The 115,343-nt window shown below is 61.0% G+C and carries 99 protein-coding genes, 1 tRNA gene and 4 pseudogenes (2 of these 104 cut by a window edge); 61 read left to right on the plus strand and 43 right to left on the minus strand.

Annotation, left to right across the window (positions count from 1 at the left end):
* From dapA to QMK47_RS08150, 5 genes are all read left to right on the plus strand, one after another.
* Positions 1-70: the 3' portion of a 4-hydroxy-tetrahydrodipicolinate synthase gene (gene dapA, locus QMK47_RS08130; RefSeq protein WP_253472239.1), read on the plus strand. 809 nt of this gene lie to the left of the window's left edge; the window shows 70 of its 879 coding nt (coding positions 810-879); its start codon lies beyond the left edge, outside the window; its stop codon occupies positions 68-70.
* Between the two features lie 17 nt (positions 71-87).
* Complete coding sequence (gene bamC / locus QMK47_RS08135; RefSeq protein ID WP_253472240.1) at positions 88-1,203, plus strand: outer membrane protein assembly factor BamC; 1,116 nt, start codon at positions 88-90, stop codon at positions 1,201-1,203.
* A gap of 4 nt (positions 1,204-1,207) precedes the next feature.
* Positions 1,208-1,966, plus strand: coding sequence for an MBL fold metallo-hydrolase (locus QMK47_RS08140; protein WP_214512083.1), 759 nt, complete (start codon positions 1,208-1,210; stop codon positions 1,964-1,966).
* 27 nt (positions 1,967-1,993) lie between these two features.
* Entirely contained in the window at positions 1,994-2,707 is a 714-nt protein-coding gene (purC, locus tag QMK47_RS08145) for a phosphoribosylaminoimidazolesuccinocarboxamide synthase (protein WP_024616118.1), read from the plus strand.
* An 83-nt stretch (positions 2,708-2,790) separates the two neighbouring features.
* Positions 2,791-2,880: transfer RNA gene (locus tag QMK47_RS08150), tRNA-Ser, on the plus strand.
* A gap of 207 nt (positions 2,881-3,087) precedes the next feature.
* Here the strand turns inward: QMK47_RS08150 and QMK47_RS08155 are convergent.
* Positions 3,088-3,354 carry a short-chain dehydrogenase gene (locus QMK47_RS08155; RefSeq protein WP_253478440.1) on the minus strand — a complete coding sequence of 89 codons (267 nt, stop codon included), beginning with the start codon at positions 3,352-3,354 and terminating at the stop codon, positions 3,088-3,090.
* 343 nt (positions 3,355-3,697) lie between these two features.
* Here QMK47_RS08155 and QMK47_RS28685 point away from each other — a divergent pair.
* From QMK47_RS28685 to QMK47_RS08165, 3 genes and pseudogenes are all read left to right on the plus strand, one after another.
* Positions 3,698-4,474: pseudogene (locus QMK47_RS28685) on the plus strand (MCP four helix bundle domain-containing protein); the annotation flags it as partial.
* Positions 4,475-4,552: 78 nt separating this feature from the next.
* Positions 4,553-5,332, plus strand: a complete 780-nt coding sequence (locus QMK47_RS28690) for a methyl-accepting chemotaxis protein (protein ID WP_413817779.1) — start codon at positions 4,553-4,555, stop codon at positions 5,330-5,332.
* Between the two features lie 13 nt (positions 5,333-5,345).
* A complete protein-coding gene (locus tag QMK47_RS08165) occupies positions 5,346-6,092 on the plus strand; it encodes a phytanoyl-CoA dioxygenase family protein (RefSeq protein WP_320390032.1) in 747 nt (248 codons plus the stop codon).
* A gap of 11 nt (positions 6,093-6,103) precedes the next feature.
* Here QMK47_RS08165 and QMK47_RS08170 read toward each other — a convergent pair whose 3' ends face one another.
* The 3 genes from QMK47_RS08170 to QMK47_RS08180 all read right to left on the minus strand — a co-directional run bounded on the left by QMK47_RS08170 (position 6,104) and on the right by QMK47_RS08180 (position 7,782).
* Positions 6,104-6,472 (minus strand): cupin domain-containing protein, encoded by a 369-nt coding sequence (locus tag QMK47_RS08170; protein ID WP_258690544.1) that lies wholly within the window; start codon positions 6,470-6,472, stop codon positions 6,104-6,106.
* 102 nt (positions 6,473-6,574) lie between these two features.
* Positions 6,575-7,381 carry an AraC family transcriptional regulator gene (locus QMK47_RS08175; protein ID WP_014337048.1) on the minus strand — a complete coding sequence of 269 codons (807 nt, stop codon included), beginning with the start codon at positions 7,379-7,381 and terminating at the stop codon, positions 6,575-6,577.
* A 209-nt stretch (positions 7,382-7,590) separates the two neighbouring features.
* Positions 7,591-7,782, minus strand: a complete 192-nt coding sequence (locus tag QMK47_RS08180) for a YegP family protein (RefSeq protein WP_014337049.1) — start codon at positions 7,780-7,782, stop codon at positions 7,591-7,593.
* A 302-nt stretch (positions 7,783-8,084) separates the two neighbouring features.
* On the opposite strand from QMK47_RS08180, the gene QMK47_RS08185 reads away from it, so the two are divergent.
* From QMK47_RS08185 to QMK47_RS08210, 6 genes are all read left to right on the plus strand, one after another.
* Positions 8,085-9,053, plus strand: coding sequence for a glycosyltransferase family 2 protein (locus QMK47_RS08185; protein WP_214512077.1), 969 nt, complete (start codon positions 8,085-8,087; stop codon positions 9,051-9,053).
* A 2-nt stretch (positions 9,054-9,055) separates the two neighbouring features.
* Positions 9,056-9,766, plus strand: a complete 711-nt coding sequence (locus QMK47_RS08190; RefSeq protein WP_320390033.1) for a class I SAM-dependent methyltransferase — start codon at positions 9,056-9,058, stop codon at positions 9,764-9,766.
* Positions 9,767-9,810: 44 nt separating this feature from the next.
* The gene (locus tag QMK47_RS08195; RefSeq protein WP_212800680.1) at positions 9,811-10,146 is read left to right on the plus strand and encodes a GtrA family protein; all 336 of its coding nucleotides are present in this window, start codon (positions 9,811-9,813) and stop codon (positions 10,144-10,146) included.
* The gene (locus QMK47_RS08200) at positions 10,143-12,230 is read left to right on the plus strand and encodes a DUF6311 domain-containing protein (protein WP_320390034.1); all 2,088 of its coding nucleotides are present in this window, start codon (positions 10,143-10,145) and stop codon (positions 12,228-12,230) included. Before QMK47_RS08195 ends, QMK47_RS08200 begins: the two co-directional genes overlap by 4 nt.
* 241 nt (positions 12,231-12,471) lie before the next feature.
* Positions 12,472-13,395, plus strand: coding sequence for a LysR family transcriptional regulator (locus QMK47_RS08205; RefSeq protein ID WP_253472254.1), 924 nt, complete (start codon positions 12,472-12,474; stop codon positions 13,393-13,395).
* 103 nt (positions 13,396-13,498) lie between these two features.
* Positions 13,499-13,864: a 5-carboxymethyl-2-hydroxymuconate Delta-isomerase gene (locus tag QMK47_RS08210; RefSeq protein ID WP_214512073.1), complete on the plus strand. Its 366-nt coding sequence runs from the start codon at positions 13,499-13,501 to the stop codon at positions 13,862-13,864.
* Between the two features lie 3 nt (positions 13,865-13,867).
* Here the strand turns inward: QMK47_RS08210 and QMK47_RS08215 are convergent, their stop codons facing one another.
* A complete protein-coding gene (locus tag QMK47_RS08215; protein WP_320390035.1) occupies positions 13,868-14,800 on the minus strand; it encodes a LysR family transcriptional regulator in 933 nt (310 codons plus the stop codon).
* A gap of 536 nt (positions 14,801-15,336) precedes the next feature.
* Here QMK47_RS08215 and QMK47_RS08220 point away from each other — a divergent pair.
* From QMK47_RS08220 to QMK47_RS08245, 6 genes are all read left to right on the plus strand, one after another.
* The gene (locus QMK47_RS08220; RefSeq protein WP_258691211.1) at positions 15,337-16,704 is read left to right on the plus strand and encodes a glutamine synthetase family protein; all 1,368 of its coding nucleotides are present in this window, start codon (positions 15,337-15,339) and stop codon (positions 16,702-16,704) included.
* A gap of 166 nt (positions 16,705-16,870) precedes the next feature.
* Positions 16,871-18,520, plus strand: coding sequence for a phosphoethanolamine transferase (locus tag QMK47_RS08225; RefSeq protein WP_253472259.1), 1,650 nt, complete (start codon positions 16,871-16,873; stop codon positions 18,518-18,520).
* Positions 18,521-18,588: 68 nt separating this feature from the next.
* On the plus strand, positions 18,589-19,230 hold the full coding sequence (locus QMK47_RS08230; RefSeq protein ID WP_253472261.1) for a class I SAM-dependent methyltransferase: 642 nt from the start codon (positions 18,589-18,591) through the stop codon (positions 19,228-19,230).
* Positions 19,231-19,351: 121 nt separating this feature from the next.
* Positions 19,352-20,485 (plus strand): ribonuclease D, encoded by a 1,134-nt coding sequence (gene rnd, locus QMK47_RS08235; protein WP_003198851.1) that lies wholly within the window; start codon positions 19,352-19,354, stop codon positions 20,483-20,485.
* The gene (locus QMK47_RS08240; protein ID WP_003198853.1) at positions 20,482-20,775 is read left to right on the plus strand and encodes a YcgL domain-containing protein; all 294 of its coding nucleotides are present in this window, start codon (positions 20,482-20,484) and stop codon (positions 20,773-20,775) included. Before rnd ends, QMK47_RS08240 begins: the two co-directional genes overlap by 4 nt.
* A 125-nt stretch (positions 20,776-20,900) precedes the next feature.
* Entirely contained in the window at positions 20,901-21,833 is a 933-nt protein-coding gene (locus QMK47_RS08245) for a D-2-hydroxyacid dehydrogenase (RefSeq protein ID WP_253472263.1), read from the plus strand.
* Positions 21,834-22,238: 405 nt separating this feature from the next.
* Here QMK47_RS08245 and QMK47_RS08250 read toward each other — a convergent pair whose 3' ends face one another.
* Positions 22,239-22,832: a nitroreductase family protein gene (locus QMK47_RS08250; protein WP_253472265.1), complete on the minus strand. Its 594-nt coding sequence runs from the start codon at positions 22,830-22,832 to the stop codon at positions 22,239-22,241.
* A gap of 160 nt (positions 22,833-22,992) precedes the next feature.
* On the opposite strand from QMK47_RS08250, the gene QMK47_RS08255 reads away from it, so the two are divergent.
* Positions 22,993-23,442, plus strand: a complete 450-nt coding sequence (locus tag QMK47_RS08255; RefSeq protein WP_018607524.1) for a YcgN family cysteine cluster protein — start codon at positions 22,993-22,995, stop codon at positions 23,440-23,442.
* A 31-nt stretch (positions 23,443-23,473) separates the two neighbouring features.
* The gene (locus QMK47_RS08260; protein WP_258690547.1) at positions 23,474-24,703 is read left to right on the plus strand and encodes a hypothetical protein; all 1,230 of its coding nucleotides are present in this window, start codon (positions 23,474-23,476) and stop codon (positions 24,701-24,703) included.
* A 98-nt stretch (positions 24,704-24,801) separates the two neighbouring features.
* Here QMK47_RS08260 and QMK47_RS08265 read toward each other — a convergent pair whose 3' ends face one another.
* The 4 genes from QMK47_RS08265 to QMK47_RS08280 all read right to left on the minus strand — a co-directional run bounded on the left by QMK47_RS08265 (position 24,802) and on the right by QMK47_RS08280 (position 27,040).
* Positions 24,802-25,179 (minus strand): DUF2892 domain-containing protein, encoded by a 378-nt coding sequence (locus tag QMK47_RS08265; RefSeq protein ID WP_258690548.1) that lies wholly within the window; start codon positions 25,177-25,179, stop codon positions 24,802-24,804.
* Positions 25,180-25,256: 77 nt separating this feature from the next.
* Positions 25,257-25,727: an RNA methyltransferase gene (locus tag QMK47_RS08270; protein ID WP_003198862.1), complete on the minus strand. Its 471-nt coding sequence runs from the start codon at positions 25,725-25,727 to the stop codon at positions 25,257-25,259.
* Between the two features lie 202 nt (positions 25,728-25,929).
* The gene (locus QMK47_RS08275; protein WP_003184246.1) at positions 25,930-26,304 is read right to left on the minus strand and encodes a YajD family HNH nuclease; all 375 of its coding nucleotides are present in this window, start codon (positions 26,302-26,304) and stop codon (positions 25,930-25,932) included.
* A gap of 49 nt (positions 26,305-26,353) precedes the next feature.
* Entirely contained in the window at positions 26,354-27,040 is a 687-nt protein-coding gene (locus QMK47_RS08280) for a spermidine synthase (protein ID WP_003184244.1), read from the minus strand.
* Positions 27,041-27,112: 72 nt separating this feature from the next.
* On the opposite strand from QMK47_RS08280, the gene QMK47_RS08285 reads away from it, so the two are divergent.
* Positions 27,113-27,400 carry a hypothetical protein gene (locus QMK47_RS08285; RefSeq protein WP_253472271.1) on the plus strand — a complete coding sequence of 96 codons (288 nt, stop codon included), beginning with the start codon at positions 27,113-27,115 and terminating at the stop codon, positions 27,398-27,400.
* 134 nt (positions 27,401-27,534) lie between these two features.
* On the opposite strand, the gene QMK47_RS08290 is transcribed toward QMK47_RS08285, so the two are convergent.
* A complete protein-coding gene (locus tag QMK47_RS08290; protein WP_003184242.1) occupies positions 27,535-28,008 on the minus strand; it encodes a cyclic nucleotide-binding domain-containing protein in 474 nt (157 codons plus the stop codon).
* Between the two features lie 246 nt (positions 28,009-28,254).
* Positions 28,255-30,309, minus strand: coding sequence for a S9 family peptidase (locus tag QMK47_RS08295; protein ID WP_253472273.1), 2,055 nt, complete (start codon positions 30,307-30,309; stop codon positions 28,255-28,257).
* A 135-nt stretch (positions 30,310-30,444) separates the two neighbouring features.
* On the opposite strand from QMK47_RS08295, the gene QMK47_RS08300 reads away from it, so the two are divergent.
* The 7 genes from QMK47_RS08300 (at position 30,445) to QMK47_RS08330 (ending at position 36,333) form a co-directional block, all read left to right on the plus strand.
* On the plus strand, positions 30,445-30,942 hold the full coding sequence (locus QMK47_RS08300) for an MFS transporter (RefSeq protein ID WP_214512060.1): 498 nt from the start codon (positions 30,445-30,447) through the stop codon (positions 30,940-30,942).
* A 32-nt stretch (positions 30,943-30,974) separates the two neighbouring features.
* Positions 30,975-31,751, plus strand: coding sequence for a class II glutamine amidotransferase (locus tag QMK47_RS08305; RefSeq protein WP_014337068.1), 777 nt, complete (start codon positions 30,975-30,977; stop codon positions 31,749-31,751).
* A gap of 12 nt (positions 31,752-31,763) precedes the next feature.
* Entirely contained in the window at positions 31,764-32,306 is a 543-nt protein-coding gene (locus QMK47_RS08310) for a DUF2937 family protein (protein ID WP_018607553.1), read from the plus strand.
* A gap of 306 nt (positions 32,307-32,612) precedes the next feature.
* A complete protein-coding gene (locus tag QMK47_RS08315) occupies positions 32,613-33,899 on the plus strand; it encodes an MFS transporter (protein ID WP_253472275.1) in 1,287 nt (428 codons plus the stop codon).
* Positions 33,900-33,962: 63 nt separating this feature from the next.
* Entirely contained in the window at positions 33,963-34,715 is a 753-nt protein-coding gene (locus QMK47_RS08320) for a 5-oxoprolinase subunit PxpA (RefSeq protein ID WP_258690549.1), read from the plus strand.
* Entirely contained in the window at positions 34,712-35,416 is a 705-nt protein-coding gene (gene pxpB, locus QMK47_RS08325; RefSeq protein WP_258690550.1) for a 5-oxoprolinase subunit PxpB, read from the plus strand. Before QMK47_RS08320 ends, pxpB begins: the two co-directional genes overlap by 4 nt.
* Positions 35,413-36,333: a biotin-dependent carboxyltransferase family protein gene (locus tag QMK47_RS08330; protein ID WP_253472281.1), complete on the plus strand. Its 921-nt coding sequence runs from the start codon at positions 35,413-35,415 to the stop codon at positions 36,331-36,333. The genes pxpB and QMK47_RS08330 overlap by 4 nt, the downstream gene beginning before the upstream one ends.
* Positions 36,334-36,436: 103 nt before the next feature.
* On the opposite strand, the gene QMK47_RS08335 is transcribed toward QMK47_RS08330, so the two are convergent.
* The 3 genes from QMK47_RS08335 to QMK47_RS08345 all read right to left on the minus strand — a co-directional run bounded on the left by QMK47_RS08335 (position 36,437) and on the right by QMK47_RS08345 (position 39,856).
* Positions 36,437-37,615: a vWA domain-containing protein gene (locus QMK47_RS08335; protein WP_003198888.1), complete on the minus strand. Its 1,179-nt coding sequence runs from the start codon at positions 37,613-37,615 to the stop codon at positions 36,437-36,439.
* Between the two features lie 34 nt (positions 37,616-37,649).
* A complete protein-coding gene (locus tag QMK47_RS08340) occupies positions 37,650-38,495 on the minus strand; it encodes an AAA family ATPase (protein WP_024618564.1) in 846 nt (281 codons plus the stop codon).
* Between the two features lie 284 nt (positions 38,496-38,779).
* On the minus strand, positions 38,780-39,856 hold the full coding sequence (locus QMK47_RS08345; protein ID WP_258690552.1) for a DUF748 domain-containing protein: 1,077 nt from the start codon (positions 39,854-39,856) through the stop codon (positions 38,780-38,782).
* Between the two features lie 147 nt (positions 39,857-40,003).
* Here QMK47_RS08345 and cysK point away from each other — a divergent pair, with 147 nt between their 5' ends.
* The 3 genes from cysK to QMK47_RS08360 all read left to right on the plus strand — a co-directional run bounded on the left by cysK (position 40,004) and on the right by QMK47_RS08360 (position 43,489).
* Positions 40,004-40,978, plus strand: coding sequence for a cysteine synthase A (gene cysK / locus QMK47_RS08350; RefSeq protein ID WP_092150801.1), 975 nt, complete (start codon positions 40,004-40,006; stop codon positions 40,976-40,978).
* A gap of 368 nt (positions 40,979-41,346) precedes the next feature.
* Complete coding sequence (locus QMK47_RS08355; protein WP_258690553.1) at positions 41,347-42,285, plus strand: aspartyl/asparaginyl beta-hydroxylase domain-containing protein; 939 nt, start codon at positions 41,347-41,349, stop codon at positions 42,283-42,285.
* Positions 42,286-42,625: 340 nt separating this feature from the next.
* The gene (locus QMK47_RS08360; protein ID WP_258690554.1) at positions 42,626-43,489 is read left to right on the plus strand and encodes a DMT family transporter; all 864 of its coding nucleotides are present in this window, start codon (positions 42,626-42,628) and stop codon (positions 43,487-43,489) included.
* 103 nt (positions 43,490-43,592) lie between these two features.
* Here QMK47_RS08360 and QMK47_RS08365 read toward each other — a convergent pair whose 3' ends face one another.
* Positions 43,593-44,501: a DMT family transporter gene (locus tag QMK47_RS08365; RefSeq protein ID WP_258690555.1), complete on the minus strand. Its 909-nt coding sequence runs from the start codon at positions 44,499-44,501 to the stop codon at positions 43,593-43,595.
* A 130-nt stretch (positions 44,502-44,631) separates the two neighbouring features.
* On the opposite strand from QMK47_RS08365, the gene aceK reads away from it, so the two are divergent.
* The 7 genes from aceK (at position 44,632) to QMK47_RS08400 (ending at position 55,955) form a co-directional block, all read left to right on the plus strand.
* On the plus strand, positions 44,632-46,353 hold the full coding sequence (aceK, locus tag QMK47_RS08370) for a bifunctional isocitrate dehydrogenase kinase/phosphatase (protein WP_258690556.1): 1,722 nt from the start codon (positions 44,632-44,634) through the stop codon (positions 46,351-46,353).
* 343 nt (positions 46,354-46,696) lie between these two features.
* Positions 46,697-50,608, plus strand: coding sequence for an ATP-dependent RNA helicase HrpA (gene hrpA, locus QMK47_RS08375; RefSeq protein ID WP_320390036.1), 3,912 nt, complete (start codon positions 46,697-46,699; stop codon positions 50,606-50,608).
* Between the two features lie 326 nt (positions 50,609-50,934).
* Positions 50,935-52,056, plus strand: coding sequence for a beta-ketoacyl-ACP synthase III (locus QMK47_RS08380; RefSeq protein WP_320390037.1), 1,122 nt, complete (start codon positions 50,935-50,937; stop codon positions 52,054-52,056).
* Positions 52,057-52,256: 200 nt separating this feature from the next.
* Complete coding sequence (locus tag QMK47_RS08385) at positions 52,257-52,868, plus strand: RNA polymerase sigma factor (RefSeq protein ID WP_253472299.1); 612 nt, start codon at positions 52,257-52,259, stop codon at positions 52,866-52,868.
* Entirely contained in the window at positions 52,862-53,098 is a 237-nt protein-coding gene (locus QMK47_RS08390) for an anti-sigma factor family protein (protein WP_320390038.1), read from the plus strand. Before QMK47_RS08385 ends, QMK47_RS08390 begins: the two co-directional genes overlap by 7 nt.
* Positions 53,099-53,378: 280 nt before the next feature.
* Entirely contained in the window at positions 53,379-54,689 is a 1,311-nt protein-coding gene (locus QMK47_RS08395; RefSeq protein WP_214512047.1) for an OprO/OprP family phosphate-selective porin, read from the plus strand.
* A 141-nt stretch (positions 54,690-54,830) separates the two neighbouring features.
* Positions 54,831-55,955, plus strand: coding sequence for a GNAT family N-acetyltransferase (locus QMK47_RS08400; protein ID WP_320390039.1), 1,125 nt, complete (start codon positions 54,831-54,833; stop codon positions 55,953-55,955).
* A gap of 16 nt (positions 55,956-55,971) precedes the next feature.
* On the opposite strand, the gene aqpZ is transcribed toward QMK47_RS08400, so the two are convergent.
* From aqpZ to QMK47_RS08425, 5 genes are all read right to left on the minus strand, one after another.
* Entirely contained in the window at positions 55,972-56,661 is a 690-nt protein-coding gene (aqpZ, locus tag QMK47_RS08405) for an aquaporin Z (protein WP_320390040.1), read from the minus strand.
* Positions 56,662-57,096: 435 nt separating this feature from the next.
* Complete coding sequence (locus tag QMK47_RS08410) at positions 57,097-58,929, minus strand: ABC transporter ATP-binding protein (protein WP_258690561.1); 1,833 nt, start codon at positions 58,927-58,929, stop codon at positions 57,097-57,099.
* Between the two features lie 84 nt (positions 58,930-59,013).
* A complete protein-coding gene (locus QMK47_RS08415) occupies positions 59,014-59,577 on the minus strand; it encodes a peptidylprolyl isomerase (protein WP_214512043.1) in 564 nt (187 codons plus the stop codon).
* Between the two features lie 4 nt (positions 59,578-59,581).
* Complete coding sequence (locus QMK47_RS08420; RefSeq protein WP_253472308.1) at positions 59,582-60,385, minus strand: alpha/beta fold hydrolase; 804 nt, start codon at positions 60,383-60,385, stop codon at positions 59,582-59,584.
* 14 nt (positions 60,386-60,399) lie between these two features.
* Positions 60,400-61,323: a LysR family transcriptional regulator gene (locus QMK47_RS08425; RefSeq protein ID WP_003198924.1), complete on the minus strand. Its 924-nt coding sequence runs from the start codon at positions 61,321-61,323 to the stop codon at positions 60,400-60,402.
* 50 nt (positions 61,324-61,373) lie between these two features.
* On the opposite strand from QMK47_RS08425, the gene QMK47_RS08430 reads away from it, so the two are divergent.
* The 4 genes from QMK47_RS08430 to QMK47_RS08445 all read left to right on the plus strand — a co-directional run bounded on the left by QMK47_RS08430 (position 61,374) and on the right by QMK47_RS08445 (position 65,617).
* Positions 61,374-61,688: a hypothetical protein gene (locus QMK47_RS08430; RefSeq protein WP_018607591.1), complete on the plus strand. Its 315-nt coding sequence runs from the start codon at positions 61,374-61,376 to the stop codon at positions 61,686-61,688.
* A 150-nt stretch (positions 61,689-61,838) separates the two neighbouring features.
* Positions 61,839-62,438, plus strand: coding sequence for an FMN-dependent NADH-azoreductase (locus tag QMK47_RS08435; RefSeq protein WP_018607593.1), 600 nt, complete (start codon positions 61,839-61,841; stop codon positions 62,436-62,438).
* A gap of 302 nt (positions 62,439-62,740) precedes the next feature.
* Positions 62,741-64,609, plus strand: a complete 1,869-nt coding sequence (locus QMK47_RS08440; protein ID WP_320390041.1) for an ATP-binding protein — start codon at positions 62,741-62,743, stop codon at positions 64,607-64,609.
* A 141-nt stretch (positions 64,610-64,750) separates the two neighbouring features.
* Entirely contained in the window at positions 64,751-65,617 is an 867-nt protein-coding gene (locus tag QMK47_RS08445; protein WP_253472312.1) for a carboxylate/amino acid/amine transporter, read from the plus strand.
* Between the two features lie 137 nt (positions 65,618-65,754).
* On the opposite strand, the gene QMK47_RS08450 is transcribed toward QMK47_RS08445, so the two are convergent.
* On the minus strand, positions 65,755-67,053 hold the full coding sequence (locus QMK47_RS08450; protein WP_253472314.1) for a mechanosensitive ion channel family protein: 1,299 nt from the start codon (positions 67,051-67,053) through the stop codon (positions 65,755-65,757).
* Positions 67,054-67,246: 193 nt separating this feature from the next.
* On the opposite strand from QMK47_RS08450, the gene QMK47_RS08455 reads away from it, so the two are divergent.
* Entirely contained in the window at positions 67,247-68,593 is a 1,347-nt protein-coding gene (locus QMK47_RS08455; protein WP_253472316.1) for a DEAD/DEAH box helicase, read from the plus strand.
* Positions 68,594-68,816: 223 nt separating this feature from the next.
* Here QMK47_RS08455 and QMK47_RS08460 read toward each other — a convergent pair whose 3' ends face one another.
* Positions 68,817-69,092: a hypothetical protein gene (locus tag QMK47_RS08460; protein ID WP_253472318.1), complete on the minus strand. Its 276-nt coding sequence runs from the start codon at positions 69,090-69,092 to the stop codon at positions 68,817-68,819.
* Positions 69,093-69,339: 247 nt separating this feature from the next.
* Here QMK47_RS08460 and QMK47_RS08465 point away from each other — a divergent pair, with 247 nt between their 5' ends.
* The 4 genes and pseudogenes from QMK47_RS08465 to QMK47_RS08475 all read left to right on the plus strand — a co-directional run bounded on the left by QMK47_RS08465 (position 69,340) and on the right by QMK47_RS08475 (position 73,279).
* The gene (locus QMK47_RS08465; RefSeq protein WP_320390042.1) at positions 69,340-71,889 is read left to right on the plus strand and encodes an exo-alpha-sialidase; all 2,550 of its coding nucleotides are present in this window, start codon (positions 69,340-69,342) and stop codon (positions 71,887-71,889) included.
* Positions 71,890-72,153: 264 nt separating this feature from the next.
* Positions 72,154-72,368 (plus strand): annotated as a pseudogene (locus QMK47_RS28695) (hypothetical protein); the annotation flags it as partial.
* A 6-nt stretch (positions 72,369-72,374) separates the two neighbouring features.
* Positions 72,375-72,635: a MafI family immunity protein gene (locus tag QMK47_RS08470; protein ID WP_320390043.1), complete on the plus strand. Its 261-nt coding sequence runs from the start codon at positions 72,375-72,377 to the stop codon at positions 72,633-72,635.
* 236 nt (positions 72,636-72,871) lie between these two features.
* Positions 72,872-73,279: a hypothetical protein gene (locus QMK47_RS08475; RefSeq protein ID WP_320390044.1), complete on the plus strand. Its 408-nt coding sequence runs from the start codon at positions 72,872-72,874 to the stop codon at positions 73,277-73,279.
* A gap of 30 nt (positions 73,280-73,309) precedes the next feature.
* Here the strand turns inward: QMK47_RS08475 and QMK47_RS08480 are convergent.
* The 3 genes and pseudogenes from QMK47_RS08480 to QMK47_RS08490 all read right to left on the minus strand — a co-directional run.
* Positions 73,310-73,498, minus strand: a pseudogene (locus tag QMK47_RS08480) (addiction module antidote protein); the annotation flags it as partial.
* A gap of 52 nt (positions 73,499-73,550) precedes the next feature.
* Complete coding sequence (locus QMK47_RS08485; protein WP_258690563.1) at positions 73,551-73,823, minus strand: hypothetical protein; 273 nt, start codon at positions 73,821-73,823, stop codon at positions 73,551-73,553.
* A gap of 251 nt (positions 73,824-74,074) precedes the next feature.
* Positions 74,075-74,806, minus strand: coding sequence for a DUF899 domain-containing protein (locus QMK47_RS08490; RefSeq protein WP_253472324.1), 732 nt, complete (start codon positions 74,804-74,806; stop codon positions 74,075-74,077).
* A gap of 185 nt (positions 74,807-74,991) precedes the next feature.
* On the opposite strand from QMK47_RS08490, the gene QMK47_RS08495 reads away from it, so the two are divergent.
* Positions 74,992-75,384, plus strand: coding sequence for a transcriptional regulator (locus tag QMK47_RS08495; RefSeq protein WP_214512029.1), 393 nt, complete (start codon positions 74,992-74,994; stop codon positions 75,382-75,384).
* Between the two features lie 125 nt (positions 75,385-75,509).
* Here QMK47_RS08495 and QMK47_RS08500 read toward each other — a convergent pair whose 3' ends face one another.
* From QMK47_RS08500 to QMK47_RS08510, 3 genes are all read right to left on the minus strand, one after another.
* The gene (locus tag QMK47_RS08500; RefSeq protein ID WP_320390045.1) at positions 75,510-76,376 is read right to left on the minus strand and encodes a DUF6279 family lipoprotein; all 867 of its coding nucleotides are present in this window, start codon (positions 76,374-76,376) and stop codon (positions 75,510-75,512) included.
* Positions 76,377-76,457: 81 nt separating this feature from the next.
* Positions 76,458-77,174 carry a TorF family putative porin gene (locus QMK47_RS08505; RefSeq protein ID WP_320390046.1) on the minus strand — a complete coding sequence of 239 codons (717 nt, stop codon included), beginning with the start codon at positions 77,172-77,174 and terminating at the stop codon, positions 76,458-76,460.
* A gap of 194 nt (positions 77,175-77,368) precedes the next feature.
* Positions 77,369-77,557: a hypothetical protein gene (locus QMK47_RS08510; RefSeq protein ID WP_018607615.1), complete on the minus strand. Its 189-nt coding sequence runs from the start codon at positions 77,555-77,557 to the stop codon at positions 77,369-77,371.
* A 339-nt stretch (positions 77,558-77,896) separates the two neighbouring features.
* On the opposite strand from QMK47_RS08510, the gene QMK47_RS08515 reads away from it, so the two are divergent.
* Both QMK47_RS08515 and QMK47_RS08520 read left to right on the plus strand, forming a co-directional pair.
* Entirely contained in the window at positions 77,897-78,733 is an 837-nt protein-coding gene (locus QMK47_RS08515; protein ID WP_253472329.1) for a S1 RNA-binding domain-containing protein, read from the plus strand.
* 395 nt (positions 78,734-79,128) lie between these two features.
* Positions 79,129-80,583, plus strand: a complete 1,455-nt coding sequence (locus QMK47_RS08520) for an NCS1 family nucleobase:cation symporter-1 (protein ID WP_253472330.1) — start codon at positions 79,129-79,131, stop codon at positions 80,581-80,583.
* On the opposite strand, the gene QMK47_RS08525 is transcribed toward QMK47_RS08520, so the two are convergent.
* Positions 80,584-81,756 carry an MFS transporter gene (locus tag QMK47_RS08525; protein ID WP_258690565.1) on the minus strand — a complete coding sequence of 391 codons (1,173 nt, stop codon included), beginning with the start codon at positions 81,754-81,756 and terminating at the stop codon, positions 80,584-80,586. It abuts the gene before it with no gap.
* Positions 81,757-81,859: 103 nt separating this feature from the next.
* On the opposite strand from QMK47_RS08525, the gene ptrR reads away from it, so the two are divergent.
* Entirely contained in the window at positions 81,860-82,753 is an 894-nt protein-coding gene (ptrR, locus tag QMK47_RS08530; RefSeq protein ID WP_253472334.1) for a putrescine utilization regulator PtrR, read from the plus strand.
* Between the two features lie 139 nt (positions 82,754-82,892).
* Positions 82,893-83,021, plus strand: coding sequence for a PA1414 family protein (locus tag QMK47_RS08535; RefSeq protein ID WP_003198971.1), 129 nt, complete (start codon positions 82,893-82,895; stop codon positions 83,019-83,021).
* 206 nt (positions 83,022-83,227) lie between these two features.
* Here QMK47_RS08535 and QMK47_RS08540 read toward each other — a convergent pair whose 3' ends face one another.
* The 4 genes from QMK47_RS08540 to speB form a co-directional block, all read right to left on the minus strand.
* Positions 83,228-84,616, minus strand: coding sequence for a sodium:solute symporter (locus QMK47_RS08540; RefSeq protein WP_320390047.1), 1,389 nt, complete (start codon positions 84,614-84,616; stop codon positions 83,228-83,230).
* A gap of 259 nt (positions 84,617-84,875) precedes the next feature.
* Positions 84,876-86,390: a cytosine permease gene (locus QMK47_RS08545; RefSeq protein ID WP_320390514.1), complete on the minus strand. Its 1,515-nt coding sequence runs from the start codon at positions 86,388-86,390 to the stop codon at positions 84,876-84,878.
* A 49-nt stretch (positions 86,391-86,439) separates the two neighbouring features.
* Positions 86,440-86,847 carry a YybH family protein gene (locus QMK47_RS08550; protein ID WP_253472338.1) on the minus strand — a complete coding sequence of 136 codons (408 nt, stop codon included), beginning with the start codon at positions 86,845-86,847 and terminating at the stop codon, positions 86,440-86,442.
* 9 nt (positions 86,848-86,856) lie between these two features.
* Positions 86,857-87,807 (minus strand): agmatinase, encoded by a 951-nt coding sequence (gene speB, locus QMK47_RS08555; RefSeq protein WP_003198979.1) that lies wholly within the window; start codon positions 87,805-87,807, stop codon positions 86,857-86,859.
* Between the two features lie 383 nt (positions 87,808-88,190).
* Here speB and QMK47_RS08560 point away from each other — a divergent pair, with 383 nt between their 5' ends.
* A complete protein-coding gene (locus QMK47_RS08560) occupies positions 88,191-89,084 on the plus strand; it encodes a LysR family transcriptional regulator (RefSeq protein WP_003184133.1) in 894 nt (297 codons plus the stop codon).
* A 2-nt stretch (positions 89,085-89,086) separates the two neighbouring features.
* Positions 89,087-89,683 (plus strand): tRNA-uridine aminocarboxypropyltransferase, encoded by a 597-nt coding sequence (locus QMK47_RS08565; RefSeq protein WP_258690567.1) that lies wholly within the window; start codon positions 89,087-89,089, stop codon positions 89,681-89,683.
* A 212-nt stretch (positions 89,684-89,895) separates the two neighbouring features.
* Here the strand turns inward: QMK47_RS08565 and QMK47_RS08570 are convergent, their stop codons facing one another.
* From QMK47_RS08570 to QMK47_RS08580, 3 genes are all read right to left on the minus strand, one after another.
* Positions 89,896-91,260, minus strand: a complete 1,365-nt coding sequence (locus QMK47_RS08570) for an HlyD family type I secretion periplasmic adaptor subunit (protein ID WP_253472342.1) — start codon at positions 91,258-91,260, stop codon at positions 89,896-89,898.
* Positions 91,261-91,509: 249 nt separating this feature from the next.
* Entirely contained in the window at positions 91,510-93,669 is a 2,160-nt protein-coding gene (locus tag QMK47_RS08575) for a type I secretion system permease/ATPase (RefSeq protein WP_253472344.1), read from the minus strand.
* Positions 93,670-93,699: 30 nt separating this feature from the next.
* Positions 93,700-95,058, minus strand: a complete 1,359-nt coding sequence (locus tag QMK47_RS08580; protein ID WP_214512017.1) for a TolC family outer membrane protein — start codon at positions 95,056-95,058, stop codon at positions 93,700-93,702.
* Between the two features lie 455 nt (positions 95,059-95,513).
* Here QMK47_RS08580 and QMK47_RS08585 point away from each other — a divergent pair, with 455 nt between their 5' ends.
* Positions 95,514-104,096 carry a retention module-containing protein gene (locus QMK47_RS08585; RefSeq protein WP_320390048.1) on the plus strand — a complete coding sequence of 2,861 codons (8,583 nt, stop codon included), beginning with the start codon at positions 95,514-95,516 and terminating at the stop codon, positions 104,094-104,096.
* 306 nt (positions 104,097-104,402) lie between these two features.
* Here QMK47_RS08585 and QMK47_RS08590 read toward each other — a convergent pair.
* From QMK47_RS08590 to QMK47_RS08605, 4 genes and pseudogenes are all read right to left on the minus strand, one after another.
* Positions 104,403-104,495 (minus strand): annotated as a pseudogene (locus QMK47_RS08590) (DUF454 domain-containing protein); the annotation flags it as partial.
* Between the two features lie 95 nt (positions 104,496-104,590).
* A complete protein-coding gene (locus QMK47_RS08595; protein WP_253472348.1) occupies positions 104,591-105,418 on the minus strand; it encodes a hypothetical protein in 828 nt (275 codons plus the stop codon).
* Between the two features lie 304 nt (positions 105,419-105,722).
* Complete coding sequence (locus QMK47_RS08600) at positions 105,723-106,118, minus strand: YbaN family protein (RefSeq protein ID WP_253472350.1); 396 nt, start codon at positions 106,116-106,118, stop codon at positions 105,723-105,725.
* An 8-nt stretch (positions 106,119-106,126) separates the two neighbouring features.
* Positions 106,127-106,714, minus strand: a complete 588-nt coding sequence (locus QMK47_RS08605; protein ID WP_003198997.1) for a YecA family protein — start codon at positions 106,712-106,714, stop codon at positions 106,127-106,129.
* A 438-nt stretch (positions 106,715-107,152) separates the two neighbouring features.
* Between QMK47_RS08605 and recQ the strand changes: the two genes are divergently transcribed.
* From recQ to QMK47_RS08620, 3 genes are all read left to right on the plus strand, one after another.
* Positions 107,153-109,279: a DNA helicase RecQ gene (gene recQ, locus QMK47_RS08610; protein WP_253472352.1), complete on the plus strand. Its 2,127-nt coding sequence runs from the start codon at positions 107,153-107,155 to the stop codon at positions 109,277-109,279.
* A 118-nt stretch (positions 109,280-109,397) separates the two neighbouring features.
* Entirely contained in the window at positions 109,398-109,832 is a 435-nt protein-coding gene (locus QMK47_RS08615; RefSeq protein ID WP_030141131.1) for a MarR family transcriptional regulator, read from the plus strand.
* 112 nt (positions 109,833-109,944) lie between these two features.
* Positions 109,945-111,903, plus strand: coding sequence for a FimV/HubP family polar landmark protein (locus QMK47_RS08620; RefSeq protein WP_320390049.1), 1,959 nt, complete (start codon positions 109,945-109,947; stop codon positions 111,901-111,903).
* 170 nt (positions 111,904-112,073) lie between these two features.
* Here QMK47_RS08620 and QMK47_RS08625 read toward each other — a convergent pair whose 3' ends face one another.
* Positions 112,074-114,275 (minus strand): patatin-like phospholipase family protein, encoded by a 2,202-nt coding sequence (locus QMK47_RS08625; RefSeq protein ID WP_253472356.1) that lies wholly within the window; start codon positions 114,273-114,275, stop codon positions 112,074-112,076.
* Between the two features lie 70 nt (positions 114,276-114,345).
* Here QMK47_RS08625 and QMK47_RS08630 point away from each other — a divergent pair, with 70 nt between their 5' ends.
* Positions 114,346-114,633, plus strand: a complete 288-nt coding sequence (locus QMK47_RS08630; protein ID WP_253472366.1) for a SelT/SelW/SelH family protein — start codon at positions 114,346-114,348, stop codon at positions 114,631-114,633.
* Here the strand turns inward: QMK47_RS08630 and QMK47_RS08635 are convergent.
* Positions 114,627-115,343, minus strand: the 3' portion of a protein-coding gene (locus QMK47_RS08635; protein WP_320390050.1) for a DMT family transporter. Its footprint extends 174 nt past the window's final position; 717 of the gene's 891 nt are visible here — the last part of the coding sequence; the start codon falls outside the window, past its right edge; it ends in the stop codon at positions 114,627-114,629. The two genes, QMK47_RS08630 and QMK47_RS08635, sit on opposite strands and share 7 nt — an antisense overlap.

A 115,343-nucleotide genomic window follows, 5' to 3' on the forward strand; every position in this document is an offset into this window, starting at 1 on the left:
GACCTGGCTGAGCACCCCCTGTCACGAACCGCTGCGGCAGGCCATGCGCCAGTCCGGCGTCCTGGTTTAATTGAGGAAGTACAACGCATGAAGCGAATGGCCGGACTTTCCGCACTTGCCTTGATTATCTCCAGCACCAGCGGCTGCGGATGGATCTGGGGGCCGGAAGGTTACTTCCGCGACCGTGGTAGCGATTACCTGCAGGCGCAACAGACTGCACCGATGCAACTGCCGCAAGATGTCAGCGTTGCCAAGCGCCTCGATCCGCTGCTGCCGATCCCGCGCAACGTAGCCGACGACAGCGTCAAGGGCGAATACATCGTCCCACGTCCACAGCCGCTGTCGGCCGTGGCCGATGCCAGCGACTACACCCTGCAGAAGAGCGGCGACTCCAGCTGGGTCATGGGCCAGCATCCACCGGCCGAAGTCTGGCCGGTGGCGATCCAGTTCTTCCAGGACAACGGTTTCCGCCTGGACGAACAGCGCCCACAAACTGGCGAATTCACCACCACCTGGCAGCGCTCCGATGAACTGTCCGCCGCCATGGCCAAGCGCATGAGCGCCGCCGGCGTTGCTGCCGACAGCGAAACCCGCGTGCGGGTGCGTATCGAGCCGGGCGTGCAGCGCAACACCAGTGAAGTCTATGTGGTCAGCGCCGAGCGACCTGCTGGCAGCACCGCCGACGTGGCCTTCAGCAACCGTTCGGTCAATACCGGCCTCGACGCTGCGCTGGTGGACGACATGCTCGCCAGCATGAGCCGTAACGCGGAGCAGGGCGGTTCGGTCTCGATGCTGGCCTCCAAGGAGTTCGATGCGCCGAGCCGCGTCAGCCTGAGCGAAGACGGCAGCGGCAACCCGGTGCTCAACGTCGGCTCCGACCTGGACCGTGCCTGGTCGAGCGTTGGCCGTGCGCTGGAGCAGGGCGAATGGCGCGTTGAAGACATCAACCGCAGCCTGGGCCTGTACTACATCAACCTCGCTGAAAAGGCCGAGAAGAAAGACGATAAGCCTGGCTTCTTCAGTGGCCTGTTCGGCAGCAAGCCGGACAAGGAAGAAATCGAAGCCCGCGCCGAGCGTTATCAGGTTCGCCTGAGCAAGGTCGGCGACAACGTCCAGGTCACCGTCGAGAAGAACATCAACACCGTGGCGCCGGCCGATGTGGCCCGCAAGGTGTTGGGCGTGATTCAGGACAACCTGGGCTGATCCGATGCGTTTTGCCGTTCTCGGCAGCGGTAGCCAAGGGAACGGCACGCTGGTAGCCAGCGCCGGCACGTATGTGTTGGTCGATTGTGGTTTCTCCCTGCGGGAAACCGAGAAGCGCCTGTTGCGCCTGGGTGTGCACCCGGCGCAACTGAGCGCGATACTCGTGACCCACGAACATGCCGACCACGTGCATGGCGTGGGTTTGCTGTCTCGGCGCTACAATCTGCCGGTGTACCTGAGCCGTGGGACACTGGAAGGCCTGCGCAAACCCATCGAGCCGGCCGGGTTCGTGGCCGGTGGCGAGCAACTGCGCATCGGTTGCCTGGATATCAGCGTGGTCAGCGTGGCGCACGATGCCCGGGAACCGACGCAATATGTGTTCAGCGACGGCGAGCGGCGCTTTGGGCTGCTGACCGACCTGGGGTCGTATTGCGACAGGGTGATGGACAGTTACCGGGACCTCGATGCGTTGATGATCGAGTCCAACCACTGCCGCGACATGTTGGCGCGTGGTTACTACCCGTACTTCCTCAAGCAGCGGGTAGGCGGGGAATACGGGCATTTGAACAACCACCAGGCAGCGTTCCTGGTGGCCGAGTTGGGCTGGCAAGGCCTGCAACACCTGGTCCTGGCCCATCTGAGCAGCAAGAACAACCTGCCGCAGCTGGCCCGGCAATGTTTTGTCGACACCCTCGGGTGCGACCCGGACTGGCTGCAACTGGCCGATCAAGATTCAGGGCTCGACTGGCGACATATCGCCTAGCCCACTACTTAGCAAGCGGAGCCCATCATGGAAAAACGTGAAGAACTCTACCGCGGCAAAGCCAAGTCGGTTTACAAGACCGACGACGCTGACCGCTTGATCCTGCTGTTTCGCAACGACACTTCGGCGTTCGACGGCAAGCGTATCGAACAGCTGGACCGCAAGGGCATGGTGAACAATAAGTTCAACGCCTTCATTATGCAGAAGCTCGAAGCCGCCGGCGTGCCGACCCAGTTCGACAAGCTGCTGGGCGACAACGAATGCCTGGTCAAGAAGCTGGACATGATCCCGGTCGAATGCGTCGTGCGTAACTACGCCGCCGGCAGCCTGGTCAAGCGCCTGGGTGTGGAAGAGGGCTTGAAGCTCAACCCTTACACCTTCGAGCTGTTCCTGAAGGACGACGCCAAGGGCGACCCGTTCATCAACGAATCCCACGTCGTGGCATTCGGTTGGGGCACCGCCGAGCAACTGGTCCGCATGAAGGAGTTGTCCCTCAAGGTCAACGAAGTACTGACCAAGCTGTTCGACGACGCCGGCCTGCTGCTGGTGGACTTCAAGCTTGAATTCGGTGTGTTCAGTGACGGCTCCATCGTCCTGGGCGACGAATTCAGCCCGGACGGCTGCCGCCTCTGGGACAAGGACACCAAGAAGAAGATGGACAAGGACCGCTTCCGCCAGGGCCTCGGTGACGTCATCGAAGCCTACGAAGAAGTCGCCCAGCGCCTGGGTGTGCCGCTGTAATCGACGCAAGCATCTGATAGCACGGAAAAAATTTCGCTCGGGGGTTCGCTTCCGGCGAATGTGCTGGTATGATGCGCGCCACTGGAGAGATGCCGGAGTGGCCGAACGGGACGGATTCGAAATCCGTTGTACTGGCGACAGTACCTAGGGTTCAAATCCCTATCTCTCCGCCATTATTGTGTATGACTAAGCCCCTGAAATGGTTGAACATTTCAGGGGCTTTTTCGTTTTCGTCATCTGTCAGTCTGGCGTAAATCCTGTGGGAGCAAAGCTTGCTCGCGATTGAGGTAAGCCAGCCGACAACGATATTGGCGACTCTACCGCTATCGCGAGCAAGCTTTGCTCCCACAGACATTACGTCTGACTGACAAGTATTATCCCTAGACAGGTTCTGCATCCAATCGTCGGGCTATGACGTCGAGCACGTCGCAGCCATCCCTCAAGGAGATGCAGCACAGCTGTGCAAAGTCCTGGAGGACCACTGAATCACTCGGAATGTCCCCTCGCATGGCGAGGTTCTCTAAAAGCTGGGTGACCGCGCGAATTCTATAGCCCGCCGTGTCGAGCAGGATGTGCAAAGGCGCAGAGGTATCGACGAAGAGGGGTTGATCGTCGGCATTGCTGGTAAGAGCCATGTATCTATTCATTTCAAACTCCGCTTGATTGAGGGCTTTCTTACCATTTGTCATTGAGTCGCCAAACCCAAGCCGCTTTTACGAGCGACATTTGGACTATAGGGCCGCGCTGGAGAAATCATCAATCAGATGATGAGTCAGAAAATTCCCTGAATTATGTGGGCGGGAAATGTCAGAAAAGTCCCCGCTGCAATTGCGTTCCCCCAGCTTTTTATCCCGCCCAAACCCCCTCCATAACCCGCATAACCACGGCATTTCCAACACCCAAAGCTTTGTAACAATTGGACTAATGGTCTATAGCTCAAGGCATGGCTGCCGATAGGCCAGTTAATCCCCATGAAAGGAGTGACACCCCATGCCGCGGTTTTTTGCCGATCTGGGCTTTCGCTGGAAAATCACCCTGCCCATTGCGTTCCTGGCGTTGCTGTTGGTGCTGATGGGGTGGTCGGGCATGCGTGGCATTAGCCAGGTGACTGAGTCGAGCACGCAATTGACCAAGCGCTACCTGCCGGCCATCAGCCTGTTGCTCAACGCCGATCGTGATCTCTACCAGGCCTTTGTTGCCGAGCGCAGTCTGCTTGGGGGCAATGCGGGCAGTCATTCCGAGGCACTGCGTGCCAGTCATCGGGATAATCTGAAGCAAGCTTATGATCGTGTGCAGAAATATGCCGCGATGCAGCCGAGTGCCGAGGCGTTGGCGCTGGTCAGTCAGTTCAATGACCGTTTTGCACAGTGGTCGCAGGTTTCGCGGCAGGTGGTCGAGCAGGCCGCGAGCAATCCGCAGGCGGCCAGTGCGCTGAGTTTTGGTGACGGTGAAAGTAAGTTCGACACCATGCGCGATGCCATCGACAAGCTCGGTGAACTGGAAGACGAAGCATCGCTGCGCGAGGGGCAAGCGGCGATTGACCATGGCCAGGCTGTTGGGGTGCAGCAGGGCGGTATCTTGTTGGTGGGTCTGCTGGGTTGCATCCTGCTGATTGTGGCCTTGCCCATGGTCGTGCTGCGCCCAATGCGTCGACTGCTGCACCGTGTTGAACAGATCGCCGAGGGCGGTGGCGATCTGAAGGGCCGTCTTGAGGTGCGTTCGGCTGACGAGTTGGGCCAGCTTGGCAGCGCGTTCAACCGCTTCCTCGATAAGCTGCAGCCGTTGATTGCCGAAGTGGGCCGCGTGACCGGGGAGGTGGATGCCGCCGCTCGGGCCATGGCGAATATGGCCGCGACCAATGACAAGTTGATCAGCAGCGAACACGCGGCGCTCGACCAGGTCAGTACTGCGGCGACCCAGATGAGCGCCGCGGTGCATGAGGTGGCACACAATGCCATGAACGCGTCGGACGCCGCCCAGCAAGCCAGCAGCCAGTCTCGTGACGGCACCGCGGTCGTCAGCAGCACCATCGAATCGATCCGTCAGTTGGCCCAGGAAGTGGAGAGCGCTTCGGGCACCATTGAGGCACTGGCCCAGGAAACCTCCAGCATCGGTGCCGTGCTCGAGGTGATCCGGGGCATTGCCGAACAGACCAACCTGCTCGCGCTGAACGCGGCCATCGAGGCGGCACGGGCGGGCGAGCAAGGCCGCGGTTTCGCTGTCGTGGCCGATGAAGTCAGGGCCCTGGCGGCGCGTACCCAGGATTCGACCAAGGACATTCAGGTGCGTATCGAACGGCTGCAAAGCGGTGTCGCCAGGGCCGTGCAAGCCATGCAGGTCGGCAGCAGCAAGGCCCGTGACAGCGTCGAACGTGCGGCGGGTGTCGATCAGGTGCTCAGCGGCACCAGTGGCTCGATTCAGCGGATCAACGACATGGCCGCGCAGATCGCCAACGCCTGTGAGGAGCAGAGCAGTGTCACCGAAGAAATCGCCCGCAACATCTCCGACATCCGCGACTTGTCCAACGAAGCGGCAGCAAATTCTGCCCAGAGCATGCATGCCAGCCAGCAGCTTTCCGGCCTGTCGAGAAACCTGGCAGAACTGACCGGCCGCTTCCGCACTTGAGACGGATGCGGTCGTGTCCATCGACGATCGCCTGAGAGCCCTGCACCAGGACGGTTTCGTCCTGATGCAGGGCGTGTTGGATGCCCGGCAGATCGCCGACCTGCGCCATGCCATCGACCAGTTGAAGCCCCAGCATTGGGACTACAGCGGCGTCATCGATCATTACAAATGTGTGTTCAATCGCGATCCGTTCTGGCTGCCGTTCCTGGATGTGGCCGGGGTGATCGAGCTGGCCGAGGCGGCCCTGGGCGATGATTGCCATGTCATCGGTCAAACGGCCTGGCGCTGCCGTCCCGGTTTTACCGGGGCGCCGTTGCACCTGGATTATCTGGTGATGCAATTGCCGCCAGGGTTGTTGGCCGACCCTGGCTTTGAACTGCCGATGCAGGTTTTTACCGCGCAGTTTTACCTGGATGACATCGACGCCGACTTGAGCCCGACCCAGGTCATTGCGGGCAGCCACAAAGCCGGTCGGGCGCCAGTGAAGGGCGAAACGCAATGGCAGGGGCGCCCCGCGCAGCCCGTGCTATGCCGGGCGGGCGATGTGCTGGTACTGCGCAGTGAGTTATGGCACGCCGGCAGCGACAACCGGACCGCCGACCGCACGCGTTACATGCTCCAAGTGCACTATGGCCGGCGGATGGTCGCGCAGAAGTTCTCACCTTACTTGCATTGGCAGTTCAACCCTGTGGTCTTGGCCGCCGCGACACCTCGTCAGCGACGGTTGTTGGGCGATCACCAGGAAGCTGAATACGATTGAGCCTGGCTCAGTCAGATCCACACATCATTGACTGCCGTTCGCTCATTGGTTTGCTCGCCGGTATTGAGGACGCCGCGAGGCTCGATCAACAGCAGTTTCACTTCGTGTGCGGCGCTGGGTTTGTGCTCGACACCTTTTTTGACCACGTACATTTCGCCCGGCCCTATGGTCACCGCACCGTCGAGAAAGTCGATACGCAACTCGCCCTCCAGCACGATGAAGGTTTCATCGGTGTCGGCGTGGGCGTGCCAGATGAATTCGCCTTCGAGCCGGACGATCTTGAATTGGTAGTCATTCATTTCGGCCACGACTTTCGGTGCCCATTGTTCGTGGAACAGTGCGTATTTCTGAGCGAAGTTGATGGGGGCGTAGTGGGTCATCGAGGCATGCTCTTCAGGTGGGTGGTGAGCTGTACCTTACTGTCGGAGCCTGGGTGCGTATTGGATGATCGTGCAGCTTTTTGCCGTGCGCAGCCTCTGCCTTCAGCGCAGCATTTTCAGCCAGCGTGCCGGTGAAATACCGAAGGCCTGGGTGTGCAGTCGGGTCATGTGGCTCTGATCGAAAAAACCACAGGCCAGGGCTGCTTCGCTCAACGGCATGCCATGCAATACCAGGCGCCGGGCTTCGTTCAAGCGGCGCTGAGTGATGTAGCGATAGGGGCTGGTGCCGTAAAGTGCCCGGAAATCCCGGGACAGGCTCCATCGATCCCGGCCGCTGGCCTGCACCAGGTCATCCAGTGTGATCGCCTGGTGGAGGGCATCGTGGATGAACAGGCGGGCACGCTCCGCCGCCGGGTAGTCGATCAGCCGCCGCCCACGTCGGCTGCCGGCCGCGATGTCGAGTGCCTGGGCCATATCGTAGATGGCGTCCTCTTCCTCCAGCGGGTCGAGGGGATGATCCAGGCCGTTCAATAGTCGACGGGTCGCGATGTTGAGGCGAGGGTCGTTGGACAATCCTCCTCCGATGAAGGGCAATGGCTTGCCCCCCAGCACTTGCTGGATCAGCGACGGTTCTATGTAGAGCATCCGGTAGCGAAAACCCTCGCTCGTCCCGGCTTCGCCATCGTGCACCTCGTCCGGGTGCAGGACGACGGTGCCGCCGGGCTGGCTGTGGCGTTTGCTGTGGCGATAGTTGAAGCTCTGCACGCCGGAAAGTGTGATTCCGATGGCGTAGGTGTCGTGGCGATGGGTGGTGTAGCCATGCCCGCTGAAATAGGCCTCGATGCGTTCCATTTTCCTCGATTCGGGCGCCCGTACCAGCCAGTCGCGATTATGGATTGATCGAGTCATTGCACCAGCCTCCTGCTTTAGTCCGCATACCCTACCTGCCTGAAAACTTTCGTTACAGCAAAAAAAAGCTAAACCGGTGTAGGAGCTGCGTAGGAGCTGTCGAGTGCAACGAGGCTGCGATCTTTTCCCTGACACTTGAATCTCAGGCGAAAGATCAAGATCAAGAGATCGCAGGCTTCGCCAGCTCCTACAGGGCCCGCGCGGCGCTGTTAGATCTCCTTTACCGGCGTTTCGCCCTGGACATTCTTGATCAGCCCGATGACGTGAAGGCAGTCACTCTTGTTCACATAGGATTCGCCGCTGGCGATCGTTTCGTGGTTGCCGGCTCTCAAGCGCCAGCGCCATTGGCCTTTTCCAGTGCTCGGGGTGCCTCGGGTCTGTCGATAGATTTCAAAATACATCGGTTCGCTCCCTGCGATTCATTCAGTCAAGACATGCGTTGGACATGTGGCTGCCAGCCTAGCCAAGTGGCTGGTTTTGGCTACGGGAAATTCGTTTCCATTGGTTATCAAATATTGCCGGAAATGAGCCTGGATCGGGCGTTCGACTACTTCCATGGAAAAAGTCATGTTGCGAACATGTGGTCGGCTGGAAGTTCGGGCTTGATCCTTGCGTTGCCCTGCTCGGTCCTGCTTAATACGTTTCGACGCCTAGGGCCGCAAGCCGATGGGACTGAAAACACTATAAGAAAAAGAGCCATCAAGTGACTGAATATCCAGGAACGGATCTGCAGGGTCGTCTAGCGCTTTCGCTTGTCATTCCGGTCTACAACGAAGTCCAGTCCATCGATGTGTTCATGGCCAGGATCGACCAGGTCTTTGCCCATGAATCGCTGGTGAGCCTGGAGCTGGTGTTCGTCAACGACGGCAGCGTGGACGACACATTGGTGCTGCTGCTGGAACGGCAGAAGACCGATCCGCGCATCCGAGTCGTCGACCTGAGTCGCAACTTCGGCAAGGAAGCGGCGTTGAGTGCCGGCCTGCAAGCCGCCCGCGGCCAGGCGGTGGTGCCGATCGATGTCGATCTGCAAGACCCTCCCGAAGTGATCCTGGAAATGATTGCCCATTGGCGCAACGGTGCCGAAGTGGTGCTGGGCCATCGGATCAACCGCGACTCCGACTCCTGGGCCAAGCAGGTTTCCGCCAACGGGTTCTACCGGCTGCACAATAAAATCGCCGACCACAAGCTGCCGGAGAATGTTGGCGATTTTCGCTTGATGGATCGCTGTGTGGTCGATGCCCTGCAAACCCTGCCTGAATCGCGGCGCTTCATGAAAGGGCTGTTTGCCTGGGTAGGATTCCGCACCACCTACGTGGATTACGTCAGGCCTGAGCGGGCCGCCGGTGAAAGCAAATTCAACGGCTGGCGCCTGTGGAATTTTGCCCTTGAAGGCATCACCAGCTTCAGCACCGAACCGCTGCGTATCTGGACGTACCTGGGGCTTTGCGTGTCGCTGGTGTCCTTTGCGTTCGCCATCTTCATCGTGCTTCGGACCCTGATTTCCGGGGTTGACCTGCCGGGCTATGCCTCGCTGATGGTGGCGGTCACGTTCCTGGGCGGGTTGCAACTGATCGGCATCGGCGTGCTGGGTGAGTACCTGGGCCGCACCTACATCGAATCCAAGCGTCGACCGGTTTTCCTGGTGCGGCGCATCTATGACGCCAAGGACTGACCATGGACCTCAAGGAAACCGACATCCTGGGCCCCGAGATCGGGCAGCATTGGTACTACCGCTCGAAGGCGCGCGCCATGCTGCACATGCTCAAGGGCACCTCGGCCAGTACACTGCTGGACGTGGGCGCCGGGTCGGGCTTTTTTTCCCATCACCTGCTGACCCATACCGCAACGGCCCAGGCCTGGTGCGTGGACATCAGTTACCCGGCCGACTCCGACGCCAGCACCGCCGGTAAACCGGTCCGCTACCGTCGTGCCATCGACACGCTGGACGCTGACCTGGTATTGCTGATGGACGTGCTGGAGCATGTGGACGATGACGTGGGGCTGCTCAAGGCCTACGTCGACAAAGTGCCGTCCGGCAGCCGTTTCCTGATCACCGTGCCGGCGTTCCAGTTTCTCTGGAGCGGGCATGATGATTTTCTCGAGCACAAGCGCCGCTACACCCTCAAGCAGCTGGAAAGTGTCGTGGCGCAGGCCGGTCTGCAGGTCCAGCAAGGTGCGTATTACTTCGGCCTGGTATTTCCCATTGCCGCCGGTCTGCGCCTGTTGCAGCGCAAGGCGTCCGGAGCCCTGGCCAAGTCGCAGCTTGCGCGGCATCATCCGCTGGTCAATGGCGTGTTGAGGTCACTGTGCAGCCTGGAGCGTCCGTTCATGGGCGCCAATCGTATGGCCGGCCTGACGGTGTTCTGCCTGGCGCAGAAGCCGTGACCTGGACGCACTCGCCGTTGCTGCGACGTGCCTTGCGCTTTGCCATGACCGGCCTGCTCGTCACGGCGGTGCATGTGGTGGCTGCGGTGCTGTTCGTGCACCTGATCCTGGCGAACCCGCCACTGGCCAATGGTTTCGCCTTTGTCGTGGCGACCGTGGTGTCGTACCTGATCAACACCCTCTGGAGCTTTTCCAGCCGCTTGCATGGCCGCACCCTCGGCCGTTTCGTGGTGGTCTCGATCGGCGGGTTGGGGCTGGCGATGCTGGTGGCCTGGGTGGCCCAGCGCGTCGGCCTGGATTACCTGGCGGGCATAGCAGCCGTGGCGCTGATTATCCCGGTGTTCACCTTCATCCTGCATAATTTCTGGACGTATCGATGACCGTTCGTGGTGAGCGTTACTGGGTTTGCTTGTTGCCCATCCTGTTGGGTGCGCTGGCGTTTCTGCTGGTGATCGGCCCGCGGGTACTGGATCCGACGAACATCGGCTGGTTGGGGGAGGGCGATGCGGCGACCCATTATATGGGCTGGGCGTTTTTCCGCAGTTCGCCCTGGACCTTTCCGTTGGGCATGAACCCTTCCTATGGTTTGGAATTGGGCAACGGCATCATTTTTTCCGACTCCAACCCGCTGCTGGCGTTCCTGTTCAAACCCTTCAGTGCCTGGCTGCCCGAGACGTTCCAGTATTTTGGCCTGTGGTTGCTGGCCTGCTTCATCCTGCAAGCCTGGTTCGCCTGGAAATTGGTCGGTCTGCTGACGCCATCTCTGTGGATCAGGCTGTTGGGGACCGGGTTGTTTGTGTTCTCGCCGCCGATGTTTCTGCGCATGGGCGGGCATCTGTCGTTGTCCGGGCATTTCCTGATCCTGGCGGCCTTGTACCTGGCGCTACGACCGGGCTTGCAGAAGCGGCGGCTGGCCTGGGGCGTGCTGTTGGCCGCGACAGCGTTGGTGCATGCCTACCTGTTGGCCATGGTGGCGCTGATCTGGTTGGCTGACCTTGCCAGCCAGGCCATCAAGGGCCGGTTGTCCCGACGCGATGCCTGGATCGAGCTGGGTGGCTTGTTTTTGCTGGTCGCGTTCTGCTGCTGGCAAGCGGCTTATTTCAGCGTGGGTGGCGGGACCGTGGCAGGCGGTTTTGGGTTGTACCGTCTGAACGTGATGTCGCTGGTCAACCCCAGTGGCTGGTCATACACCTTGCGCGATATGCCCCAGGGCCCCGGGGACTACGAAGGTTTCAATTACCTGGGCTTGGGCGTCCTCCTGCTGGCGATCTGCGCCGGCGTGGTGTTGCTGCAAGGCAACACCGGTTTGGCGAATGCCGTGCGCCACAGGCGGCTGTTGCTGTTGGCATTGATCGGGCTGACGCTGTTTGCGCTGACCAACAAGCTCGGCATCGGCATGCAGAATATGCATTACTGGCTGCCCAAACCCCTTGAACTCCTGGCAAACGTCTTTCGTGCGGCCGGCCGGATGTTCTGGCCGGTGTTCTACGCCATCGTATTTACCGTCATTTTCCTGGTGATCCGCGGCAACAAACCACGGGCGGCGGCGTGTCTGCTGGCCATCGCCCTGCTGGTGCAAATCCTGGATACCCGCGCTGGATGGGCCGGCCTGCGCCAGAGCCGGATGATGCCGGCCGCCTCCAGTTGGCCCACGTCCATGAATGATCCGTTCTGGGCCAGTGCGGCCAGCCATTATTCGAAAGTCCGGACGCTGCTGCCGCAGAACCAGCCGGAAAATTGGCTGCTGACCAGCCAATACGCCCTGAAGCATGGGTTGGAAACCGATGGCGTGTACCTGGGACGGATGGGCACCCGTGAGATCGAACAAGCCCAGCGCAGCGCCGCGCAGATGCTTGCCAGCGGCGAGTATGCAGCGGATTCGCTGTACATCCTCGACCCTGGCGCCGCGCTTCAGGCGGCGAAGACCGTCAATCGCCAGACCGACCTATTGACCCGTATCGATGGCCTCGTGGTGCTGGCGCCGGGTTGGAAGTCATGTGCCCAATGCCCACCGCTTGCCGATGAGACGCTGGATGTGCAGGTGAAGATCGGCGAGCGCCAGGTGTTCAGCCGAATCAACGCGATGTTGGTCGACGGCTGGGGACGCGTCGAGGATTGGGGTACCTGGTCGGAAGGGACCGAGGCAGAGATTGTCTTGCGCATTGCGCCAGAAGCGCGCGTCCTCTCGATCGACGCGGCGGCGTTCGTGCAGCCCCCCCTGCATACGCGCCAGCGAGTGGACGTCTCGATCAACGGTGTGGCGGCGTTGTCGACGCAGTTCACGCGCCTGCAAGACAACACCCTTGAACTGCCCCTGACACCGGCCATTCGTGAAGCGATAGGCGCGGATGGGGCGTTGCGCGTGCATTTCCATTTGCCCGATGCCATCAGCCCCAAGGCGCTGGGGTTGGGGGGTGATGAGCGAGTCATGGCGCTGGGGCTGAAGTCGCTGATCGTGAGGTAGGGCTTTTTCATTGTGGCGAGGGAGCTTGCTCCCGCTCGGTTGCGCAGCAACCGCAAAATCTTGGGGCCGCTTCGCCCGAAGCGTCGGACCGGCCCCGCGGGAGCAAGCTCCCTCGCCACAAAAGCAGGGTGCCTCTTCCAATTTATTTGACGGTATTACACAGGCGCTTAGCCTTTTTGCGCATAGACGCGCAGCCCCTGGCGTTTCTACACTGCATCCCATCAAGGATCGAGGGCAGTGGATGAACCGCAACGAATTGCGCAAGGCCGACATCAACCTGATGGTGGTTTTCGAAACGCTGATGCTTGAGCGTAACGTGACGCGGGTGGCGGAAAAACTGTTCCTGGGCCAACCGACCATCAGCTCGGCCCTCAATCGTTTGCGCAAGATGTTCAACGACCCGTTGTTCATTCGCGTCGGCCACCGCATGGAGCCGACGGCCCGGGCTGAAGAAATCATCCGGCATCTATCACCGGCCCTCGATTCGCTGTCAGTGGCCTTGAGCCTGACCCACGATTTCGATCCCACCAGCAGCACCATGACGTTTCGCATCGGCCTGTCGGACGACGTCGAGTTCGGCCTGTTGCCACCCCTGCTGAGCAGCCTGCGGCAAGAAGCGCCGCAAATCGTGTTCGTGGTGCAGCACGTCGATTACTGGCGCATCCCCGATTTGCTGGCGTCAGGCGACATCACCGTGGGCATCAGCCAGACGCGCGGGCTGCCGGCCAACGCCAAGCGCAAATTGTTGCGACACATCCAGCCCCGCGTGTTGCGCGCCGATGCGTCGGACACGCCGCTGACCCTGGACGAGTATTGCGCGCGGCCTCATGTGCTGGTGTCCCATACCGCGAACGTTGCCGGGTTTGCCGATGAATGGCTGGCCGAGATCGGACGCACACGCCAGGTCGTGCTGTCGGTGCCGCAATACAGCGCATTGCCGGCATTGCTGGCCGGCACTGACCTGATCGCCAGCTTGCCGGACTATACCGCCGCCGCCATGGCGGCTTCGGGGCAACTGTTCGACGAACCCTTTCCTTTCAAGACCCCGACCCTGGATTTGTCCATGGTCTGGCTGAGCCATGTCGACAGTGACCCGGCCGAGCGCTGGTTGCGGTCGCGGTTGGAGGCCTTCATGGGCGAGCGTGGGGGCTTGGTGCAACCCTGACACCGGCCCGCAGCGAAACAAAACCTGCCCCAACGTTTAAAGTCGAGGTAAGGTTGTGACGGCTGAAATCCCCTTGTCATATTTTCGAATCGGAGTCGAACACATGCCTCACCTGCACATGGAGTACACCGCCAACCTGCCTGAGCTGAAGGCGGATGTCGCATTGCTGCGCCTGAACAATGCGTTGGTGGCTTCCGGTCAATTCGCTGCCGAGCTGGACATCAAGAGCCGGGCCGTGAAGCTCGAGACTTTCCGGGTGGGCACGGGGCTGGGCGAGCGGGGCTTCGTGCACGTGAAGCTGGCCTTGCTGAGCGGTCGCTCGCCGGAAATCAAGAAGCAGCTGGCCGATAGCCTGCTGGCCGTGATCCAGGAACTGGGGCCATGGCCGGCCGACGTTAGCGTGCAACTGTGCGTGGAAATCCTCGACATCGATCGAGGCCCGTATGCCAAGGACTTGATCGGTCAATAACGATCAGGTGTTGCGGGCGGCGCAGGCCTTGATGATCTGTTCGCGCAGCCAGGCGTTGGCACTGTCCTGATCGCCGGCCAGGCTCCACTGCATGTTCAGGGTGAACCCCGGCAGGCCCTGGGGCGCTTCGTGATGATTGAAGATCGCCTCGTTGGCCAGCAGTTTCTGGATGCGGCGGGGCAGGGTCAGGATGAAGTCGGTGCCGGTGATCATCTTCAGTGCGGCACTGTAGCTGTTGGCGCGGGCGGCAATCTGGCGTTGATGCGTCTGCTGCGACAGCCAACCGTCCACCATGTTGGTCGCTGACGACCAGGGCGTCGGAAACACGTGTCGACGCCGTACGAAAGACTGAAGGCTCAGTTGCGGCTCAAGTGGCGTCGCCCGTTTATCCACCACACAAACCAGGTCTTCCTCCAGCAACTGCCGGGATTTGAAATCGGCATGGTTGCTGTGGAAGTTCGGGCCGAAGCAGATCACCAGGTCCAGGCTGCCGTCGCGCAACTCTTCGGCGGGGATGTCGGCTTCGAGCTTGTGCACGTTCACCACCACCGGCAGATTGGCGTAATCGAAGCCTTGCAGCAGTTGCGGCAGGATCAGCTGTTCGAAATATTCCGGTGCGCAAATATTGAAGGTAATGGCTTGCCGGGTCGGATCGAAGGTGGGTGTACCAGCATGGCACAGGTTGATGCTTTGCAAAATGGCGCGCACATGGTCGTACATGCCCTCGGCCTTATAGGTGGGGCGCATGCCGGTGCGGGTGTTGATGAATAGCTCGTCTTCGAAGCAGGTTCGCAGTTTCTTGAGGCAATAACTGACGGTTGACTGACTGACGCACAATGCCTCGGACACGCCGGTGACACTGCTTTGCTCGTACACGGCGCTAAACACCATGAGGTCTTGCATGTCGAGCTTTCTGAGGGAGTTACTGTTCAGCATCCGTTCTGTCTCTCGCTGTGCTCCTTGCGCGGATTTTGCGCAAACCAGGCTGACGATCCTAACGGAACGAACGTGCCAAGAGAATGCCAGGCAGGCGCTTTCATGGTCGGGAACGGGACAGATAATGTAGGGAACACGACGTGTTGATCAACGACTGTTTGGTTTGCCTATGTTTAGTTAGCTGCGATCCAAGCTCCATCAAATCCAGGTTTAACCTCCCTGGGTGCCATGGGACGCTTGTCCGATGTGTTTCCTGTGATGCGCTCATGGACGGTTGGCCCCTGGCATTCCAATACCCCTCATCTGCCGCGGTCGATCCGGTCGGCCGGTTCACGCCTGCCATGGCCCCAACCCTCAATGCGTTGCCCTCCGAGCTGGCCTTTTGGGCGCTCTGGCATTGCCGTCACGCCCGTCCTCCAGATACTCGTATTACCTGTTGATCATTCGCAGTGCTCGCTCAATGGCGAGCACAGACTGACGGTGCCTTGTCGCCCGTCCGACATGGAAATACGAGCCTTCTCATGAGCCTTGCCAAGATTTCTTTCGCACCCGTGCAACACGCCGAGGTGTTCCTTGCGCAGAACCCTGATATCGAACTGTTCGAGCTGTTCATCCTCGACAACAACGGCGTGCCCCGGGGCAAGTTGTTGCATCGGGACGAATTGCTGGCGGTTTTCGAAAGTGGCCGGCCACTGCCCAGTACGATTCTCGGGCTGACCGTCAATGGCGATGATGTGGAAAATTCCGGGCTGGTGTGGGACGTCGGTGACATCGATTGCCGTGCCTATCCCCTCAGCGGCAGCTTGCAGCGCATGCCGTGGCGATTGATTCCCACGGCCGCCGTGCAGGTCAGCATGCATCCCCAGGAGGGCATGCCAGCGACCATCGCTGATCCACGTTATCTGCTCAGCCAGGTGATCGAGGCCTTGCAGGCCGACGGCTATTACCCGGTGATGGCGGCGGAGCTGGAGTTCTATCTGCTGGACGCGCAACGCGACAGCCAAGGCCGGCCACAACCGGCGCGGGACGCCGACGGTGGCCGACCGCGTGCTACCCAGGTCTATGGCTTGCGCGAGCTGGAGCAGATCGAGCCGTTCCTGGCCGACCTGTACGCTGCGTGCAAGCTGCAAGGCATTGCGGCCCGGACCGCCATTTCCGAATACGCACCGGGACAAGTGGAGATCACCCTTGAACACCGCAGCGATGCCTTGCAAGCCATGGATGAAGCGGTGCGCTACAAGCGACTGGTCAAGGGCGTGGCCCACAAGCACGGCATGCAGGCCTGTTTCATGGCCAAGCCGTTCGATCACTTGGCGGGCTCCGGCATGCACATGCATGTCAGCCTGGCGGACCGCGATGGTCACAATTTGTTTGCCAGTGACGCCGCCGACGGCACGCCGCTGTTGCGCCAGGCAGTGGGTGGGATGCTCGATACCCTGCTCGATTCGCTGTTGATGTTTTGTCCGAACGCCAACTCCTACCGGCGATTCCAAAGCAACAGCTACGCACCACTGGCGGCGACCTGGGGCGTGGACAACCGCACGGTGAGCCTGAGGGTACCGGGCGGCCCGGCGTTCTCGCGGCACATCGAGCATCGTATCTGCGGCGCCGATGCCAACCCTTACCTGGCTGCGGCGGCGATACTGGCCGGCATTCATCGTGGCCTACGTGAACAGTGCGACCCCGGGAAGCCTGTCGAAGGCAACGGTTACGCCCAGGCGAGCGAGCTGTTGCCCACCGACTGGCTCACCACCCTGCGTGCCCTCGAGGCATCGACCTGGGCCCGGGAAGCGTTTGGCGATGAGTTTCTTGGCGTTTATCTGGCGGTCAAGCGCGCCGAATACCGTCAGTTCATGGGGGAAGTCGGGGAGCAGGACTGGCGCTGGTACCTGCATCAGGCCTGAAACCGGCTGGCCAGCGGTTTCTTAAATAATTATTTAGTAGCAACTTTTTCACGAAAAATTGATGGTGGGCTACCTAAAGTTTGTGCTGCCGTAGGAAATGAATTTTTCACATTTTCCTGCGGCACTTCTTTTTCAAAGAGCAACTTTCAGGAAATCGTCAACCATCATGCTGACCATTAAAGCCGTGCGCCCCGAGTGGGTGACACTGGCCGCCAGTGCCTTTTTGTTAGTGGGTTTCAATCTCGTTCTCTGGCAACACTTGCTGGCGATCACCACGGCTGACGCTCGTGGCCTGCTGATGTGCGTGGCGTTTGGCCTGATGATTTTCTGCGCGTTCAACCTGGTGTTGACGCTCGTGGCCTTCCGTCCGCTGCTCAAGCCCGTGCTGATGCTGTTGTTCCTGATCAGTGCTGGCGTGGCGTATTTCATGGCCCAATACGGCGTATTGATCGATGCGGGCATGTTGCGCAACTTTGCTGAAACCAATGCCACGGAAGTCCGCGATCTGTTGTCGCTGAAGTTATTTATCTACCTCGGGTTATTGGGGGTGCTGCCTTGCTGGTTATTGTTCAAGACCCCGATCAGCTACCGTCGCTGGCCCAAAGAGTTATTAAGTAAGTTGCTGGTCGGTGTGGCCTCGGCCGCGGTGATTGGCATGGTCGCACTGGCCAACTACCAAGGCCTGTCTTCGTTGTTTCGCAACCACCACGAGTTGCGCTTGATGGTCGTACCGAGCAATTACATCGGTGCTTCGTTCGGCTACTTGCGTGAGCAGGTCGCGTCGGCCAAGCGGCCGTTCATCGCGCTGGGCGAGGACGCGAGCCGTAACCCTGCCTGGCAAACCCACAGCCGCAAATCCCTGACCGTACTGGTGGTGGGCGAGAGTGCCCGGGCCGAGAACTTCGGCATCCTCGGCTATAACCGCGATACCACACCGACATTGAACAAAGAGGCCGGCCTGATCGCCTTCACCGACGTGCATTCCTGCGGCACTGAAACCGCCGTGTCGGTGCCCTGCATGTTTTCCAACATGGGGCGCAAGAACTACGACGCCAGCATCGCCAAGAATGAAGAGGGTTTGCTGGACGTGCTCAAGCGCGCCGGGCTGGAGGTGATCTGGCGGGACAACCAGTCTGGCTGCAAGGGCACCTGCGACCGGGTCACCGTGCAGGATGTGAGCAATCTGAAGGATCCAAACCTGTGTGCGAGCAGCGAATGCCGTGACGAAATCCTGCTCCAGGGTTTGCAGCATTTCATCGACACGCTCGACAAGGACACGGTGCTGGTGCTGCACCAGATGGGTAGCCACGGGCCGGAATACTTCAAGCGCTATCCCAAGGAATACGAGCATTTCACCCCGGTGTGCGAAAGCAACGCGCTGAACAATTGCAGCCGCGAGAGCATCGTCAACGGCTACGACAACACGCTGGTGTACACCGATCATGTGCTCTCGACCCTGATCGATCTGCTGCGGGCCAACCAGGACAAGGTCGACACGGCCATGCTGTACCTGTCGGACCATGGCGAGTCCCTGGGCGAATACAACCTGTTTCTCCATGGCACGCCCTACATGCTCGCCCCGGAGCAACAGAAACACGTGGCGATGCTTGCCTGGTTTTCCGACAGTTATCAGAAGTCTTTTTCGGTCGACACCCATTGCCTGCAACTGAGTCGGCAAAAGCCCTTGAGCCAGGACAACCTGTTTCACTCGATGCTCGGGCTGCTGGAAGTCAACAGCCAGGTCTACAACCGGGACCTGGACCTGTTCGCCAACTGCCGCGGTGCGGTGATTGACGGTGTCCTGGCCCGAGAGTGATGGCCTGGACCTTTTTTTCACGCAGCGTTGTTTAACCTGTCATCCATCCAATCCCAAGAGCCGTTCGTATGTCCGGGCTACCCCCATCCACCGTCGAGCTTGAGTTCGCCAGGCAGCATGACCAGGAACATGCGCAGGTCTGCTGTCGGCCGGCGCCTCGACGGTTGCGCCTGGCGTTCTGGCGCGACGAGCACATGGTGCGCAACGCCCTGAAGGTGGCGGGCGAGCCCGGGTTGGTGCTGGATGTGGCCTGTGGCGCGGGACGGTTCTGGCCGGTGCTGGCCGAGCACGCCAACCGGGTGATCCTGGCGGCGGACCCGTCGCCGGACATGCTCGAACATGCGCTCACCCACCATGGCGGCGCGTTGCTCCAAAGGGTCAAGACCTTCCCGAGTTCAGCGTTCACCATTGGGCTGTCGGCCAACGCGGTGGATTGTATTTGTTGTCTGCAACTGTTTCGCCACGTCAGCGCCAGCGAGCATCGCCTGGCGCTGTTGCGCGAATTTCATCGGGTCAGTCGCGACACGGTGATCGTTTCGGTGCAAATCGAAGGACGCCTCAAGATCGGCCAGGCGCCGCAACGAAGCCTGGCCGACAAGGCCGATCTCGAAGCCGAGTTTCGCCAGGCCGGTTTTAACGTGCTCTGGTATCAGGATTTCCTGCCCGGTTTCGCGCTGACGCGTGTTTATGTATTGCGTAAGACCGGTTAAGTCCTGATGTAGGACTATTCTTGCTTTTTCGCAGGCGATTTCTCTTAGGCTGCTGCTCTATGGATGCTCGCAATCGCCGGCGGCGATATATACTGCGCGCCATTCTTCAAGGGAGAGCCGTGTGGCCATCGATATTCACTGGATTCGCGACAACGATAGCCTCGGTCAGTTTTGCGCCGAGTGGCAGCAGTTGCCATTCGTCGCCCTCGACACCGAATTCATGCGGGTCGACACTTTTTACCCTATTGCCGGTTTATTGCAGATCGGCGACGGCAAGCGTGCCTACCTGATCGACCCCTTGACCATCGACAATTGGCAACCCTTGGCCGCACTGCTGGAAAACCCGGCGGTGCTCAAGGTGTTGCACGCCTGCAGCGAAGACCTTGAAGTGCTGCTGCGCCTGACAGGCAGCCTGCCTGCGCCGCTGTTCGATACGCAATTGGCCGCCGCCTACCTGAACCTGGGTTTCTCCATGGGCTATTCGCGGCTGGTGCAGGAAGTGCTGGGTATCGAGTTGCCCAAGGGCGAGACCCGTTCCGACTGGCTGCAACGGCCCCTGTCCGAGACACAGATCAGCTATGCGGCAGAGGATGCCGTGCACCTGGCAGAAGTTTTCGTACTGCTGCGCCCGAAGCTTTCCGACGAAAAATACCGTTGGGTCCTGGAAGACGGCGCCGAACTGGTGGCCAACCTGCGTCGCGAGGTCGACCCGTACGAGGTCTACCGCGAGGCCAAGCTCGCCTGGAAACTGTCCCGCGCCCAATTGGCCGTGCTGCGCGAGTTGTGCGCCTGGCGCGAACGTGAGGCGCGGGCCCGTGACCTGCCGCGCAATCGCATCATTCGCGAGCATTCGCTGTGGCCCCTGGCCCGTACCCAGCCGGATAACCTCGGCGCGTTGGCGAAGATCGAAGACATGCACCCGCGCACCGTGCGCCAGGACGGCCAGTTTCTGCTGGACCTGATCCAGCGCGCCGCCAGCGTGCCGCCCGAGCAATGGCCACCGGCCGTGGCCGAGCCATTGCCCATCGAGGCCTCGGCCCTGGTCAAGCGTCTGCGGGCGCTGGGACAGGCTGAAGCCGAGCGCCTGGAAATCGCCCCGGAGCTGATGCTGCGCAAGAAAACCCTCGAAGCGCTGATCAAGAGCGGCTTCCCCGAGGGCCCTTACCAATTGCCCGATTCGCTGCGTGGCTGGCGCCGCGAATTGATGGGCCAGGCGCTGCTCGACAGCCTGGCCACTGCCGGAGAACAGCCTTGAAACGTATCTGCTCCATCTATCGAAGCTCGAAGAAAAACGAGATGTACCTGTATGTGCTCAAGAGCGATGCCTTGGAGCGTGTACCTGAGCCGTTGATGGCCGCCTTTGGCAAGGCGATCCATGCCTTCGACCTGGTCCTGAGCCCCGAACGGGCGCTGTCCCGGGAGGACATCAACAAGGTGTTGGAAAACCTCGACACCCAGGGCTATCACTTGCAAATGCCGCCGGCCGAAGACGAGTACATCGAGCATTTGCCCGAAGAGTTGTTGCGCCGCAACGACCCGGTCTGACGGTCTCTGAGGCACCTGTTCTGGGTGCCTCTGGAAAACACTGGAATGGTTTATTGACGACGATCGTATGGATGGAGCGACACTCTGTCGGCGGTTGTCTGCACTGTTTTTGAAAGGTTTGATTCATGCGCGTTCTGATTGCCGAACACGACCACCCGGTGTACGCCCAGCTTCTGCGTCAGGCGGCACCCGATATTGAAGTGCTGACCAGCGGCGACTCCGCCGAATTGTCGCGACTGGCCACCGATTGCCCGGTCTGGCTCGGCCAGCCTGATCTGCTGGCGACCCTGTTGCGTCAAGGCCATAGACCCAGCTGGCTGCAATCGACCTGGGCAGGTATCACGCCGTTGCTGGCCGAAGGCTTGACGCGCAATTACCGCCTGACCCGTGCGGTGGGTATTTTCGGCCAACTGATGGCCGAGTACGTGCTGACCTACATGCTCGGCCATGAGCGCGAGGTGCTGGCACGTCTGGTCAGCCAGGTCGAGCGCAAGTGGGATAACCGCCAGGGGCAAGGCCTGGCCGGGCGCAAGGTATTGATTGTCGGGACCGGTGATATCGGCCAGCGTGTGGCGCAGTTCCTCGTGCCGTTCGGTGTGCAGTTGTACGGCGTTGCCCGCGAAGCCCGGGCGTTGGCGCCGTTCATCGAGGTCGGGGCGCTGAAGGATCTGCCACGCCTGGTGGGCGAGGCGGATTACGTGATCAATTTGCTGCCCAACACCCCCGATACCCATGATGTGTACGACGCGGCGCTGTTCAAGCAATTCAAGCCGACCGGGTTGTTCATCAACGTCGGTCGCGGCGTGGCGGTAGTGGATGCGGACCTGGTGCAAGCCCTGAAGGAAGGGCACCTGGCCGGTGCGGTGATCGACGTCTGCCGCCAGGAGCCGCTGCCGCAGCGCCACCCCTTCTGGACCGCCTGGGGCCTGCTGCTGACCGGCCACAGCTCGGCACCGACCTCGCCACCGATGATGGTGCAGTTGTTCCTGGAAAACCTGCGGGCCTACCAGGCGGGCGAAGCACTGCGCGGGGAAGTGGACTTCACCCGGGGCTACTGAAGCTAACCCCTATCAAACTGTGGGAGCGAGCTTGCTCGCGATAGCGCCAGGTCAGCTGCATCGATGCCGACTGAGACACCGCCATCGCGAGCAAGCTCGCTCCCAGAGTGGGTCTCCAGCGGGCACAAGAAATGCGTTCGCCACAGATCAAACTGTGGGGGCGAGCTTGCTCGCGATAGCGTCAGGTCAGCTACATCGATGCCGACTGAGACACCGCCATCGCGAGCAGGCTCGCTCCCACAGTGGGTCTCCAGCGGGCACAAGAAGTGCGTTCGCCACAGATCAAACTGTGGGAGCGAGCTTGCTCGCGATAGCGTCAGATCAGCTACATCGATGCCGACTGATACACCGCCATCGCGAGCAAGCTCGCTCCCACAGTGGGTCTCCAACGGCCATAAAATGGGGTTACAGGCTGAAATCGCCTTCTGCCACCAGTTCGCTCAACGGCCGGCGCGGGCTTGGGGTTTCGCGGGCCTGGAGGTACTCGGCCAGTGTCGATTTGTCCCCCAGCTTGCCAATCGCCACGGCGGCGTGCAGGGCGTAGCCTTCCGGGATCTTCAGTTCCTTGCGGGTCAACTCCTGGTCGAACCCGGCCATGCCGTGGGTGTGCCAGCCGCTGAGGCTGGCTTGCAGCGCCAGGTGGCCCCAGGCCGCACCCGTATCGAAGGTGTGGCTCTGCGCTGGGGTTTCTTCGGTGGCGCCGGGCACGGCGAAGGTGGTTTTCGAAATAACGATCACCAGTGCCGAGGCGTGTTGGGCCCAGCCGCGGTTGAATTCATTGAGCAGGCCCAGGAAACGCTCCCAATTCGGCGTGTCGCGGCGCGCATACAGGAAACGCCACGGCTGGGAGTTGTACGCCGACGGCGCCCAGCGTGCAGCTTCGAAGAAGCCCAGCAGGGTTTCTTCGGCAATGGTCTCGCCGGTAAAGGCACGGGGCGACCAGCGTTCGATGAATTGAGGGTGAATCGCGTAATCGGCAATGCGGGGGTTGGCACTCATGGGCTTACCTGATTGGGGTTTGGAAAGTCGATGAAACAACCTACGTCCCGCCGCCCGGCCTGACAAGTCCCGGCCTACCGACAGTCGCCAATGCTTGGCCTGAAGGGGCCCGGGCACTAGACTGTCGGCCTTTTCACCACTTGATGTTGATGCTTGAGCCATGGCCGCCAAAGTCGAACCGTTCTGGAAACGCAAAACCCTCGATCAGCTCGATCTGCAGGAATGGGAATCGCTGTGCGACGGCTGTGGCCTGTGCTGCCTGCAAAAACTCGAAGACGAAGACGACAATAGCGTCTACTACACGCGCATCGCCTGCAAACTGCTGGACCTGAAAACCTGCCAGTGCACCGACTATCCCAACCGCCGCGACTTTGTCCCCGACTGCATCCAGCTCACGCCGGGCAAGGCCGATGAGTTCAAATGGCTGCCGCCGACCTGCGGTTATCGGCTGGTCAGCGAGGGCAAGGACTTGCCGTTGTGGCACCACCTGGTCTGCGGTGATCGCGATGCCGTGCACCACGAACGCATTTCCCAGTCCGGGCGTATGCTGGCCGAAGGCAGCGTGCCGGAAGACGATTGGGAAGATCATCTGATTTTCCGCGCCGGCTGAGCCGTCGGGCGGCGCGCCCCAGGGAGAACCCATGGCTGCAGGATTGAAACGGGTGCTGGCCGCCGGGCTGCTGGCGATGTGCGGGCCGCTGTGGGCGGCGCAGAAAGTCGATCTGGATTATCACGTGCACCTGTTGCCCCAGAGCGATCAGGCCGAGGTGCGCCTGACCCTGGCCCGGGGTTCGGCGGTGCGCAGCCTGGATTTCGACCTCGGCGACGGCAGTCGCTACAGCGATTTCAAGGCCGACGGCCAATGGCAACTCACCCCCGGCAAAGAGGCGCGAGGTGTCTGGCGGCCGGCAGCCGACAAGGCCAGCCTGAGCTACCGCGTGCGCATCAGCCATACGCGCAAGAACGCCACCTTCGAAACCCGCATGACCCCGACTTGGGCGTTGCTGCGCGGCGACGACCTGGTGCCGTCGGCCAAGCTCGACCAGCAGGACGGCGTCGAACTGGTGGCCCGTCTTGAAGTTGAATTGCCCAATGGCTGGAAAAGCATCGAGACGCCCTGGCCGCGCATCGGCAAGCAACGCTTTCGCATCGACAACCCCTCGCGCCTGTTCGACCGCCCCACGGGCTGGATGCTCGCCGGCAAACTGGGCAGCCGCCGCACCCGCCTGGGCGAAACCGAGGTGACGGTGGCCTCGCCCCAGGGCCAGGGCATGCGCCGGATGGATGTGCTGACGCTGCTGACGTTCGTCTGGCCGCAGGTACAAGCGCTGGTGCCGCGCCATCCGGCCAAGTTGCTGATTGTCGGCGCTGGCGATCCGCTGTGGCGTGGCGCCCAGGCCGGTCACGACTCGATCTACCTGCACAGCCGTCCGCCGCTGGTCAGCGAGCGGGGCAGTAGCCCGTTGTTGCGGGAGTTGGTGCAGGCGCTGGCCCGGGTCAATGATCATTATCGCAGTGACTGGATCAGCGAGGGGCTGACCGAGTACTACGCCATCGAACTGCTGCGCCGCGCTGGTGGCCTGAGCGATGAGCGTTATCAGACCCTCAATGACCGGCTCGCCCGCGACAGCAAGGGCGTCACCACCCTGCGCGGCGAACAGATCAGCCCCGCGGCGGTGGCCAAGGCGGTGTTGCTATTGCAGGAACTGGACCGCGAGATTCGCCTGAAAACCCGCAACAAGCGTTCGCTGGATGATGTATTGCAGGGGGCGATGCGGCTGGAGACAGTGGATACCAAGGAGTTTGTGCAGCTCAGTGAGAGCGTCCTGGGTGGGGCTTCTACTGTGCTGGATACCAAGTTACTTCAGTAATATCGCTATCGCGGGCAAGCCTTGCTCCCACAGGTGTTGCATCGTATCTGTGGGAGCAAGGCTTGCCCGCGATGAGGCCATCAGCGGCACTGCAAAAATCAGAGCCCAACCTTGGGCGAATCCAACGAATCATTCCCCGTCACCGTAGCCGTGCCAGTCGCCGCCTCGGCATTGGCCTTCAGGCGGCTCAGCTCATCGCCGGCCTGTTCGATGCGGGCGCGGGCGTTGCTGAGGTTCTGCCGATTCTTTTCCAACAAGGCCTTGGCCGAGCAATGCCCAGTGATCCCCCGCGCCAGCGCCATGCCGCCGATCGCCAGTTGAGCCAGGCCGACCACACCGCCACGGCGCAAACCCTTGCCCATCATCAGCACACCGCCGGCCAGTGAGCCAATGCGTTCCCAACCCTGCACGTTTTGCGGCGGATGGGATTGGAAAGGGGTGGTCTCAATCGGCTCGAACGGATTGTTATCGCTCATGATCTGTCTCCAGTGTGGGGATTGGTATAAAACTGACTGCCCGAGCGATTGCCTTGTTCAATCGAATGTTGCACCGATCAGCGGAATTGCGGCCCCGAACGGGTGTTGTTGCCTTTGGCCATGCGGTCATACAGCACGACGTTGACGGTGGCGGCCAGGTTCATGCAGCCGGTGGTGGGGATGTACACCACGTCCTCGCACCAATCGCGAATGTCCTTGTCCAGTGAACCGTCTTCCGGGCCAAAAATGTACAGCGCCCGGTCGGGGTGGGTGTATTCGGGCAGTGGGCGAGCGCCTTCCACCAGCTCCACGGCCACCGGCACACAGCCCAGGGGCAGGATTTTCTTCAGGTCGTCGATACCGATCAGCGGGATGTCGTAGTGGACTTTCTTGGTGTCGGTGACGAAGTCGGCGGCACGCTCATAGCGCTTGCCGGTGTAGAACACCGACGCCACGCCGTAGCAGCCGGCGGCACGCATGACCGAACCGACGTTTTCCGGTGACTTGGGGTTGAACAGACCGATGCAGCTATAGCGTTTGTTGGCCACGGGCGGGGTGCCTTTGGGGAAAAGGCGCGATTATACGGGGAATGGGGGAGGGTGGTCAGTTTCGAGATGTGTGGTGTTTGTTGATCGCCATCGCGAGCAAGCTCGCTCCCACAGGTTTTGTGAACGCCGAAAATCCAATGTGGGAGCGAGCTTGCTCGCGATGACGGCCTTGCAGTCTGTAAAGATTTTTTGGTGATGACGATTACTCGTCCTTCTTCATCAACCCGGCCAGTGCGGCGAAGGGGTTGTGGGTCGCCTTGGCGATTTTCGGGGTGCTCAGGGAGCCGTCGCCGAAGTATTGCTGGTCGGTGTAGCGCGAGTGTTCGTTGTCGTGGCAGTACAGGCACAGCAGTTCCCAGTTGGAACCGTCCTGCGGGTTGTTGTCGTGGTTGTGGTCGCGGTGGTGAACGGTCAGTTCGCTCAGGCGCTTGCCGGAAAACTCACGGGCGCAGCGGCCACAGACATGGGGGTACATTTTCAGGGCTTTGTCGCGGTAGCCCATCTCCCGGTCGCGCTGGGCATCGGCGAGGATGCGGTCCAGCTTGGCGGTGTTGGACGGTGGCGTTGACGAACTCATGGGTTCACCTTTGTAGAAAAAGACTGATGACGGTTGGACAGAGTTTAGCTCAGCCCTTGAGCTTCTCGGCAATCCAGATGGTGTGGCGGGTGCCTTTGTTGCCATGGGCGAACACTTGCACCTCTTCGGCCTTGAAGCCGGCCTTCTTCAGCTTGTCGGAAAACTGCCGGTCAGCGCTGGCCGACCACACCGCCAGCACGCCTTTGGGCCGCAGGGCCTTGGCGCAGGCGGCCAGGCCTCCCGCCGAATACAGCCAACTGTTGGCTTTCTGGGTCAGGCCTTCCGGGCCGTTGTCGACATCGAGCATGATCGCGTCGAAACCCTGGGGTTCGGCTTGCAGCACCTTGGCCACGTCTTCCATGCGGATGACTGTGCGCGGGTCCGACAACGGTCGCCCGGCCTTTTCACCCAGGGGGCCACGGTTCCACTCCACCACGCCGGGCACGAGTTCGGCCACCACCACTTCGGCGGTCTTGCCCAGGTGCTTGAGGGCCGAGGCGAGGGTGAAGCCCATGCCGAGGCCGCCGATCAGCACGCGCGAGCCGGGACGACCGGCGACCTTGCGGCAAGGAATCTCTGCCAGGGCATCTTCGGAACCGTGCATGCGGGTGTTCATCAACTGCCCGCCGTCACCGCCCTGGATCTTGATGACGAAGTCTTCGCCGTACTCGAACAGGCACAGGGCACCGCCGTTATCAGGGATGGGTGTGGTGTCGAGCAGAACGAAACGTTTCATGGAAATCTCGTAGGAGGGCAAACCGCGCGGTAACGACTAGCCTTAAAGCAGACAATAGCCACGGAGCCATTGATGAAGTGCATCATTCTAACGGCCATTGCCCTGGCGGCGCTCTCAATAAGTTGCGCCCAGGCTCAACAACCGACGATTCCGGTCAACCCGCCCAGCATCCCCGGGGCGCCTGGCACCGCCACTCCCATGCCCTATCCGCCGGTCACGCCCAACGGGGTGCCCAAGGCTGGCCCCGGAAGCGGCGGGCCGCCCTTGCTGCCACCGATCGAAATGCCCAAGCCACCCAAGGACCAGCCGATACCGGGCATGGAACCCAAGCCTGTGAAGGCCAAGTCGCCGGGGGGGTAGGATAACGAAACCCTGTGGGAGCGAGCTTGCTCGCGATGGCGTCGGGTCAGTCAGCATTGATGTTGCCGCAGAGACCGCTATCGCGAGCAAGCTCGCTCCCACAGGGAAACTCCAGCTAGGTTTAATGGTTGCGATCAGACCTGCTGCGACAACAACTGCCCATCGGCCATGCGCAGGCGCTTGGACAGGGAGACGGCGAGGGCGCGGATGATCTTGGCGGCGATCTTGGGGGCGTCGTTGAGCATTTTTTCCAGGGAGTCCTTGCCCAGGTTCAGCAACTGGCAATTGCTGGCAGCGATGCAACTGGCCGAGCGCCGTTCGCCGTCGAGCACGGCCATTTCGCCGAATGCCCGGCCGCTGCGCAGCGTGGCGATGGTCACGGGTTGGCCGTCGGGGCCGGTTTTCTGCACGGCCACCTGGCCGGTGTGGATGATGCACATGAAGCTGCCGGCATCACCCTCGCGGAAAATCGCTTCGCCCTCGGCGATGGCGCTGATGCTGAAATAGCCCGACGCCGCGGCGAAGTCGACAGGCAGCAACTGGTCGAACAGACCGCAGTCCATCAACCAGTCGCGGATTTCTTTGTTCAGTAAGGTCGGTTCTGACATGTTGGCACGGTCTTTTTCTTGTGTTTGTTGCAGGTTCAGTTTGGCCCGGGTGTAAGCAGACCTCTGGGACAGACTCTTGTGGGAGCAAGGCTTGCCCGCGATGGCATCAGCTTGATCTGACAGACAGAACTGAGTCGCCTGTATCGCGGGCAAGCCTTGCTCCCACAAAGTCTTGCACCTACATTGGACTGGGGTTTATCTGGGCCCGGCGCATGGAGCTAAGACCCGGCCATCCCCCAGAGTTCCTCAGACCACCCCCAAAACCTTCAAGACAAATGCATATTCGAGCGCTACGTCACGCAATCCCTGGTAGCGCCCGCTCATTCCGCCATGGCCGGCGCCCAGTTCGGTCTTGAGCAGCAGGGGGTTGTCGTCGGTTTTGGTGGCCCGCAATTTCGCCACCCACTTGGCCGCTTCCCAGTACTGCACGCGGCTGTCGTTGTAACCGGCGATCGCCAGCAGCGCCGGGTAGGCCTGGGCGCTGACGTTTTCGTACGGGGCGTAGGCTCGGATCCGATCATAAACGTCCGGCTCCTCTGGGTTGCCCCATTCGTCGTATTCGGTGACGGTCAGCGGCAAGTCCGGGTCGAGCATGGTGTTGAGCACGTCGACGAACGGCACCTCGGCAATCGCAACCTTGAACAGCTCCGGGCGTTGATTGAGCACCGCACCGATTAGCAGGCCACCGGCGCTGCCGCCGCTGATTGCCAGTTGCTCGGCGGTGGTGAAACCGTTGCTGATCAAATGTTCGGCGCAGGCGATGAAGTCGCTGAACGTGTTGTGCTTGTGTTCCTGCTTGCCGGCGCGATACCAGGCTTCCCCCAGCTCACCGCCGCCGCGCACATGGGCGATGGCAAACGCCACGCCGCGGTCGAGCAGGCTCAGCCGCGCATGGGAAAACCACGGGTCGAGGCTCTCGCCATAGGCACCGTAGCCGTACAGGTACAGCGGTACCGGCTGGCCGAGGGCTTCGCGCTTGACCACCAGGCTGATGGGCACCTGGGTGCCGTCCGGTGCCGTCGCCCAGAGCCGCTGGCTGACGTAGGCATCGGCATCGAACGGCCCCAGCACCGGGGTTTGCTTGAGCACGACCTGTGCGCCGCTGGCCAGGTCCAACTGGCGGATCTGCGCGGGACGGTTCAGGGCCTCGTAGCGCAGGCGGATGCGATCGCTGACGAATTCCAGGCTGTTCTGCACATGCAGGCTGTAGGCCGCATCCGGCAGTTGCACCCGATAGGCCGGCAAGCCTTGCGGGTGTACCTCGATGATGGGCAGGCCGCCTTCGCGCAGGCTCAAGGTCATGGCCCCGGCGTTCAGGCTCAGGCCGTCGATCATCACCGTGTCGCTGTGGGGGATAAGGTTCTGCCAGTCGGCCTCGGTCGGCGCCACGCCGGTGTCGGCGGCCTGGTACAACGCGAAATTGATCCCGTCACGGTTGCTGCGGATCAACCAGGTCCATTGGCCATCGAGCAGGCCGTGGTCGACGTCGTATTCATGGTTTTCCACGCGGGGCGCCAGGCAGGTAAAGGGGCGCTGCGGGTGCGCGGCGTCCAGCACCCAGATTTCACTGGTGGTCTTGCTGCCCAGGGACAGGATCAACTGCTTTTCCGAGCTGGAACGGTAGCAATGCAGGAAAAAACGCCCGTCTGGCTCATGGAACACTTCTTCGGCGGCCGTGCCATCCAGGCGATAGCGCCAGAGTTTGTGGGGGCGATGAGTGTCGTCCAACTCGCCAAAAAACAGCGTCAGGCTGTCGTTGGCCCAGGTCATGCTGCCGTCGCAATCGGTGAAGGACAGTTCGCTGACCTTGTCGTTGGACAATTCCTTCACGAACAGGGTGTAGATCTCATCGCCCGTGGTGTCCAGGCTGTAGGCCAGGCGCTGGTGGTCGGGGCTGATGCTGAAGGCGCCCAGGGAAAAGAAGCCACCGCCGGCCAGCACGTTCGGGTCCAGCAGCAGTTGTTCACGGCTTTCATCCACGCTCAGGCTGTCATCGGCCGGACGCGGGCAGCGGTAGTGACGCGGGTATTCGTCACCGGCTGTGGTACGGGTGTAGTACAGGTACGGGCCCCAGGGCGAGGGCAGTGACAAGTCGGTCTCGAGAATCCGCCCCTTGATCTCCTGGAACAGGGTTTCGCGCAGTTCGGCCTGGTCGGCGAGTTGCGCCTCCTGGTAGCTGTTTTCGGCCTTGAGGTAGTCGAGCACGGCGTCGGTGTCGCGTTCCTGCAGCCAGGCGTATGGATCAACACCGGCGTCCCTGCGGGCAATCGGGGCGTTGGAAACGTGGGCAGATAGGGACATGAAAGGCTCTCGAACGTTGTACGAAAAGGGACACATGGCCTGGACAGAATCAACCACACAGGCCATTCGCCAGATGCCGGGGCAGCCTGACGAGCGAAAAGCCGTTACTATAAGCGTCTCTTTGCCTGCCTTGCCATGGACACCATGACCGAGAATGACTATCTGATCGCCTGGGGCCTCTACGCCTTCGCCGCCCTGGGCTGCCTGTTGGTGTGGATGCGCATGACCCGCTGGATGTGGCGCTGGTTGCGCGAACCGCTGCGGTTGCTGCTGGCGGTGTTGCTGTTTTGCCCGACCATCGTTGATCCGGTGAAGGACAAGGTCGCCCCGGCCCTGGCCATTGTTGCCCTGGACGTGCTGTTCAAAGTCGGCAACAACGTCTGGCGGGCGGCTTCCGATCTGCTCATGTACGGCATGATCGCCTTCGGCCTCTACTTCATTTTGGTGCTGATCCGCTTCCCCATCGAGCGGGCCGCCAACGCTCGCAAGGAACGGGCCGCCGCCGCAAAAGCCGCCGCCGCGGCCGATGAGCCGGAGGACGAGCCGCCATTTGGCGTGGCCGGTGATGACCGTTACGGTCGCCCGCCCGTGCCGAGCAATCCCCAGCGTTCGCGTATCGAACCGCGCCTGTAACCGGGCCTGCCCCTTGAAGCGAGAGTTCGAGCATGTGTGAGTTATTGGGCATGAGCGCCAATGTGCCAACCGACATCGTGTTCAGCTTCACCGGGCTGATGCAGCGCGGCGGCAAGACCGGGCCGCACCGGGACGGTTGGGGCATCGCCTTCTATGAAGGCCGTGGCCTGCGCCTGTTCCAGGACCCGGCCGCCAGCAGCGAATCGGAAGTGGCGAACCTGGTGCAGCGCTATCCGATCAAGAGCGAAGTGGTGATCGGGCACATTCGCCAGGCCAACGTCGGCAAGGTCTGCTTGTCCAATACGCACCCGTTCGTGCGTGAGTTGTGGGGCCGCAACTGGTGTTTTGCCCACAACGGCCAACTCGCCGATTTCCAGCCGGGCGTGAGCTTCTACCGCCCGGTGGGCGATACCGACAGCGAAGCGGCCTTCTGCGATCTGCTCAACCGCGTGCGCCAGGCCTTCCCCGAACCGGTGGAGGTGGAACAATTGCTACCGGCGCTGATCGAGGCCTGCGCCGAATACCGCAGCAAAGGCGTGTTCAACTGCTTGCTCAGCGATGGCGACTGGCTGTTCTGCTATTGCTCGACCAAACTGGCCCAGATCACCCGTCGCGCGCCGTTCGGCCCGGCGCGGCTCAAGGATGTGGATGTGATTGTCGATTTCCAGGCTGAAACCACGCCCAACGACGTGGTGACGGTGATCGCCACCGAACCGTTGACCGAAAACGAAACCTGGACCCGCTACGAACCGGGCCAATGGAGCCTGTGGCGACGCGGCGAATGTGTCAGCCACGGCCGGACCGAATAAGGACGTCACGTTATGTTGCTCAGTTATCTACGGCTGGTGTTGTTCGCGGTGGGCCTGTTGGTTGGGGTCCAGGTGCCGGGCTTCATCAATGATTACGCCAAGCGGGTCGAGGCACACCTGATCGAGGCACAGACCGGCCTGCAAGGGTTCCAGGGCACCGCCAACCAGTTCTTCAAGGGCGACATGCAAGCCCTGGTGGCCCATTACCGCGCCAGCGAAGACCCGATCTTTCGCAGCGACGCCGACAGCCTGAACACCTTGCTCGTGCGCCAGCAGGCCTTGGACAAGCAGTTCCAGGCGATGCAAGGCCCGTGGTACATCCGCTTGCTGCAAGTGGCGCTGGCCGCCGATCCGGACATCCGCAAGGAAACCTGGAACGGCTACAGCTACCAGATCCTGTTGACCCCCGAGGCCATGGTCTGGGGCATCAGCGGCGCGATGTTGCTGTCGTTCGGCCTGGAATGCCTGTTCCGCCTGATCGACTGGGTGGTGCTGGGCGGCAAGCGCCTGCGCCAGGGTCGGCCGATTGAAGAGCGCGACCTGCGCGGGCTGTAGCGCCGCAGCAAGCTTTTGTGGTGAGCAAGGCCTGTGGGAGCAAGGCTTGCCCGCGATAGCGTCAGCTTGGTCCGACCGACAGAACTGAGTCGCCTGTGTCGCGGGCAAGCCTTGCTCCCACCCAAGCTCCCTCGCCACCAAAGCGGTCCGCCTTTGCTGGCGATGTTCTGCCCAATCAAGTTTTTCTTATGACCCAGCCAAGGTTTTATTCGTTGGACGGGATCGGCCGCGCGCTCAAGAATCGACGCATCGGTCTCCACGTCAGCGTCGTCGAGACTTACAACAATAAAACTGCGGAGAACCACCATGAGTGCACCCGACACGCTCGGCGTCCCCCAACCCCAGGCCCGTTCCGGCCCATTTGACTGGTATCGCAATATCAACCAGCAGGAACGTCGCACCTTCTGGAGCTGCAAGATCGGCTACGCCCTGGACGGCATGGACACGCAGATGCTCAGTTTCGTGGTGCCGACCCTGATCGCGATGTGGGGCATCACCACCGGACAGGCAGGCCTGATTCACACCAGTACCTTGATCGCTTCGGCCATTGGCGGCTGGGTGGCGGGCATTCTCTCGGACCGCATCGGTCGGGTGCGCACCCTGCAACTGACGGTGCTGTGGTTCGCTTTCTTCACCTTCCTGTGCGGCTTTGCCCAGAATTACGAACAACTGTTGATCTCCCGCACACTGATGGGCTTTGGCTTCGGCGGCGAGTGGACTGCCGGCGCGGTGTTGATGGGCGAGGTGATCCGCGCCAAGGACCGCGGCAAGGCCGTGGGCATGGTGCAGTCGGGGTGGGCGCTGGGTTGGGGCATGACGGCGATCCTGTATGCGCTGCTGTTCTCGGTGCTGCCGCCGGAAGACGCCTGGCGCGCCTTGTTTATCCTGGGCATTGTCCCGGCGATATTCGTGATATTCGTCCGGCGCCTGGTCAAGGACCCGGAAGTCTATAGCCAGGCCAAGGCTCGGCAAACGCCAAGCAACCCGGCGAAGTTCTACGAGATCTTCGCCCCCGGCATACTCTTCACCACCCTTCGTGCCTCGTTGCTGACCACCGGTGCCTTGGGCGGTTACTACGCCATCACCTCCTGGCTGCCAACGTTCCTCAAGAATGAGCGGGGCTTGAGCGTGTTGAGCACCGGTGGCTACCTGGCGATGGTGATCGTCGGTTCCTACATCGGTTACGTCATCAGCGCGTACCTGTCGGATATCCTGGGTCGGAAAAAGAACTTCGTCCTGTACGCCGTTGGCTCCTTCACCATCGTGCTGCTGTATACCCAACTGCACGTGAGCAATAACGTGATGCTCTGGCTGGGCTTTCCCCTGGGGTTCTTCGCTTCGGGCATGTTCAGCGGCATGGGCTCGTTCCTCACCGAGCTGTTCCCGACTCGCATTCGGGGTTCGGGCCAGGGTTTTTGTTACAACATCGGTCGCGCGTTGGCGGCAACGTTCCCGCTATTGATCGGCCTGCTGAGCCAGAAAGTGCCGTTGAGCGTGGGTATCGGTGCCTTTGCGGCGGTGTCTTATGGCGTGGTGATCCTCGCGGCGTTGAGCCTGCCGGAAACCCAAGGCAAGCAGTTGGAAGCTGAGTAACTGATAACCTGCGGGCACATGTCCCACAGTTAAACGAAGAAAGAACCTACAGGAGCGTTCACCGTGAGCCGCCTGCTATTGAACTGCGACATTGGCGAAAGCTTCGGCAGCTGGACCATGGGTCTGGACGCCGAGGTGATGCCCTTCATCGATTGCGCCAACATCGCCTGCGGCTTTCATGCCGGCGACCCGAGCATCATGCGCAAGACCGTCAGCCTGGCCCTGAGCCATGGCGTGCGAATCGGCGCGCACCCGGCCTATCAGGACCTGGCGGGCTTCGGCCGGCGTTCCATGGCCTACGGTGCCCAGGAATTGCAGGACTTGCTGCATTACCAGATCGGCGCCCTCGACGGCATCTGCCGGGCGCAAGGCGCACGGGTCAGTTACGTCAAACCCCACGGCGCGATGTACAACGACATGATGGCCAACCCGGCGCAACTGCGTGCGGTGATCCAGGCCGTCGCGGCCTATGATCGGCAATTGCCGTTGATGCTCATGGCGACCCGGGACAACAGCGCCGCCCAGGCCCTGGGCGACGAGTACGGCCTGACCTTGTGGTTCGAAGCCTTTGCCGACCGCGCCTACGACAGTGCCGGTCGCCTGGTTTCGCGGCAAGCGCCGGGTGCGGTGCACCACGATCCCGAGGTGATTATCGGGCAGGCCCTGACCATCGCCCGCGGCGATGTGTTGACTGCCAGTGACGGCAGCGCCTTGCACCTTATGGCCAACACCCTGTGCGTACACGGCGACAACGCCAGCTCCGTGGCGGCCGTGCAACGCATCCGCGAAGCCCTGGACCGGCAGAGTGCGCCATGAGACCACGCTTGGAAGTGGTGGCGGTGGACTGCTTGATGGTGCGCCTGTTCGATGAGATCGCCGAGGCCAACATGCCCTGGATGCTCGCCGCCAGCGAGCGCCTGCGAGCGGTGTTTGCCGAGCATCTGATTGACCTGGTGCCGTCCTATACCACGTTGATGGTGCACTACGATTTGCTCGCCCTGAACCCGGTGCAGGCTCGTGACTTGATCGACGAGGCGCTGAATAACCTTTCACCGGATGCCCGGTCCGCCGGCCAATGCCACGTGCTGCCGGTGTGGTACGACCTCCGTGTCGGGCCGGAGCTGGAGCTGCTGGCGAGCCGCAGCGGGCTGACGGTCGCCCAGGTGATCCGCCGCCACAGCGAACGCGAGTACCAGGTGTTTGCCCTGGGCTTCGCCCCCGGCTTCGCCTTCATGGGGCTGGTGGACGAGGAACTGGCCGCACCGCGCCTCGACACGCCGCGCAAGCGAGTGGCGGCGGGCAGTGTCGGCATTGCCGAGCGCCAGACTGCGGCGTATCCGGTGGTATCGCCCGGTGGCTGGAACCTGATCGGTCGTACCCCGACCAAACTGTTTGATCGCGAGCGCGACGGCTACAGCCTGATGCAGCCGGGGGACACGGTGCGTTTTGCCGCCGTGGACCATGCCGAATTCATCGCGCTGGGTGGCGACGACACACCGTTGGAGGCCCAGGCATGAGCCGGTTGTTGATCGAGGCCAGCACCCCGCTGTGCCTGTTGCAGGACGCCGGCCGTTTCGGCGTGAGGCATCTGGGCGTGACCCAGGGTGGAGCGGCGGACTGGTTGTCGATGGCCTGGGCCAACTGGATGCTCGGCAATGCCCTGGGGGCCGCAGTGGTGGAGATTACCCTCGGCGGTTTCACCGTGGTGGCCGAAGAGGATTGCGTGCTGGCGCTGGCCGGGGCGGATCTGGGCGCACGGATAGACGGCCAGGGGGTGGCGTCATGGCGCTTCTTCAGCTTGCGCAAGGGCCAGGTGCTGGCGCTCACCCAGCCCGTGCTCGGTGCCCGGGCCTACCTGGCAGCCCCCGGCGGCTTCAATGCGCCTGCGGTGCTGGGCAGCCGGGCGACGGTGGTACGTGAGGAGCTCGGTGGCCTGGATGGGCGAGGGCGGGCGCTGAGTCGTGGCGAGCACCTGAGCTATTCAGGCGCGGCGACGCCTCGGCCCATGCCGCACACGCGGATTCCGGACTTCCAGCCAGCGCAGCCGCTGGACTTGATCCTGGGGGCGCAGAACGGTGCGTTCAGTGGACGGAGCCTGTTCGATGCGTTCAACACCCCGTGGACGCTGGACAGTCGCGCCGATCGCATGGGCATCCGTTTGCTGGGCACGGCGTTGGAGTATCAGGGGCCGGCGATGATTTCCGAGGGCATTCCGCTCGGTGCCGTGCAGGTGCCGCCGGATGGCCAACCGATTGTGCTACTCAACGACCGGCAAACCATCGGTGGCTATCCACGCCTGGGCGCCTTGACCCCGTTGGCCCTGGCCCGGTTGGCGCAATGCCTGCCGGGGGCGCAGGTGCGGTTGCGGCCGGTTGTGCAGGAGGTTGCGCATCGGCAGCAGGTTGAGTGCCTGCAGGTGTTTTTGAAAGGCTAGAAGCATCGCGAGCAAGCTCGCTCCCACACTGGATCTTCGTCACACATGAGATCCCCTGTGGGAGCGAGCTTGCTCGCGATGAGGCCCCAAAGGGCACCAAAGATCACTTGGAAAGAAACCGCATCCCTTCCTCCAACCCTCGCAAGGTCAGCGGGTACATCCGGTCTTCCACCAACTCGCGCACGATATTGGTCGAGGCGGTATAGCCCCAGGTGTCCTTGGGGTACGGATTGATCCAGATGAGCTTCTTGTATTTCTCCATGAAGCGCTGCATCCACACATAACCGGCTTCTTCGTTCCAGTGTTCGACGCTGCCGCCGGCCTGGGTGATTTCATAGGGCGCCATGGCGGCATCGCCGATGAAGATCACTTTGTAGTCGGCGCCGTACTTGTGCAGCAAGTCCTGGGTCGAGGTGCGTTCCGAAGTGCGGCGCAGGTTGTTTTTCCACACCGATTCGTAGACGAAGTTGTGGAAGTAGAAATACTCCAGGTGCTTGAACTCGGTCTTGCAGGCCGAGAACAGCTCTTCGCAGATTTTCACGTGAGCATCCATCGAACCACCGATGTCGAACAGCAGCAACAACTTGACGGTGTTGCGTCGTTCCGGGCGCATCTGGATGTTCAAAAGGCCGGCGTCGCGGGCGGTGTGGTCGATGGTGCCGTCGATGTCCAGCTCTTCGGCCGCACCCTGGCGAGCGAACTTGCGCAGGCGGCGCAGGGCGATCTTGATGTTGCGGGTGCCCAATTCCACCTGGTCGTCGAGGTTCTTGTACTCGCGCTGGTCCCAGACCTTCACAGCCTTGCCCTGGCGCTTGCCGGCGTCGCCGACCCGGATGCCTTCGGGGTTGAAGCCGCCGGAGCCGAACGGGCTGGTGCCGCCGGTGCCGATCCACTTGTTGCCGCCGGCATGGCGTTCCTTCTGTTCTTCCAGGCGTTTCTTGAATTCTTCGATCAGCTTGTCCAGGCCACCGAGGGATTGGATCTGCGCTCGCTCTTCGTCGGTCAGCGAACGCTCGAATTCCTTGCGCAGCCAGTCTTCGGGAATCAGCGCCTGGAGGTGATCGTCGAGTTTCTCCAGGCCGTTGAAGTAGGCGGCGAACGCCCGGTCGAACTTGTCGAAATGCCGTTCGTCCTTCACCAGGATCGCCCGGGACAAGTAATAGAACTCGTCCATGTCGGCGAAGATCACCCGCTGTTTCAGCGCGTTGATCAGGTCCAGCAGTTCGCGCACCGACACGGGCACCTTGGCGGCGCGCATCTCATTGAACAGGTTAAGCAGCATGGCAATCGCCCTCGCTCTTGTTAGACGAAGAGGATCAGCGAGTGCCGCGACGGCTCATGAACGCCAGGCGCTCGAGCAATTGCACGTCCTGTTCGTTCTTGACCAGGGCGCCGGCCAGCGGCGGGATGGCCTTGGTCGGATCACGTTCGCGCAGTACCGCTTCGCCGATGTTGTCGGCCATCAGCAGCTTGAGCCAGTCCACCAGTTCGGAGGTGGAAGGCTTTTTCTTCAGGCCTGGCACCTTGCGCACGTCGAAGAACACGTCCAGCGCTTCGCTGACCAGGTCCTTCTTGATGTCCGGGTAATGCACATCGACGATTTTCTGCAGGGTGACGCGGTCGGGGAAGGCGATGTAGTGGAAGAAGCAGCGGCGCAGGAACGCGTCCGGCAGTTCCTTTTCGTTGTTGGAGGTAATGATGATGATCGGCCGTTTCTTGGCCTTGATGGTTTCGTCGGTCTCGTAGACGTAGAACTCCATCTTGTCGAGTTCCTGCAGCAGGTCGTTGGGGAACTCGATGTCGGCCTTGTCGATTTCGTCGATCAGCAGGATCACCCGCTCCTCGGACTCGAACGCTTCCCAGAGCTTGCCCTTCTTCAGGTAGTTGCGCACGTCGTGGACCTTGTCCACGCCCAACTGCGAGTCCCGCAGGCGGCTGACCGCATCGTACTCATACAGGCCCTGGTGGGCCTTGGTGGTGGACTTGATGTGCCAAGTGATCAGGCGCGCGCCAAAGGACTCGGCCAGTTGTTCGGCCAGCATGGTCTTGCCGGTGCCCGGTTCGCCCTTGACCAGCAATGGCCGCTCCAGGGTGATGGCGGCGTTCACGGCCAGTTTCAGGTCATCGGTGGCCACGTAGGCGCTGGTGCCTTCGAACTTCATCTGCAATTTCCTCGAACGTGTCGCCGGCCTGGCGAGGCGGGGCGCGCGAAAATAAATATCGTGCCCGACTATAACGCGGCGCCCCGCCGACTGTGAACGCAGACGCTGTATTCAGTCTCTGAATGGAGCGTCACATGTTGACTCAGTCTTGTGGCGAGGGGATTTATCCCCGCTGGGTTGCGCAGCAGCCCCAAACCAGGCAACTCGGTGTGCCAGGCAAACTGAGTTCACTGCATTAGGGCTGCTGCGCAGCCCAGCGGGGATAAATCCCCTCGCCACATTCCTTAGTCGGTCGACGGCGGCGGTTGTTCATAACGGGCATTGAAGGCCTCGACGAAACCGTTGCGCAGGATCTGCAGGAAGGCTTCGAAGGCGCTGATGTCCTGCTGGTGAACATTGCCGCTGAGTTCCACGCGGGTGGCGAACTGGTTCTTGCGCTGGTTCTTGAGGGCCGTTTCGCCTGTGCCGACCAGCGCTTCCCAGACCGAGCGGAAGATGTTCTTGTTCTGGTTTTCCACGTCCTGCTGCCAGTCGAACACATCGACATCGCGCAGCAATGGCTTGATGTAGCCGCTGAGCTTGGCGTTGTCGGCTTCGGCCTCGATCACCAGGTCGCCGTGACCGGCATTGAAATCGAATTTGCCATAAGCGGCGGCGAAATCGTTCAGGCGCTTGAGCTCAATGTTCCTGGCCCGCAGGCGGAAGTCGAAATCCTCGAAGTCGCTCAACGGGTCGAAGGTGGCCTGCATTTCCAATGGAGCGTGTTCGGCCACCAGAGCCTTGCCCTCGAAACGGGCGTCGCGCTTGCCTTTGGTGTCGACCACGTTGGTCAGGTTGTAGAAGTTGGCGTTGACGTTGGTGGCTCGCAGGTTGACCGGTGGCTTGGAGTTGAAATTGCGGAAGGTGACCTTGCCATCGCGGATGCGCACTTCGTTGAAGGTGATGGGCAGCAGTTTGCTCAACTGCTCGCGCCAGTTGGTGCCCCGGCCGGTCTGGGAGTTCTGGCGGTTGGCGCCGCCGTCGACGAAGTTCACTTCCGGGCGGGCGAATTCAACCTCGGCGACCACCGCATGGTCATACCACAGCGAGTGCCAGCTCACAGACAGGTCCACCAGCGGTGCGCTGACGAACGGCACCGGGACCTTGCCGTCGACCTTGACGATTTCCAGGCCATTGATCCGGTAGGCACCGCGCCACAGGGCCAGGTCCACGTCGGTGATCCGGCCGCGATAATCGCCCATGTCGGCCAGTTTTTCGTTCAGGTAGTCGCGTACCAGATAAGGCAAGGTGAAATGCAGGGTCACCAGCACCGCGACGATGGCGGCGAAAACCCACAATGGCCAACGGTATCGACGCTTCATGTCAGTCAGTCTCCAGCGTTTGTTGGGGGAGCGCCTTCTAATGCCATTGACTGTCGCAACAACGGGAACGTTCGGTGCAACTGGACGCCCATGGGCAAGAGGCATACCTTTAAAGGCTTACATTCCCGCTGCATCAAGGACCCAGCCATGAGCCGTATATTCGCTGACAACGCCCATTCCATCGGTAATACGCCGCTGGTGCAGATCAACCGCATTGCCCCGCGCGGTGTGACCATCCTGGCCAAGATCGAGGGGCGTAACCCAGGGTATTCGGTCAAGTGTCGGATCGGCGCGAACATGATCTGGGACGCTGAAAGCTCGGGCAAACTCAAGCCGGGCATGACCATCGTCGAACCGACTTCGGGCAACACCGGGATTGGCCTGGCGTTCGTCGCCGCCGCTCGTGGCTACAAGCTGATGCTGACCATGCCCGCCTCCATGAGCATCGAGCGCCGCAAGGTGCTCAAGGCCCTGGGCGCGGAACTGGTGCTCACCGAACCGGCGAAGGGCATGAAAGGGGCCATCGACAAAGCCGCCGAGATCATGGCCGGCGATCCAGCCAAATACTTCATGCCGCAGCAGTTCGATAACCCGGCGAACCCGGCGATTCACGAAAAAACCACCGGTCCGGAAATCTGGAACGACACCGACGGCGCGGTGGACGTGCTGGTGGCCGGTGTGGGCACCGGCGGCACCATCACCGGCGTTTCACGGTACATCAAGAACACCTGTGGCAAACCGATCCTGTCGGTGGCGGTCGAGCCCGAGGTTTCGCCGGTGATTACCCAGGCGATGGCGGGCCAGGAGATCAAGCCCAGCCCCCACAAGATTCAGGGGATCGGCGCCGGGTTCGTGCCGAAGAACCTTGACCTGTCGATCGTTGACCTGGTCGAGCGGGTCTCTGACGACGAGTCCAAGGCCATGGCCCTGCGCTTGATGCAGGAGGAGGGCATCCTCTGCGGGATCTCTTGTGGCGCGGCGATGGCCGTGGCCGTACGCCTGGCGGAAAAACCGGAGATGCAGGGCAAGACCATCGTCGTGATCCTGCCGGATTCGGGCGAGCGGTACTTGTCGAGCATGTTGTTCAGTGATCTGTTTACCGAGCAGGAGATTCAGCAGTAACCGTATGTAGGAACTGGTGGAAGAGCTTTTGTGGCGAGGGAGCTTGCTCCCGCTCGAGTGCGCAGCGCTCGCAGGCTTTTGGGGCTGCTTCGCAGCCCAGCGGGAGCAAGCTCCCTCGCCACAAAGGTTGTCGCAGGAGCTTGCCTTGGGAGCCTGCCGCAAGAGGCCTCAGGTTGCATTTGCACGGGTTGTTTGACAGGCGTCAGCCAAGGTTCAGGTGGCGCCTGTTAGAAAGTGTTTATTGCGTTTTACTCAACAGAGAATGTTGTGTCAGACGGTGTTTACCCGGGCCATTAGGGATTAACATGGCCTTCGGCTACGTCGGGCAGTAGGCGTTGCGTCAGTTGTTTTGGACAAGGAATTATAAAATGACCGTTTCGTTTGTCGCCAAGGCCTCGGTGTTGCTGCTGTTTCTGGGCAGTACGCTTTATGTGCATTTGCGTGGCAAGGCGCGTTTGCCGGTGTTGCGTCAGTTCGTCAACCACTCGGCGCTGTTCGCCCCCTATAACACCTTGATGTACCTGTTCTCCGGCGTGCCCTCCAAGCCTTACCTGGACCGCAGCAAATTCCCCGAACTGGATGTGCTCAAGGACAACTGGCAAGTCATCCGCGACGAGGCCATGCACCTGTTCGACGAGGGCTACATTCGCGCTGCCGAGAAGAACAACGACGCGGGTTTCGGCTCGTTCTTCAAGAAGGGCTGGAAGCGTTTCTACCTCAAGTGGTACGACAAACCGCTGCCGTCGGCTGAGCTGTTGTGCCCCAGGACGGTCGCGCTGGTCAGCCAGATCCCCAATGTCCGGGGCGCGATGTTTGCCCTGCTGCCGGGTGACAGCCATCTGAATCCCCACCGGGATCCCTTCGCCGGCTCGTTGCGTTATCACTTGGGCCTGTCCACCCCCAATTCCGACGACTGCCGGATCTTCGTCGACGGCCAGATCTACGCCTGGCGTGACGGCGAAGACGTCATGTTCGATGAAACCTATGTGCACTGGGTCAAGAACGAAACCCCGCAGACCCGCGTGATCCTGTTCTGTGATGTCGAGCGGCCCTTGAAAAGCCGGTTGATGACCCGCCTCAACCGCAGCATCAGCGCGTTCCTCGGCCGCGCTACCGCGCCACAGAACCTGGACGATGAACACGTCGGCGGCATCAACCGGGCCTATGCCTGGAGCAAATCGTTCAGCGACGGCATCAGTGGCCGGGTCAAGCAATTCAAACGCAAGCATCCCAAGGCCTACCGGGTGATGCGGCCGGTGTTGGCGGTGGCGGTGCTGACGGCGCTTGGCTATTGGTTGTTCGGTTAAATATTGCGTTGTCCATCGAGCGCTGGTTATAGTCAGCGCTCTTCGGGTTTTCGAACCCGCTCCTTCAAGAGATCGGCTCATGCCTGCATCCCCTGTCATCGCGGTTGTGGTTCCAGCGTTCAACGCTGGCGTCGTGCCGTGTGGGAACCAGCAGCCTGCGCAGATCGGTCAATACCCCCCACCTGTCCGTAGCTCATCGGTGTACGCCTTCGTATCACCGCCGGGTGTTGGCATTCAGGGCTGATCGGCAACGGTTGCCATCCCCCTGTGCCCGCCTGAAAAAACTACTGGACTTCAGTTTCGGCTGAGTTGGCTTTTTGCCTGACTACAGGTGGTATTCATGTTTTCCCTTTCCAAAAACGCCTTGTTGGCGGCGGCTTCCACGAGCCTGTTCGTTTTGCTGTGGAGCAGTGGGGCGATTTTTTCCAAGCTGGGCCTGGCCCATGCTTCTCCCTTCGCCTTTTTGCTGATCCGTTTTGCCATCGCGCTGTCGGCGCTGGTGCTGTTGATTCCGTTGCTCAAGTTCAAGCTGCCCAAGACTGGCAAGCCGATGCTGTACGCGGCGACCACCGGGTTGGTGCTGCTGGGCGCCTATCAGATTTTTTATCTGCTGGCGCTGCAAATGAGTGTCACGCCGGGGGTCATGGCAACCCTGATGGGCGTGCAACCGATCCTGACCGTGGTGCTCATGGAGCGGCAGCGTTCCTGGTTGCGGATGTTCGGCCTGATGCTGGGGTTGGTCGGGCTGGTCATGGTGGTGTACCAGGGCATCGGCCTGGCCGGTATGTCCCTGGCCGGGATGCTCTGCGGGTTGCTGGCACTGGTGAGCATGACGGCCGGTTCGATCATGCAGAAGCGCATCACCGACAACCCCCTGGGCACGCTGCCGGTGCAGTACCTGGCCGGGCTGTTGCTGTGCGCGGTGTTCGTGCCGTTCCAGCCGTTCCATTTCGAGTACAGCACAGGGTTCTTCGTGCCGGTGTTGTGGATGGGGCTGGTGGTGTCGGTACTGGCGACATTGCTGCTGTACCGACTGATCGCCCGCGGCAACCTGGTGAATGTCACCAGCCTGTTCTACCTGGTACCGGCGGTGACGGCGATCATGGACTACCTGGTGTTTGGCAACCGGCTGGCGTTGTTGAGCTTGCTGGGGATGGTGCTGATCATCGTGGGGTTGGTGTTTGTGTTTCGTAAGAGCCGCTAGCCCTTAGCTATTGGCTGGCTGTACCACCGCCATCGCGAGCAAGCTCGCTCCCACAGGGTTATGCACAGCCCTTTGTGGGAGCGAGCTTGCTCGCGATGGCGTACTACCGGGCAGACACCTCAGCCGGTTTCACCGCAGCGGGCTTGAGCACCAACCACAACGCCGCCGCAATCAACACCCCACCATACAGATGCGCCATCCCCAACGGCTCATCCAGCAGCAACGCCCCCCACAGCACGCCGAACGGTGGGATCAGGAAGGTCACGGTCATGGATTTGACCGGGCCGATGGAACTGAGCAGGCGGAAGTAAAGAATGTACGCCAGCGCGGTGCACACCAGGCCCAGCCCCAGCAGTGACAACCAGACGCTCCAGCCACCCCAGCTGGCCGGTGGTTGGCTGATGACGCTGTAGCCAAACAGCGGCAGCAAGAACACCGTGGCGCCGAACATGCTGCCCAGGGCCGAGAGACGGCTGTCCAAGCCACCTTGCTGATCGAGCCAGCGACGGGTGAGGAAACCGGCAAAGCCATAGCAGGTCGTGGCCAGCAGGCAGGCGAGGGCGCCCATCAACAGTTGCAGGTCGAACGCCACCGGGCCGGCACGGGTCAGGATGCCGACGCCGAGCAGCCCAAGGAAGACACCGCCGACCTTGGCTGGGGTGAGTTTTTCGCTGAAGAACAAACCGCCGATCAACACCCCCATCAACGGCGTGGTGGCGTTGAAGATCGCCGAGTAACCGGCCGGCAGCACCTGGGCCGCCAGCGAATAGAACGTGGCCGGAATGCCCGAGTTGATCAGGCCCAGCCCCATCACGACTTTGAGCTTGCCGCGAAAATTCCAGTCGACGCGCATCAGGGCCAGGATCACCAGCAGCCCGACGAAGGCGATGGACACGCGAAAAAAGGCAGTGGGGATTGTGCCAATGACGGGGGCGATAATGCGCATGAACAGGAAACTGGCGCCCCAGATAGCGGCCAGTGACAGTAAACGCAGGATATCAACGAGGTTCACAAGTCATTCCTTCCTTGATTGGGCGGCAAGTGTCGCCGCCCTGAATGGCGATGGCAATGGTTGCGTTGCCGCGTGATTGGCCTCTAAGCTCAGTCGCCAATAACAAGCATGACCCGCCGAGGTTTACCCTATGCCGCAGCCATGGCCCGCCATCGAAATCGCCCGTTCGATCCTCGACGGCTTCGACGATTATCGTGAGCATTTCCGGCAGATCACCGATGGCGCCCGCGCCCGGTTCGAGCAGGCCCTGTGGTTGGAGGCGCAAACGGCTTCGGCGGCGCGCATCAATTTGTATGAAGAAAAAGTCTTCGAAACCGTTGCCAGGCTGCACAACGCCTTCGCTGACGAAACCCTGATGGACGTGAGCTGCTGGCCACTGGTCAAGAGCGCCTACATCAGCCTGATCGACCTGCGCTTCGACGATGAGCTGTCGGAAACCTGGTACAACTCGATCTTTTGCGGGTTGTTCAGCCACGACCTGATCAGCGACGGCACCATGTTCATCCACACCACCCGGCCCAGCCTGCGCCGGGCCCGTGCCGCCCAGACTCGCACCTACAAACCCCAGGGGCAGTTGGACCGGATGCTGGCGAGCGTGTTCGCCGATTACCGTTTCAGCGAGGACTACGCCGATCTGCCGGGCGACCTGCAGCGCCTCGAAGCGCAGTTGCGTGAGAACCTGCCGGACTGGGTCTGCAAGGACCCGGAGCTGACGGTGGAGTTGTTTTCTTCAGTGCTCTATCGCAACAAGGGCGCCTATCTGGTGGGCCGGATCTACACCCGCGAGGACCAGTGGCCGCTGGTGATCCCGCTGTTGCACCGCGAGGGCCGGGGTATCCAGATCGATGCGCTGATTACCGACGAGGCGCAGGTGTCGATCATCTTCTCGTTCACCCGCTCGTACTTCATGGTGGACGTGCCGGTGCCGGCGGAATTCATCGGCTTTCTCAAGCGCATCCTGCCGGGCAAGCACATCGCCGAGTTGTACACCTCCATCGGTTTCTACAAGCACGGAAAATCCGAGTTCTACCGAGCGTTGATCAACCACCTGGCGAACACCGACGACCAGTTCATCATGGCCCCGGGTGTGCGTGGCATGGTCATGAGCGTGTTCACCCTGCCGGGCTTCAACACGGTATTCAAGATCATCAAGGACCGTTTCTCGCCGTCGAAAAACGTCGACCGGGCCACGGTGATCGAGAAGTACCGTCTGGTGAAAAGCGTCGACCGGGTCGGGCGCATGGCCGATACCCAGGAGTTCGCCGATTTCCGTTTTCCCCTGAGCAAGTTCGAGCCGGCGTGCCTGGAGGAACTGCTGGAAGTGGCGCCGTCCACGGTCTCGGTGGAAGGCGACACGGTGCTGATTCGTCACTGCTGGACCGAGCGCCGCATGACACCGCTGAACCTGTACCTGGAAAACGCCAACCCGGACCAGGTGCGCGAGGCGCTGGAAGACTATGGCCTGGCCATCAAGCAACTGGCGGCGGCCAATATCTTCCCCGGCGACATGCTGCTCAAGAACTTTGGCGTGACCCGTCACGGCCGCGTGGTGTTCTACGACTACGATGAAATCTGCTTCCTGACCGAAGCCAACTTCCGCCACATCCCCCAGCCCCGCACACCGGAAGACGAAATGGCCTCCGAGCCCTGGTACTCCATCGGCCCGCTGGACGTCTTCCCCGAAGAATTCCCGCCGTTCCTGTTCGCCGACGCCGGGCAGCGCAAGCTGTTCGACCAGTTGCACGGCGAGTTGTACAACGCCGACTACTGGAAAGGCCTGCAAGAGGCTATCAGGGCGGGGAAGGTGATCGACGTGTTCCCGTACCGGCGCAAGGACCTGGACAACGAATAACCGTGGCGGTGAACGAAGTCCCTGTGGCTTTTGTAGCTTTTGTGGCGAGGGAGCTTGCTCCCGCTGGGTCGCGAAGCGGCCCCGGGATTTTGCGGCTGCTGCGCAACCGAGCGGGAGCAAGCTCCCTCGCCACAACAGCATTTCTTGACGCAAATCCCCTGTGGGAGCGAGCTTGCTCGCGATAGCGGTGTATCAGCCAGCATTGAGGGTGACTGACTCACCGCTATCGCGAGCAAGCTCGCTCCCACAATTTAGGGGGTGGGGCTGCTTTGTGTGCTCGGCGCAATAGCCGCAAATCTGCGACAATCGCCCCCTGCTCAAACCGACGACCCTTGCGTACCTGATGACTGACCAAGCCCCCGCTATCGACAAGCTGCTGAAAAACCTCGACCACGCCATGCTCGCAGACCGCAACCGGTTGCGACGCCAGTTGTTCGAGCTGCGCAAGAAGCCCGACGAGGCCAAGCTGGCCCAGTGGGTGACGCGCATGCAGGCGTCGTGCGATCAGGTGCTGGCGCGCAAGGCGAGTCTGCCGGTGATCCGCTACGACGATAATTTGCCGATTGCCGCCAAGCGCGACGAAATCAAGGACGCGCTGCTCAAGCACCAGGTGCTGATCATCGCCGGCGAAACCGGCTCGGGCAAAACCACGCAGTTGCCGAAGATCTGCCTGGAAATCGGTCGCGGCCAGCATGGCTTGATCGGCCACACCCAACCGCGGCGGATCGCTGCCCGCAGCGTCGCGAGCCGTGTCGCTGAGGAACTGGCCACGCCGTTGGGGGCGCTGGTGGGCTATCAGGTGCGGTTCGAGGACCAGAGCGACGCCAACACCCTGATCAAGCTGATGACCGACGGCATCCTGCTGGCCGAGACCCAGAATGACCGCTACCTCGAGCGCTACGACACGATCATCGTCGACGAAGCCCACGAACGCAGCCTGAACATCGACTTCCTGCTCGGCTACCTCAAGACCCTGCTGCCACGTCGTCCGGACCTGAAAGTCATCATCACCTCGGCGACCATCGACCTGGAGCGTTTCTCCAAGCATTTCGATGACGCGCCGATCGTGGAAGTCTCGGGCCGCACGTTCCCGGTGGAAACCTGGTATCGCCCGCTGACCCTGGAGCAGGACGAGGAAGGCAACCGGGTCGAGGACGACTTGACCGTCGACCAGGCGATCCTCGCCACCCTCGATGAAATCGCCGCCTACGAGCGCAGCGAGCGGCGCAGCCCTGGGGACGTGCTGGTGTTCCTGCCGGGCGAGCGGGAAATTCGCGACGCCGCGGAGATGCTGCGCAAGGCCCAGCTCAAGCACACCGAGATTCTGCCGCTGTATGCGCGACTGTCGCCGGCCGAACAGCAACGGATCTTCCAGTCCCACCCGGGCCGTCGCGTGGTGCTGGCGACCAACGTCGCCGAAACCTCGCTGACCGTGCCGGGCATCCGCTACGTGATCGACAGCGGCACCGCGCGCATCAGCCGCTACAGCTATCGGGCCAAGGTCCAGCGCCTGCCCATCGAAGCCATTTCCCAGGCCAGTGCCAACCAGCGCAAGGGCCGCTGCGGGCGGGTCGAGCCGGGGATCTGCGTACGGCTGTACAGCGAAGAAGATTTTCTTGGACGGCCGGAGTTCACTGACCCGGAAATCCTGCGCACTAACTTGGCGGCGGTGATCCTGCAGATGCTGCACCTGCGTCTCGGCGAGATCACCGATTTTCCGTTCATCGAACCGCCGGATGGCAAGGCCATCAGTGACGGTTTCAACCTGCTGCAAGAATTGTCGGCGGTGGACCGCAACAGCCAGTTGACCCCGCTCGGTCGCCAGTTGGCGCGCCTGCCGGTGGACCCGCGCATGGGCCGGATGCTGTTGGAAGCGGCGAAGCTGGGCAGTTTGCAGGAAGTGTTGATCGTCGCCAGCGCCATGTCGATCCAGGATCCCCGCGAGCGTCCGCCGGAGCGCCAACAGGCGGCGGACCAGGCCCACGCTCAGTGGAAGGACGCGGATTCGGACTTCGCCGGGCTGGTCAACCTGTGGCGCGGTTTCGAAGAGCAGCGCCAGGCCCTGACCGCCAGCCCGCTGCGCAACTGGTGCCGCAAGAACTTCCTCAATTACCTGCGCCTGCGCGAGTGGCGTGACTCCCATCGCCAGTTGAGCCTGATCTGTCGCGACATGCAGCTGAGCCTCAACAAAGAACCGGCCGACTTCCCGAAATTGCACAAGGCGGTGCTCTCGGGCCTGTTGAGCCAGATCGGCCAGAAAACCGAAGATGGCGACTACCTCGGCGCTCGCCAGCGGCGGTTCTGGGTCCACCCCTCGTCGGGCCTGGGCAAGAAGCGTCCGCAATGGCTGATGACCGCCGAATTGGTGGAAACCACCAAGCTGTATGCGCGCATGGTGGCCAAGATCGAACCGGACTGGATCGAACCGCTGGCCGGGCACCTGATCAAGAAAAACCACTTCGAACCCCATTGGGAGAAGAAGCGCGGGCAGGTGGTGGCCTATGAGCAAATCACCCTGTTCGGGCTCATCGTCGTTGGTCGGCGGCCAGTGCATTACGGGCCGGTGGACCCGGTGGTCTCCCGTGAACTGTTCATCCGCGAGGCGCTGGTGCGCGGCGAGATCCAGTCCAAGGCCAAGTGCCTGAGCGCCAATACCCGGTTGCTGGAGCAACTCGACGAGCTGGAAGCCAAGGCCCGTCGCCGCGACATCCTGGCGGACGAGGAAACCCTGTTTGCGTTCTACGACGCGCGCTTGCCGGCCGAGATCCACCAGACCGCGACGTTCGACAGCTGGTACCGGATCAACAGCCAGAAAGACTCGCAACTGCTGATCATGCGCGAAGAAGACGTGCTGGCCCGCGAAGCCAGCGAAGTCACCGCCGCACATTACCCCGACACCTTGCGCGTCGGTGACCTGACCTTGCCGCTGAGCTATCACTTCGAGCCCAACCACCCGCGCGACGGCGTGACGTTGCGAGTGCCGGCGCCACTGCTGCCGATGCTGCCGCCGGAACGCCTGGAGTGGCTGGTGCCAGGGGTGATCGAAGCCAAGTGCATCGCCCTGGTGCGCAACCTGCCCAAGGCCTTGCGCAAGAACTTCGTGCCGGTGCCGGATTTCGTCAAGGCGGCGCTGCAACGCATCACCTTCGCCGAGGGCTCGTTGCCGCAGTCCCTGGGCCGTGAGCTGCTGCGCATGACCGGAGCGCGGGTCAGCGACGAGGCCTGGGCCGAAGCGGCCCAGCAAGTGGAAAGCCACCTGCGCATGAACCTGGAAATCGTCGACGGCCAAGGCAAGTTCCTCGGCGAGGGCCGCGACCTGGCCGAGCTGACGGCGCGTTTTGCCGAAGCCAGCCAGGCGGCCTTGGCCGTGCCGCAAACGGCGAAAAGCCAGGCACCGGTGGAGGCGAAGGTCTTCGCGCCGGTGGCCGAGAAAACCCAACAGAAGATCGCCGGGCTGTCGATGACGGTCTACCCGGCGCTGGTGGAAGAGGGCGGCGTGGTCAAGGAAGGGCGTTTCCCGACGCCGGCCGAAGCCGAGTTCCAGCATCGCCGGGCCTTGCAGCGCTTGCTCATGCAGCAATTGGCCGAGTCGGCCAAGTTCCTGCGCGGCAAGCTGCCGGGGCTGACGGAACTGGGCCTGCTGTACCGCGACCTGGGCCGCATCGACAGCCTGGTGGAAGACATCCTGCTCGCCAGCCTCGACCGTTGTGTGCTCGAAGGCGAAGCGAGCCTGCCCCGTGACGGCGCCGCACTGGCCTCCCTGGCCGAGCGCAAGCGCGGCGGCTGGACCGAGCACGCCGAGCGCCTGGCGAAGCTGACCCTGGACATCCTCAAGCTCTGGCATGGCCTGCAAAAACGCTTCAAGGGCAAGATCGACCTGGCCCAGGCCGTGGCGCTGAACGATATCAAGCAGCAACTCAGCCACCTGGTGTACCCGGGCTTCGTCCGCGAAACCCCGCATCAATGGCTCAAGGAATTGCCGCGCTACCTCAAGGCCATCGAGCAACGCTTCGAGAAGCTCGGTAGCCAGGTGCAGAAAGACCGGGTCTGGAGCGGCGAGCTGTCGAACCTCTGGGCCCAATACCAGGCCCGCGCCAGCAAACACGCCCAGGAAGGCAAGCGTGATCCGCAACTGGAGCTGTACCGCTGGTGGCTGGAGGAATACCGGGTGTCGCTGTTCGCCCAGCAACTGGGGACCAAGGTGCCGATCTCGGACAAGCGCCTGGGCAAGCAGTGGGGGCAGGTGGAGGGTTGATGGCAGCCCCTCTAACCCCTGTGGGAGCGAGCTTGCTCGCGATAGCGGTGGTTCAGCCTGCATGGATGTTGACTGATACACCGCTATCGCGAGCAAGCTCGCTCCCACAGGGTAGGGTGTTGTAGTGAAGGGAGAATGGGCCAAACGCCAGCGTTTATGGCAAACTTCGCAGCTATAAATGCCGGTCCCGTGGTTTTGAGCTTCAATGCCCCGGGCGGATCGGAATAAAGCGATGCCAGGGCTGCTTCCCCGGATGGGAAAAGTCCCTTTGTGTATTGGTACGTCGGTGCCAATGCTTTCTGCCTGAACAGATCAGAGACACGACCATGCATAACGTCGTCATCAGCGGCACCGGCCTGTACACCCCGGCCAACAGCATCTCCAACGAAGAGCTGGTGCAATCTTTCAATACCTATGTCGCGCAATTCAACGCCGACAACGCCGACGCCATCGCGCGCGGTGAAGTCGAGGCCTTGACCGAGTCCAACGCCGCGTTCATCGAAAAGGCTTCCGGCATCAAGAGCCGCTTTGTCATGGACAAGGACGGCATTCTCGATCCACAACGCATGACCCCACGCTTGCCCGAGCGCTCCAACGACGAGTGGTCGGTGCTGTGTGAAATGGCTATTGGCGCTGCGAAGCAGGCCCTGGAGCGCGCCGGCCGCACCGTCGCCGACATCGACGGGGTGATCGTCGCCTGTTCCAACCTGCAGCGTGCCTACCCGGCCATCGCCATCGAAGTTCAGGAAGCGCTGGGCATCGAAGGTTTCGGTTTCGACATGAACGTGGCCTGTTCCTCGGCCACTTTCGGCATCCAGGCAGCAGCCAACAGTGTGCAACTGGGACAGGCCCGGGCAATCCTGATGGTCAACCCGGAAGTGTGCACCGGTCACTTGAACTTCCGTGACCGCGACAGCCACTTCATCTTCGGCGACGCGGCTACCGCCGTGATCATCGAGCGGGCGGACCTGGCGACCTCGCCGTACCAGTTCGACGTGGTCAGCACCAAGCTGCTGACCAAGTTCTCCAACAATATCCGCAACAACTTCGGCTTCCTCAACCGCGCCGCGGAAGAAGGCGCCGGTAGCCGCGACAAGCTGTTCGTCCAGGAAGGCCGCAAGGTGTTCCGCGACGTCTGCCCGATGGTGGCCGAGCTGATCGGTACCCACCTGGAAGAAAACCAGCTGAACGTTGGCGAGGTGAAGCGCTTCTGGCTGCACCAGGCCAACCTGAGCATGAACCACTTGATCGTGCGCAAACTGCTGGGACGCGAAGCCACCGAAGAGGAAGCCCCGGTGATCCTCGACCGCTACGCCAACACCAGTTCGGCCGGTTCGGTGATTGCATTCCACAAATACCAGGATGACCTGCCCAGCGGCTCGGTTGCCGTACTCAGTTCGTTCGGCGCCGGTTATTCGATTGGCAGCGTGATTTTGCGCAAGCGTTGATCCACTTTAGCGGCCAGAGGATTTATTCCTGCTGGCCTATGGCCTATGGCCTATGGCTTGTGGAACCTGTGGGAGCAAAGCTTGCTCGCGATGCAGGCGCCTCGGTTTCCCGAAAGACCGCGTCACCTTCATCGCGGGCAAGCCTTGCTCCCACATAAATCCCCGCCACAACCGCGATCTATCCAGCAATAGGGCGTTGAATGACGATCACCGATGACACCCTCCTGCTCCAACGCCTCCTGGCCGGTGAGCAGCAGGCCTACAAGGAGCTGGTCAGCGCCTACCAGAGCCCGATGCGCGCCGTGGCCTATGCCATCGTCGGCAGCCGCCATGTCGATGAAGTGGTGCAGGACGCGTGGCTGTCGGTGGTGCGTAATCTCAGTGGTTTCCAGGGGCGTTCCAGCCTCAAGACCTGGCTACTGACCATCACCGCCAACGCTGCCAAAGGGCGCTACAAACAGAACCGTCGGGAGGTGTTGCTAGACGATCTGCCGTCACCCCATGGCACCCTCGGCGATGATCGTTTCGCCGCCGACGGTCATTGGCTGCTGGCGCCGTTCGCCTGGCACCAGGACACACCTGAGGCGCTGCTCACGATGGAGGAATTACGCGATTGCCTGGAGCACACATTGCTCAGTCTGTCGGAACTGCAAGGCAGCGTGCTGAACCTGCGGGAACGCCAGGGGCTGGAGCTGGAAGAAATCTGTAATCTTCTGGATATTTCGCTCTCCAATGTGCGAGTGCTGTTGCATCGCGCCCGGCTGAAAGTCTTCGCGACTGTTGAACATTTCGAGGAAACCGGCGAATGCTGACCTGCAAGGAACAAGTGGCGCGCTCCAGCGATTATCTCGACGGCCAGTTAAGTTTTCGTGAACGCCTGATGGTGCGTCATCACCTGATGTTCTGCCCCAACTGCCGGCGTTTTATCCGCCAGATGCGCCTGATGCAGACGACCCTCAGGAAACTGCCGCAACCGCCGATTCCCGACCTGGATCACCTCGCCGAGAAACTCGCCGCCGAGCGCCGTAGAAACATCCGCTAACCCCCAGGCACCACCCACCCCCTGTGGGAGCGAGCTTGCTCGCGATAGCGGTGTATCAGTCAACATCAATGCAGACTGAACCACCGCCATCGCGAGCAAGCTCGCTCCCACAGGGGGTTTCGGTTATTCCTATTCGAAGTAAAAAGTTCCGCTGTCATAAAATCTTTATGTGATAGCAACTCGCCTGACACAACCCGTCGCCAAGATCCCCTCCCAACACCAGCGGGCCCAGTTCCGCGTGTTTTCTAACGGCACAGACTACCAACAGGGGAATTCTTCGATGATCCGCAAGCACTTCGCAGGTGTTGCCGCCAGCGCACTGGCAATGGCAGTAACCGCCCAGGCTTTCGCCGGCACCGTCACCACCGACGGCGCCGATATCGTGGTCAAAACCAAGGGCGGCCTTGAGGTCGCTACCACTGACAAAGAGTTCAGCTTCAAGCTCGGTGGTCGTTTGCAGGCTGACTACAGCCAGTTCGACGGTATCTACACCGACAACGGCAAATCGGCCGACGCCGCATACATCCGTCGCGCCTTCCTGGAACTGTCCGGCGTGCTGTACACGGATTGGGCCTACACCATCAACTACGACATGTCCCACAACAGTGGCGACTCCGATAATGGCTACTTCGACGAAGCGTCCCTGGCCTACAACGGCTTCAAGCCGGTTTCGATCAAGGTTGGTCGTTTTGACCCCGACTTCGGCCTGGAAAAAGCCACCAGCTCCAAGTGGGTGACTGCGCCAGAGCGTAACGCCGCCTACGACCTGATCGACTGGACCAACAGCCATCAGAACGGCCTGGGCCTGCAAGCCTCCAGCACCTTCGCCGATTCGTTCTATGCCTCGGCCGGTGTGTTCAGCAAGGACACCGACGACACCGACGGCGACAGCGTCAAGCAAGTCAACGGTCGCTTTGTGTTCGCCCCGATGCACGAAGCCGGCAACGTGCTGCACTTCGGTGTGAACGTGGCTTCGCGCGACGTTTCGGACACCGTCTTCGATGCGCGTTATCGCTCCCGCCTGGGCATGCGTGGCGTTGAAACCCTGGGTGGCAACGACGCCGGCCCTAACGGCAACCGTCCGGTACTGGGCGGCGCGAACAACTCGCCAGCCGGTTCGTACGACCGCGACACCGCGTTCGGCCTGGAAGCCGCTTTCGCCATGGGGCCTGCGTCGATCCAGGGTGAATACATCACTCGCAAGACCAAGGCTGATGCCGATGGTTTCGAAGACATCAAAGGCCATGGTTTCTACGTACAGGGCGCGTACACCCTCACCGGCGAGTCCCGTGGTTATAAAGTCGGCAAGTTTGACGCGATCAAACCTCAGAACAAATCCATCGGCGCCTGGGAAGTGTTCTATCGCTTCGACAGCTTGACCGTCGAAGACGACAACATCACCACTGCCTCGGCGACCCGCGACGTGGGCGATGCCGAAGCCAAGGTGCACAACCTGGGCGTGAACTGGTACGCCAACGAAGCGGTGAAAATTTCCGCTGCCTACATCAAGGCCAAGACCGACAAAGTCACCAACGCCAATGGCGACGACGATGGCGACGGTTTTGTGATGCGTGCCCAGTACGTGTTCTAAATCGCGCTGACTTGATACACCGCTCTGACTTCATCCGTTAAAGCGCTCCTTTGAACCCCGCCCCTGGCGGGGTTTTTTATGTGCGCCTGGTCAGGATCGGCGATACTCGCTCCATCCGTCGTCTGGCTATCGAGGAATCGCATGCCGCTTCACGTCTTGGACAGCCTGTCCACCATCGCGCCGCACGAGTGGGACGCGCTGGTGCCCGCCAACCAGCCTTTCCTGCGCCACGCCTTCCTCAGCACCCTGGAAGACAGCGCCAGCCTGGGGCCGAGTTCCGGTTGGCAAGCCGAGCATTTGCTGCACATTGAGGACGGTCGTCTGCTGGCGGCCTTGCCCAGTTACCGCAAGTGGCATTCCTACGGCGAATACGTGTTCGACCACGCCTGGGCCGACGCTTGCGCCCGCGCCGGCATCGACTATTACCCCAAGCTGTTGACAGCGGTGCCGTTCAGCCCGGTCAGTGGCCCGCGGCTGCTGGCGGCGCGCGGGGAAGATGGCCTGGAGCTGCTGGGCAGCTTGCCGGGGTATCTGGAAATCGAAGGGCTTTCCAGCGCCCACATCAACTTCACCGACGCCTTCACCGACGCGGCACTTGCCGGGCAGGAGGGCTGGCTGCAGCGGATCGGCTGTCAGTATCACTGGCAAAATCGCGGTTATCGGGACTTCCAGGATTTTCTCGATGCGCTCAGCTCCCGCAAGCGCAAGCAGATGCGCAAGGAGCGCGAACAAGTGGCGGGGCAGGGCATCGCGTTCGAATGGCTCGAAGGTCATCAGTTGGACGAGGCGCAGTGGGATTTTGTCTACGCCTGTTACGCCAACACCTACGCGATACGACGGCAGGCGCCGTACCTGACCCGAACATTCTTCAGCCTGCTGGCCGAACGCATGCCCGAGGCCATTCGTGTGGTGCTGGCCAAGCAAGGTTCGCGACCGGTGGCGATGGCGTTCAGCCTGGTGGGCGGCGACAGTTTCTACGGACGTTACTGGGGCTGCCTGGCGGAGTTCGACCGCCTGCACTTCGAGACCTGTTTCTATCAAGGCATGGACTACGCGATTGCCCACGGCTTGCAGCGCTTTGACGCCGGCGCCCAGGGCGAGCACAAATTGATTCGCGGGTTCGAGCCGGTGATTACCCGCTCATGGCATTACCTGCGCCACCCTGGTTTGAAGGCGGCGGTCGAGGACTTCCTCATGCGCGAACATGAGGGTGTACTGGCCTATGCCGAAGAGGCGAAGACAGCATTGCCTTATCGGCAGTGCTGATCTTCGCGGGTGTGACTCAGCGGTTTTCCTGGCCCAGCCAGCGGTACGAGACACCGCCGATGACGGCGCCCAGCAGCGGCGCCACCCAGAACAGCCACAGCTGCTCGATGGCCCAGCCACCGACAAGCAGCGCCGGACCGGTACTGCGGGCCGGGTTGACGGACGTGTTGGTGACCGGAATCGAGATCAGGTGAATGAGCGTCAGGGCCAGGCCGATGGCAATCGGTGCCAGCCCGGCCGGCGCACGTTTATCGGTGGCGCCGAGGATGATCAGGATGAACATCGCCGTCATGACCAGTTCGGTGACAAAACCGGCCGCCATCGAATACCCACCGGGAGAATGCTCGCCATAACCGTTCGCGGCCAGGCCGGACGCGGCCAGGTCAAAGCCTTCCTTGCCGCTGGCGATGAAGTAGATCAACGCGGCGGCCAACACGCCCCCTATGACTTGGGCAATGATGTAGGCAGGCAACTCCCTGGCCGGAAACCGCCCGCCCACGTACAAGCCCACCGACACCGCGGGGTTCAGGTGGCAGCCCGAGATGTGCCCGATGGCGAACGCCATGGTCAACACCGTCAAGCCGAAGGCCAGGGCAACCCCCAGCACGCCAATCCCTGAGGCAGCCAATACCGCGCTGCCACAGCCACCCAATACCAGCCAGAACGTACCCAACAACTCAGTCGTTGAACGTTTGAGTAAAGACATAAGGTTCCTTGATGAAACAGTCGTGATGATCGGTTATGCATCCAGCAGTATTACGACAGGTTCATCTCCAGAACCTGACTTGAGTACAGCAGAGCGCGGCGACAAATCCAGCGACAAAAAAACCGCCAGCGTCATGGACGGTGGCGGTTTTGGCCGTGGTCGGCGGGGAGTATGTGGTTGCGGTGTGGGCTAAATGGATCCTGGACAGAATTTTTCAGTATTGCTGATTCAAACCGGATCCCTGTGGCGAGGGAGCTTGCTCCCGCTGGGCTCTGTAGGAGCTGGCGAAGCCTGCGATCTTTTAATCTTGATCTTTCGCTTGAGATTCAAGTGTCTGGGGAAAGATCGCAGCCTCGTTGAACTCGACAGCTCCTACAGGCGCACCCCAGCGGGAGCAAGCTCCCTCGCCACGGGGTCAGTGGTGTCTGGTAGAGATCAGTCGATCCCCACGAACCCACCCGTCTGGTGCTGCCACAATCGCGCATACAACCCGCCATGGGCCAGCAGTTCGGCATGGCTGCCGGTTTCGGCGATGCGACCATTCTCCAGCACTACCAACCGGTCCATCCGGGCGATGGTGGAGAGGCGGTGGGCGATGGCGATCACGGTCTTGCCTTGCATCAGCGTCTCGAGGCTTTCCTGGATGGCCGCCTCGACTTCCGAGTCCAGCGCTGACGTCGCTTCGTCCATGATCAGGATCGGCGCGTCCTTGAGCAGCACCCGCGCGATAGCGATGCGCTGGCGCTGGCCGCCGGACAGTTTCACGCCGCGTTCACCCACATGGGCATCGAAGCCGGTGCGGCCTTCGGCGTCCGACAGCAGTGGGATGAACTCATCGGCCCGGGCCTTGCGCACGGCTTCCCAGAGTTGCGCATCGGTGGCGTCTGGCTTGCCGTAGAGCAGGTTCTCGCGAATCGAGCGATGCAGCAGCGAGGTGTCCTGGGTGATCATGCCGATGCGCTCGCGCAGGCTTTCCTGGCCGACTTCGGCGATGTCCTGGCCATCGATGAGAATGCGCCCGTCTTGCACGTCATAGAGGCGCAGCAGCAGGTTGACCAAGGTGGATTTACCCGCGCCGGACGGACCGATCAGGCCGATTTTCTCGCCGGGCCTGATGGTCAGGTTCAGGTCGCCGATCACGCCGCTTTTCTTGCCATAGTGGAAATCCACATGCTCGAAACGCACTTCACCCCGGGCCACCGCCAGGGGCTTGGCCTGGTCGCGGTCGGTGACACTGACCGGTTGGGAGATAGTCTGCAGGCCGTCCTGGACCATGCCGATGTTTTCGAAGATGCCGGTGACGACCCACATGATCCAGCCGGACATGTTGACGATGCGGATCACCAGCCCGGTGGCCAACGCGATGGCGCCGACGCTGATCAGCGACTGGGTCCACAACCACAGCGCCAGCGCCGTGGTGCCGACGATCAGCAGCCCGTTCATGCTGGTGATGACCAAGTCCATGCTGGTCACCACCCGGCCAGCCAACTGGGCTTTTTCGGTCTGCTCCTGGATGGCTTCGCGGGCGTATTGCTGTTCGAAGTTGGTATGGGCGAACAGCTTGAGGGTGGTGATGTTGGTGTAGCCGTCGACGATCCGGCCCATGAGTTTGGAGCGGGCGTCGGACGACACCACCGAGCGCTCCTTGACCCGTGGCACGAAATAACAGAGTGCACCGATGTAGGCGGCGATCCACATCAGCAGCGGGATCATCAGGCGCCAGTCGGCTTCGGCGAACAGCACCAGGGAACTGACGGCGTAGATCAGCACGTGCCACAGGGCATCCACGGCCTGCACCGCCGAGTCACGCAGGGAGTTGCCGGTCTGCATGATGCGCTGGGCGATGCGCCCGGCGAAGTCGTTCTGGAAGAAATTCAGGCTCTGCTTGAGCACGTAGCTGTGGTTCTGCCAGCGAATCAGGCTGGTCATGCTGGGGCTCAGGGTCTGGTGCACGAGCAGGTCATGCAGGGCCACGAAGATCGGCCGGAAGATCAGCGCCACCACGGCCATCCAGGCCAGCTCCAGGCCATGGACCTTGAAGAAGTCCACATTGGGCGTGCCCTGGGTCAGGTCGATGATGCGGCTCAGGTAGCTGAACAGCGCCACTTCGATCAGCGCGCCGATCAGGCCCACCACCAGCAGTACGGCGAAGCTGGGCCAGACCTGTTTCAGGTAATAGGTGTAGAAGGGCAGGACGCGATTCGGCGGGGCCGAGGTTGGGGCGTCGCGGAAGATATCGATCAGTGTTTCGAAACGGCGATAAACCATCAGTCAATGCCCTGGCAGGGGCTCTCCTTTATTGCTATGGCCGGCGCGGGATGACCGCGCCGGCCAGGCTTGCCGTGTGCCTCTTCAGTCGATGCGCTTGGCCGACTTGATGAGCACAGGGTCGATCGGCACGTTTTGCATGCCTTGTTTGGTCGTGGTCTGGGAGTTGACGATGACGTCCACCACGTCCATGCCCTTGACCACTTTGGCGAACACTGCGTAGCCGGCGTCACGGCCCGGATCGAGGAAGGCGTTGTCGGCCACGTTGATGAAGAACTGGCTGGTGGCCGAGTCCGGGTTGGACGTGCGGGCCATCGACAAGGTGCCACGAACGTTGTGCAGGCCATTGCTGGCTTCGTTCTTGATCGGCGCCTTGGTGTCTTTTTGTTGCATGGCTTGAGTGAACCCGCCGCCCTGGGCCATGAAGCCCGGGATCACACGGTGAAAAATCGTGTTGTTGTAGAAGCCGCTGTCCACGTACTCAAGGAAGTTCTTGGTACTGATGGGGGCCTTGACCGGGTCCAGCTCGATTTCGATCTGGCCGTTGGTGGTGTCCAGCAATACATGCGGTGCCTTGGCGGGTGTCGCGGCCATCAGGTTGGCGGCAAACAGTACGGTGCCGGCGGCAAGGGCGATTTTTTTCAGCATGGGGTCAGTGATCCTGAGTGGTGGAATCGGTTGCGGTCAAAAAGTCGAGCAGGGTTTGGTTGAAGCGTTCGGGTTGATCCAGCGGGGTAGCGTGCCGTGAATCGGCGATGACCACCAGCCGTGCGTCGGGCAGCAGTTTTACATAGGCTTCTTTCAGCGCCACCGGGGTGTAGTCGTGGTCGGCGCAGATGACGAGGGTTGGACAGGCAACCTGCGAAAGTCGTTCCTGAACGCCCCAGCCTACAATCGCATCGAAGCTGGCGAGATAAGCACGTTTGTCGTTCTTTGCCCAGCGTCGGGCCATTTCCAGGCGTAACTCGGTTTGTTCGGGCTTGGGGAATAACTTGGCGCCGAGGGCCTTGCCGATGGTCTCCAGGCTGAGCAGGCGCATCAGGCTCCAGCGCTTGAACCATTGCCAGCAATCGTCGAGCGTGCGGACCTTGACCTGCGGGGCACTGTTGACGATGCACACGCTCTTGACCCGATGAGGCTCATCCACCGCCAACTGAAAAACAATCATGCCCCCCATGGACCAACCCACCAGATGCACCGGGCCCAGGCCCAGGTGTTCGATCAAGGCGATCAGGTCGGCGCTGAAACCTTCGATGCTGTAGCGCTCCCGCGGCTTGTCGGAGCGACCGTGGCCGCGCACATCCATCACGATCAGGTGGTAATGGGCGGACAGCACCGGGATCTGCTTTTCCCAGTCGCGGGTGCTGGAACCCAGCCCGTGGACCAGCACCAAGGGCGTGCCGTGGCCGTATTCCTCGTAGTGCAGGTTGCAACCTTCGTGCTCGAAATAGGCCATCGGGGAAATCCTTGTCAGGCTTGTTCAGGGGCGGCGAATGGCGCATCCAGCGGCGCGGTGTCGAAGGTGCGCAGCAATTCGATCAGGATTTGCGTGGCCGGGCCCAGGGGTTTTTCCTTGTTCGAATACAAATAGAAGCTCGGGTTGCGGCTGCCGCCCTGATCCAAGGGTAGCTGTTTAAGCGTGCCTTCCTTGAGTTCCCGCTCGATCATGTGCCGGGGCAGCCAGGCGAAGCCCAGGCCGCTGCCTACGAAGGTCGCGGCGGTGGCCAGGCTGCCGACGGTCCAGCGCTGCTCGGCGCCGAGCCAACCCACGTCGCGAGGTTGCTGGCGTCCGGAGTCGCGGATCACTACTTGCAACTGACTTTCCAGATCCTGGAACGTCAGCTCGCGGTTGAGGCGATGCAGGGCGTGTTCGGGATGGGCCACCGCGACGAATTCAACGTCGCTCAATTCGGCTCCCAGATAGCCAGGAATGCTGAAGCTGCTGATGGCCAGGTCGGCCACGCCTTCGAGCAGCACTTCTTCGACACCCGACAACACTTCTTCGCGCAGCCGTACCCGGCAGCCACGGCTTTGTGGCATGAACGCCGTCAAGGCGCGAACGAGGCGGGCGTTGGGGTAGGCCGCGTCGACCACCAGGCGCACTTCCGCTTCCCAGCCTTGCTCCATGTGGTGGGCCAGGTCTTCCAATTGGCTGGCCTGTTTCACCAGTTGCCGGGAACGGCGCAGCAGTACGCCACCGGCTTCGGTCAACACGGCCTTGCGTCCATCGATGCGCAGCAACGGTACGCCGAGCTGATCCTGCATGCGGGCCACGGTGTAGCTCACTGACGACTGGGAGCGATGCAGCACTTCAGCGGCCTGGGCGAAGCCGCCGTGGTCGACCACGGCCTGCAAGGTGCGCCATTGATCAAGGGTTACGCGGGGCGCTTTCATATCGAGCTCCTCTTGTCCTAAGCTGGCAGTCCCTTGGTGGAGACTGCCGAATGAAGAAAATCTGTTGTGTGGTGCTGGCCTTGCTGCCACTGACTGCGTTTGCCTACCCGATCGATGTGGAAAAACACCTCAACGGCCTGAGCATCGACTACAACGCCTATGACACCGATGCCGATATCGGTTCCATCCAGGTCAACAACTACGGCAGCACCGATGCGGCTTGTACCGTGGTCTTCAGCAATGGCCCGGAAGCACCTCGCACCCGCAAGCTCGAAGTCGCCGCCGGCAAGTTCAAGAACGCCACGGCCAAGTTCAACCGCAACATCATCAAGCTGCGCATCAAGCTGACCTGTCAGCCGAAATAGCCCGGCAGTGGGGCAGGCAATATTGCTTGCTTCGCTTATAAACGAATTTATCGATGCTTTACAGCAGTTATTTGCGCTTTTTCATCGATATGTTCGCGTTTAACCTTCGCTCCATCGACTGACAACATTCTCAGATGGAGCCTACAAGCCATGTCCCGCGTTCTGATCATCGAAAGCAGTGCCCGCCAGCAAGACTCGGTGTCCCGTCAACTGACCCAGACCTTTATCAGCCAGTGGAAAGCGGCGCACCCGGCCGATGAAATCAGCGTTCGCGACCTGGCCATCAACCCGGTACCACACCTGGATGCCAATCTGCTGGGTGGCTGGATGAAGCCGGCCGAGCAGCGCAGCGACGTTGAAAACGCCTCGCTGGAGCGCTCCAACCAACTGACTGATGAACTGCTGGCCGCCGACGTGCTGGTAATGGCTGCACCGATGTACAACTTCGCCATCCCCAGCACCCTGAAAGCCTGGCTCGACCATGTGCTGCGTGCCGGCGTGACGTTCAAATACACCCCCACCGGCCCTCAAGGCCTGCTGGCCGACAAGCGCGCCTTCGTGCTGACCGCCCGTGGCGGCATTCATGCCGGTGGCAGCACGGACCATCAAGAACCCTACTTGCGCCAGGTCATGGGCTTCATCGGGATCCACGACGTGACCTTCATCCATGCCGAAGGCATGAACCTGGGCGGCGACTTCCAGGAGAAGGGCCTGAATCAGGCCAACGCCAAACTGTCCCAGGTCGCCTGATCCGTTAATCCTCGGATAATCGCCAGGTGGTCTAGTGGCCTGGCGCTTCCCTTCAAATCGTTTTGCGCATCGAACCTCCCTTTGCACTTATTGCTCCTGAGTGCATCAGCCCGATTGAACGCTTTAGCGAGATCGGGCTTTTTTTTTGGGGAAATGGAAATAACCACCACCTAAACATGAACGGCCCCTCAAGCCTTGAGGGCCGGGAGATAGGCAGGCCGTAAACTCACTCGGATTGGGCAAGTCTGTCGACGTCTGGCTGTGGTAATTTATGCGCCGAATTACAGTAGGGAGGCTGTGATATGTTAAAAATCAAACGGCAAACATGGGCTCTATTCCTGGTCTATCTCATAGGGGCAGGTGGCTATATCTACTACCTCTATGTCGAGACGCAAAGCGTCCTTACTGACAACATTAATAATAAATTGCTGCATGCCGCGCTGGGTGCTTCGGCCATCCTCGGCGACCGTTACCATGACAATCTGGTCGATAAACAATCCAAATCGCAAGCGCAGGACTGGGATACCATTCAGCGCCTCTCCGGCTTCAACGAGTCCATGGGCACTGCTTTTGTCTATAGCGTGATCAAGCGAGGTGCAAAGGCCTACCTGGTCAGTTCCAGCGCATCGAAAAAAGAAATTCAAGAGAAGAATTTCGTGCGCTTTTTCGACCCTTATCCCGATGCCAGCCAGGCGTTGCTCGATAGTTTTGAGCGTACCGAGCCAACCTGGATCGACTACTCGGATCATTGGGGTGATTTTCGCGCGGTCTTTGTCCCCTTAAAATCACAGGACGGTACGGTGTATGTTGTCGGGGCGGAAGTTACCTTGGCGAGCTACTACCAACAACTTAATCATGACTCCCTGTACCACATCATCCTGGCCATCCTGGTATTTCTCGCTTTCCTCCTTTTACGCATGCGCGCTCATCTCCAGCAACTGCGAGTCAATGAGCAGGTATTGAATCAGGCTAAAAATGCCGCCGAAGACGCTGATCGTTCAAAAACCAGCTTTCTGGCAACCATGAGTCATGAAATTCGCACCCCGATGTACGGTGTCATTGGCGCGACCGAGTTATTGGCCCGGTCCGCCCTGGATCCCGAGCAACGCCGTCTTCTCACAACGATTCATTCCAGTGGACGGACCCTGCTGTCTCTTATCGATAACATTCTCGACCTTGCCAAAATCGAAGCGGGCAAACTTGAATTGAAACCTCGTGTTTTCGAAGTGAGAGCACTGGTTTCATCCTGTATGGAACTAATCCGGCAAAATATCCAGGACAAACCCATAGTGCTGGAGGCGCAGTTTTCCCCGGACGTACCGCCTTTGGTCAAGACCGATATGGATTGCCTTCGCCAGATATTGATCAACTTGCTGGGCAATGCGGTCAAATTTACCGAAGCCGGAAAAATATCGCTGCTGGTCACCACCAGCGGTTACGGCTCTCAAGCGTGGCTCGACTTCTCCATACGCGATACCGGCATCGGTATCCCCACGGAACGGCAAGACAATCTGTTCAAGCCTTTTGCCCAGTTCAAAGGGCCGGCTAGCCAACGCTTCACTGGGAGTGGGTTGGGTCTTTCTATCTGTAAGAACCTGCTCGAGGCGCAGCAGGGGACTTTAACGTTCACCAGTCAGCCAGGTGTCGGCTCGACATTCTCTTTCTCTCTCCCGCTTGCGCTTTTTTCAGTCTCGGAAATACCCATCAAGGATGATCATGCGGCGGTTGGCTTCGACTCGTCTTTTGCCGAGGATTATCCGCTCGATGTCCTTCTGGCGGAGAACCATCCGGTGAGCCAGAAAGTGGCCATGGCGATGCTACAAGAGTTGGGTTATGCACCCGACCTTGCGTCAGATGGCCTGGAAGCGGTCAATCGTTGCGTGGCTTCGATGCCAGAGATCATTCTGATGGATATCAACATGCCCGTGATGGATGGGATGGAGGCTGTGCGTAGAATCCGCGAGTTACCCCAGGGCGACACTTGCTACATCGTTGCTTTCACCGCGAGTGTTTTTTCCAGCGAGATAGAACGTTTCAGGGCCGCTGGTGCCGATGACATCTTGACCAAGCCGGCAAACTTCCAGGCGCTGACCCGAGTGCTCCAGCGTGCCGCCAGCCATCGGCACCAGCGTCAGACCACTCCTTGGGTCGTGGATGAAGTTCCAAGTTAGCGGGGTACCTGTGGGAGCGAGCTTGCTCGCGATTACGGTGGCTCAGAAATACAAATGCTGACTGACACCCCCAATCGCCAGCAAGCTCGCTCCCACCGTTCAAAACCGCTATCTTCGCCGCCATTCGAAACGAGGGGCGGTATGGGCTATCTACTGTTTGTGACATTGATCCAGGCGTTTTCCTTCAGCCTGATCGGCGAGTACCTGGCTGGGCATGTGGACAGTTATTTCGCGGTGCTGGTGCGGGTGTTGCTGGCCGGGCTGGTGTTCATTCCGCTGACGCGCTGGCGCCAGGTGGAGCCGGCGTTCATGCGCGGCATGCTGTTGATCGGCGCCTTGCAGTTTGGCGTGACCTACGTCTGCCTGTACCTGAGCTTCCGAGTGCTGACGGTGCCCGAGGTGCTGCTTTTCACCATCCTGACGCCCCTGCACGTGACCTTGATCGAAGACGCGTTGAACCGTCGCTTCAATCCCTGGGCGCTGATCGCGGCGCTGGTGGCCGTGGCCGGTGCGGCGGTGATTCGCTACGACCGGATCAACCCGGATTTCTTCATGGGCTTCTTGCTGCTGCAGCTGGCCAACTTCACCTATGCGGCCGGACAGGTGCTGTACAAGCACCTGGTGGCCCGCCACCCGAGCGAGCTGCCGCATTACCGGCGTTTCGGTTATTTCTATCTCGGTGCGCTGATGGTGGCGTTGCCGGCTTTCCTGCTGTTCGGCAAGGCCAACTTCTGGCCTGAAGCGCCGCTGCAATGGGGCGTGCTGGTGTTCCTCGGCCTGGTTTCCACCGCGTTGGGGCTGTACTGGTGGAACAAAGGCGCCTGCCTGGTCAATGGCGGGACGCTGGCGGTGATGAACAACCTGCATGTGCCGGTGGGGCTGCTGGTGAACCTGCTGATCTGGAACCAGCATGAGGCACTGGGGCGGTTGCTGCTGGGTGGGTCGGTGATATTGGCGGCGGTTTGGATCAGTCGGTTGGGGGTACGCCAACCGCTGCCTGCACACTGAGTCCTTCACCTTGAATTCTGGATTCTGAGCACTGTGGGAGCGAGCTTGCTCGCGATGGCGGTGTGTCAGAAACATGGATGCTGACTGATACACCGCCATCGCGAGCAAGCTCGCACACAGGGGAATGGGGGGCGGCTTTAGACCACCTGCTTCTGCGGTTCCGGCAGGTGGCTCGCCCCCAGCACCGCCGGCAGCAGCCCCGAGCGCAGGTCCGTGCCGCTTGGCTGCTGGTAGAGGTTCAACCCAAATTCCGGCATCACCGCCAGCAGGTAATCGAAAATATCCCCCTGGATGCGCTCGTAGTCCGCCCACGCAGTGGTACGGGTGAAGCAGTAGATTTCCAGCGGGATGCCCTGGGCGGTGGTCTGCAACTGCCGGACCATGCAGGTCATGTTCGGCTGGATCTCCGCGTGGCTTTTCAAATACGCCAGCGCATAGGCGCGGAAGGTCCCCAGGTTGGTCATCCGCCGACGGTTGGCCGACATCGCCGCGACGTTGCCCTGGGCCTCGTTCCAGGCCTTGAGTTCGGCCTGCTTGCGGCCGATGTAGTCGGTCAGCAGGCGCACCTGGGTCAGGCGCTGTTCTTCCTCGTCATGCAGGAAACGCACGCCGCTGGCGTCGATGAACAGGCTGCGCTTGATCCGTCGCCCGCCCGATTGCTGCATGCCGCGCCAGTTCTTGAACGACTCGGACATCAGCCGCCAGGTGGGGATCGAGACGATGGTCTTGTCGAAATTCTGCACCTTGACCGTGTGCAGCGTGATGTCCACCACGTCACCGTCGGCGCCGACCTGGGGCATCTCGATCCAGTCGCCGACTCGCAGCATGTCGTTGCTGGTCAGTTGCACGCTGGCGACGAACGACAGCAGGGTGTCCTTGTAGACCAACAGGATCACCGCCGACATCGCGCCCAGGCCTGACAGCAGCAACAGCGGCGAGCGGTCGATCAGGGTGGCAACGATGATGATCGCGCCAAACACATACAGCACCATCTTCGTCAGTTGCACGTAGCCTTTGATCGAGCGGGTACGTGCATGCTCAGTGCGGGCGTAGACATCCAGCATGGCGCTGAGCAGGGCACTGAGGCTCAGCACCATGAACAGGATGGTGAAAGCCAGGGCGACATTGCCCAGGAAAATCATGCTGGTCTTGCTCAGTTCCGGCACCAGGTGCAGGCCGAACTGGATGATCAGCGACGGCGTCATTTGCGCCAGGCGATGAAAGACCTTGTTCTGGCGCAGGTCGTTGACCCAATTCAAGGCCGGTTGGCGCCCCAGCAACTTGGCGGCGTGCAAAATCAGGTAACGCGCCACGCGCCCGAGTACCAATGCGATGACCAGCAGCAACATCAGGGCGATGCCGGAATGCAGGATCGGGTGCTGGTCAAGGGCACCCCAGAGGTCTTGGAAATTGACCCAGAGTTGTTTGATGTCCATGGACGAAACGGTTCTTCTATAAAGACGCGACGGTGCGATTAGAGCATTTAAGCCCGGTCAAGTGACCGTTGATGCAATAGCAGCTGATAAAAATGCACTGATTTACCGCCGTTTGTATAAAGAAACTCGGCCTTCGCGCTCGAAACCGTTACCCTATGCAGCTGTTTTTTTGCATTTCTTCGAGGTAGCACCCGTGTTTTCCCAATTCGCCCTGCACGAACGCCTGCTCAAAGCCGTGGCCGAGCTTAAATTTGTCGAGCCAACGCCGGTGCAGGCAGCGGCTATTCCGCTCGCGCTCCAGGGGCGTGACCTGCGGGTGACGGCGCAAACCGGCAGCGGCAAGACCGCCGCGTTCGTGCTGCCGATCCTCAACCGCCTGATCGGCCCAGCCAAGGTCCGCGTCAGCATCAAGACCCTGATCCTGTTGCCGACCCGTGAACTGGCCCAGCAGACCTTGAAGGAAGTGGAGCGCTTCTCGCAGTTCACCTTCATCAAGTCCGGCCTGATCACCGGCGGCGAAGATTTCAAGGTCCAGGCCGCCATGCTGCGCAAGGTGCCGGACATCCTGATCGGCACGCCGGGGCGGATGATCGAGCAGTTGAACGCCGGCAACCTCGACCTGAAGGAAGTCGAAGTACTGGTGCTGGACGAAGCCGACCGCATGCTCGACATGGGTTTTGCCGAAGACGTGCAGCGCCTGGTGGACGAATGCGTCAACCGCCAGCAGACCATGCTGTTCTCCGCCACCACTGGCGGCTCGGGCCTGCGCGAGATGATCGCCAAGGTGCTGAACAACCCTGAGCACTTGCAGCTCAACGCGGTCAGCCAACTTAACTCCACCACCCGCCAGCAGATCATCACTGCTGACCACAACCAGCACAAAGAGCAGATCGTCAACTGGTTGCTGGCCAACGAGACCTACGAAAAAGCCATCGTATTCACCAACACCCGGGCCATGGCCGACCGTATCTACGGCCGCCTGGTGGCCCAGGAATACAAGGCGTTCGTACTGCACGGCGAGAAAGACCAGAAGGACCGCAAGCTGGCCATCGACCGCCTCAAGCAGGGCGGCGTGAAAATCCTCGTCGCCACCGACGTCGCCGCTCGCGGCCTGGACGTGGAAGGCCTGGACATGGTCATCAACTTCGACATGCCCCGCAGCGGCGACGAATACGTGCACCGCATCGGTCGTACCGGCCGCGCCGGCAACGACGGTCTGGCGATCTCGCTGATCTGCCACGGCGACTGGAACCTGATGTCGAGCGTCGAGCGCTACCTCAAGCAGAGCTTCGAGCGCCGCACCATCAAGGAAGTCAAAGGCACCTACGGCGGGCCGAAGAAGGTCAAGGCCTCGGGCAAGGCCGTTGGCGTGAAGAAGAAAAAGGTCGACGCCAAGGGCGACAAGAAGAAAACCGGCGCCAAGGCCCCGACCAAGCGCAAGACCGCCAACCGCCCGAAGAGCGACACTCCGTCGCTGGTCAGCAAGGACGGCATGGCCCCACTCAAGCGCCGCAAGCCAGAGGCGCCAGCGGCTGAGTGAGTCAGCGTTAGCGTTTTATGAAAAAACCGGACCTTGGGTCCGGTTTTTTTATGGGCAACTGAATCTGACGCAAAGCCCTGTGGCGAGGGGGATTTGTGGGAGCAAAGCTTGCTCGTGACACAGACGCCTCGGTTTCTGAAAGACCGCATCGCCTTCATCGCGGGCAAGCCTTGCTCCCACAGATCCCCTCCCACAAAAGCGGGTTGTGCTCGGCCTTGTGCAGTCAACCGGCTTTCTTTTCTGCCTTCTTCAGCTCTTCCAAACGCTTATCGATCAACTGGCACTTATCCGGCACATCCTTGCTGGCAGTCTCCATGTCCATTTTCTGCAACTCATCGTTAATTTCCTTGGCCTTAGTTGGGTTCTGTTCGGTGAGCTTGGTCACTTCATTTGCCAATTGTTCGCGCTTGGCGGTCGCTTCCTCTGGCGTGCAAGTGGCCCAGGCGGGCAGGGCACAGGTGAGGGTGGCTGCAAGGGTGAGTTTCAAGAGGGTTTTCATGGCAGAGCCTCATATTCCTTGTTGGGCAGGTAATGGGTTGAGGCCCGGGTTGGTTGGAAAGTTCACCTTGAGTCGCCACCGCTTGAGGTCTTTTTCGGCGTTCCCCTAGCCGATATTAAACAGTCGACTACCATGGAGAATGCGTTTGGACACTTCGCTGTCGGTGCAGATCATGCTTTAGCAAATGGAATAGCTATCCAGGCATACGTATGACCTGAGGTAGTCACTCACTCAAGGAATGAAACCTATGAGCCTTAGAACGATACTCGGTCGGTTGATGTTGTGTCTGTGTGGTCTATTTGCGTTCTCATCGGCCTATGCGGAGAGACTGATTACCGCCACGCCGCTATTACAAGGTGGGGGGATTGTCGTCGATGTCTTTGACAATCCAGCCGCCTCAGGCGGCAAGCCTTCTTCGACGCGCACTGTGCCATTCAAGTCCACATACACTGTTCCGGTGGTGCAGTCGTTCAAGGGCCAGGTCTATATGTTCTGGACCAGTAGAGATGATCAGAAAAATATCTATTACTCCTCCTCCGTAGAGGGGAAAAGCTGGTCCGCGCCAAAATTCATCCCGGTGGGCAGCATCTTGACTGATGTCTCGGCAACCGTATTCAAGCAAGAGCTGGTACTGACCTTTGCTGATGTGCAAGGTCGCTTAAATACTATCAGCTCTCGGGACGGAAACGGCTGGCCGCCTAATGTCAGCACTATTCCGACCGTCCATACGGCCGCAAGTAACAAGCCTGTTGTCTATAACGGTCAGTTGTTCGTCTTGTATAACGAGAACAGGGGTAAGGCTGTTTATTACGTGACCTATGATGGCGTTAAATGGAGCTCGGAGAAAACCGCATTCCAAGAAGGCCCCGAGACGATCGTGAATCTGGTACCTGTCGTCTATAACGGTGATTTGAGGGTCTATTACACTTTCTTTAACGGCGGCCTGTTCGAGCGTACTTATGACCGGGGTGGTAACTGGGGCGCGAAGCAGGGGCTGACGGGGATACCTGACAAGGGCTCCCTGAACAGTGCAACGATGGTCAATGAGCGCTTGTTCATCAGCAGTGGCCCCAATATTTATTATTCGGCCGATTCAATCGGCCCGACCGGTTCAACCGCTGGACTTAAATGGGCGCCCTATTACGCTTATTCCGGGCGCTCTGCCTACCCCTCGGGGTTGGGGGTTTCCTATGCCATTACTACAAGCGATCTAACCGCGCGTGACCCGAAACTGCCCGTGGACCTGCCGACGGGCCTTAGCCATACCGACTATGCAACCTTCGCCTGGCGCAGCTTTTTCGCACTGAACAATACGGCTGCGGCACCATTGCCCGCTAACCGCGGCGTCGGCAACCCCGCCAGCAGCTTTGCCGATTCGGGCAAGGTGTCGAAGTCTCCCAGCCCCTTGTTATGGCAGACCTTCGCTCACCGTACCGAGTTGTTCCCGGGAATGAACAGAAACGGAGCAGGCGGCCCTACGCGTCCATTTGGTTCTGACCCGCAATACAGTTATATCGAGTTTCCCCAGGGGGCACCTTTGGCGTCGGGCGCTACCTATGCTCATTACAACAATCTGGATGAGGCGACCCAAATCGGTCAGAACGCCATATTTTTCCCGGTTAATCCTCCACATGCAGCGAAGACAACAGAAGACCCAACCGGGGACTACGTGCCTTCAAAGGACAGTCAGATATTGTTTGAGGCCAAGGCGAATCCGGTCATCTATGAGTATGCCAAGAAGCTGACCAGCTACCCCGACACCAATATAGTCCTGCCCGACGGAGCAGTGGAGGTCAAGGCTGCATGGCGCAAGCTGGCAGACATCCCAGTAGAGAATCGCGGGCGCTACCATACGGCAACGGTGGTGACCTACCAAGGCACCGATGCTAGTCCGATGGCTCACAACGAAGACTACGCATTGGTTGCGTTGCACATCATCCATAAGACGGCGAATTACCCGACCTTCATCTTTGCCACGTTCGAGCACGAAGATGCCCTGACATTACCTGACGGCAAGTCGCCGACCGGTCTCTACTACATCGCCAACTACAACAGGATTGATTACCCCACCACTTCCGCATCGAAGCCTGATGGCCCACCGGTCGCTAAGTTTTCCGACGGCGACAAAACCCATGAGGTTGTCCTGCCCAGGACCGATTTCGTGAAGTCGAGCGTTCCGCAAATCTACTCCGGTACCAAGGGGATACCCAAGGGGCAGGCCGGTCCGATCACTGTAGTGCAACCGCTAACCGTCTTTAACGAAGTCGCTGCGGTCAACAAACAGGTCCAGGCGCTGATGGAGGAGAGCGGCGAATTCACCGATTCAGTCTGGAAGCACTACCGTCTTAAAGGGGTGCAGGCCATCCCTTCGAGCGAACAAACAGACCCGGATTACTACCTGGCCAATATCATGGTCGAAAGCAGTCAGCCGGGGATCCAGCTGTTTCGCGGAGGCAACTCATTCCCCATTCCGGAGGACAGCATCCTGACCAATACCCGTGACTTCAAGAACATCAGGGTGCCGGATTATGACCACGGCACGCAAAGCCTGACTATGGGCGGTTGCATGGGGTGTCACGGCATTGCCCAGAGCCAATTGAAACAAGGCTTCAGTTTCCTGTTTGATGCGATCAAACCACCCAAGGTCAAACCCCATACGCCGAACTTCGTTGAGCCTACCGGCTTCAGGAACCCAGAAACCGTAGGCTTGCCGGATCCTCATACCATGGTTGAGCGGGCCCGCAAATATGCTTTGGGCTTTCAGGGGCAGGACGTGGTTGAGAGTACGGGCAAGTAGCAGCCAAACACCTCGAGCAGGAGGGTCGCAAACGCGGACTGCCCTGCTGTCTGAAACAGGAGCAACGCTCTTTCAATAAAAAACCGGACTTGGGTCCGGTTTTTTTATGGGGGGCGGACCCATCTGGTTTCAGACGAATGGTTCCCGCAATAGCCTCAAAGCCCAATCCATTTGGTCGATGTCAAAATGACGACTCATTAATATTGCGCGACTATTTTGATGTCGCTTTCCGCTCGAGGGACCGAACATGTCCTCACCCGCCTTTTGGGCGAGGTTGTGACTTCACCAGATACGAAGTGGTACGCTCAGACTGGAACTGGTGGTTTGTATATACAAAAAATGGCGATTCGGCGAAGTTGGTTGCTTATGAGGTGCGTGATGGGGTTCGTATGCGTGTCGTTTATCAATCCGCGATAAACAATGTTGTAACTGCATTTCCTGATGATGCACCGATACCACCTTATAAATCGATTAAGTAGGTTTCTATGTGCTCGCAACGGATATTAAAGCTAGGTGCTAAATTTGAAGGGCGTTTGGAGTCGGTGTTTCTGGATGGGGCGTTGGACTATGTTAAGTATAATGAGGGGCGCTTGGCGTTAGAAATTCTTTGTGAATATATTTGTGAGTATGATGTGGTGCTGAGTGTTGGTGAGTTTAAAGAGATTCACGAATTGGCATTGGATATGGGGTTTGAGCTTGGAAATGCTCCATTTAAATATCTTCAGGCCCTAATAAAAACTGACTAACTGAAAAAGTGGGTAGATTTGAATGGCACTTACTTAGCCGCTAACCAATTGACCTGAAAGAGAAAAACTGAAAATGGCTGGTCCTGGTCTACGGTGATAACTACGAACATACTCCAACGAATCAAGGACTCAGCCCCAATGAGTCGTAGGCGTAAAGTCTCCCGACTACCCTTTTGTTCATTTGCTCTTGGTAAAAGGCATTACAATCGCGCTCCCGTCCCTTTCGGAGCGCTGCCGTGCCGCGTTTTCTTCCCCTGATATTGTTGCTTTTCCCTTGCCTGGCTTCGGCACTTCCCGCCCTGGAAAACACCGAGCTTTACAATGGCACGGCCAGCGATTGTCGCGATGTCGACCTCGTTACCTGGCGGCATCCAACTCGCACAGTGTTGGAGAAAAATGACATCAAGCTGGAGCGGGTGCAGTTGTGCAATGGCGGGCACTATCCGATTTTTCAGGTGCAATTGCCTTATGACCCACGGGGCCAGACCAAAAATTACTTTTTGGAATTGTACGAGCAGATGAGGAAGGCTAACGGCAAATGGCCCTATGCCTTGGTCGCCAGCAGCGATGCGGTGGTGGTGTATGTCAGCTACTCGAAAGACGACAGGATCGCCTTGGATTACGAGAGCTATGCGGCGCCATAAACATTCCCTCCTGAAGGATCAGTATCGCTATTCGCGGTGCACGCCGGTCTCCCGCCTCGGTTCGGTCATCCCTTTGGCACGTGCGACGGATCCCATCGCTTTGGCAACATAGCTATAGCTTGCATCGCCGGTTTCCAGGGCATCACTCATGAACTCCGCAATGGTCTCTGGAGTGCTGAGGTATTCTGCGGGATCAAATTCTGTGAAGGTCTCAATCATTTTGTGCTCTCCACGCATGTAAAAACGGCGACCCAAAGGTCGCCCGTTTTCATTATTCCGATGCCTGCCTCCGCACCCGTCTCCCAATCACGTCCATCACATCACACCCATCGCGCAGCGCTATTGTCAGCATCTTGCAGAAGTCAGAAAGCACCACCGTATCGGAGCTGATATCTGAGCGGAACGCGATGTTTTCCAGCAGTTGGGTCACGGTGCGGATGCGGTAGTCGGCGGTTTCGAAGAGGACATCGAGTGGTGCTTCGGTGTCGATGAGCAGGGTGGCCGGGGTGCAGTCAATTCCGGTGATGGGCATGTATCTGGTCATAAGCAGAGCCTCGAAAGTTGATGAGTCTCTCTGTAGATCGGGTCGCCAAACCCGGTCGCCTTTTTGGGTGACGAGGGACTATAGGGCGACTCGCTCTTGAGCTACAAGACACCGCTTTCCGAGCTTCATGTAGGACCTTTGGCCTAGCGGTTGTCGGCTTTGGTTCAGGCAACGCAGGCGACTGCTGCGCAGTCGAGCGGGAGCAAGCTCCCTCGCCACGGGGATCGCGCTCGACTGGGCGGGTTGGCGTATCAGCTGTGGCAGCAGTTGTGGGGCTTGGCCTCTTGGTATTTATCGTGATGCCGCACCCAGTCCATGATTTCGTCTTCGTTGCGGCCCTTGGGCGTCAGGTCGAGGTAGTTGTAGGTGCCGACCAGGATGTCGAGGCCGCGGGCGTAGGTGGAGTAGGTGTGGAAGATGTCGCCGGCTTCGTTGCGATAGAAGACGCTCAGGCCGGGGAGTTCGCCTTCGGTGGTGTCGGTTTTTTCGTAGTTGTAGGTGGCTTTTCCGGCGGCGGTGTCTTGGGCTTTGAAGCTGACGCCGAAGTCGTAGTTGAAGTCGCAGCCTTCGGATGAGACCCAATCGAAGGCCCAGCCCATGCGGCGCTTGAAGGGTTGGAATTCGGCGAAGGGCGCGCGGGAGACGGCGACCACGGCCACGTCGTGGTGGGCCAGGTGTTGGTTGGCGCCGTCGATGTGGTCGGACAGGAAGGAGCAGCCCTGGCAGCCTTCTGTCCAGCCGGGGCCGAACATGAAGTGGTAGATGATCAGTTGGCTGCGGCCGCCGAACAGGTCGGCCAGGCTCAGTTCGCCGTGGGGGCCTTGGAAGCGGTAGGGTTTGTCGATTTTGACCCAGGGCAGGGCGCGACGTTCGGCGCTGAGTTTGTCTCGTTCGCGAGTGAAGGCCTTTTCGTGGGCCAGGTGTTGGCGGCGGGCGGCGAGCCATTCTTCCCGCGAGACGACTGGATGATTCTCTACGTTCATGGTGATTTCTCCTGTAGGCAGTTGCTCAAGTCGGCGTTTCACTCATTGGTCGTTCGGCCTTGGATAAATTCGACAAGCCGTTGGTCGGCTGGTGGGATGGCCCGTCCGCCAACCCGGCTGAACGGTGGCGTGGCGCCTCGGTCACAACCTAGGTAGGCATCTCACTCTTTGGAGGATGGACCAGGATGACGACTTATAACTGGGACTTGATCGAACGGTTGTTGCACGAAGTGCAGAACGGCGCCGGCCACAGCTTTGCTCCTCGGGCTTACGCGGAGGAATACGCGGCGGCGAAAGCGGCTGAAGGCGAGGCGATCGAGAACCTCGATCATCTGAAAGCGGTTGCCGGGGAGTACGAGAAGTTGCTGCTGGACCGTGGCTATATCGAGCCGCGGCCGGAGGAAGAGGGCGGCAACGGTGAGAATTTTGTGCTGACGCCGCGTGGCTCGCGGTTGTTGAGCCTGATCGATAGCAGCATTCCGGGTAACGATCATCCGCGCCAGGTGCTGGATGAGCAGGACGATGCGCTGGATGAGTTTACGTTTGATGAGTTGGCTTCGAAGGCGCAGATTGCCTGACAGGCCTGCACTGAATCCTGTGGGAGCGAGCTTGCTCGCGATAGCGGTCTGACATTCAACAGGTGTGTTGCCTGTTCAACCGCTATCGCGAGCAAGCTCGCTCCCACAGGGGATGTGTGCTGGTTTTAGGAGCGTGTTGCTTTCAGGCACTTCAAGTCAGTGAAATCCTTTTTTACCCCGTCGATCTTCTTCAGCAGCTGTTCGCGCTGGGGCGGGGTGCTTTCGGCCATTAGGTCCACCAGCAGGCTGCGGGCCTGGGCTTCGGTTTTGCTGAAGGCCTCGCGGTAGGCAGGGGTCCAGAGGCTTTCGCGGTTGACCAGCAGTTGCTCGATGCGTTTCGGGAAGTCGGGGCTGTGGCGTTGGGCGACGGCTTCGCTGAACTGGTTTTGCCAGTGGGCGCGGTTGGCGATCCATTGCTGGTTCTGGTCCCCCAGGGCGGTGGACCAGGCCGCCACCCTTTGGCGTTGGGCGTCGTTGAGCGGGCCGAGCCAGTCGTTCAGGCGCTTTTCCATGCGTTCGCTACGTTCCTGGATCTGTTCCTGCAGCGTTGGCTTGAGGTATTGCTGCTGGCGTTTGCGCTGGTCCTTGACGAAGGCGGCGTCCATGTCATCGACTTGGTCGTCGTTCAGGCCTTGCAGCAGTTCGATGGCCGAAGGGGTGATTGCCCGGGCGGTTTCGGCGATGGCGGCCTTGGCTTCCCGGGTGCGCTGCTGCAGGGCTTCGTCGGTTACCTGGTCGGTTTGCACCATGGTCTTGAGGCGATCCAGCCAGTCGAGGTAGCCGGGCAATTGGGTGGTGCAATGCCAGGTCAGGTGGTCCTTGAGGCGTTCGTTGAACCAGTCTTTTTGCTCGCCTCTGATGTCCAGGTAATCGTTGAGGGTCCAGGGGATGATCAGGTCGAGGTTGCGGTAGGCCAGGCCGATGCGGCTGCAGGCGGTGAGCGTCAGCAGCAGGGCGATGAACATGGCAGTGCGGGTCAACCAGCGCGGCATGAGCGAGTCCTTGCGAAGGCGTAGGTGCTTTGTTTGAGCATCGCAGACGCGCGGCAGTTCAGCCGATTAAATGCGTAACGCTTAGTAAAAAGGGTGGGCCATCTTGAGGGTCAGCAGGCTGTCGCATTCGCTGTTGTGGCCGGAGTATGCCGAGCAACTGCTGCCGCTGAGGCTTGAGTCGCTGTAGATCAGGTCCAGGTCGAGGCCCTTCCACGGGCGGGAAATTTTCAATGACCAGTCGCTGAAACTGCCGACATAACCGTTCTCGACCGAGACCGGTGTGTTGAGCTGGTGGGTGGTGTATTTGGCGCTGATGCCAATGCCGAACGGTATGTTGCCGCCCAGGTCGGCAAACAGCGTGCTGTTCTGTTTGTCCGGGTCGTTGCTCAGGGCTGCGCCGAAGCGGCTGCCAAGCACGGTCAGGCCGCCGTAGAACTCTTGGCTGTCGAGGGTATCGACCGTGGGGTAGCTGTAGTGGATCAGGCCGACTTCGTAGCCCAGGGTCTGGTCGAAGGGTTGTTTAAAGCCCATGTAGGAATCGACTTCAAGGTCGGCGGAAGGTGTCAGGCCGGCGCTGTGTGACCACTGGCCGACGTACCAGCCGCTGTCGTGGCTCAGGTCCAGGCCACCGTGGAACGAACCGCTGCTCGACGGCGTGACCAGGCCCTCGGCCATGCTACGGCTGGGCGTGGTACCAAGCTTGAGGTCGAAGTCGCCGAGCTCGCGCTGGAACACCTGCCCCTGAGCGAGGGAACAGGTCATCAGGCTGATCATCAGCAGAACAATAGGGATACGCATGCTTCACTCCATGAAAGCGAGAAGCAGGATCGGTCAAAAAGCTGAAACGCTTGAGCTAGAGAGGTGAAAGCATACCGGCGAATGCTCGGCTGCGAAGGCCGTTCGTCGATTGATGGGAAATGGGTGGGGCGGGGGAGGGTTCCAGTCCAAGCGCTTCGAAGCTCAAAGCGCTTTGGGACCAGGTGACGCGCAGGTTACTTCTTGCCCAGGCTGATCTGCTTGGACGGGCCGAATGTCTGGCCGCTGACGCCTTTGGCAATTTGCTGGATCTCGCCGCCGGACTTGAGGAACGCAGCGATCTGGTCGTTGATCGACTCGCTGGTTTCAACGGCTGGAGCTGGCTTTGCTTTGCTGTTGGATGCTTTTACGCGCATGACGGCCATTAACCTGTAGATAATTAATTGGGCCAGGCATCGTACAGGAAATACTTGACAATTGCTTGGCAAATATCCTTCTGAATTATCGCTATCGTGATGGGAATAATGAGCGATTATCCTGCAATTATCGCCCTAAGCCTCTGTTTTAAATAACAACCGTGGGTGAGTTACGGCGTTGACAGCGAGCTGTAGGCAGCGTCGCCTGCCTGACGAATGGCCGCGCCTGGGGCGAAAGCCCAGGAAAATCAACGGTTGTGCAGGACCTTGCTGGCAAACCTTGCCGGCGGCCACGAATCGCGCCGCAAAACCGGGTAGAATGCCGCCCACGCAATGAGGGTATTGGAAATGGCTTTAGTCGGGCGCTACAACAGTTTGCAAGTGGTTAAACACACTAACTTCGGTTTATATCTGGACGGCGGTGCGGACGGCGAAATCCTGCTGCCCAACCGTTATATCCCCAAGGATATTCCCAGTGAAGATGAAGACTGGCTCAATGTTTTTATTTATCTGGACAGCGACGACAAACTGATCGCCACCACGGAAAAACCCAAAGTTCAGGTGGGTGAGTTTGCCAGCCTGAAAGTGGCTGAAGTCAACAGCATCGGCGTGTTCCTGGACTGGGGCCTGCCCAAGGATCTGTTGCTGCCGTACTCCGAAGAAAAGCGCCAGATGACCGCCGGCGAATACTGCGTAGTGCACGTCTACCTCGACAAGCACACCCGCCGCATCACTGCCACGGCGCGTCTGGATCGTTATCTGGACAAGACCCCGGCCAACTACACGCCGGGCCAGGAAGTGGATTTGCTGGTCGCCGAAGCTACCGACATGGGGTTCAAGGCGATCATCAACAACAAGCACTGGGGCCTGATCCACAAGAACGAAATCTTCAAGTTCATGCGCGCCGGCAAACAGGAAAAAGGCTTCATCAAGGAAATCCGCCCGGACGGCAAGATCAGCCTGAGCCTGCAGCCCGTGGGCCAGGAAGCCTCCACCAGCCTGAACGCCAAGATCCTCGCCAAGTTGCGTGAAAACAACGGCACGTTGCCGGTCAGCGACAAGAGCGACCCGGTGCTGATCAGCAGCCTGTTTGGCGTGAGCAAGGGCAACTTCAAGAAAGCCATTGGTGCGCTGTACAAGAATGGGCAGATTGTCATTCATGCCGATCGCATTGAATTGAGCTGATTGACCACAGAATCCTGTGGTCCTGTGGCGAGGGAGCTTGCTCCCGCTGGGGCGCGAAGCGGCCCCCGAGCCTGCCACCTCGGAGTGTCTGATTGACTGAACACTCCTGGTTTTGGGCTGCTTCGCAGCCCAGCGGGAGCAAGCTCCCTCGCCACAGGTTGATCCTCTCTGTATACAAAACCCTGCACCTTTAGCATGCACCCGCGCCCTGTTCGTGGGCGCATGCCTGCTCTTGCCCGGCTTTAACCGCCGCTGCACACCCCGGTTTGTCTCATATTTCGCCGCTATGGCACGCATTCTGCGTAGCAACGCGTATACAAACCATGCCGGCTCCCGTGCGCAGTATGGTGAGCAGGTCGATGCGGGGGCACGGCGGTACTCAAAGGAGCCCCGCAATGTCCGAGCAATTGCCCAACGGCTACAGCCCCCGCCTCTATAACGAGGACTTGGGCCCGCTGCCGCAGAAATGGAATTGGTACAACATCTTCGCCTTCTGGATGAGCGATGTGCACAGCGTGGGTGGCTATGTGTTTGCCGCCAGTCTGTTCGCGCTGGGGTTGGCGAGTTGGCAGGTGTTGATTGCCTTGCTCGGCGGGATCTGCATCGTGCAGTTGATCGCCAATCTGGTCGCCAGGCCGAGCCAGCAGGCGGCGGTGCCGTATCCGGTGATCTGTCGGCTGGCGTTCGGCGTGTTCGGGGCGAATATCCCCGCTGTCATCCGTGGCTTGATCGCCGTGGCCTGGTACGGCATTCAGACGTACCTGGCCTCCAGCGCGCTGATCATCGTGGTGCTACGGTTTTTTCCTTCGATGGAAGCCTACGCGACGCCGCATTTTGCCGGCTTGTCCTACCTGGGTTGGTTCGGTTTCCTCAGCTTGTGGTTCGTTCAGGCGCTGGTGTTCTGGACCGGTATGGAATCGATCCGTCGTTTCATCGACTGGGCCGGGCCGGTGGTCTATGCGGTGATGTTCCTGTTGGCCGGTTGGATCGTGTGGAAGGCCGGTTGGAGCAATATCAGCTTCACCCTGGCGGAAAAATCCTTGTCCGGTTGGCAGGCGTTCGGCCAGGTGATCGTGGCGACGGCGCTGGTGGTGTCGTACTTTTCCGGTCCGACCCTGAACTTCGGCGATTTCAGCCGTTACTGCCGGAGCATGTCTGACGTGCGCCGGGGCAATTTCTGGGGACTGCCGGTGAATTTCCTGGCGTTCTCCCTGGTCACCGTGGTGATTGTTTCCGGGACCTTGCCGGTGTTCGGCGAAATGCTTCATGACCCGATCGCCACCGTGGCGCGCATCGACAACAGTGTGGCCGTCTTGCTGGGCGCCTTTGCCTTTGTGACCGCCACCATCGGCATCAACATTGTCGCCAACTTCGTCTCCCCGGCGTTCGACTTCGCCAACGTCGCGCCCAGCAAGATCAGCTGGCGCGCCGGCGGCATGATCGCGGCGGTGGCCTCGATTTTCATCACACCGTGGAACCTGTTCAATAACCCTGAAGTGATCCACTACACCCTGGACGTGTTGGCGGCGTTTATCGGGCCGCTGTTCGGGATCCTGCTGGTGGATTACTACCTGATCAAAAAGCAGCAGATCGACGTGGATGCGCTGTTCAACGACGGGCCGAGCGGGCGTTATTACTACAGTGGCGGCATCAACTGGACCGCAGTCAAGGCGTTGATTCCGGCGACGCTGATGGGGGTGGCGATCACCTTCACGCCGCTGCTGCAACCGATGGCCAACTTTGCCTGGTTCACCGGTTGCTTCCTCGGTGGGGTGTTGTATTTCGCCTTGGCGCGACGTGAGCCGGCCGCGCAGTTGAACAAGTCGTTCAGCCCGGCCGGCCAGGCCTGATCAACGCAGGGCGGTCTGGGCGCACGGCCTTGCCACGGCCTGGCTGGTGGGCCGCAGCAGCAGGCCTCCGGCCAGCAGCAGACCGCTGCCGGCGATGATCAGCGCCGGTTGCAGGCCGCCGCTGAAATGGCTGCTCAGCGCCGCCAACAGTGGCCCGCTCAGCTGGCCCACGGCAAAACAGGCGGTCAACAGGCCCGCATTGCGCTGGGTGGCGTGGGGCGCCAGTTCCCGGGAGCGCAGCATCACCAGCTGCATGCAGGCCAGGAACGGCGTGCCACACAGAATCACGCCCAATGCCAGGCCCGGTCCGCTGCCCAACAGGCAGGCAAACACCCCAGCGGCTTGCAGCCAGAGCGTACCGATCAGCCAGCGACCGGTGGTGTTCGGGTTGGGGCGACGCAGGCTGACCAGCAACACACCGGTGGCGGCGGCCAGGCCGAAGCAGGGCCAGAACAGGTCGGCCAGCCATTGTCCGTGGAACTGCGCCGAGGCCATTTGCGACAGGAACGTGGCTGGAATGATGTAGCCCACGCCATACAGCGCGTACACCACGCCCAGTCGAGCGATGCCGGCGTTCGGCGCAGGGCTGGCCGACCCGGCGACAGGTGTTGCGACGGCCGGCTGCGGCAGGATCGGCAAGATCACCAGCAACATCGCCAACGCCACGCCGGCATATACCAGCCATAGGGTCGCGGAGGTCTGGCCCAGCAGGTTCAAGCCCAAAGCGAGCAGGCCGGTCAGGAAAATTCCCAGACCCGGGCCGGCAAACACCAGCGCGCCGAGCCGTGGCCGTCCCGCCGCCGCTGCCAAGGGCTGGCTCAGGGCGGTGATCATCACCAGCACCCAGGCACTCGCCACGCCGGTGCCAAAGCGCAATGCCAGGTGTGGCCAGAAACCCCAGGCCCAGAACGAGGCCAAGGTCAGCAATACACACAGCCACAGGCCGCCGAGCAACCGTCGCCGCACCTGTTCCGGACGGCGGGCGAACATGGCATCCAGCGCGCCGAGGAAATAACCCAGGTAGTTGGCCGCGGCAATCAGACCGGCGGCGGTCAAGTCGAGCTGACCTTCGCCGATCAAATGAGGTAACTGGGGCGTAAGGGCGAAGCGGCCAATGCCCATGGCCATCATCAGCGCGATGAAACTGCCGAGCAGGCGAATAAGAGGTGACATGGTCGTTCTCCAGTGTCGAGGCGAATGACCGTCAGGCTAGGACTGATTGACTTTCATTAAAAATGAATAATAGTGAGTAACTTGTTCTTTTTTGGAGAATGTCGTGGAGTTCAGCCAATTACGGATTTTCCAGGCCGTGGCCGAGGAAGGTTCCATCACCCGGGCCGCCGAGCGCCTGCACCGGGTGCCGTCGAACCTTTCGACCCGGCTCAAGCAGCTTGAAGAGCAACTGGGCGTGGACCTTTTCCTGCGCGAGCGTCAGCGTTTGCAGTTGTCACCGGCAGGAAAAGTCCTGCTGGACTATGCGGCCAAGCTGTTCGCCTTGCACGACGAAGCCCATGCGGCGGTGCAGGGCGGCCAGCCGGCCGGGGACTTCCTGCTGGGCACGATGTACAGCACGGCGGCGACGCATCTGCCGGACTTGCTGGCGGCTTATCACCGGGCGTATCCGGCGGTGAACCTGCAAGTGCAGTCCGGGCCGAGTGGCGAATTGCTCGAGGGCCTGCTCACCAATCGTCTCGACGCGGCGTTGGTGGATGGCCCGCTGGAGCTGGCGGGGCTCGATGGCGTGCCGTTGTGCGACGAGCGGTTGGTGCTGATAACCGAGGCCGATCATGCGCCGGTACGCAGTGCGCTGGATGTGCAGGGCCGCGCGGTGTTCACGTTTCGGCGTGGTTGCTCCTACCGGATGCGCTTGGAGGCCTGGTTTGCCCATGACCACGCGACCATGGGCCGGGCGATGGAAATCGAGTCTTACCAAGGGATGCTGGCGTGTGTGATCGCCGGGTCCGGGGTGGCGTTGATGTCCGAGTCGATGCTGGCCAGCCTGCCGGGCCGCGAGCGGGTGACGGTGCATCCGCTGGCCGAGCCGTTTGCCAGCGCCACGACCTGGCTGATGTGGCGCAAAGGCATGGTCGGGGCCAACCTCAACGCTTGGATTGAATTGCAACAACAGGCCTGGCCGCGAGCGCCCATGACGACGGCGCAATCGGCTTGAACTCCGGGAGGTGGATTTGGATCAATTCAGTAACAGATCATTGCAAACTGAGACGAGCATTGCGTAGAACATCGGACTATTATCAGTGCGAAGGGGCCACAGTAATTTGCCGCTCGTACCACCCTGAGGGGGCACCACGATGAAAGAGAAAATCCAGAATTGGCTTCACGACCTGGGTGTCGCGCTTGGCCTGATCGAGCCACCGATGCAACCGGTACCGATCCGCACCGATGACGAGCAACGCCGCCGCCAACCGCGCCGCCGGTAAACCCACCAGGATTTGGAGAGATCGCAGTTGCGGACCATTTCAGTCGAGATGGCCCGCAACTGCGATCTTTTTATTTCTGAAGACTGAATCTGTGGGAGCGAGCTTGCTCGCGATAGCGGTGGACCGGCATGCATTCATGTTGAATGTACCGCCGTCATCGCGAGCAGGCTCGCTCCCACAGGGATCTCATTGCCCAGGGTTATCGGTCAAACCGCCTTGGCCACCACATTCGGCCGTGGCGACAACAAGCTCACCAGCACAAAACTCACCAGCGCCACGCTCAGGCTGTAGTAGATCGGCGTGTTGGCGTCCAGGCCATCCTTGAGCATGAAGAACAGCGCGGTCAGGAAGCCCAGCGACATGCTGGTGATCGCGCCGGCGGTGGTGGCGCGTTTCCAGTAGATGGCGCCGATCAGCGGGATCAGCATGCCGCCCACCAACAGGTTGTAGGCCAGGGTCAGGGCGCTGATGACGTCGCTGACCACCAGGGCGATCACCAACACCACCGCCCCCATCAGCAGGGTCGCGATGCGGTTTTCGTGGACGTCGCCACTGCCGCTTTCACGGCCCTGGCGCAGACGGGGCAGCAAGTCCTGGACCACCGTGGTGGACGCCGCGAGCAGGCCCGCTGCGGCGGTGGACATCAAGGCTGCCAGGGCGGCGGCGATCACCAATCCACGAATGCCGTTGGGCAGGCTGGTCTGGACGATGCTGGCGAAGGCGTTGTTGACGTTTTCCAGGTCCGGCAGCAAGACCTTGGCCGCCATGCCGATCAACGCACCGGCCAGGCCGTACAGCACGCAGTACAGGCCGGCGGCGGTGCCGGCCACTTTGGCCACGCCTTCGCTGCGAGCGGTGAACACCCGCTGCCAGATGTCCTGGCCGATGAAGATGCCGAAGAAGTAGATCAGGAAGTAGGTGAGGATGGTGTCCCAGCCAATCGCGGTGAAATCGAAATAGCTGGCCGGCAAAGCCGCCACCATCGCATTCCAGCCGCCGGCATCGACGATGGACATCGGCATCAAAAGGAACACCAGGCCAACGGTCATGATCAGAAATTGCACGATGTCGGTGAGGGTCAGCGACCACATGCCGCCGATGGTGGAATACAACACCACCACGCCGCCGCCCACCAGGATCGACACCCAGAATGGCAAGCCGAACAGCACCTGCATCACGGTGCCGATGGCGATGGTCGAGGTGGCGCCGATCATCAGTGCGTAAACCAGCATGATCAGCGCACTGGCCTGGCGCGCGGCCGGGTTGTAGCGGCGCTCCAGCACCTGGGTCACGGTGTAGATCTTGAGCTTGAGTAACGGCTTGGCGAGGAACAGGCTGAGGCCGACGATGCCCAGGCCGATGGCGCCGCACAGCCAGAATCCGGAAATACCGTAGACGTAGCCCAGGCGCACGGTGCCAATGGTGGACGCGCCGCCCAGCACGGTGGCGGCCATGGTGCCCAGGTAAAAGCCCGGGCCGAGATTGCGCCCGGCGACCAGGTAGTCGTCACGGGTTTTAGCGCGGCGCATGCCGTACCAGCCGAGGGCGATCATGCCAGTGGCGTAGAGAAGAACGACGATTAAGTCCAAAGCCATGGTGGCGTGTCTCCGATTGTCTTTTTTATGTGGGGCGAGGCGATGCTGTCCCTGGCACTGCAGCCTCAGTGCGAATGCTGTTGTGGCCAGAGATTGCTCCCGCAGGGCTCTGTAGGGGCTGGCGAAGCCTGCGATCTTTTGATCTTTCGCTTGAGATTCAAGTGTCTGGGGAAAGATCGCAGCCTCGTTGCACTCGACAGCTCCTACGGGCGCAGCCCAGCGGGAGCAATCTCTGGCCACAGGTATTCGTTGGCTCAGGTCAGGCGGTTTGCCTGAGGGCTGGTTTATCGTTGGGCACCGAAGCGTCCTTGCTCCGCGGATCCTGCGGCCCATACACCGCCGCGGGTTCCGGAAACAGCCCCAGCAACACCAGGTACACCACCGAGGCCAGGCCCAGGGTCACCGGCAGGCTGATGTCGATCCCGCCGGCCAGTTCCCCCAGCGGCCCGACGAACTGCCCCGGCAGGTTGACGAAGCACAACCCCACCAGCGCGCTGGGGATCCATGCCCCCAGGCCGCGCCAGTTCCAGCCGTGGCTGAACCAGTAGCGCCCGCCGGTTTCGCCGCGGGTGAACACTTGCAGATCATCCGGGCAGTAGAAGCCGCGGCGCACCAACAGGCCGATGATCATGATCACCATCCACGGCGTGGTGCAGGTGATGATCAGCACGGCGAAGGTCGAGACGCTCTGTACCAGGTTCGCCGCGAAGCGCCCGATGAAGATGAACGCAATCGACAGCACGCCGATCAGCAGCGTTGCCTTGACCCGCGACAGTACCCGTGGAAACACGCTGGACATGTCCAGGCCGGTGCCATACAGCGACGTGGTGCCGGTGGACATGCCGCCGATCACCGCGATCAGGCACACCGGCAGGAAGAACCAGCTCGGCGAAACCGCCAGCAGCCCGCCCACGTAGTTGTTGGCCGCGATGTAGTCCGGCGCCTTGATCGCCACGATGGTGGCGGTGGCGAGGCCGAACAGGAACGGGATCAACGTCGCCAGCTGCGCAGCGATCACGGCCAGCATGATGCGGCGCTTGGGCGTGTTGCGGGGGATGTAGCGCGACCAGTCACCCAGGAACGCACCGAAGGAAATCGGGTTGCTCATGGCCACCAGCGCCGCGCCGATGAACGCCGCCCAGAAGCCCGGCTGGCCGAGACTGACGGTGCCGGCGAACTGGCTGTCGAAGGTCGGTGCGAAGGCCAGGATGCCCAGCAAAAACAGCAGGCTTGCGGCCCATACGGCGATGCGGTTGACCCACAGCATGAAGCGAAAGCCGTAGATGCATACCGTCAATACCAGCAGGGCGAACAGGCCGTAGGCCAGGCCCAGGCTCAGGTCGGTCTCTGGCACGCCGATCAGCCGCTTGGCGCCGCCGATCAACGCGTCCCCGGAACTCCACACCGACAGCGAGAAGAACGCGATGGCGGTCAGCAACGAAAGGAACGAGCCGACGATTCGCCCGTGCACGCCGAAGTGCGCACCGGAAGAAACCGCGTTGTTGGTGCCATTGAGCGGGCCGAACAGGCCCATGGGCGCGAGGATGATCGAACCGACCAGGACACCCAGCACAATGGCCCAGACCCCGGCCTGGAATGACAGGCCGAACAGCACTGGGAAACTGCCGAGCACGGCGGTGGCGAAGGTGTTGGCGCCGCCGAAGATCAGGCGAAACAGGTCGCCCGGGCCGGCGGTGCGTTCGTGGTCCGGGATCTGTTCGACCCCGTTGGTTTCAATGTGCGTAAGGCTTTTATCGTTATTGTTATGCATGATCTGCTCCGATCATCGAGGCGCATTCATCGAATGTGAATGTCGCCTGTTGCTAAGGGGATGGCAGCCCTTCCGGCATTGCGGACAAATGTTCGTGACAGGCCAGCCATAGGCCTTGTTGTTCTTGGCGAAACACAATGGTTTCGCGCTCCTGGCTAAAGTGCAGCTCCCCTAGCATGCGCAGCTCGGTGGCCACGTCATGGATGAAAATCGCCACGTCCCCTTGCAGGCTGACGAAGGCGTTGCTCGAGGTGCAATTGAGCACCTCGAAGCCATCCTCGGACCGCCAGCGATCCCACAACGCCAGGTAGGCATCGCGTGACAGCAGGGGCTGTTCGAGGGTGTAGAACACGAAACTCGCATCGGCCGTGAATGCGCCGAAGTAGGCGTCGCGCTCATTGCGGGCGAAGGCCGACACCAATTCGGCGGCGGCCTTGAGAACCTGATCTCGATCATTCATGACCGCACCTCAGCGATGAACCACGCCGGGCAATACGCAGAGCATCTCGTACAGCAGGTTGGCGCCCAGCAGCGAGGTGTTGCCGGTGGTGTCGTACGGCGGCGAGACTTCTACCAGATCGCAACCGACCAGGTCGAGGCCCTGGCAGCCACGGACGATTTCGATCGCCTGGATGGTGGTCAGGCCGCCGATTTCCGGAGTGCCGGTGCCAGGGGCCCAGGCCGGGTCGATACCGTCGATGTCAAAGCTCAGGTACACCGGGCCGCCGCCGACTTTCTCACGCACTTCGGCCATCAGCGGGGCGAGGGATTTGTGCCAGCACTCTTCGGCCTGGACCACGCGGAAACCCTGGTTGCGGCTCCAGTTGAAATCATCGGCGGTGTAGCCCTGGGCCCGCAGGCCGATCTGCACCACGCGGTCGCAATCGAGCAGACCTTCTTCCACGGCGCGGCGGAAGGTGGTGCCGTGGGCGATCTTCTCGCCGAACATGTGGTCGTTCACATCGGCGTGGGCGTCGATGTGCACCAGGCCGACCTTGCCGTGTTTCTTGTGGATGGCCCGCAGGATCGGCAGGGTGATGGTGTGATCGCCGCCCAGGGTCAGGGGGATGACGTTGTGTTCGAGGATCTTGTGGTACGACTCCTCGATGATCCGCACCGCGTCCAGCAGGTTGAAGGTGTTGATCGGCACGTCGCCGATGTCGGCCACCGACAGCGAGTCGAACGGCGCGGCGCCAGTGGCCATGTTGTAGGGGCGGATCATCACGGATTCGGCGCGGATTTCCCGCGGCCCGAAACGGGTGCCGGCGCGCAGGGAGGTGCCGATGTCCAGCGGCACGCCGACGAACGCAGCGTCCAGGCCGGCAGCGGTTTGCAAATGGGGGAGTCGCATCATGGTGGCGATGCCGCCGAAGCGCGGCATTTCGTTGCCGCCCAGTGGTTGGTGAAGAATCTTGTCCACGGGTAGGGCCTCATCGTTGTTTTATTTATCAGGGGCCGATTCTGCGAAAAGCGTGGGATGGGAAGAATCGCTGGTGGCAAATACTTAGTTCAGATTTTTCTAAACTAATGGCGGGTGGGGCGATAGACTCCGCATCAGCGCAGTCCTGAGGCAAATGATGCCCCCTGTGGCGAGGGAGCTTGCTCCCGCTGGGCTGTAGGAGCTGTGTAGGAGCTGTCGAGTGCAACGAGGCTGCGATCTTGTCCCAGACAGTTGAGTCTCAAGCGAAAGATCAAGATCAAAAGATCGCAGGCTTCGCCAGCTCCTACAGAGCCGAGCGGGAGCAAGCTCCCTCGCCACAAAAGCGCGACAAGTCCTGTCTATGTGTGATCCGGAGACACCCCATGGCCAACGCTCTACCCGACCTGAAACTGCTGCGCATTTTCGTCAGCGTGGTCCGGCACCAGGGGTTCGCCAATGCCCAGCACGAGCTCAACCTTTCCACGTCGGCCATCAGCACCTACATGAGTCAGCTTGAGTCGGCCCTGGGCCTGGTGCTGTGTCATCGCGGCCGGGGTGGGTTCAGCCTGACCAGCAAGGGCGAGTTGTTCCATCAGGAAACCTTGCGCCTGTTGGGCGAGCTCGAAGGGTTCGAGCAGTACGCCGCCGCGCTCAAGGGTGAGCTGCGCGGCACTTTGAACCTGGGGGTGATCGACTCTACGGTCAGCGACAAGGCCTTGCCGTTCGCCGAAGCCATCGGTGCCTACAGCCAGGAGCATCCGGCGGTGCATTTGCACCTGTCCGTCATGAGCCCTTACGAGCTGCAACTCGGCGTGCAGGACAACCGCCTGGACCTGGCCATCGGTGCGTTTTCCACGCGCATGAGCGGGCTGGTCTACATGCCGCTGTACCGTGAGCAGCACTGGTTGTATTGCAGCAACCGTCACCCGCTGTTCAACGAGCGGCGCATTCCCGAGCAGGTCATCACCCAGCAGCGCATGGTCGGGCGCGGTTACTGGAGCCAGGCCGAACTGGCTCGCCATGGCTTCAAGCACAGCGCGGCGACGGTGGAGAGCATGGAGGCGCAGTTGATCCTGGTGTTGTCCGGCGCCTACGTCGGTTACCTGCCTGAACACTACGCCCAGGCGTGGGTCGACAAGGGCGACTTGCGTGTGCTGCTGCCGGCGACCTTTGGCTATCAGGCGCCGTTTTCGATGATCGTGCGCCGTGGTCGCAGCCGCGAGCCGCTGATCCAGACCTTCCGCGATTTGCTCAAAGCTCAACTGAATCAGGCCTGACCATGTCTAGAACTCAATGCCCGCGTTGCCAACGACCGCAAAGCCACTGCCTGTGCCCGTTGATCCCCAGCCTCGACAGCCGCACCCGCGTCTTGCTGTTGCAGCACCCCAGCGAAGTGAACCACGCCTTGAACACCGCCCGCTTGGCGGCGTTGGGGCTTAACAACGCTGAACTGATCGTGGGCGAGGTGTTCGAGGATTTGCCCAGGCTGCTCAATCAACCGGGTTATCAGGTGCGGTTGTTGTTTCCCGCTGACGATGCACAGCCGCTGCAAGCCTATGCGCCCTCCGATGAGCCGTTGCTACTGGTCGTGCCCGACGGCACCTGGCGCAAGGCGCGCAAGCTGCTGCACCTCAACCCGCTGCTGGCGGCGCTGCCGAGGGTGACATTGGCCGAGGGCGGGGTGTCTCGTTATCGTTTGCGCAAGGCACCGGGGCCGGGGGCGTTGTCGACGGTGGAGGCGATTGTCCAGGCGTTGCAGGTGCTTGAGGCGCCGGCGAGCTTTGAGCTGTTGCTGAGGCCGTTCGAGGCGTTGATCGAGGGGCAGATTGCGGCGATGGGGGAGGAGACTTACCAGAAGAACCATGGAGGGGTATAGAGACCCCTGTGGCGAGGGAGCTTGCTCCCGCTCGGCTGTAGGAGCTGTGTAGGAGCTGAGTAGGAGCTGTCGAGTGCAACGAGGCTGCGATCTTGTCCCAGACAGTTGAGTCTCAAGCGAAAGATCAAGATCAAAAGATCGCAGGCTTCGCCAGCTCCTACATAGCCCAGCGGGAGCAAGCTCCCTCGCCACGGGGTCGGGGTAAATTCGGATCAGCGCTCACGCATCGCCTCGGTCCGCGCCTTCAATACCGGCTTGAGCAAGTAATCCAGGACACTTTTCTCCCCGGTGATGATGTCCACCGTCGCCACCATCCCCGGAATGATCAGCAAGGGCTTGGCATCTCCGCCCAGGTGGTTTTTGTCGGTGCGCACCTGGATCAGGTAGAAGCTGTTGCCCTTGTCGTCGGTAATGGTGTCGGCGCCGATCAGTTCGAGCTTGGCGCTCAGCCCGCCATAGATCGTGTAGTCGTAGGCGCTGAACTTGACCATGGCTTTCTGGCCCGGGTGCAGGAACGCCACGTCCTGGGGGCGGACCTTGGCTTCGATCAGCAGGTTGTCTTCCAGGGGCACGATTTCCACCATGTCGTTGCCCGGCTGCACTACACCGCCGATGGTGTTGACCTTCAGTTGCTTGATCACCCCATGCACCGGCGAGACTACGGTGGTGCGGGTCACGCGGTCGTCGATGGCGATGCTCGAGGCGGTGATTTTCGACAGTTCGGTGCGTTTCTCGTTGAGGTCCTTGGCTGCCTCGGAGCGAAAGGTCTGTTCCGATTCGTCGATCTTGCTCTTGATCTCGTTGATCGCCGATTCGGCCCGGGGAATGGCCAGGGTGGTGGCGTTGAGCGAACCGCGGATTTCCACCGCGCTGCGTTTGAGCCGCAGGATCTCCACCGGTGATACCGCCCCGGTGCGCACCAGCGGGGCGGACATGTTCATTTCTTCTTGCAGCAAGGCCAGGGCCGAGCTGAACTGGCCTTGCTTGGAGCGAAACTCCGCCAGTTCCTGGGTCTTCTGCCGCAGCTGTTCGGTCAGGGTGCGTTGTTCGCTGGCCAGGCGCCGTTGCCGTTGTTCGTACAGTGAGCGCTCATCCTCGGCCACTTGCGGGGCCTTGGCGATCACCTCGGCCGAAAGATTGAATGGCCGGCCCTCGGCCTCGGCCGACAGGCGCTCGACCTGAGCGGTCAAGGCATAGCGGTCGGCCTCGCTTTCGCCCTTGTTCGACAGGAAGCGCGTGTCGTCCAGGCGCAGCAGGGTGTCGCCCTTGTTCACCATCTGGCCTTCACGGACGAATATCTCAGTGACGATGCCGCCCTCCAGGTTCTGGATCACCTGGATCTTGCTCGACGGAATCGCCTTGCCTTCGCCGGTGGTGACTTCCTGCAACACCGCGAATTTCGCCCAGACCAGCCCCGTGATGATCAATCCGGCGGCCAGCCACACGGTCACCCGCGAGCGGCGGGGCGAATCCTGCAGCGTGGCGCCGGCGGTTTCCGGCATGAACTCGCTTTCGGCGCTTTTGCTGAAACTGCCGAAGTAGCTTCGGGCGGCTGAATCCGGTGTTTGAGCAGACATGGGGCGGTACCCGTCAGTGAGAGAAAATAAAGCCAAACACGATTATTGCAATGAGGCAGAACACTGCTTTTGTGGCGAGGGAGCTTGCTCCCGCTGGGTTGCGAAGCAGCCCCAAAAACCATTCACCTCGGTGTAACAGGTAGATCGCGCGGGCAGGTTTTACGACGGCTGCGCCGCCGAGCGGGAGCAAGCTCCCTCGCCACAAGTGTTAACTATGTCCCCGAACCAAACAGGGGGATGTGTTGGCAGCTATACCGCCGCAGAGCCCACACGCCCCTTGCGCAGCGCATCGATCACCGCTTCCTTCGGCCCATCCGCCACAATCCGACCGTTATCCAACACCACCAGGCGGTCCACCAGGCTCAGCATCGAGGTGCGGTGGGTGACCAGCAGCACGGTCTTGCCCTGTACATGGGTGTGCAGCTTTTGGCGCAAGACGTCTTCGCTGCTGTTGTCCATGGCGCTGGTGGGTTCGTCCAGCAACAGGATCGGCGGGTCGAGCAGCAAGGCCCGGGCCAGCAGCACGGCCTGGCGTTGGCCGCCGGAGAGCAGTTGCCCGCGCTCACCCACGGGGCGGTCGAAGCCTTGGGGATGTTGGCGCGCCAGTTCGGTGACACCGGTCAGTTCTGCCACTTCCAGCATGCGCGCGTCGCTGATGTAGCGGGCGCCCAAGGTGAGATTGTCCCGCAGGCTACCGGCCAGCAGCGGCAGGTCATGGGCGACGTAGCCGATCTGTTGGCGCAGGTCGGCGACGTCCAGTTGCCGCAGGTCCAGGCCGTCGAGCAGCAACTGGCCTTCCTCCGGCGCATAGAAACCCATCACCAGGCGCGCCAGGGTGCTCTTGCCCGAGCCACTGCGGCCGATGATCCCGACCCGTTCACCGGGTTTGAGGCTGAAGCTGATGTTCGCCAGCGCTGGGGTGCTCTGGCCGTTGTAGTGGAAGGTCACGCCGTTGACGTCCAGCGCGCCCTGCAATTGGGTGCGATCCAGCGGCCGTTGTTTGGCATCGCGTTCCTGCGGCAAGGCCATCAGGGCATCGGTGCTGCGCATGGTGAGCTGGGCTTGCTGGTAACGGGTGATCAGCCCGGCGATCTGCCCGAGCGGGGCGAGCACCCGGCTGCCGAGCATGTAGGTCGCCACCAGCGCGCCGACGCTGAGGTTGCCGGCGATGATGCTGTAGACCCCGGCGACGATGGTCGCCATGCCGGCCAGTTGTTGCAGGAACAAGGTGCCGTTGGTCGCCAGTGCCGAGAGGTTGCGCGCGTGGCTGTCCAGGCGGGTGAGGGCGCCGTGGGTGCTTTCCCACTGATGCTGGCGCTCGCTCTCGGCGCTGCAGGCCTTGAGGGTTTCCAGGCCGCCGAGGGTTTCGATCAGCAGTGCCTGGCGCTGGGCGCCCAGGGCCAGGCTTTTTTGCACGGTGTCGCGCAGGCGCACCTGGATGATCATCGCGAAGACAATGGTGATTGGAAACGCCACCACTGGAATCACCACCAGCCAGCCCCCCAACAGGCCGATCACCACCAGCATCAGCAGGGCGAAGGGCAGGTCGATCAGGCTGGTGAGGGTCACCGCCGTGAGGAATTCGCGCAGCCCCTGGAAGTCGTGGATGCTCTGGGCGAAGCCGCCGATGGTCACTGGCTTGGCCTTCATCGCCATGCCGGTGATGCGCTCGAACAGGGTGGCGGAGAGAATCACGTCGGTTTTCTTGCCGGCGGTGTCCAGCAGATGGGCGCGCACCACCCGCAACACCAGTTCGAAACCGGTGCCGATCAACAGCCCCACGGCCAGCACCCACAAGGTCGACGTGGCCTGGTTCGGCACCACGCGGTCGTAGGTCTGCATGACGAACAGCGGCACCATCAGGCCTAGCAGGTTGATCAGGAAACTCGCCAGGATTGCGTCGCTGTACAGCCAGCGCGACAGTTTCAAGGTGTCGCGAAACCACGCCTCGACCCGCGGCACCAGGGGCGAGCGCAGGTCTTCGAGTTCATGGCGCGGCCGGGCGAACAAGGCCTGGCCGCTGTAGTCGAGGGTCAGTTCCTCGCGACTGACCCACTGTTCGCCGCCGTCGGCTTCGCTGGGCAGGATCAGCGCCTTGCCGTCCTCGCCCCAGCGTCGCAAGACCGCACAGCGGCCCCCCGCCAGGATCAACATCACCGGCAGGTTCAGGGGTGAAATATCTGCCAGCTCACGACGCAACAGCCGCGCCTGCAAGCTTGCCCGGGCCGCTGCGCGCGGCAGCAGGTCCAGGCTCAAGCGTTGGTGCGCCATAGGAAGCCCGGCGCTGAGGCTGGCGCGACTGACCGTCGCACCATGGAGTTTGCAGAGGATCAACAGACCGTCCAGCAAAGGATCATCGAAGTTCAGGCGCGGGTCAGCGCTCGGGGTTGCGGGTTCCATGCTGGTCACGTCGGTTGCTCCCATATTTTTTCGAGGGGGCTACTTCAGTTCCGGCAGCCGAGCCTGGTTCTTGACTTCGGTCTGCGCGACCGTATCGGCCGGCAGCACGATCCGTTGTTTGTGCAACAGCAGGCCCATGTTCGCCAGCACCCGGTACATCGAGTACTCCTCGGTGTAACGCACCTCGGTGTAGCGACGGTTGGCGTTGTACAGCTCGTTTTCACTGTCGAGCAGGTCGAGCAGGGTGCGCTGGCCGAGACCGAACTGATCCTGGTACGCGGCGCGCACGCGGGCGGTGGTGTCGGCATATTCGCGGGCGGTGGGGGTCTGTTTGCGGGCGTTGAGCATCGCGTTCCAGGCCAGGCGCGTGTCTTCGTTGAGCTGGCGCAGGGCATTGTTGCGGATGTCCATGGCCTGGTTGATCTGGTGGGCGTTGGATGCCAGCCGCGCCTTGTCGCTGCCACCGCGGAACAGGTTGTAGTTCATCACCACGCCGACCCGCCAGTTGTTGTCGTGGCCTTCTTCGCCACCGATGTTGTTATTGGCGCCCACCGCCGCCTCGGCGTCGAAGCGCGGGTAGAACGGCGACTTCGCCACTTCGTACTGGCTCTCGGCGGACTGTATGTCGGCCTGGGCCGATTTCAGGTAGGGGTTGTTATCCACCATGCTTTGCTGGGCTTCGCGCAGGTCGGCAGGGAGTTCGCCTTTGGTCGAGGGCGGCGCTTCCAGTTCATCGGGCATGCGTCCGACCACGCTGTAGAAGTTCGCCTCGGCGTCGGCCAGGTCGACCTGGGCGGTGTCGTAGTTGTTTTCCGCCAGGGCCCGACGGGCGTTGGACTGGTCGGAGTCGGCGTTGCTGCCCACCCCACGTTCGGTGCGCAGGCCGATCTGGTCGTTGACCCGCATGTGCGCTTGCAGGTTGTTCTTGGCCAGGGTCACCAACTCGCGGCGCTTGAGCACTTCCAGGTAGACCTCGATGGTGCGCAGCGCCAGATCCTGGGCGGTGCCCTGGGCGTAATAGGCCCGGGAGTTGACCACGCCCTGGGTGCGCTCCACTTCATTGGCGGTGTTGAACCCGTCGAAGATCATCTGCCGCAGGCGCAGCTCCGATTGGGTGTAGGTCAGGATATTGGTGTGGTGATTGCCCAAGGCCCGGGTGTTGGTGTTGTCGCTATAGCCACGACCGTAACCGCCATTCAAATCCACCGATGGGAAAAAGCCCCCTCGGGCGACTTTGACGTCTTCATTGGCCGACAGACGGCTGTCCACCCGTTGTGCCAGCTCTGGGTGAGTGGCAATGGTGCTCTGGATCGCCTCGGTCAAGGACATTGCCTGCGCCTGAGAAGAGCAGGCCATGGCCAGTAAAACCGCGCTGCAGAGGGGGGTTAGAACGCGCATGGGGTGCATCTCCTGAGGTCTGTAGTGCTTCGCTTGTCGCCAAAATGTTGACGTTTTAAAGATCAAAACCGTTTCAACCTTGTAACAACACAGCTAAGAACATCCTGAGCAAAACCTAAGAAGAATTTCTCATAACGATTATTTCGAAAAAAACTTATGTGCTTGAAAAAAACCGGCACATTGTTCAAAGCGAAAGCCTTTGAATCTGCGGGTTTCGACGGATTTTAGGCGTCAATAAAAGTTCCATGCAGATGTTTAAGCAACGTGAAGAAGTGTCGAAAGGGCGATCTGTGAGGTGGTTTTTGGTGACGGTTTTTTGTCGTTTCGGCGAATTGCCAGCACCTTCTGCTTTCACGAAAGCTGGCAGATTTTCCAGCTTTTTGGGTCGCCAAACCTGAGGACGGATTCTTCACCCAGACAGGTGCCGATTGCGGTCGGCAACGGAGGAAATGCACATGGCAGCGCTCATCGGTATCGTCAGCAAAGTGGTCGGGCAAGTTTTCGCAGAAGCGGCCGGTGGTCTGCGGCGGCCTCTGGTCGAAGGCGATCGGCTTTATGCCGGCGAACACCTGGTCACCGGTGCCGAAGGGGCCGTGGCTGTTCATATGCAAAACGGCCAGACGTTGACCCTGGGCCGCGAAAGCAACCTGACCCTGACCCCGCAGTTGCTCGCCAACCACGTGCCTCATGTCGACACGCCTGACGCGGCGACACCGAGTAACGCGCAACTGACCGATGTGCAAAAGCTGCAGCAAGCCATCGCCGCCGGTGCCGACCCGACCCAGACCGGTGAAGCCACGGCCGCCGGCCCCGAGGGCGGCAACCCGGGGGGCGTGGGCGGTGGGCACAGTTTTGTGCTGCTGGAAGAAGTCGGCGGGGAGGTCGATCCGCTGATCGGTTTCCCAACGGCCGGGTTCAACGGGATTCCCGAGTTTCCACAGCTGCGCCTGGCCGGTGATCCGGACAACACGGGCGACAATGCAACCGTGCCGCCGGTGACACCGGATAACCCGGTGACCCTCGACGGGGTCAATGTCGAGGGCGGCGAACTGACCACCAACGAGGCCAATCTGGCCGATGGTTCGGCCAGCAATGCGGGGGCGCTGGTGCAAAATGGCACCTTCACGGTTTCCGCGCCTGACGGGCTGAGCAGCCTGAGCATCGGCGGTATCAACGTGATCAGCGGCGGCGTGCCCGCAGGCTTCCCCCAGACGATTACATCGCCTCTGGGCAACACGTTGACCATCACCGGCTATGACCCGACCACGGGCGTGGTCAGCTACAGCTACACCCTGACGGACAACGAAACCCATCCTGCCGGTGGCGGTGCCAACAGCATCACCGAGCAGTTCCCGGTGGTGGCCGTCGACACCGACGGCGACACGGCCACCGGCACCCTGGACGTCAACATTACCGATGACGTGCCCCAGGCGATCGACGACAGCCACGCCAACACGGCGTCGGAAACCCTGGTGACCCTCACCGGCAACGTATTGCCCAACGACCATCAGGGCGCCGACCGGATCCCCACTGGTCCCGACAGTGGGCCGATCATCGGCGGGACGTTCACCGGCACCTACGGCACCCTGGTGCTCAACCCCAACGGCACGTACACCTACACCCTCAACACCAGCGACCCGCAATTCGTCGCGTTGCATGGCGGGGGCAGCGGCACTGAGACGTTCACCTACACCCTGACCGATGCCGACGGCGACACCAGCACCGCCAACCTGGTGCTGCAAGTGCACAATAACGACGACCCTGTGGTGTTGGTGGGCCTTGATGCCGAGGGTGGTGAGCTATCGCTGCAGGAGAAAAACCTCAGCGACGGCAGCAGCCCGGATGCATCGGCGCTGACCCAAAGCGGCACCTTTACCGTGACTGCGTTGGACGGTGTGCAGACCCTGAGTGTTGGCGGCATCAACGTCGTCACGGGTGGTGTAGCAGCTGGTTTTCCACAGTCGATTACCACCGCGCTGGGCAATACACTGACCATCACCGGCTACAACGCCACCACCGGCGTGGTCAGCTACAGCTACACCTTGCTGGATAACGAAGCTCATCCAAACGCCAACGGCGCCAACAGCCTCAGCGAGCAATTCGCCGTAGTCGCCACCGACGACAACGGCACCACTGCCAACGGCAACCTGGACGTGAACATCGTTGATGACTTGCCTAAAGCCATGGACGACAGCAACGCCATCACGGCTTCGGAAACCCTCCTGACCCTGACTGGCAGCGTGCTGACCAACGACACCCAAGGTGCAGACCATGTGGCGTCCGGCCCAATTACCCCCGGTACCTTCACCGGTACTTACGGCACCCTGGTGCTCAACGCCGACGGTTCCTACACCTACACCCTCAACACCGCCGATGCCGACTTCAAAGGCCTGCACGGCGGTGGCGATGGCAGCGAAACCTTCACCTACACCCTGACCGATGCCGACGGCGACACCAGCACCGCGAACCTGGTGCTGCAAGTGCACAATAACGACGACCCTGTGGTGTTGGTGGGCCTTGATGCCGAGGGTGGTGAGCTATCGCTGCAGGAGAAAAACCTCAGCGACGGCAGCAGCCCGGATGCACCGGCGCTGACTCAAAGCGGCACCTTTACCGTGACTGCGTTGGACGGTGTGCAGACCTTGAGCGTGGGTGGCATCAACGTCGTCACCGGCGGTGTAGCAGCCGGTTTCCCACAGTCGATTACCACCGCGCTGGGCAACACCCTGACCATCACCGGCTACAACGCCACCACCGGCGTGGTCAGCTACAGCTACACGCTGCTGGATAACGAAGCCCATCCAAACGCCAACGGCGCCAACAGCCTCAGCGAGCAATTTGCGGTTGTTGTCACCGACGACAACGGCACCACCGCCAACGGCAACCTGGATGTGAACATCGTCGACGACTTGCCTAAAGCCGTAGACGACAGCAACGCCAGCACGGCCTCAGAAACCCTCCTGACCCTGACTGGCAGCGTGCTGACCAACGACACCCAAGGTGCAGACCATGTGGCGTCCGGCCCAATTACCCCCGGTACCTTCACCGGTACTTACGGCACCCTGGTGCTCAACGCCGACGGTTCCTACACCTACACCCTCAACACCGCCGATGCCGACTTCAAAGGCCTGCACGGCGGTGGCGATGGCAGCGAAACCTTCACCTACACCCTGACCGATGCCGACGGCGACACCAGCACCGCGAACCTGGTGCTGCAAGTGCACAATAACGACGACCCTGTGGTGTTGGTGGGCCTTGATGCCGAGGGTGGTGAGCTATCGCTGCAGGAGAAAAACCTCAGCGACGGCAGCAGCCCGGATGCACCGGCGCTGACTCAAAGCGGCACCTTTACCGTGACTGCGTTGGACGGTGTGCAGACCTTGAGCGTGGGTGGCATCAACGTCGTCACCGGCGGTGTAGCAGCCGGTTTCCCACAGTCGATTACCACCGCGCTGGGCAACACCCTGACCATCACCGGCTACAACGCCACCACCGGCGTGGTCAGCTACAGCTACACGCTGCTGGATAACGAAGCCCATCCAAACGCCAACGGCGCCAACAGCCTCAGCGAGCAATTTGCGGTTGTTGTCACCGACGACAACGGCACCACCGCCAACGGCAACCTGGATGTGAACATCGTCGACGACTTGCCTAAAGCCGTAGACGACAGCAACGCCAGCACGGCCTCAGAAACCCACCTGACCCTGACCGGCAGCGTGTTGACCAACGACACCCAAGGTGCAGACCATGTGGCGTCCGGTCCAATCACCCCCGGCACGTTCACCGGTACTTACGGCACCTTGGTGCTCAACGCCGACGGTTCCTACACCTACACCCTCAACACCGCCGATGCCGATTTCAAAGGCTTGCACGGCGGTGGCGATGGCAGCGAAACCTTCACCTACACCCTGACCGATGCCGACGGCGACACCAGCACCGCGAACCTGGTGTTGCAAGTCCATAACAACGACGACCCAGTGATCATCACCGGCCTCGACACTGACGGCGGTGAGCTCACGGTCCAGGAGAAAAACCTCAGCGACGGCAGCAGCCCGGATGCATCGGCGCTGACTCAAAGCGGCACCTTTACCGTGACGGCATTGGACGGTGTGCAGACCTTGAGCGTGGGCGGCATCAACGTCGTCACGGGTGGCGTGGCAGCGGGTTTCCCTCAGTCGATTACTACCGCGCTGGGCAACACCCTGACCATCACCGGTTTCAACGCTGCGACTGGGGTGGTCAGCTACAGCTACACCTTGCTGGATAACGAAGCCCATCCAAACGCCAACGGCGCCAACAGCCTCAGCGAGCAATTCGCCGTAGTCGCCACTGACGACAACGGCACCACCGCCAACGGCAACCTGGATGTGAACATCGTCGACGACTTGCCTAAAGCCGTAGACGACAGCAACGCCAGCACGGCCTCAGAAACCCACCTGACCCTGACCGGCAGCGTGTTGACCAACGACACCCAAGGTGCAGACCATGTGGCGTCCGGTCCAATCACCCCCGGCACGTTCACCGGTACTTACGGCACCTTGGTGCTCAACGCCGACGGTTCCTACACCTACACCCTCAACACCGCCGATGCCGATTTCAAAGGCTTGCACGGCGGTGGCGATGGCAGCGAAACCTTCACCTACACCCTGACCGATGCCGACGGCGACACCAGCACCGCGAACCTGGTGTTGCAAGTCCATAACAACGACGACCCAGTGATCATCACCGGCCTCGACACTGACGGCGGTGAGCTCACGGTCCAGGAGAAAAACCTCAGCGACGGCAGCAGCCCGGATGCATCGGCGCTGACTCAAAACGGCACCTTTACCGTGACGGCGTTGGACGGTGTGCAGACCCTGAGTGTTGGCGGCATCAACGTCGTTACGGGCGGTGTGGCGGCCGGTTTCCCTCAGTCGATTACCACCGCGCTGGGCAACACCCTGACCATCACCGGCTACAACGCCACCACCGGCGTGGTCAGCTACAGCTACACCTTGCTGGATAACGAAGCTCATCCAAACGCCAACGGCGCCAACAGCATCAGCGAGCAATTCGCCGTAGTCGCCACCGACGACAACGGCACCACCGCCAACGGCAACCTGGACGTGAACATCGTTGATGACTTGCCGACCGCTCACGCGGATTCCGCCTCGGTGGATGAGGGCGGGACGGTCAGTGGCAACGTCCTGAACAACGACGAAGGCGGCGCCGATGGGCCGGCCGCGAGCGGTGCTGTGATCGGCGTGCGTGCTGGCAACGACACCTCGACCCCGGCGATTGGCGGCCTGAACACCCAAATCAATGGCACCTACGGCTACCTGACCCTGGATGCCAATGGCAACGCCGTCTACCACAGCAACCCGAACACCGTCAGCGCCCCGGGCGCGACCGATGTCTTCACCTACACCGTGCGTGATGCCGACGGCGACGAAAGCACTACCACCATCACCATCGATGTCCACGATATCTGCCTCGTCGCCACACCCGACCACGAAGTCAGCGTCTACGAAAAAGCCCTTGACCTGAACCAGGACGGCCAGGACCTGGCCCCCGGCACTGTCACCGGCAGCGCCCCGAGCGCCACCAGCGAAACCGCCAGTGGCAGCCTCATCAGTTCGGTCAGCGGTGCCGTTGGCGCAGTGACCTTCGCGCTGGTGGGCAACGCCAACGGTGCCTACGGTCAACTGTCGCTTCACCCCGACGGCTCCTACACCTACACCCTGACCTCGCCAGCCACCACCACGCCCCACGCCAACGATGGCCCCAACGTCTTGAGTGAAAGCTTCACCTACCAGGCCACGGACTCGTTGGGCAACACGGTCACCAGCACCATCGTCATCGACATCGTCGACGACGTGCCCAACGCCCATGCCGATTTCGCTTCGGTGGTGGAGGGCGGCACGGTCAACGGCAACGTGCTGGACAATGACGTGCTTGGCGCGGACGGCGGCATGGTAATCGGCGTACGCGCCGGCAATGACACCTCAACCTCCGCTGTCGGTGGTCTGAACAACCAGATCAACGGCACCTACGGTTACCTGACCCTGGACGCCAACGGCAACGCCGTCTACCACAGCAACCCCGACGCTGTCGGCGCGCCAGGCGCGACCGATGTCTTCACCTACACCGTGCGCGACGCCGATGGCGATGAAAGCACGACTACCATCACCATTGACGTGCACAACAGCTGCCTCGTCGCAGAAACCGACCATGACGTTACTGTCTATGAAAAAGCCCTCGATCTGAATCAGGATGGCCAGGACCTTGCCCCTGGCACCGTCACCGGCAGCGACCCGAGCGCCACCGGTGAAACCGCCAGCGGCAGCTTGGTCGGGGCGGTCAGCGGGGCCACGGGCGCCGTCACCTTCACCCTGGTGGGCAACGCCACCGGCGCCTACGGCCAGTTGCTGCTCCACCCGGACGGTTCCTACACCTACACCCTGACCTCGCCGGCCACCACCACACCCCATGCCAACGATGGCCCGAATGCGCTGAGCGAAAGCTTCACCTACCAGGCCACGGATTCCCTGGGCAACAGCACCACCGGCAGCCTGGTGGTCAGCATCGTCGATGACGTGCCAAAGGCCGTTGCGTCCGAACGTTCGGTCACGGCGGTGGAGATCGATACGAACCTGCTGATCGTGCTCGACGTCTCCGGCAGCATGAAAGACGACTCCGGCGTGCCGGGGCTCTCGCGGATGGATCTGGCCAAGCAGGCGATCAGCGCCTTGCTCGACAAATACGACGACCTGGGCGATGTGAAAGTCCAGCTCGTGACCTTCAGCGGCAGCGCCACCGAACAGAGCACCGTGTGGGTGGATGTGGCAACTGCCAAGACGCTGATCTCCGCGCTGAGCGCCCACGGTGACACCAATTATGATGCTGCCGTGGCGATGGCCAAGACTGCGTTCGCAAATCCCGGCCAACTGACCGGCGCACAGAACGTTGGCTATTTCTTCTCCGACGGCAAGCCGACCCTGGGTGAAATCGGCTCGGCAGACGAAGCCGCCTGGAAAGCCTTCCTCGACGCCAACGGCATCAAGAACTACGCCATTGGCTTGGGCAGCGGCGTCAGCAACACCCACCTCGACCCGCTGGCCTACGACGGCAGCGCCCACACCAACACCAATGCGGTGGTGGTCACCGACCTGAACCAACTCAACTCGGTGCTCTCCGACACCGTGCAAGGTGCGCCGGTCACCGGCAACCTGCTGGGCGAGGGGGGTTCCTTCGGCGCCGATGGCGGGTTTATCAAAAGCCTGGTGGTCGATGGCACCACGTACAGCTACGATCCGGCGGCCAACGGTGGCCAGGGTGCACTGACCGCCAGCGGCGGGCTCAACCATGGCTCCTTCAATACCGCCACCAACACACTGAGCATCGCCACCGACCACGACGGCACCCTGGTGGTCAACCTGGATACCGGCGCGTTCAGCTACACCTCCCAGACCGCCACCAGCACCTTGATCACCGAGCACGTCGGCTACACCGTCAGTGACAACGATGGCGATCTGGCCAGTTCCAACCTGGTGATCAACGTCGTGCCCAACAGCCCGCCGATCGCTGTCGACGACAACATCATCACCAACGTGCTGTCAGGCAATATCGTGATCCCGGGTGAGTTGTTGCTGGGTAACGACAGCGACGCCAACGGCGATCCGCTCACCGCATCGCCCACCAGTTTCAATACCGGTTGGGTCGCCAAAGGCGCGGATTTCACCGGTAGCAGCGGCACGGCCAGCTTCACCGGCAACAACGTGCAGTCGATCAACCTCAGCCGCAGCGCCTTCGTCGCCAATGCCGCGACCATGACGGCGGTACTGGTGGTCAGTGGCGCGCTGGGTGCGGTTTCCAACAATAATGCCAACGATGAAGACCGCCTCAACATCAGCCTCAAGCAGGGTGAAACGCTGACTCTGGACCATAACCTGGCGGGTGGGCATATCAACCTCGAGTACTCTCTCAACGGTGGGCCTTTCATTGCGATCAGCGACGGCGCCTCGTTCACTGCGGCAGCGGATGGCAACTACCAGATCCACGTCACCAACATCCCCAATCCCGGCGGCGGTAATTCCAACGCTGCGGAAAACTATCAACTGACCATGACCGTCAACTACGCCGGCGCCCAGGACAGCACACCGGATTACCACGGCAGCTACACCGCCAGCGACAACCATGGCGGTAGCGACAGCGCGGCGGTGGACATCAGCTACCAGGCGGGCCATACCCTGACGGGCACCACCGGGGATGATGTGCTGATTGCCGGCAACGGTGACAACACCCTCAATGCGGGCGACGGCAACGACATCCTCAGCGCAGGCTCGGGCAACAATACCCTGCACGGTGGGGCAGGCAATGACCTGCTCTACAGCGGCACGGGCAACGACCTGCTCGACGGTGGTACGGGCAACGACACTGCGAGCTATGCCCACGCCACCGCCGGGGTCACGGTGAACCTGGGATTGTTGGCGGCGCAGAACACCGTAGGCGCCGGCACCGATACCCTGACAGGCATCGAAAACCTGGTCGGTTCGAACTTCAACGATACGCTTACCGGTGACGGTGCCAGCAACCGCATCAACGGTGGATTGGGTCATGACGTGCTCAATGGCGGTGGCGGCGATGACCTGCTGATTGGCGGCCTGGGCAACAACACCCTGACCGGCGGTAGCGGCGCCGATACCTTCCAATGGCAGGCAGGCAACAGCGGCCACGACGTGATCACGGACTTCGCGCCCGGCGTCGACAAACTCGACCTGTCCCAGCTGTTGCAAGGGGAGAACGGCAGCACCGCGTCACTGGATGATTACCTGCATTTCAGCGTGAGCGGCAGCGGTGGGGCGGTCATCACCAGCATCGACGTCAGTGCCATTGCCGGTGCCACGCCGAACCAGACCATCGACCTGGCCGGCGTCAATCTGGCCAGTCATTACGGCGTCACACCCGGCGCAGACGGGATGATCGCGGGCGGGGCGGATACGGCGACCATCATCAACGGCATGTTGAATGACCATTCGTTGAAGGTGGACACGGTGTGAGGTGAGCTGAAATAACAAAACCCGCCATTTTCGCTAAGGAAATGGCGGGTTTTGTTTTTCTGAAACTTGTTGGTGGATCCCCGGATTTACTGGACGCACGCATGCCTTTGTGGCGAGGGAGCTTGCTCCCGCTCGGCTGCGCTGTAGGCGCTGTGTAGGAGCTGTGTAGGAGCTGTCGAGTACAACGAGGCTGCGATCTTTCCAGCACCCATTGGGTCGAGAGCCAAAGATCAAGATCAAAGGATCGCAGGCTTCGCCAGCTCCTACAGGCCCAGCGCGAGCAAGCTCCCTCGCCACAGTGGAGGCTCAGGGCTTGCGCAATGTCTTCTGCTTGAGGATATGAACCGTCACCAGCACCGCACTGGTGAGCATGAACCCCCGGGCCCACGACAGGGGCACCACGCTTGACCAGCCGATAGCCAGAAGAAATAAATGCGTCCCGTTGTTCTACCATTTTTCACTTAGTCCTCTTCTCTTCCTTTTCTTCCAGGACATCAGGGTGAGGACTGTCCAATTGGCAGGAGCTCCACGACACTGATGGCCTTGATTTTTCGTCCACCGCTGCTGGCTTCCGCCGGGCACGCCATCAATTCGACGTCATCCAGATCGAAGGCGCCGCCGATCGAGGCAAAGTTTAGAGTGAGGTTGGTTACCGTGGAGTCTTGTTCAGGAATAAAAGCTGCCTCATAGTTTCCCGCCTGAGAAAAAGTGACATGCTGATTAAATTCTGGAATGGAAACTTTGCCTTGACCGTAATAGTTGGTTATTTTGAACTTTACATTGGCCGATGCACCGGCCTTGACCGCAACGTGTTGAAACAGCGAACCCGAGTTGTCGAATTGAGCTCGACCGTCAACACCTTTGACCCTGCCGTTTTGCTCCCATTCGAGGAGTGAGGAGTTGTCGAAACCACCATTCTTAATCAGTTGAATAGGTGTGCACTCAGCAGCCGCCTCAAAATATAATTCGACATCATCGACGTCGTATGAATTCGAAGCCGAAATAAATATCAAATCCGCATTCCCGCTCCCGTCAACGATGAAACTAACCTCGTAAGGGCCTTGGTGGTCGATGGCGTAGCTGCTGGCGCTTGACGATAGCTTGACCATTCCGCCAGCGCCGTAATAGCTCTGGATATTAAATGTGACCTTGACTGAGCCTGCTCCCGGCAGTTCGACGGCCTGACTGAGACGGCCTGAACTTTCGAATCTCGCACGCCCCTCTGCTGGTGTTACACGATTTGCGTTCCATGAACCAAGATCCTGATCAAACGTTCCGTTCCTGATCAGGTTTTCACCATTGCTGGGTTTAGGCAATGCCATGGTATGACTCCTTGCAAATGTCACTCTGGCAAAGGACGCCCCTTCGTACCGAGTACTTTGAAGAATGGGTATGAGCGTCTATTACGATGTGAGTGAAGGGTGGGCCTGTAGCAAACCACCGACGTGCAGGGCTGGATACTGTCAAAGTTGACAGGTATGGGTGAATTCGGATGATCGGTTCGAATGGCTGATTGATTATTACAATTATCCGGTTCAATCAGGAAATGGCGGATGCGTGTCCGGGGAAGCGGCGTTAACAGCCCAGTGGGGCAAGCCCCTTTGCGCTTGAAAGCACTCGCACCGCTCACGGCTTGGGCAACGTCTTTTGCCTGAGAATATACACCGTCACCAGCACCGCACTGGTGAGCATGAATCCCCGGGCCCACGGCAGGGGCACCAGGTAGCAGGAAAAGAGGATGCTCGCCCACATCAGCCCGATGGCATAGACCTTACCTTTGAGCGGGATGCCGTTGCCACTGAGGTAGTCGCGAATCCACGGGCCGAGGCGGGGATGTTCTACCAGCCATTGGTAGAAGCGCGGCGAGCTGCGGGCGAAACAGGCCGCCGCCAGGAGCAGGAAGGGGGTGGTGGGCAGTACGGGGACGAAGATGCCTATGACCCCCAGCGCTACGCTCAGCCAGCCAATGGCCAACAGAACGTAACGCAGGATCAGCGAGCGATTGCCGACTGGCGAGGGCACCCGGTCACTCAGTGGTGGCGAGGCTTGAGGATCGCCGGTTTCTCGTCCGGTGCGTTGCACAGCAGGTACAGGGCCGTGAGGGCTTCGGGGATCTGGACGATCATGTCGTCCATCAGGTTGGCGTCGGCGGCGATGTCGGAAAATTCCGGTTGCTCGTCGAACAGGCCGGAACCGACCATGATCGGCAGCAGCATTTCGCTGACTTCCTCTTCGGCGGTTTCGAACCAGGCGGCTTCGCGCAGGAACACGCCTTCCATGAAGCCGATGCACCAGCCACGCAATTCCGAATCGTCCGGGTCATCGCCCAGGTCCAGGTCGCACGGCAGTTCGAATTCTTCGTCGGAAGCCAGTTGGCGGGCGATGTGGGCCTTGAGGCCGACCAGCGTGGCTTCGATTTCGGCACGCTGGGCTTCGTCGCTGTAATGCGGCTCTTCGGCGAACAGGGCGTCGATCCACTCACGGTCCGGCACCGTTTCTGCGCAGATGGACAGGGCGGTCAGATAGCCGTGAGCGGCCACGTAGTCCAGCGCCTCTTCGTGCAGCTCATCGGCGTCGAGGAAGACTTGCAGGCGGGTCAGTTGCTCAGCGAAGGACATTACGGGCTACCTTGGGGAATAAACAATGCGGGAATTCTAGGCCTTCTTGAGCGCCCAGGCCAGCCGCGTGGCGTATTTGCCTCTTGAAGGCCAGGGGTGGACACAAATGGGGGGGCGCCGCAGATCAAATGTGGGAGCGAGCTTGCTCGCGATGAGGGCGGCACATCCAGCACCTTCTCAAAATGACCCACCGCTATCGCGAGCAAGCTCGCTCCCACAGGGACTTGTGGCAACAGAAGCAATGTGTTGGGTATCCCTAGCCGCTAGCGCCTCCTGTCAGCAGCCCCCTTTGCAACGAAGGCCTCGGGTATACTGCCGCGTTTTGTGATGCCCTGCGGCGTCCCGCCGGTTCGAAACGCACACTTACGATTTGCCGGTGCAGCGTTTGTGATTCTGAACCAGCCTTGCAGGGATGTTTCGGTGATTTTTGGAGTTTCTATGCTCGAACAGGCTCAACGCGTCCTCAAGGACATCTTCGGCTACGACAGTTTCCGTGGCCGCCAGGGTGCCATTATTGAGCGCGTGGCCAGCGGTGGTGATGCCCTGGTGCTCATGCCCACCGGCGGCGGCAAATCCTTGTGCTTCCAGGTCCCGGCGCTGTTGCGCAACGGCCTGGCCGTGGTGGTCTCGCCACTGATCGCATTGATGGACGACCAGGTCGCGACCCTCGAGGAGCTGGGGGTTGCCGCCGCTTCGCTGAACTCCACCCTCAGCGCCGAGCAACAGCGGGACCTGGCGACCCGCATCAAGCGCGGCGAAGTGAAGATGTTGTACCTGGCCCCGGAACGCCTGGTGCAGCCGCGCATGCTGGCGTTCCTGCAGAGCCTGGAAATTGCCCTGTTCGCCATCGACGAAGCCCACTGCGTGTCCCAATGGGGTCATGATTTCCGTCGCGAATACCTGCAACTGGGACAATTGGCGGAACTGTTCCCCGACGTGCCGCGCATCGCCCTGACCGCCACCGCCGACAAGCGCACCCGCGAGGAAATTGTCGAGCGCCTGCACTTGCAGGATGCCGAGCGCTTCCTGTCCAGTTTCGACCGTCCGAATATTTTCTACCGCATCGTACCCAAGGAGCAGCCGCGCAAGCAGTTGCTGGCGTTCCTTGCCGAACGTCGCAGTGATGCCGGCATCGTCTACTGCCTGTCGCGCAAGAAGGTCGATGAAGTGGCGGCGTTTCTTTGTGAGCAGGGGTTCCCGGCGTTGCCGTATCACGCCGGCCTGCCCAACGACCTGCGGGCCTATCACCAGAAGCGCTTCCTCAACGAGGAAGGCCTGATCATGGTGGCCACCATTGCGTTCGGCATGGGCATCGACAAGCCCAACGTGCGTTTTGTCGCGCACCTGGACCTGCCCAAGTCCCTCGAGGCGTACTACCAGGAAACCGGGCGTGCCGGCCGTGACGGCTTGCCGGCCGATGCCTGGATGGCCTACGGCCTGCAAGACGTGGTGATGCTCAAGCAGATGCTGCAGAACTCCGAAGGCGATGAGCGCCACAAGCGCCTGGAGCAGCACAAGCTCGACGCGATGCTCTCGCTGTGCGAAGAAACCCGCTGCCGTCGCCAGACCCTGCTGGCCTATTTTGACGAAGACATGCCCCAGCCTTGCGGGCATTGCGACAACTGCGTCGATGGCGTGGAAACCTGGGACGCCACCGAGCCGGCCCGCCAGGCCTTGTCGGCGATTTTCCGCACCGGCCAGCGCTACGGTGTCGGGCATCTGGTGGACGTGTTGCTGGGCAAGGACAACGAGAAGATCCGCAACTTCGGCCACCAGCACCTGTCGGTGTTCGGCGTGGGCAAGGCCCGTACCGAGAGTGAGTGGCGTTCATTATTCCGACAACTGGTGGCCCGCGGCCTGGCCGACATCGACCTGGAAGGCTACGGCGGCCTGCGCCTGAGTGCGACTTGCCGGCCGTTGCTCAAAGGTGAAGTCACCCTCGAACTGCGCCGCGACCTCAAGCCGGCAACGGCGGTCAAGAGCAGCAAGAGCCAGGCCAGCCAACTGGTGCGGGGCGAAGAGCGCGATCAATGGGAAGCCTTGCGGGCCTTGCGGCGTAAGCTGGCCGAGGAGCACGGCGTGCCGCCGTACGTCATCTTCCCCGACTCGACGCTGCTGGAAATGCTTCGCAGCCAGCCCACCTCCCTGGCGGAAATGGCCCGGGTCAGTGGCGTGGGCGCGCGCAAGCTGGAGCGGTATGGCGAGGCCTTCCTCCAGGTCCTGGGCGGCGAGGCCGAAGCACCGAAAGCGGTGGCCGATGTACGCCACGAACTCATTACGCTGGCCCGGGCCGGCATGACGCCGTTGCAGATCGCCGGGCAACTGCAGTGCTCGGAAAAGAACGTCTACACGATGCTGGCCGAGGCCATCGGCAAACAGCAGTTATCCCTGGAACAGGCACTGGATCTGCCCGAGGAACTGATGGGTGAAGTGCAGGATGCCTTCTTGGATGGCGAAGGCGAGTTACCCCCAGTGTCTGAAGTTGCCGCACTGTTTGTCGGACGGGTTCCCGAAGGCGTGCTGTATTGCGTCAGGGCTGCATTACAGTCGGAATTTGAAGTCTGATCAGTGAGTTGCGTTCCTTTAACGATTCAGTACAAGGCGAGCCTTGCTTGAATCCAAAGCTCATGCTTAGCTGACTAATAATTAGTTTTTCTCTATTTCAGATCTGATGAGTTTTTTTATGCCGTTAACCGATCAACACCGTTTTGGCATGCAGTTGGCGCAAATGTCTCGTGGCTGGCGTGCTGAACTGGATCGTCGCCTGGCCGGGCTGGGCCTGTCCCAGGCGCGTTGGCTGGTGCTGTTGCACCTGGCCCGTTTCGAACAGGCGCCGACCCAGCGTGAACTGGCCCAGAGCGTCGCCGTCGAAGGACCGACCCTGGCCCGGTTGCTCGACAGCCTGGAAACCCAGGGGCTGGTGCAGCGCCAGGCCGTGGCCGAGGACCGCCGGGCCAAGAAAATCGTGCTCTGCGCACCGGCCCTACCGTTGATTGAACAAATCGAAACCATTGCCACGCAACTGCGTCGTGAGCTGTTCGAAGGTGTCGACGAAGCGGACATGCGCGTGTGCATGCGGGTCCACGGTACGATCCTGGCCAACCTGGAAAGATCCTGAGGCATATCCCTGGTGCCAGACTTTTGAGATTCGGCGATTAGCGAACTATAACCAGTACTAAGTGATCGTATTGGATGCGTTTACGCTCAGTCGGTAGTCGAAAGGGATACCCATGATTGAAAGTTTGCAGTCCACGTTGCGCAGTTGGGTCAACGTGTCGGTCGTCGTGGGTGCCCTGGGGTATTCGGCCTTGGCGTCGGCGCTGGGGCTGGGGGACATAACGCTCCATTCCGCCCTGAACCAGCCGTTGCGCGCCGATATCGCCCTGGTCGATGTGGCCGGGATCGGCGAGGGCGATCTGTCGGCCAGCCTGGCGAGCCCGGACGATTTCAGTCGTGCGGGTGTGGAACGGGCATTCTTTCTCAACAACCTGCGCTTCACGCCGGTCTTGCGCGGGGAGCGCAGCTTCATTCGGGTGACCTCCAGCAAACCGGTGGAGGAACCCTTTCTCAACTTCCTGGTGCAGCTCAATCAGCCCAACGGGCGCCTGCTGCGCGAATACACCGTACTGATCGACCCGCCGGGCACACCGGGTATCGTGCCGGTCCGTGAAGAACCTTCCGAGGCCCCGCAGTCCATCAAGCCGCCCCCGGCGGTGCAGGGCAAGCGTTACACCGTGGTGCCGGGAGACAACCCCTGGATCATCGCCAAGCGCCTGCATGACGCCGGCAGCAACGCGTCGGTCAATGAGTTGATGCAAGGAATCCAGGCCTTGAACCCCGGCAGCGACCGGCTTTCCATCGGCCAGCGCTTGTTGTTGCCCGATTCGGCCGTGCTGCCGACGTCGGCTGCAACGCCGGCCGGCCAGGCCCCCGCCGCGTCCGATGAGCAATTGGCCGCCAGCGTGCTGCAAAACCAGCAGCAACAGAAGACTATCGAGCAACTGCAGGCCCGGCTCCAGGTCCAGGACGAGGAAATCGCGGGCCAACGCAAGCAGATCAGCGAATTGCAGGCCCGGCTGGCCGAGGTAGCGCCAGCCCCTGTGGCATCGACGCAACCGCAACCGGCGCTTCCTGCAGCGGAACCGGCGTCGGACGCGCAACCCGCTACAGAACCGGCAGCAGAGCCAGAGGGCATCAATTGGACATGGGTGGCGGGGCTGGTGGGCCTGTTGGGGTTGCTGGCGCTGTTACTGTTCGTTCGGCGTCGGCAGCAGCAGGCCGAGTTGGAACCGATGGCCGGGCGTCCCGAGCCGATGCTGGAGGAGGGCGACGAAACCTTTGCAGCAATCCCCGATACGGAGCCGTCCGAGACCGCGGCATCGTTCAATAACGGTGACACGCCCCTGGGTGATGTGCTGGAGGGCGTCGGGATCTACCTGACCTACGGTCGATTCACCGAGGCCGCAGGGCTGTTGCGCGCCGCGTTGCTGGCGGAGCCGGAACGCACCGACCTGGGCCTCAAGTTGCTGGAAGTACTGGGCAAGCAGGGCGATGTCATCGGTTTCCAGGCCCAGGAACATCATCTACTGGCACAGGGTATCGATGCCGGGACGTTGGAGGAGATCCGCGGGCGCTACCCCAAGGTTTCCATGATCGCCGCGCCGACAGTGGCGTCGGTACAACCTCAGGTACCGGTTCTTGCATCTACTCCGGCACCGACACCTGCTCCTGAACGTGAGCCGGTGTCCGGTGACGAGTTCGAGTTGGACCTGGATGCACTGTCCATGGACACCAGCTGGGACCTCGCCGATGCCCAGGACAACACTGCTGATAAAGAGGCTGTTTCACCCTATGCCGCCGAGAGTTTTTCGCTCTCGGGTTTTGACGAACCGGACCTGCAATGGGAAGCGCCACTGGAAACCGAGTCGCTGGACGATGCCTTCCTCGATAGCTTTGCCGACGAAGAACAGTCGCTGGAACTTGAGCCACTGGCCCTTGAACCTGTTTCCCTGGACACCCTGTCCCTCGAGCCCCAGGCCCCGGAACACTCGGTCAAGCTGGAACAGGCACAGAATTGCATCGACGATGGAGACCTGAAAACCGCCGTCTCCCTGCTTGAAGAACTGCTCGAGGAGGGCGACGAGCCGCTCAAGCAGACCGCCCGGGTGCTGCTGGCAGGGATTCGCTGAAGCTATAAATGGATGTTGAGTCCACTGGCCTCTTCGCGAGCAAGCTCGCTCCCACAGGGATCTTCGGTGAACAATCATCCCGCGAACACCCCGGCACCCCTGTGGGAGCGAGCTTGCTCGCGATGACGGTCTGTCAGGCCATCAATCCAGCCCAGGCAACACCCAGCCCATCAAAACGTCTGCCCCAGGTTCAGATACACCGCCTGTTCATCATCGTCGTTAAAGCCATAGCTGAAATTCAGTGGCCCCAGCGGTGTATCGAAGCCGAGGAAGATACTGGCGGCGTTGATGTAGCCGCTGTCGAATTCGTTGTCATTGTTCCAGGCCCGGCCGCGTTCCAGTGAGCCGCCGATGTACAGCGGGAAGTCCAACGGCAGGTAGGTTCGCGGTGTGAGGCGGCGGTAATACACAGCGCGCATCAGGCTGATGTTCTGCCCGGAGACCCCGTCTTCGCGAAAGCCCGACAGTTGCCGCGCGCCACCGAGCACAAAGCTGGACGTCACGACTTCAGCCGTGTCCAGTGTTCGACCGTAGCGCCCACCCAGAATGAAGGTGTCCGGGCCGCTGCTCAGGGCTTTGTCCAGCTTGAACTCCCACTGGCGGTAACGCTGGTCGGAACCCAGCCCTGGTTCGTATTGGCGCCAGGTCAGGCCGATGTCTTCACCTTCGTGGGGGAAATACACGTTGTCGAAGGAATCGAAGGAGTACTTCAGCTCATAGAAACCTTCATTGAAGTTTTCGCTGGGCTGGTCGTGATCGCCGATGCGCACATCCGCCTTGCCCCAGGCCTGGCCGACACCGAAGCGGATTTCGCCGTTGTTGCCGATCTGGCGGCCCACGTTCAGCCCGAAGCCATAGCGCTCGACGCGATACTGGGCCACCGGATCGTTGTCCAGGATGGACTCCACGTTGCGGGATTCGAATTGCCCGTAGGGGGCGATGAAGTAGCGTGAACCGACATCCAATGGCTGGTAGAACTCGCTGTACAGCTCCTGCTTGTCGCCGATCTGCGCCCGGGTCAGCCATTCGGCACCGAGGCGATTGATACCGTTGACCCGGTAGCTGGCCCCCAGGTTGAAAGCGCTGTCGCCGCGCATGTCGTCCGACAGGCTCAACCCCAGCCGCAGGTAGTCGGTGCCGGTGCGTCTTCCCCGGGCGCTGATCACCAGCGTGTGATCCGGGCCCTTGCGGACTACGCGGTATTGCACCTGTTCGAAGTAATCCAGGCCGTACAGCGTGCCCATGTCGGTCTGCAGGCGACCCAGGTCCAGCGGCTCACCGATCTTCTGGCGAACGTAATAGCGGATCACGTCATCGCCGACTTTCGAGTCGTTCTCCACACGAATGGCGGTGATGACCGGCGTGCGCTCGCTTGGGGTGCGCGCGGCCATGAGCTCGGCGTCGGGCGCCTCGGACGGGCGTAGAGGAGCCAAGCGTGCCTCGAGTATCCGCGTTGCACGGTAACCGGCGTCGATTATCTCCTGGGCCCGGCCGAAATCGGTGGAGCCGAAGCTCGCCAGCGCTGGCTGGATCAGCACGTCGTCTTTCTTCAGCGTTGCCAGTTGCTCTTCAGAGTTGCGCCGGGTCATCAGGGTGGTCGATTGGTTCAGCACGTCGACCACCGTGACCAGTTGCTTGCGGTTGCGCAGGGGCGTGCCGATGTCGACCACGATGGCCACGTCCACCCCCATTTCCCGGGCCACATCCAGCGGGATGTTGTCGGACATGCCGCCGTCCACCAGCAGCCGGCCGTCCAGTTCCACCGGGGCGAATACCGCCGGGATCGACATGCTGGCGCGAATGACCTTGGGCAGATGACCTTTGCGGAACACGACTTTTTCGCCCGTGGCGATGTCAGTGGCGACTGCGCGAAACGGGATCGGCAGTTTGTCGAAGTCCCGTGTATCGCTGGCGTGGGCCAGCAGGCTTTCGAGCAGCAGGGCCAGGTTCTGGCCCTGGATGACCCCCAAGGGCAGGCCGAGACTGCCATCGTCACGAAAGCTCAGTTTCTGTTTGACCAGGAAGTCCCGGTCATCCTGCTTGCGTCGGAATGGTACGTCCTTGCGCGGCGGCGCATCGGACAGAGCCTGTTGCCAGTCGATGCCCAGGGCGAGTTTTTCCAGTTCGTCGATCTTGTAGCCCGAGGCATACAGCCCGCCGATCACCGCGCCCATGCTGGTACCGGCGATGGCATCGATCTTGATGCCTTGCTCTTCCAGGGCCTTGAGCACGCCGATGTGGGCCAGCCCCCGTGCGGCACCGCCGGACAGCACCAGGCCGATTTTCGGGCGTGGCGCTTCGACGGCGGGCTCGTTGGCATGGCCGAGCAGGGGCAACAGCAACAGAAGCAGGAGGGGTAGGAGGCGGCGCATCGTCAATCTCGGGGCGGGCGTCAAAGGCGGGTATTATAACGACGCCTTCGAACCCAGGAGTCCACCCGCAATGACCGAACGTAAACCGGAAGTCGTCATCACGTATTGCACCCAGTGCCAATGGCTGTTGCGCGCTGCCTGGCTGGCCCAGGAACTGCTCAGCACCTTCGGCGACGACTTGGGCAAAGTGTCCCTGGTGCCGGGCACCGGTGGCGTGTTCCACATCACTTGCGACGATGTGCAGATCTGGGAGCGCAAGGCCGATGGCGGTTTTCCCGAAGCCAAGGTTCTCAAGCAGCGGGTCCGCGACCGGATCGATCCGGAGCGGGACCTGGGCCACAACGATCGGGTTCAGTGAGACGCCGCTTGGGCGCCAACCTCCGGTTTCTTCGAACCGCCCAGTTGGCTTGAGATCACAATGGCCGCGATGATCACCACACCGCCCAACAGCATGCGCAGGGTCGGGTTCTCATCGAACAGCCACCAGGCCATGGCGATGCCATAGACCGGCTCCATGGCGAACACCACCGCCGCCGTGCGGGCCTTGATCACCGCCAGGCTGGCGACGAACAGGCTGTGGGCCAGGCCGGTGCAGAACACGCCGAGCAAGCCGATCCACAACCAGTCGATGGGGCGAACGTCGCTCAATTGTGGCGCGGCCATCGGCAGCAGGCACAACCCGACCACCACGTTCTGGCACAGCGCGGCCTGCACCGGCGGGACGTGCGCCGAACCGGCACGATTGGTCAAGGACAGCAGGGAGAAGAGCAACCCCGAGGCCACGGCCCACAGCAGGCCAGTGGTGGCACCGCTGGCCAAGTCGAAGTTCGGCGTGACCAACACCAGGCCGACGCTCACCAACACCACCAACCAGATTTCATTGGCGCGAATCCGTTCGCGGAAGATCAGCCCTTCAAGCAACACCGTGAAGGCCGGAAAACTGGTGAACCCCAGCGTGGCGACCGCCACGCCGGCAACCTTCACGGCGATGAAAAAACTCACCCAGTGTCCGGTCAGCAACAACCCCCCGAGCAGCAATCGCCGGCCATCCTGGGCCCGCAGCTTCTG

Origin of the sequence: Pseudomonas sp. P9_35 (assembly GCF_034008205.1) — a bacterium.
In the GTDB taxonomy this organism is placed as follows: domain Bacteria; phylum Pseudomonadota; class Gammaproteobacteria; order Pseudomonadales; family Pseudomonadaceae; genus Aquipseudomonas; species Aquipseudomonas kilonensis.

What these genes read in the sequence shown, in the direction of transcription:
- QMK47_RS08535 (WP_003198971.1), top strand. Translation starts at nt 82,893, where the DNA reads ATGAAAGAGAAAATCCAGAATTGGCTTCACGACCTGGGTGTCGCGCTT.
- QMK47_RS08445 (WP_253472312.1), top strand. Translation starts at nt 64,751, where the DNA reads ATGGGCTATCTACTGTTTGTGACATTGATCCAGGCGTTTTCCTTCAGC.
- QMK47_RS08435 (WP_018607593.1), top strand. Translation starts at nt 61,839, where the DNA reads ATGTCCCGCGTTCTGATCATCGAAAGCAGTGCCCGCCAGCAAGACTCG.
- hrpA (WP_320390036.1), top strand. Translation starts at nt 46,697, where the DNA reads ATGACTGACCAAGCCCCCGCTATCGACAAGCTGCTGAAAAACCTCGAC.
- QMK47_RS08560 (WP_003184133.1), top strand. Translation starts at nt 88,191, where the DNA reads ATGGCCAACGCTCTACCCGACCTGAAACTGCTGCGCATTTTCGTCAGC.
- QMK47_RS08505 (WP_320390046.1), bottom strand. Translation starts at nt 77,174, where the DNA reads ATGCGTATCCCTATTGTTCTGCTGATGATCAGCCTGATGACCTGTTCC.
- QMK47_RS08630 (WP_253472366.1), top strand. Translation starts at nt 114,346, where the DNA reads ATGACCGAACGTAAACCGGAAGTCGTCATCACGTATTGCACCCAGTGC.
- QMK47_RS08280 (WP_003184244.1), bottom strand. Translation starts at nt 27,040, where the DNA reads ATGAAACGTTTCGTTCTGCTCGACACCACACCCATCCCTGATAACGGC.
- QMK47_RS08200 (WP_320390034.1), top strand. Translation starts at nt 10,143, where the DNA reads ATGACCGTTCGTGGTGAGCGTTACTGGGTTTGCTTGTTGCCCATCCTG.
- QMK47_RS08290 (WP_003184242.1), bottom strand. Translation starts at nt 28,008, where the DNA reads ATGTCAGAACCGACCTTACTGAACAAAGAAATCCGCGACTGGTTGATG.
- QMK47_RS08310 (WP_018607553.1), top strand. Translation starts at nt 31,764, where the DNA reads ATGTTGCTCAGTTATCTACGGCTGGTGTTGTTCGCGGTGGGCCTGTTG.
- QMK47_RS08430 (WP_018607591.1), top strand. Translation starts at nt 61,374, where the DNA reads ATGAAGAAAATCTGTTGTGTGGTGCTGGCCTTGCTGCCACTGACTGCG.
- QMK47_RS08230 (WP_253472261.1), top strand. Translation starts at nt 18,589, where the DNA reads ATGTCCGGGCTACCCCCATCCACCGTCGAGCTTGAGTTCGCCAGGCAG.
- QMK47_RS08265 (WP_258690548.1), bottom strand. Translation starts at nt 25,179, where the DNA reads ATGAGCGATAACAATCCGTTCGAGCCGATTGAGACCACCCCTTTCCAA.
- QMK47_RS08190 (WP_320390033.1), top strand. Translation starts at nt 9,056, where the DNA reads ATGGACCTCAAGGAAACCGACATCCTGGGCCCCGAGATCGGGCAGCAT.
- QMK47_RS08275 (WP_003184246.1), bottom strand. Translation starts at nt 26,304, where the DNA reads ATGAGTTCGTCAACGCCACCGTCCAACACCGCCAAGCTGGACCGCATC.
- QMK47_RS08155 (WP_253478440.1), bottom strand. Translation starts at nt 3,354, where the DNA reads ATGAATAGATACATGGCTCTTACCAGCAATGCCGACGATCAACCCCTC.
- recQ (WP_253472352.1), top strand. Translation starts at nt 107,153, where the DNA reads ATGCTCGAACAGGCTCAACGCGTCCTCAAGGACATCTTCGGCTACGAC.
- QMK47_RS08400 (WP_320390039.1), top strand. Translation starts at nt 54,831, where the DNA reads ATGCCGCTTCACGTCTTGGACAGCCTGTCCACCATCGCGCCGCACGAG.
- QMK47_RS08175 (WP_014337048.1), bottom strand. Translation starts at nt 7,381, where the DNA reads ATGACTCGATCAATCCATAATCGCGACTGGCTGGTACGGGCGCCCGAA.
- QMK47_RS08580 (WP_214512017.1), bottom strand. Translation starts at nt 95,058, where the DNA reads ATGCGCGTTCTAACCCCCCTCTGCAGCGCGGTTTTACTGGCCATGGCC.
- aceK (WP_258690556.1), top strand. Translation starts at nt 44,632, where the DNA reads ATGCCGCAGCCATGGCCCGCCATCGAAATCGCCCGTTCGATCCTCGAC.
- QMK47_RS08255 (WP_018607524.1), top strand. Translation starts at nt 22,993, where the DNA reads ATGGCCGCCAAAGTCGAACCGTTCTGGAAACGCAAAACCCTCGATCAG.
- QMK47_RS08360 (WP_258690554.1), top strand. Translation starts at nt 42,626, where the DNA reads ATGTTTTCCCTTTCCAAAAACGCCTTGTTGGCGGCGGCTTCCACGAGC.
- QMK47_RS08460 (WP_253472318.1), bottom strand. Translation starts at nt 69,092, where the DNA reads ATGAAAACCCTCTTGAAACTCACCCTTGCAGCCACCCTCACCTGTGCC.
- QMK47_RS08215 (WP_320390035.1), bottom strand. Translation starts at nt 14,800, where the DNA reads ATGCTGAACAGTAACTCCCTCAGAAAGCTCGACATGCAAGACCTCATG.
- QMK47_RS28690 (WP_413817779.1), top strand. Translation starts at nt 4,553, where the DNA reads ATGGCCGCGACCAATGACAAGTTGATCAGCAGCGAACACGCGGCGCTC.
- QMK47_RS08495 (WP_214512029.1), top strand. Translation starts at nt 74,992, where the DNA reads ATGACGACTTATAACTGGGACTTGATCGAACGGTTGTTGCACGAAGTG.
- QMK47_RS08595 (WP_253472348.1), bottom strand. Translation starts at nt 105,418, where the DNA reads ATGGCATTGCCTAAACCCAGCAATGGTGAAAACCTGATCAGGAACGGA.
- QMK47_RS08550 (WP_253472338.1), bottom strand. Translation starts at nt 86,847, where the DNA reads ATGAATGATCGAGATCAGGTTCTCAAGGCCGCCGCCGAATTGGTGTCG.
- aqpZ (WP_320390040.1), bottom strand. Translation starts at nt 56,661, where the DNA reads ATGTCTTTACTCAAACGTTCAACGACTGAGTTGTTGGGTACGTTCTGG.
- QMK47_RS08245 (WP_253472263.1), top strand. Translation starts at nt 20,901, where the DNA reads ATGCGCGTTCTGATTGCCGAACACGACCACCCGGTGTACGCCCAGCTT.
- QMK47_RS08450 (WP_253472314.1), bottom strand. Translation starts at nt 67,053, where the DNA reads ATGGACATCAAACAACTCTGGGTCAATTTCCAAGACCTCTGGGGTGCC.
- QMK47_RS08140 (WP_214512083.1), top strand. Translation starts at nt 1,208, where the DNA reads ATGCGTTTTGCCGTTCTCGGCAGCGGTAGCCAAGGGAACGGCACGCTG.
- QMK47_RS08170 (WP_258690544.1), bottom strand. Translation starts at nt 6,472, where the DNA reads ATGACCCACTACGCCCCCATCAACTTCGCTCAGAAATACGCACTGTTC.
- QMK47_RS08465 (WP_320390042.1), top strand. Translation starts at nt 69,340, where the DNA reads ATGAGCCTTAGAACGATACTCGGTCGGTTGATGTTGTGTCTGTGTGGT.
- QMK47_RS08425 (WP_003198924.1), bottom strand. Translation starts at nt 61,323, where the DNA reads ATGAAAGCGCCCCGCGTAACCCTTGATCAATGGCGCACCTTGCAGGCC.
- QMK47_RS08305 (WP_014337068.1), top strand. Translation starts at nt 30,975, where the DNA reads ATGTGTGAGTTATTGGGCATGAGCGCCAATGTGCCAACCGACATCGTG.
- QMK47_RS08385 (WP_253472299.1), top strand. Translation starts at nt 52,257, where the DNA reads ATGACGATCACCGATGACACCCTCCTGCTCCAACGCCTCCTGGCCGGT.
- QMK47_RS08625 (WP_253472356.1), bottom strand. Translation starts at nt 114,275, where the DNA reads ATGCGCCGCCTCCTACCCCTCCTGCTTCTGTTGCTGTTGCCCCTGCTC.
- QMK47_RS08490 (WP_253472324.1), bottom strand. Translation starts at nt 74,806, where the DNA reads ATGAACGTAGAGAATCATCCAGTCGTCTCGCGGGAAGAATGGCTCGCC.
- QMK47_RS08250 (WP_253472265.1), bottom strand. Translation starts at nt 22,832, where the DNA reads ATGAGTGCCAACCCCCGCATTGCCGATTACGCGATTCACCCTCAATTC.
- QMK47_RS08295 (WP_253472273.1), bottom strand. Translation starts at nt 30,309, where the DNA reads ATGTCCCTATCTGCCCACGTTTCCAACGCCCCGATTGCCCGCAGGGAC.
- QMK47_RS08615 (WP_030141131.1), top strand. Translation starts at nt 109,398, where the DNA reads ATGCCGTTAACCGATCAACACCGTTTTGGCATGCAGTTGGCGCAAATG.
- QMK47_RS08395 (WP_214512047.1), top strand. Translation starts at nt 53,379, where the DNA reads ATGATCCGCAAGCACTTCGCAGGTGTTGCCGCCAGCGCACTGGCAATG.
- QMK47_RS08620 (WP_320390049.1), top strand. Translation starts at nt 109,945, where the DNA reads ATGATTGAAAGTTTGCAGTCCACGTTGCGCAGTTGGGTCAACGTGTCG.
- QMK47_RS08355 (WP_258690553.1), top strand. Translation starts at nt 41,347, where the DNA reads ATGACCGTTTCGTTTGTCGCCAAGGCCTCGGTGTTGCTGCTGTTTCTG.
- QMK47_RS08205 (WP_253472254.1), top strand. Translation starts at nt 12,472, where the DNA reads ATGAACCGCAACGAATTGCGCAAGGCCGACATCAACCTGATGGTGGTT.
- QMK47_RS08345 (WP_258690552.1), bottom strand. Translation starts at nt 39,856, where the DNA reads ATGAAGCGTCGATACCGTTGGCCATTGTGGGTTTTCGCCGCCATCGTC.
- QMK47_RS08470 (WP_320390043.1), top strand. Translation starts at nt 72,375, where the DNA reads ATGTGCTCGCAACGGATATTAAAGCTAGGTGCTAAATTTGAAGGGCGT.
- QMK47_RS08440 (WP_320390041.1), top strand. Translation starts at nt 62,741, where the DNA reads ATGTTAAAAATCAAACGGCAAACATGGGCTCTATTCCTGGTCTATCTC.
- QMK47_RS08540 (WP_320390047.1), bottom strand. Translation starts at nt 84,616, where the DNA reads ATGGCTTTGGACTTAATCGTCGTTCTTCTCTACGCCACTGGCATGATC.
- QMK47_RS08520 (WP_253472330.1), top strand. Translation starts at nt 79,129, where the DNA reads ATGTCCGAGCAATTGCCCAACGGCTACAGCCCCCGCCTCTATAACGAG.
- QMK47_RS08515 (WP_253472329.1), top strand. Translation starts at nt 77,897, where the DNA reads ATGGCTTTAGTCGGGCGCTACAACAGTTTGCAAGTGGTTAAACACACT.
- QMK47_RS08210 (WP_214512073.1), top strand. Translation starts at nt 13,499, where the DNA reads ATGCCTCACCTGCACATGGAGTACACCGCCAACCTGCCTGAGCTGAAG.
- QMK47_RS08565 (WP_258690567.1), top strand. Translation starts at nt 89,087, where the DNA reads ATGTCTAGAACTCAATGCCCGCGTTGCCAACGACCGCAAAGCCACTGC.
- QMK47_RS08285 (WP_253472271.1), top strand. Translation starts at nt 27,113, where the DNA reads ATGAAGTGCATCATTCTAACGGCCATTGCCCTGGCGGCGCTCTCAATA.
- purC (WP_024616118.1), top strand. Translation starts at nt 1,994, where the DNA reads ATGGAAAAACGTGAAGAACTCTACCGCGGCAAAGCCAAGTCGGTTTAC.
- QMK47_RS08485 (WP_258690563.1), bottom strand. Translation starts at nt 73,823, where the DNA reads ATGACCAGATACATGCCCATCACCGGAATTGACTGCACCCCGGCCACC.
- QMK47_RS08380 (WP_320390037.1), top strand. Translation starts at nt 50,935, where the DNA reads ATGCATAACGTCGTCATCAGCGGCACCGGCCTGTACACCCCGGCCAAC.
- QMK47_RS08570 (WP_253472342.1), bottom strand. Translation starts at nt 91,260, where the DNA reads ATGTCTGCTCAAACACCGGATTCAGCCGCCCGAAGCTACTTCGGCAGT.
- QMK47_RS08335 (WP_003198888.1), bottom strand. Translation starts at nt 37,615, where the DNA reads ATGCTGCTTAACCTGTTCAATGAGATGCGCGCCGCCAAGGTGCCCGTG.
- cysK (WP_092150801.1), top strand. Translation starts at nt 40,004, where the DNA reads ATGAGCCGTATATTCGCTGACAACGCCCATTCCATCGGTAATACGCCG.
- QMK47_RS08525 (WP_258690565.1), bottom strand. Translation starts at nt 81,756, where the DNA reads ATGTCACCTCTTATTCGCCTGCTCGGCAGTTTCATCGCGCTGATGATG.
- QMK47_RS08330 (WP_253472281.1), top strand. Translation starts at nt 35,413, where the DNA reads ATGAGCCGGTTGTTGATCGAGGCCAGCACCCCGCTGTGCCTGTTGCAG.
- QMK47_RS08510 (WP_018607615.1), bottom strand. Translation starts at nt 77,557, where the DNA reads ATGGCCGTCATGCGCGTAAAAGCATCCAACAGCAAAGCAAAGCCAGCT.
- QMK47_RS08225 (WP_253472259.1), top strand. Translation starts at nt 16,871, where the DNA reads ATGCTGACCATTAAAGCCGTGCGCCCCGAGTGGGTGACACTGGCCGCC.
- QMK47_RS08410 (WP_258690561.1), bottom strand. Translation starts at nt 58,929, where the DNA reads ATGGTTTATCGCCGTTTCGAAACACTGATCGATATCTTCCGCGACGCC.
- bamC (WP_253472240.1), top strand. Translation starts at nt 88, where the DNA reads ATGAAGCGAATGGCCGGACTTTCCGCACTTGCCTTGATTATCTCCAGC.
- QMK47_RS08195 (WP_212800680.1), top strand. Translation starts at nt 9,811, where the DNA reads ATGACCGGCCTGCTCGTCACGGCGGTGCATGTGGTGGCTGCGGTGCTG.
- QMK47_RS08390 (WP_320390038.1), top strand. Translation starts at nt 52,862, where the DNA reads ATGCTGACCTGCAAGGAACAAGTGGCGCGCTCCAGCGATTATCTCGAC.
- QMK47_RS08500 (WP_320390045.1), bottom strand. Translation starts at nt 76,376, where the DNA reads ATGCCGCGCTGGTTGACCCGCACTGCCATGTTCATCGCCCTGCTGCTG.
- QMK47_RS08260 (WP_258690547.1), top strand. Translation starts at nt 23,474, where the DNA reads ATGGCTGCAGGATTGAAACGGGTGCTGGCCGCCGGGCTGCTGGCGATG.
- QMK47_RS08315 (WP_253472275.1), top strand. Translation starts at nt 32,613, where the DNA reads ATGAGTGCACCCGACACGCTCGGCGTCCCCCAACCCCAGGCCCGTTCC.
- QMK47_RS08300 (WP_214512060.1), top strand. Translation starts at nt 30,445, where the DNA reads ATGGACACCATGACCGAGAATGACTATCTGATCGCCTGGGGCCTCTAC.
- QMK47_RS08180 (WP_014337049.1), bottom strand. Translation starts at nt 7,782, where the DNA reads ATGTATTTTGAAATCTATCGACAGACCCGAGGCACCCCGAGCACTGGA.
- QMK47_RS08585 (WP_320390048.1), top strand. Translation starts at nt 95,514, where the DNA reads ATGGCAGCGCTCATCGGTATCGTCAGCAAAGTGGTCGGGCAAGTTTTC.
- QMK47_RS08340 (WP_024618564.1), bottom strand. Translation starts at nt 38,495, where the DNA reads ATGAAGTTCGAAGGCACCAGCGCCTACGTGGCCACCGATGACCTGAAA.
- QMK47_RS08605 (WP_003198997.1), bottom strand. Translation starts at nt 106,714, where the DNA reads ATGTCCTTCGCTGAGCAACTGACCCGCCTGCAAGTCTTCCTCGACGCC.
- QMK47_RS08420 (WP_253472308.1), bottom strand. Translation starts at nt 60,385, where the DNA reads ATGGCCTATTTCGAGCACGAAGGTTGCAACCTGCACTACGAGGAATAC.
- QMK47_RS08415 (WP_214512043.1), bottom strand. Translation starts at nt 59,577, where the DNA reads ATGCTGAAAAAAATCGCCCTTGCCGCCGGCACCGTACTGTTTGCCGCC.
- pxpB (WP_258690550.1), top strand. Translation starts at nt 34,712, where the DNA reads ATGAGACCACGCTTGGAAGTGGTGGCGGTGGACTGCTTGATGGTGCGC.